Genomic DNA, 115,343 nt, shown 5'->3' on the forward strand with positions numbered 1-115,343 from the left:
CGCCTACCAGGAGCGCCTCTATCCTGACCCGTCGCTCCTGAACCCGACGACCCGCAGTGCGCTGAAGCTCGAGACCTACGAAGAGGTCATCGCGCACTTCACCGCCAGTTCACTGGCCGAGGACGGCATCCAGATCGAACCCGGCTCGCTCGCCGTGAGCAAGGGCGCGGGGGCCACGGGCTACATGGTGGCCTTTCGCGCCTTGCCTGCCTTCGCGCTCAAGGCGGAGCAGTTCGCCGCCATGCACGTAGCGATGCTCGACGCCGAACACTCGGGCCTGGCGCTCGACGGTGCGGACGCCTGTCGGAAGACCCCCGCGTGGAATCCGATGGAGGGCTTCCCGGTGAACCGCAGCGACGGCCCTTCCGAATGGCTGCCCTGCCTGCCGCTGGGCATGCCGATCGCGAACCATCAGGCCGTGACGCTGATGCACTACCCGCCGATCGTTGCCTACCGCACCGCCAACTACCTCAACAACATGACGCTGCGCCGCTGGGCGCAGCTGCTGCAGTGCGCGGGCATCGACGAGCCGCGGCGCTATCACTCGATCCTCGACGTCAACCCGATCGCCGCGCCCGGCTCCGGCGAGAGCGAATACCCGAACGACTACTTCCCGATCTGCCTCACGTCGATGTTCTACGACAACGAGGCCACCGGCCACACCTATGTGCGCTCGATGCTCGAACTGATGCTGAATCCGCCGGCCAATTCGGCCAATCCGACGACGCTTCCCTTGCTCGTGTGCGGCTCGCCGCTGTACGACCCGCAGGCGCCGGGCTGGTTTCGCACCCGATACAAGGCGGATCTGCCGACGGATGCGAACGGATCGCCCACGGTCAACGTGCTGCAGGCGGGCTTCATTCGCATCAACCCCGACAGCCCGAAGAAGACGCCCTACATGGTCGCCAACCACATGATCGCCGCCGGCGTGACGGGCCGTTGCACGGACGACCCGAGCCAGATTCCCGACATCCGCAAGTACGAGGCGCAGGACCTGGTCGCGGCGACCTTCCTCGGCCTGTGCGCCGACGCGGCAAGGCAAGGCGAAGAGGTCGACCCCACGGAAGCGGTGCAAAAGGCCTGCCAGCGGTGGTTCGGCGCGGCCAACGGCAGCGGCGCGCCCCAGCCGCCGAGCGACAACGACCGCCTCACGATCTGCGCGCTCGCACAGATGGACCTGTGCTTCAACCCGAAGACGATCTCGCCGATGTACACCTATGAGCAGGCGCTGGAGCGCTGCAAGAGCAAGGGCGGCGCGGCCTTCTCGCCGTGCTTCGGCTGCGATTGCTGACGCATCGGCGCGCCGGCGGCATTTCGGCGGCAGTTGGCCTAACATCGCTGCATGGACGAACTACTGCAGCGCACCGCCGGCCTGCCTGAAATCAACCTGCAGCCCGGCGACACGGTGGTACGCGAAGGCGACACCGGTGACGGCATGTGGATCCTCGTCTCGGGGCGTGTGGAGATCCGCAAGCACGGCATCGCGATCACCTCGATCTGCCGTCCGGGCGCGGCGATCGGCGAGATCTCGCTGTTGCTGAACTCGCCCTATACCGCCACCGTCGTGGCGCTGGAACCGAGCGTGGTTCGCTACGCGGCCGAGGGCTCCGACCTGCTCGCGAGCGATCCGGCCATCATGCGGCTGATCGCCTCCGGACTGGCCGAACGCCTGGACTTCGTGACGACCTATCTTGCCGACCTGAAGAACCAGTACGGCGATTCGCCCGGACTGGCGATGGTGTCGGAGGTGCTGGGGCAACTGGCGCATCGCCGGGGCCCGCCGGCCCAGCCCGGCTCGGCGAGAGAGCCGAATCCCGACTACTGAGGGTTCAGAACACCGATCGCACCGGTGCGCGCTCGTCATCGAGCGCCAGCGACTCCTCGCCCATCATCGAGCGCCATGCGGCGGTGCCTGCTTCCAGGTCGATCACGATGTGGGCGGGCACCGGCCCGATCTGCTTGCCGGCGTTGAAGACCCAGGTGCGGCCGATGCGATCGGCCCAGGCGCCGTCGGGCTTGAACGGCGGCTGGTGCACATGGCCGGTCAGTACGAGGTCGGGCTGATGGCTCGCGATCCATGCGGCGAGGTCGGCGTCGCCGTACTCGCGCTTGCCGGTCCAGGAGGTGGGCGAGCCGGTCGGCGGCCAGTGGTAGATCCAGATCCAGCGGGCTGGGCGTCGAAGCGCATCCGCGACCAGTTGCCGTTCGAGCGCGGCACGGCCGGCCGGCCCGTCCCACCAGGGGCAGATCGTGATCAGCGTGTCATCGATCGTCAGCGAATCACCGTCCGTGAAGACGCCGCTGCGGCGGCACTCGGGCAGCCACAGCGCCGCGCGCTCGCCGTTGGGGTCCGGCCCCGTCAGGTCGTGATTGCCGGAGGCCAGCACCAGCGACTTGCCCGGATTCATCAGCGAGAAGTAGCGCAGGAGCACCACCGACTGCGCATCGAGCGACACCGGAGAACTCACGTCGAGATGATCGCCGGCCAGCACCACCAGGTCGTAGGACGGCGCAGCCCGCACCACCCAATCGAGTTGAGGCAACGCGTAGTGGAGGTCAGAGGCAAGGAGGATGCGCACGACGAGGGCTGCTGCGACGGAGCACGCATTGTGGGGGCTGTGGATGCTTTGGCGAACCGGATGGCATCAACGAATGCCCGAATTCACGCTCCAGACTCGTGACCTTCTGACGGCCGCGCAACGTCCAGCGCGATGACTCAACGGGTGGTGGACAGCACCGTGGCCCGGCAGCGCCGTTGCTCGTTGGCCGGCAGCAGGACGCAGTTGTCCAGCGCCCGTTGCTGCATGTCGCTCAGCCTCGGCTGCGGGTGACCCTGGCCTTGGTAGCGATAGGCCGGTGCCGGCGCGTAGTAGGCGGGCGGCGGCGCGTAGTAGCCCGGTGCCGGACGGTAGTAGACCGGCGGAGGAGGCGCCGGCTGGTAGTACACGGGCGGCCCCGGTTGGTAGTAGACCGGCGGTTGTGCCTGATAGACCGGCGGAGGCGCCTCGTAGACCGGGGCCGGCTCGTAGTAGGTCGGGCCGCCGACGCCCACGGACAGGCTCACGTCGGCATGGGCGGCAGCCGCCGCTGAAAGCGCAGCCGCCACGACGGCTGCGAAACAAGCCCGTTTGGCGAGGCCAGGGCGATTGAAATTCAATGAGTTCTCCGAAAGAAGGGCAGGCCAAGCCTACATCAAGCTCCAACGCGTCGACTGCAGTCCGGGTGGACACGAAGAGTGTCTTTTGCGTAACAGGATGGCAGGATGCCGGAAGCCGTTTGCATTGCGCGCCAGATCGGGCCTGGAAGTGCTCGAAGGTCGCGCGACTACAACCGGAGTCCGATCGGCGCAATACCCAAGCGATGGGGGACGCGCATCGAACCGCTGCGTATAAGCAACTTCGGCGACCCATGGTCGCGAGAGGAGGATCGTCCCATGCAGGCCCCTGACACCAAGCCGACGGGCAAGATCATCTGTCTGTTCTCCGATGGAACGGGGAACAGCTCTGCGAAGATCAGCAAGACCAACGTCTGGCGCCTCTATCAGGCGCTCGATCTCGGGCCGCCTCAAGAAGGACAACGGCAGCAGATCGCGTTCTACGACAACGGCGTCGGAAGCAGCGGCGGAAAGATCCTCGTTTTGCTCGGCGGGGTCTTCGGCTACGGGCTCAAGCGCAACGTGCTCGACCTCTACAGTTTCCTCTGCCGCAACTACGAACCGGGAGACCAGATCTTCGCGTTCGGCTTCAGTCGTGGCGCGTTCACCGTGCGCCTGCTGATGGGGCTCGTCACACGCATCGGCGTGGCGCCGTACCAGGGCGAGGCCAAGGTCGGCGATTACGCCGCAGAGATGTATCGCCAATACCGCAAGGCCGCACGCGCGGACAAGACCTGGACGATTTCCAACATGTTCCAGGGTCTCTACATGCGGTTGAAGCGCTACCAGATGAGGCGCAAGGGACTCGATCCCCACATCGGGACGACAGACGTCAAGAAGATTCGATTCATCGGCGTATGGGACACGGTGGCTGCCTATGGGACGCCCATTTCCGAGCTGACGCGCGCGGTCGATCGATGGATCTGGCCGCTTTCGCTCAAAGACTATGCCTTGTCCGGCAAGGTCGAGAACGCATGCCACGCGCTCGCGCTGGATGACGAGCGCGACACCTTCCATCCATTGCTCTGGGACGAGGTGGCGGAGCGGGAGTTCGTCGAGAAAGGGGGCGAGCCAGGGCGGTTGAAGCAGGTGTGGTTCGCCGGCATGCATTCGGACGTGGGCGGCGGTTACCCCGACAGCAGCCTGTCGCTCGTGCCACTCGACTGGATGATGGCGCATGCGGAAGCCGCAGGCCTCCGATTCAGGGATGGAGAACGCAAGGCGGTGCAGGACGAGATGAACCCTTTCGGACCGATGCACGATTCGCGCGGCGGTCTCGCCAGCTACTACCGCTACCAGCCACGCCGGTTGAGCGCGCGCATGGAGCCCCCGGGTGATTCGACGCTCCTGATGCAGGACCCCGTTCGGCAACAGGCGCATGGCCGATTGCTCGAAGTGGTGGTGCATCCGAGCGTGATGGACCGCATCGAACACGGTACCGACGGCTATGCGCCCATCACGCTGCCCAGCAAGGGCTTCCTGATCGAAGGCCGACAAGCGCCCGGTCTCAACCTCGCTGAAGCCTCGGAGCCGGAGTCGCGACGAATGGCCGACGGCTCGATCCTCGTGTGGAACCTGGTGTGGAGGCGACGCATCGCCTACTTCTTCTCGATCCTCTTCACGCTGTTGCTGGTTCTGATGCCGCTGGTGGACGACCCTTCGGATTGCTCGGGCCCGGTGTGTCTTGTTTCTCCCGTGGTTTCCGCGGCGGGATCCTTTGTCCCTGCTTTCCTGCGGCCGTGGGCGCAGGCCTGGGCCAACAATCCGACCTTGTTTCTGCTGCTCGGCGTGGGTGCGCTGTACTGTCGAAGCAGAAGCATCTCCCTCCAGCTCGGTATTCACGACCGCATGAGAGAGATCTGGAAGCGGACCTCCCGTACGCCGGCACCCGAGCCCGGCATGGCGGATCGTGTCATCGAAGCCATCAGGACGAACCGCACGTACCAGAAGGTGCTTCAGTCGATCAAGTGGCGCGGCGCACCCGGTGTGTTCGGGCTGCTTCTGATCTACGGCCTCATCCTTGCGCTGGCGACCCTGGTCCTTCGGGTTCCGCCCCTGCTCATGTGGAGGAACGTCAGCGCCTCGTACTGCGAGCCCGGCAAGGATCGGGCGCCCGTGGGGCTCGCCCCCGTGACGGCCGACCGGCTCTTCGAGACGAAGGCGCCGTGCTGGGCGACCGGGATGGCGGTGCAAAGGGGCGCGCAATATCGCCTGAGCCTCACCGTCAAGGAGCCGTGGAACGATGGTGCCCGGGATCCGGACAAGCCCGGCGCCTCAGGGAAGGGCATCCCGACCGACCCCGAAGGCTTCTCGAACAGGAAAATGAAGTGGCTTGCGCCAATCGTCTTCCCCGGCAAACGCGTGCTCACGGCGAACTGGTTCCAGCCCGTGTTGTCCGTACGGGACAAGGATGGCCATTTCCACACTTTCCCCGTGAAGATGCTGGCCGATTCGCCGACGGTTCAAGCGGCTGACAGGATGTATAGCGGAACCTTCGAATCGCCCACGGACGGCGAGGCCTTCCTGTTTGTCAACGATGCCGTTCTGCTCTGGTACCTGCCCGGGAAAGCCGACTCACCACTTTTCTACAGCAACAACCAGGGAACGGCGGAAGTCTCGCTGACGCGCTTGCCGTACTCGGCGTTGCTGTTGGACAAGTAGTCGCGGCGTCCCGGCTTCATGCCTACTTGTGCATCAGCCGCTCGAAGCCCTGCCAGTCGCTCGCCATTGGGTCGTTCAGATGACGGGCGCATCGCTCGCTGAACAGGCGCGGCACCGCGTCCTCCGGGTCGGCCTCGCACACGGCCTCGAACACGCCCATCGCCGCGCCGAACTCGCCTTGGAAGTACAGCGCCATCGCCGATTCGAGCTGTGCGCGTGTCGCAAGCTTCGCCTCCCGGCGAGCCACCGGTTCGGCGTCGATGACCTCATGGAGATCGACGGCGACGTTCTTGCCCTTGACCGCCACGCGATCGACCCGGCGCAACGCGAAGGCTTCCGGCTGCTGCAGGCTGCGGAACATCTGCTCGCCGATGAGAAAACGCCCGCCATAGACCTTGGTGAGCTGCTCGATGCGCGAGGCGAGGTTGACCGTGTCGCCGATCACCGTGCACTGGATGCGGTCGACGCCGCCCACGGTGCCCAGCACGACGGGCCCGGTGTTGGCGCCGATGCCTGCCGCCAGCATTGGCTGCCCCAGCGCGGCGGCCTTGGTGTTGAAGGCTTCCAAGGCACGCCACATGTCGATCCCTGCACGCACGGCCGCGTCCGGCGGTGTGTCGAAGAGCACCTTGATCTCGTCGCCCGCGAAGGAGTCGATGAAGCCGCCGGCCTGCGTGATCTGCTCTTCCATGCTGCGGAAGTAGCGGTTGAGCAGGTCGATGATGCTGCGCGGGTCGAGCCGCTCGGCCAGCGGCGTGAAGCCGCGCAGGTCGGCGAACATCACGGTCATCGTCTTCGCGACGTTCTCGCCCAGGTCCACGCGCGCGATGTCGCGGCGGTCGAGGCTTTCGAGGAACTGGCTCGGCACGAAGCGCCGCTGCGCATCGATGAGCCGTTGCTGGTCCTTGTAGAGCCGGGCGTTCTCGATGGAGATCGACACCTGCGCCGCCAATAGCTTGATCAGTTCGATGCGGTCGTCGGTGAAGACGCCCGCCGTCAGGCTGTTCTCCATGTAGATCGCACCCTCGAACTTGCCATGGCGCTGCAGCGGAATGCACAGCACGGACTGCGGCTGGCGCGCGAGCAGGTACGCATCGCGCGCGAAGCGTCCGGCGCGTGCCGCGTCCTGCAGGACGATCGGGCTGTTGGTGTGCAGCACGTGGTACACGATCGAGATGGGCAGCGCGAGCGCGCCCTCGTTGCCGTCGAAGGGGATGGCGCGCGCCGGCGCGGCGGGCTCGGGGCCGTTCTCGCAGAGGCCTTCGATCATCAACTGGCCTTCGTCGCGCACCACGAAGCAGCCGCGCTGCCCGCCTGCGTTCTCCAGCATGATCCGCATGGTGGTCGTCCACAGGTGCTCCAGCGTGATCTCGCTGGAGATCGCCTGCGATGCCTTGAGCACCGAAGCCAGGTCGAGCGAGGCCGAATCGACGCCCGCCGCCTTCGTGCGAAGCAGGGAACTGAACTCTTCTTCCAGGTGCGTGACCTTGCGCCGCGCCCCCCAGGCTTCGTAGAGGTTGCGTGCGGCGCGCAGATAGCCTTCGGCCTGCTTGCCACGTCCGACGGCCAGCAGGTGCCGTGCGGCCAGCTCGTTGGCCATGGCTTCGTCGCGGCGGAAGCCGGCGTTGCGTGCTGCGTCCATCGCCTGTTCGTATTCGAAGAGCGCAGGCTCGATGCGGCCATCGAGGCGGGCAAGCTCCGCCTGCATGAGCCGCTGCAGGTGCAGGAAGTTCGCGGGGCAGTGCATCGCCCAGCGCGTCATGCGCCGCAGGTCGGCGCGCATGCGTGCGCGCGTCTCGGCCTGTGCGTCCGCCGTCATGCCGGGCAGGCAGGCGGCCAGCGTGAGAAAGGCGACGATGTAGAAGCGGGCCAGTTGCGGCAGCGACATCGCGGAGGCGATGAGCTTGTCCTGCTCGCGCACATGCACCAGCGCCTGCGCATGCTCGCCGTAGAAGTGGAAGATCTCCGCCTTGTAGATGTGGTAGTTGGCCACGCCGGTCATGAAGCGGCGCTGCTGCATGCCTTCGAGGCAGCGCTGCTCGTCGAAGGAGGCATCGTTCATCGAGTACAGCCCGTCGGTCAGGCCGAGGAAGTTGCGCTGCATCTGCAGGAAGAGGGTGCCCGAATCCAGCGAGTCCTGGTATTCGCAGTCGCGCACGATGGTCAGGAAATCGGCGTGCTCCTGCGCGGCCGTCTCCAGGTCGAGCCGCGGGTCCCAGATGATGCAGTCCTGCGCGCTGTAGGCGAGGTAGAGCAGGTCGCCCGACTCGTAGCCGGCCTCGATGCCGCGCCGGAACCACGGCGTCATGGTCGACCAGTGGTTGCTCCAGTGATGGATGAACATCGTGTAGACGAAGATCACGCGGGACTTCAGCGCGATGTCGTCGCTGCGGTCGTTCATGGCCACGGCGAGCTTGCCGTACTCGTAGCCGAGGGCCGGGTCGTCGAGCGCACCGCACAGCAGCATGCCGTAGGCCGCATAGGCAAAGGCCGACTCCGGGCTGTTGCCGTGGCGCAGGGAGATATTGACGGCCTTCAGGACCAGGAACGGAAACAGGTTGCCGCTGCCCGAGAGAAAGGCCGCGGGAAAGATCTCCATCAACAGACGGATCGCGACCTGATGCTCGCGCTCGGTCATCGGCGGCGCGCCGATGAGTTCGGAGATCTTCCTGCCGGCAAGGTTGCGCCGCACCGCCGCGATCTCGCGGCCGATGGCGGCCCGGTCGGGGTTGTCGCTGACCCGCATGCCCAGCAGCGCGAGCCCGGTCGTCGCAGCCTGCATCGACGCGTCCATCTTGCCGGTGGTGGCGTACTGCCGCGTTCGCATCGACAGGATCTCTGCCTTCTCGAGGTTCGTGCGGGCATGGGCCAGCATCTGCTCGATCCACGCTTCGGCTTCCTCGAAGTGGGCGGTCAGGTAGGCGCATTGCTGGTATTCCGTCGCGAGCGCCATGGCCAGATCGGGGTCGCCGCTCCAGGCATCCTCAGGCATCAGTTCCAGGCCGATTCGCAGGTAGCCGAGCGCGGATTCGTAGGACGACGAGCGTTGGGCACGGATGCCCGCGGCCAGGTTCATGCGCGCGAGCGACTTGCGCTCGTCCGCGTCGACGATGAGTCGACGGCATTCGTTGAGGTGGCCGACGATCTCGATCAGCCGCTGTTCGCGTTCTTCCTCGCTGGCATGAAGCTCGATCAGCCGCCCGATCGACAGGTGCACCGCCTCCTTGTGGTCGGCATCGATGAGCGCGTAGGCCGCCTGCTGCACGCGGTCGTGCTGGAAGCGGTAGAGCGGATTCAGCCCTTCCGCGCCGGAGTCCTTGCCGACCAGCTTGTAGTCTTCGTTGAGGGGAACGACCAGATGCCGTTGCAACGCCGGCAACAGGTCCTCGCCGGTCTCGTCCATCGGGCGTTCGTGAATGATCGACAGCGTCCGCAGGTCGAAGGAGTCGCCGATGCAGGCCGCCAGTTGCAGCGCGCGCTGGGTCGCATCCGGCAGCTTGCGCAGATTGGCGAGCACGAAGTCGACCACGTCGCCGTCCAGTCCGCTGCGCCGCACGGCATCCATGTCCCAGCGCCAGCGGCCGGCATCGGGCGCGAAGGCGATGGCGCGCGCCTGCTCCAGCGTCCGCAGCATCTCGGTGAGGAAGAAGGGGTTGCCTTGCGCCCGCTCGTGCAGCAGTTCGGCCAGCGGCCGGCATGTGGCGGCGTCGGTGTGCAGCGCATCGGCGACCAGGTTCTCGACCGCGGTCTGCGCCAGCGGCAGCAGCGCCAGTTCATGGATGGCGCGGCTCTCCTGGATCTCGTTCAACGCAAGCCGCAGCGGGTGGCCGACGTCGACCTCGTTGCTGCGGTAGGCGCCGATGAACAGCAGATGGGGGAGGTCGCGTGCCGTCGCGAGCCAGCGCATCAGGTTGAGCGTCGACGCATCGCTGAACTGCAGGTCGTCCAGAAAGATCACCAACGGCTGCTCGCTCGCGATCGCGCGCACGAAGTTGAGGAAAACGAGCTGCAGCCGGTTCTGCGCTTCGTTGGGCGGCAGGTCGGGCACCTGGGGTTGTGCGCCGATGATCTGCGCCAGTTCGGGGATCAGGTCGAGCAACAGTTGCCCGTTGGGCGCCACGGCGGCATTCAGCTTGTGGCGCAACGCCTCGCGGCGCTCGCCGGATTCGACCATGAGCTGCCGCGCCAGGCTGCGAAAGGCCAGCGAGACCGCCGAGTAGGGCGTGCTGCGCTGGAACTGGTCGAACTTGCCCTGGATCAGGAAGCCCCGCCGCCGCACCAGCGGCTTGGCAATCTCGTTGACGAGCGCGGACTTGCCCACGCCCGAGTGGCCCGAGATCATGCAGAACTCGGTGCCGCCGGCGGCGACCCGCTCGAACAGCGCCAGCAGCGCCGCCTGCTCCGGCTCGCGCCCGTAGAGCCGCTGCGGGATGTTGAACTTGCGCGAGACATCGCGATGGCCGAGCGCGAAGGGCGTGATGGTCCCGGTCTGCGCCAACTCGCGCTGGCAGCGCCCGAGGTCTTCGATCAGGCCGTAGCTGCTCTGGTAGCGGTCTTCGGCATTCTTCGCCATGAGCTTCAGCACGATGGCGGAGACCGGCGCGGGGATTGTCGGATCGAGATCGCTGGGCGAGGGCGGCGCCTTGCCGATGTGGCTGTGCACCCATTCGAGCACCGTGCCCGCATGAAAGGGCAGCTTGCCCGTCAGCAGCTCGAACAGCGTGATGCCGAGCGAATAGAAGTCGGACCGGTAGTCGAGCAGCCGGTTCATGCGGCCCGTCTGCTCGGGCGACATGTAGCGCAGCGCCCCTTCGAGCCGGCGCGAGAGCGCGTCGTTCTGGCGCTCCAGCGACAGTTCCGATGCGATGCTGAAATCGATCAGCCGGATGGCGTCGGCATCATCGACCAGGATGCTGTGCGGCTCGATGTTCTTGTGCACCACGTCGAGCTCGTGCACGCGCGCCAGCGCATCGGCCAGCGAGATCGCGATGCGAAAAAGGCTCTCCAGCGGCAGGCCGCGCTCGCCCTGCACCTCGATTTCGTCGGCCAGCGAATGACCGAAAGGTTCGAGCACGAGCGCCACGTTGCCGTTGCCCCACGGCTCCAGCGCATGCACGCGCACGACGGACTCGATCGCCTGCAGGCGCGACAGCAGGTGGAACTCGCGGCGCAGCTCCGCCACTTCCTGTCGGCCGGGGTACTCGACATCGAGCGTCTTGATGACCACCGGACGGCCATCGGCGACGCGCACGGCCCGGTGGATCGAGCGCCTTTGCGACTGGTGGATGCGCTCGCCGATCTGGTAGCCGGCAATCGTGAGCACGCGGGCCGATGCTAGATGCCGAAGACCCGCTGGGTCCTGTCGGCGTAGGCCTCGGCGGCCGTGTCGCGCAGCGGCGAGCCGTGACCGCAGAGCGCATGGCGATAAGGCAGCGCGCGCAGGCGGGCATAGTCCTCGCCCTTGGGCTCGTTGACCTGCATGAAGAGGGGCCCGAAGTTGGCGGGCTGGAAGAAGCCCATCCCGGCCATCATCTCGCGCGATTGTTCGGAGAAGTACTCGTTCGGCTCGACCCAGTTCTGCAATGCGTCGCAGGCCACGAGGATGCCGCCGGCGCGATCGATGCGGATGATGCTTTCCGGCAGCTTCGTGGTGCCGAAGGCGAAGACGCTGCACCCGGCGAAGGGCATCTCCCCGTCCGGCACGAGGGACTTGTCGACCTGCAGCCCGTGCGCATGCGTGGTGCCGGGCGGTGCCCAGAAGGTGGCGCCGTAGCGCTGCTTGTAGAACGCGTTGTCCTCGTCGTGCAGGGCGCCGATCTGGACGACGTTGACGACGCGGCCGAGCGATTCGAGCCGCGCAAGCCCGGCTTCATCGAGCCGGACCGGATTGATCAGCGTGAGTGCGTCACCATCGCGAACCACCGTCATGTTGCGGCTGAAGTGCCATGGTGCGTTCATGAGCACCGTCTTCATCGTCCCCGTGACGAAGAAGACATCGGGAAAGACCTCTTCCAGCTCGCCGTGCGGTAGGGCGGGGGGCAACGCATCCATCGGGTGACTCCAGGGCATGGGGAAGGCGTGAGCGTACTTCGGCGGCGTCGGCGCGACAAGCAAGACCTCAGTCGTAGGCGAATCTGCCGGCGTAGCGGTACTCGTCCATGTAGGCGTGCAGGTACTCGTCGAGATAGCGGCGTTGCGCGGGTGTCAGGCGGCCGTGGCGCAGGTCGTCGAGGGTCTCGCTTCCGTCCGAGTGGTCGAGCCGCTTGAGGTGGAAGAGCGTCATGTCCTTGCCGCCGAAGTAGCCCTGCAGGAACCGGTGGTAGTCACGGGCGCCGGCCATGTCGAACACCGCGCCGGCCAGCGCCGTGAGATTCGGTTGCCGGGCCAGCGTGGCGGCAGTGAAGGTGGGGTAGTCCCCCGCCGGCGGCACGAAGGGCGCGATGTCGCTTTTCGGCATCACGGGTTGCCGCTGCAGCGCATCGATGTACGCCGCATCCAGGCCGGCGGCCCTCGCACCCTGGAGCAGGATGTTCAGGTAGCGCCGCGTGGGCAGGCAGGCATCGTCGAGGAAGGCGGGCAGTCCCGCATAGGCGATGGCGCGCTGCTCGCCCGTTTCGGTGCCGACGACGACCTCGAAGCGGTCATAACCGTGCCCGTACGCTTCGGCAGCATCGAGCAGGGCGAGGTGCTTCGGCTCGCACAGGTGCAGCACCCCGCGCACCAGATCGGACGGATCGGCGGACCGCTCGATGTTGCCGACGCCGCCCTCGTGCCGGAAGAAGTGCTGCACGTTGAAGCGCAATCGCCAGCCGTGCAGCACGGCCCGTAGCGATGCTCGCGGCTCGACGCCCTTCGCGCACAGCGACTGGAGATCCATGTTGGAGCCATAGCCGAAGTACCAGAACACGAGTCTTCTCCTGTTGCACCTTTGCCAGTTAGTATCCAACGAAAGGGGAGCGGGCTGCCCCGGCCGTGCGGCCGAAGGATGGTCCCGGATGCAGGCAACGACCTTCAACGAGGAGAACCTCAGTGGCCCAGAACGCTCCCGCGAGCCAGGACTTCGTCCTCAGCCGCCAACCTGCGCGCAACACCTTCGCGGGCAATCCGGCCTACCGCCTGTGGCGATTCGACGTCGACGCCGACAGCCTGCTCACGCCGATGCCGCTGGACCCCACAGCCACCCTGGACCCCACCCACCAGCTGGTGCCCATCGGCCGATACCTGCTCGAATGGGGCCCGCTGATGCTGAAGCCCTACCAGCCCTGCTTTCCCTATCGCCTGTTCGCGTTCGATCCGCAAAGCGCCAACCCGCTGGCCACGACACCCGTGCAGCACGGGCTCTGGACCAAGACGAAGTTCTGGCAGTACCGCCCGGACTTCGGCAATCCGCAGGGCGCACACGAAGGCTATGACTCAGGTGAGGAGCTTCTCCTGCTGCCGCTCGGCGGCTTCATGCTCAATGTCATTCCGACCGAAGGGCGCGGCACCTTCCAGCTCTGGAACTTCGACCCCAGTCCGTTGAAGCCGGGCGCCGCCGACCCGTTGCCGCTGCCCTACACGCCGCAGGGCTCCTTCGACTCCATCCAGTTCGGCCACGAGCTGATCCCGCTGGGCAACTACGTGCTCGACCGCCTGCCCGAGACGGGCGAATACTGGCTCTGGAGCTTCGACCCGCAGAACGTGATGCCGCTGGGCCTGCCAGCGATCCAGCAGGGCCAGTGGAAGGACATCGACGCGAGCCACAGCCTCGCGGTGATCGGCGAGCATGTGCTCGACTGGACACCCGCCGACGGCGCCTATCGTCTCTGGCGCTTCGACCCCCGCAGCGCGAATCCACTGACCGGCCCGGTGCGCACCGGCACCTTGCCGCCGGAACTGGACGTGAACACCGTCCTGACGGGCATCCAAGGTCTACGGGCCGTCGATGCGGCGCGCAGCGAGGTGCCGGGCACCATGGATTTCATGCGTTCGAAGATCAAGCACGTCGTCTACCTGATGCTGGAGAACCGCTCCTTCGATCACGTCTGCGGCTGGCTCTACGACAAGGGCGAGACCGGCATCAACTTCGTCGGCGACGACAGGCCCTTCGATGGCGTCGACCTCGACATGTTCAACGTCGACCCCGGCATGAAGGACGCCCAGGGCAATCCGACCAAGGTCCATGTGCTCAAGTACAAGGACGGGGAACTCAGCGACGACTGGGACCTGGACTTCCTGCCCCAGGACCCGTACCACGACAAGTCCGACGTGATGCGCCAGATGTTCTTCGGCAACCGGCAGGGCTACCAGCAGCGCGCGAAGCCGACCATGGACGGCTTCGTGTGGAACAACGGCGTGCACGAGGTGATGTGGACCTATTCGCCCGAGCAGTTGCCGGTGCTCAACGGCCTCGCGAAGGGCTTCGCGGTGTCGGACGCATGGTTCTGCTCGATGCCGGGCGCCACCGACCCGAATCGCGCGATCGCCTTCACGGGCTCGGCCGGATGCACGCTCAACAACTTCCAGAACGGAACCCAGTACACCTACTGGCCGCTCTCGCCGCATCGCCAGTCGATGTGGAAGGTGCTGTGGACCAACGGCTTCACCGATTGGAAGATCTACAACTCCGTGGAGTGGATGAACTTTGTCCACACGTACCACCTGTTCCTGCAGGGGCAGATCCCGTCGGTGGACGCCGCGATCGCGCAGAACGCCACGAGCTTCATCGACGGCATCGAGCAGTTCAAGAAGGACGCGCGGGCAGGCAGGCTCCCCACCTTCAGCATGTTGGAGCCCGCATGGATCGCGACGTCGGGTACGAGCTCCTACCACCCGGGCGCCGACCTGGTCCCGGGCGAGAAGGCATTGAACGAAATCTACGAGGCCTTGCGTGCGGGGCCCGCATGGAACGAGACGCTGCTCGTCATCACCTTCGACGAGCACGGCGGCATCTTCGACCACGCGAGCCCGCCCTACGCGGCGAACCCCTGGCCCAACGACGTCGTCGACGGCTTCCGCTACGACGTCATGGGCGTGCGCGTGCCGACCGTCCTGGTCTCGCCATGGATCGAGGAGAAGACGGTGTTCCGCTCGCCGACCGACGTGGCCTATGACGCGACCTCGTTCATGGCGACGCTGCTGCATTGGTTCGGCATCCCGCAGTCGCGCTGGGCGGTGGGCGAGCGGGTGCAACAGGCGCCGACCTTCGAAGGCGTGTTCCAGCGCACTTCACCGCGCTCCGATGCACCTTCGCTCACGCCGCCCTACGACAGGATGTTCCCGCGTTCGGGCAGTTCGGGCCGCAGCGAGCGGGTGCATGGCCTTCACCGGCTCATGGCGCCGCGCGTGGTGGCGACGCTGGCCGCGGGCAGGCTCAGCCCCGAGGAGATCGGCAGACTCTCGGACGAGATCCTTGCCGGTGCGACCGATCTGAAGACGCTTCACGCGATGCTGGACAACCTGGCGAAGCGCCTGGCCTGAAGCGCGTCACGGAAGAGTCACGGAAGAGTCACGGAAATTCACAGAAGATCCTCGCCGACCAGGGTCGCGAGCAGCGAAAGCCGCAGCCGCCTTGCCCAGGTCGAATCCGGCTCGCCGGCATGCACGACCTCCTGCCGCTGGCCGCTCTGCGCGACCCATTGAAGGCGTTGCTGGTCGTCCACATAGCGGACCTGGTAGCTCCGGGGCAGCCTTTCGTCCCGCAGGAGCATCGCGACCTGGCCGGCCAGCACCGGGCTGTCGACGATGAGGCTCATCTCCGTGTTGCTGTGCGCGGAGCGGCGGTCCATGTTCATGGAGCCGATGGAGAGCCAACGCTGGTCGACCACCGCCAGCTTGGCATGCAGGCGGCCGAGCGAGCCGTGCGGCCCGTCGGCGAGGGACGGCCTGTCGTCGTCCTCCTCGGGCATCAGTTCGTAGAGCGCGACCCGCATCTTCAGCAGCGACGCGCGGTAGCGCGCATAGCCGAAGTGCGCCAGCGGCTCGTCGGTTGTCGCAAGGGAGTTGGTCATGACGGACACGCTCACGTCGCTGTCGGCGGCCCGCTGCAGCACATCCATCGTGCGGCGGCCGGGGATGAAGTAGGGCGAAGCGACCAGCACCTCGGAGGTGGCCAACTGCAGCAGGTCCAGGTTGCCGTTCATGACGACGCCGTCGGCGAGCGAGTCGTTGTCCGCATCGACCTTTTGCGGTGCGTCTGCCACCACGCGCACCGTGGCCATGTGCATCTCGACGCGGCCGGCGGCCAGTTGCGTGCCGACGCTGCTCTGCCCGAGCGAATCGCGCGCCGTGAGTGGCATTGCCGCCGCACCCGCCGCCTGCACAGACTGCTCGAAGCGGCGCCGTGCGTCGGCGGGGTCGAGGCCCTGCGCGGCCAGGCTTTCGATCGGATAGGCGTGGCGGCTGTTCCAGTAGGCGTCGAACACCGCCGCCATCTCGCCCACGACCGCCCCTGTCGAGAGCATGTCCATGTCGATGAAATTGGCGGGTTCGCTGCGGCCGAAGTACGCGTCGGCGATGTTGCGGCCGCCGCTGATGGCGAATGCGCCGTCGACGATGAACAGCTTGTTGTGCATGCGGCGGTTGATGCGCGAGAACTCGTGCATCGAGAGCAGCACCCGCGAGCGCATGCTGCCGTCGCGCACCGGCAGCGGGTTGAACATGCGCAGCTCGACCTGGGGCTGCGCGGCCAGGCCGGCCAGGAACGCGTCTTCGCCGGTGGCGTTCAGGTCGTCCACCAGGACGCGGACGCGCACGCCGCGGGCGGCGGCATCGCCCAGCTCGCGCAGGAACTGGCGGCCCGACGTGTCGTCGGCGATCTGGTAGTACTGCACGTCGATCGATCGCTCGGCGGCGCGCGCCAGCGCAATGCGCGCCTCGAAGGCCTGGTCGCCGGCGGGCAGCAGGCGCAGGGCCGAGAGCTGCGGTTCGTCGGCGGGCAGCGATGCCGCCGCGAGCGCGGCGAGGCGCGTGTCGGCCGCCTCGGTGATCGCCTGGGAAACCGGCCGGTGGACGTTGTCCGGCAGGCTGGCGCAACCCAGCATACCGAGCAGCACCACCACGAAGACCACCAGCGCCACGCCCACGCGCGCCTGGGCCATGCCGAACTCGATCAGGCGCATGGCGATGCTGTGTGCGATCAGCATGCGGCAGCGCTCGGCGGGGGGCTTGTTGGCGGGCTTCATGGCGGGCGGCGACGGCGCAGGGGGTCCTTCGGGTGATACAGCGAATCTAGGCAAAGGCCTCCCACTTCACGAGGAATCAGTACGCATCGAGCGAGTGACAAGGATCACATCCGGGCCCTTGGCGTCACATAATGGATTGATGAACTCGCCCGTCGAAGGCCTCGACGACCGCCTGCCGCAGTCCCTGCTCGACGCCATTGCGCCGCACGGGCTGACGCGCACCTTTCCGGCGCACGCGATCCTCATCAATGAAGGGGATACGACCGACTCGCTCTACATCGTCCTCAGCGGGCGGGTGAAGGTCTACGCCAGTTCGGACGACGGCCGCGAACTGGTGCTCACCGAGTACGGACCCGGCGGTTATTTCGGCGAGCTGTCCATCGACGGCGAGAAGCGCTCGGCCTCGATCAAGGCCATCGAGCCTTGCACCTGCCGGGTGGTCCAGGGCTCGGAACTGCGCCAGTTCCTCGCGGACAACCCCGACTTCGCGGTTCACCTGACCCGCAAGCTGATCCGCATGGTGCGGCGCCTCACCGAGCAGGTGCGCAGCATCGCCCTGCAGGACGTCTACGGCCGCATGGTGCGGGTGCTGACCGAACACTCCGAACCGGTCGGCAACGAGCGCGTGCTGCGCCACAAGCTGACGCAGCAGGACATCGCCGACCGCGTCGGTTCTTCGCGCGAGATGGTGAACCGGGTCATGAAGGAGCTCACCGCCGGCGGCTACGTCGGCCAGCGCGACGGGCGGATGGTCATCCTGCGGAAGCTGCCGCCATCGTGGTAGCCCGGCGCGCACTGTTGCTGGGCGTGGCGCTGCTGCTCGGCGGCTGCACGACCTATGGCGTGGTCGTGAACGTGCCGTCGGCGCCGGGGGAGCAGGGGCCCGTCTATTCGCTGGGTGAATTCGCCCGGAGCCAGCATCGCCGTTCCGACGAACTGAGGCTGGCTGTCGCGTTCTCGGGCGGCGGCACGCGCGCCGCAGCCCTGTCCTATGGCGTCATGCAGGAGTTGCGTGACACGCGTGTGACGCTGAACGGCAAGGAGCAAAGCCTGCTCGATGGGGTCGACATCATCAGTTCGGTCTCCGGCGGCAGCTTCACCTCTGCCTACTATGGCCTCTACGGCAATCGCATCTTCGACGACTACGAGGAGCGCTTCCTTCGCAGCGACGTCCAGGGTGCGCTGCTACGCGGTCTGTTGAATCCCTTGCGCTGGTTCAGCAGCCACGGCCGCACGGAAATGGCGGTGACCTACTACCAGCAGTCGCTGTTCGGCGATGCGACCTTCGGCGACCTGGCCAGGCGCGACGCACCGTTGATCCTGATCAACACCTCCGACTTGAGTTCGAGCGGCCGCTTTTCCTTCGTCCAGGAATATTTCGACCTGATGTGCTCCGACCTGAGCAAGTTCCCGTTGGCTCGCGCCGTCACCGCGTCGAGCGCCGTGCCCGTGATCTTCGGGCCTGTGGTGGTAGAGAACTACAGTGGCTGCGCCAGTGGAATGCCCCCTTGGCTCGCGGCTGCAAAGAAGCGCGACAGCGACAACGACTACCTGAGCATGGTCGTGCAGGACGACCTGGCCTACGAAAACAAGGTCGCCCACAAGTACGCCCAGTTCGTCGATGGCGGGATCACCGACAACCTGGGCCTGCGTGCATTGCAGGATGCGATCGAACTGGCGGGTGGCGCGGAGAGCTATGTCCGGAAGCTCGACGTCGCGACACCGCGTCGCATCGCCATCATCTCGGTCAACGCGGCGGCCGACCAGCCCGCGGGCATCGGCGAGACCAGCCGCGATCCGTCTTTCGAGGAGACGATGAACGCCGTCACCAATATCCAGCTGCATCGCTACAACGTCGCAACGCTGCAGCAGACACGGCAGAACCTCGATCGCTGGACGCGCGAACTCTCGACGCCCGAGCGGCCCGTGAGTTCGTATTTCGTCCAGTTGAGTTTCGAGGACGTGCCCGACCTGCCGCTGCGCCGCTTCCTCAACGGAATCCCGACCAGCTTCGCCCTCGACAAGGAGCAGGTGGCGCAGTTGATCGCGACCGGCCGCGCGTTGCTGCGCAACAGTCCGGAGTTCCAGCGCTTGCTGGCCAGCTTGCGGGCGCAGGAGACGGGCGCGGGCGCGTCGTCGCCTACCGCAGCATCGTCGCGACCTGAACGAAGCCGCTGATCACCAGCGCGTTGCACAGGTCGATGATGAACGCTCCCACCACCGGCACCAGGATGAAGGCCTGCGGCGCGGCGCCGTAGCGCGCACAGATCGCCTGGATGTTCGCGATGGCCGTCGGCGTCGCGCCGAGCCCGAATCCGCACTGGCCGGCCACCAGCACCGCCGCTTCGTAGTTCGCGCCCATCACCCGGTAGGTGACGTAGGTGGTGTAGAGCGCGACCCCGATGCCGTTGAGGGCCAGGATCACGAACATCGGCAGCGCCAGTGACGCCAGCTCCCACAGGCGCAGGCTCATCAGCGCCATCGCGAGGAAGAGCGACAGGGAGACGACGCCGGTAAATGACAGTGCGTGGCCATCGATCTCGTGCACCCGGGCCAGCGCAAGCACGTTGCGCAGCACCGCACCGACGAACAGTGTCCAGACGAAGGTCGGCAGCGTGAACACGGGGTTCTCCGTCCAACGCGAGAGGGCGGTCCCTACTGCCACGCTGGTCGCGACCAGCATGATCGTGACGGTCAGGCGTTCCGCCGTGAATGGCTCGACGGCCTCCGCTTCGTCATGCGCAAGCGCCTGTTCGTCGGACACGCCGAGCGGCTCGCCGCGCGCCTGGAGGCGACGGATCAGACGCATGGCCACGGGCCCGCCGATGACGCCGCCCACGATGAGGCCGAAGGTGGCCGACGCGAGGGCGAGCGCCGGCGCCTCCGCCACGCCGAACTGTTCGGCGAAGCGCTGGCCCCAGGCCGCGCCGGTGCCGTGCCCTCCGGCCATCGTGACCGAGCCGGCGATCAGGCCGATCAACGGGTCGATGCCCATGACCTTCGCCGTGCAGATGCCGATGAGGTTCTCCAGGAGAAGCATGCCGATCACGCAGACGGTGAAGCGAAGCAGCGGACCACCGCCCCTGGCGACCATGCGGGCGTCGGCGCCGAGGCCGATGGTCGCGAAGAAGGCCAGCATGAGGCCGGGCTGCAGCGCCGTGTCGAACGCGATCCGCACGCCCACCGGATGGAGTGCGGCCACGAGGACCGCGGCAACCAGTCCCCCGACGACCGGTTCGGGGATCGAGTACTTGCGCAGGAACGCGATGCGCTTGATCAGAAGTCGACCCACGACCAGCACGAGTGCGGCGATGGCGAGCGTTGCGGGAACGCCGAGGCTGATATCCAAGTTCACTCCTCAAGGTAGCCTGTGAACGGCTTTGGCCCGCATCCTGCCATATTCGTCCGGGCTCCTGCGAGCCCGATGAAGAGGCAGGGTGCGGGCCGAGAGGAACGGTCAGTTCTTCAACGGGCCCGGTGGATCAGGGCGGGCAGGGCGAGGCCGCGGTGGCCAGCGCGATCCCGGCACGCAAGTCCTTCGTCGACTGCGTCGTGTCGTCCACCCCGAAGACGTTCTTCGTGAAGGTGCAGCCGTAGGTCGCCTGCGCGACGGTTGCCGCCGTCACGACGTCGTCGCCCGCGGGCTTCACGCCGTCGCGTTCCCACTTGATCATGTCGTCGAAGGCGGTGACCTGCTCCGCGACGGTGAAGTCGCAGTGCGATGCGCCGCGGATCGCGCGCTGCACCAGCCAATCACTGTTGCCCTTGGCCGCGACGCGCTTGTTGTAGACCTGCTCCATGCTGAAGGGCACGTACAGGTCGCCCAGTGTGTGCAGGGTCACGACCGGGATCTTGAACTCGCCGTTGGCCTTCGGGATCCAGCGCAGTCCGTCCCTGCGCAGGCGGTTGGCATCGGGCTCCGCCGTGAGCTTGAGCGCCGACGCGTTGAGCGCGGCGGAGCCGGCCGTGTCGCCGTCGATCACGTAGGTGAAGCGGTTGGTGTCGACCCCGTTCTTGTTCAGGATGCCCGTGACCGTGCCGTCGCCGCCGAACACGCCCCAGACCAGCGGGAAGGTGCCGCCGTTGGAGAAGCCGAGGCTGAACAACGGGCGCTCGCCGCCGGTGAGGTTCTTGATCACCGATGCGTACTTGACGCCCACGGTGGCCGAGGGCGTCACGGCCGCGGTGGGCGCCGACGGCGACGGGAAGCTCGAGAACAGCGTGCCCGTCACCTGCGCCAGGATGTCGGACCAGTTGGTGAACGGGTACTTGGGCACGCCGGCCAGGGCTTGCGCCGTGACCTGCGCGGCCGCGAAGTAGTCGAACAGCTCGGTGTCGCCGACCACGCCGCACATCGGCACCGCGCCGTTGTACTTGACCTTGTGGTTGGCAGTGGCGAAGGCCTCGTCCTCGATCGCGGCCGCGGTGATGTGGCCGCCCATCGAATGCCCGGTGATGTAGATCTTGCTCGGCGCCGCCAGCGTGCGGCCGGCCGCCGCGGCGATCTTGTTGAACTCCAGGGCCAGCGCGTTGGTGTCCTCGACGCCCACGCGCACGTCGTAGTAGTTCTTGCTGTAGCTCGATGCGGCCCAGGCGTAGCCGTTCTGGATCAGGTAGCGGCGGATCGACGGATTGTTGACGCCCAGCGCGTTGCCGGTGCCTGCATAGCCGTGCGCGTACATCACGAGCTTGCCGTTCCAGTTGGCCGGCACCTCGACGCGGTAGGCCGCGCCGCCGAGCACGCCGGCCCAGCGGCTGGTGGTCGTGTTGTCGACCGTGTCTGCCGCATCGGCCGCGAGTGCCGCGAAGGTGGTGGCCGTCGGCGCCGCGGGCACGAAGGTGTTGCGGTCGTCCTGGGCGCGCTTCTCTTCCGGTGCGGGAGCAGGCGCCGGTGCAGGGGCGGGCGCCGGGGCCGGCGCTGCCGCGATGGGGAGGAAGGCTCCTCCGTTGCCGCCGCCGCCACATGCGGCAAGGCTGAGAGTGGCCGCCAGCGCCAGGAGCTGGGCACGATTCTTTTGCATGGGTTTTGTCTCCGTGATGTGAATACACAAACCGGCGCCGCACTGCCTGGACAGTGCGGCGCCGGCGGTCGGAGCGTAGGGGGACGTGCGTGCGGTCCGGTGCGGAGTTACCCGGAGCCGCTATCACCTAGGCGACACGAGGGTCGCGGAACTACCCGTCGGCGGGCGTCGCGACGGCGTACACCTCGACCGGTGCCGCCTTGCCCCGGAACGCCGCGGGGCCCAGGTGCTCGACGACGATCCGTCCATCGAGCGCGAACTGCGTGGCCGTGTCGATCAGGATCAGGCGCCCGGCAAGCTTGGTGTGTTCCTCGAGCCGCGCAGCGAGGTTCACCGTGTCGCCGATGCAGGTGTAGGTCGCGCGCTGCTGCGTGCCGGTGTAGCCCGCGACCATCTCGCCGGTCGCGACGCCCACGCCCATGCGGATCGCCTTCTTGCCGGTCGCCGTGCGTTCGAGGTTCAGCAGGTCGATCATCTCCACCATCTCGAGCGCAGCGCGCACCGCAGCCGCGCCGTGGTCCTCCAGCGGCAGCGGCGCGCCGAAGATCGCCATCAGGCCGTCGCCGATCATCTGGTTGACCACGCCGCCATGGCCATTGATCGCGTCGAACATCAGCGTGTAGTAGGTGTTCAGCAGCTCGATCGTCTCTTCGGGTGGCTGCGATTCGACGATCGAAGTGAAGCCGCGGATGTCGCAGAACATCACCGTGGCGAAGACTCGCCGTCCGCCCAGAGCGAAGCCCGATTGCTGCAGGTCCTGGGCGACTTCCGAAGTCGCGAAGCGGCGGACCATCTCCTTTTGCTGGTCGCGCAAGCGCTTCTTCTCCAGACTGGCGCCGATGCGTGCCTTCAGCAGCACCGCATTGACGGGCTTGTGCAGGTAGTCTTCCGCGCCCAGTTCGATGCAGCGCGCGATGTCGGCGACACCTTCGAGCGACGAGGTCACGATCACGGGCAGGTCCTTGAGCTTGACGTCGGCGCTGAGGTGTTCCAGCACCTCGAAGCCGGTCATCTCGGGCATCTCCATGTCGAGCAGCAGCAGGTCGAAGGGCTCGCGCCGCAACATCTCCAGCGCGATGCGGCCGTTCTCGGCGCACTGGACGGTGTGGCCCTGCAGTTCGAGGCTTCGCGTCAACAGCAGGCGGTTGACCTTGTTGTCATCTGCTACCAGCAGGCGCGCGGGCGCATGGCGCAGGTCAACCATGGCTCAGTTCCTGGAGGGCGGCGGCGGCGCGCGCGTATTCGGCCGCGAGTGCGTCGAGCGCGTTCGATTGCCGGGCGGCGGCGAGTCCTCCGAGCTCCTGCTCGCGCGCCATGGCCCCGAGCGTGAGCGCGCCGAAGGTGAGGCTGTTCGACTTCAGCGAATGCGCCGCGCGGCGGAAGGTATCGGCATCGCCCGCGGCCAGTGCGTCGCGGAGTTCCTTCAGCATTGCGGGTGCTTCCTCGAGAAAGGTCTGTACCAGTTCCTTCACGAAGTCGGCCCCCGCGGCTTCCTGCAGCTCCGAGAAGGTCGCGCGGTCGATCGTTGCCTGGCTCTTGTCATCTCTCACGTCATCGGTCCTTTCGTGCGGGCACGCTGTTCAATGCTTCGACCAGCCGGTCGACGCGGATCGGCTTGGTCAGGTAGTCGTCCATGCCGGCTTCCATGCACATTTCGCGGTCGCCTTGCATCGCGTTGGCCGTCATCGCCACGATGCGCGGTCGCGATGGAGGATCCAGCAATGTGCAGATCTGCCGGGTAGCGTCCAGCCCGTCGAGTTCGGGCATCTGTACGTCCATCAACACCACATCGTAGGCTTGTCGCTGCACCGACTCCACGGCCTCGATGCCGTTGGAGGCCAGGTCCGCGCGGTAGCCCATCTGCTGCAGCAGGCGCATCGCGAGCTTCTGGTTCACCGCGTTGTCTTCGGCGAGCAGGATGCGAAGCGGATGGCGCGCAGCCATGGTGGGGTCGATCTGCGGCTTGGTCGCAGCACCGGGCGCGGGCTTCGCGGGCGCGTCGTGCGCGAGCAGGCTCACCAGCGTGTCGAAAAGGTGCGACTGGCGGATCGGCTTGGCCAGGTAGGCGTTGAACAGCGCACTGGCATCGCCGATTTCGCGCCGGCCGAGCGAACTGAACAGCACGAGCGGCAGCGCCGGATGACCGGCGCGGATGCGCCTGGCGAGGGCGACGCCGTCCATCCCGGGCATGTGCATGTCGAGGATCGCAAGATCGAAGCGCTCGCCCTGTTCTAGCCAGCGCAAGGCCTCGGCCGGGGATTCGGTGTCACGCGCTTCCATGCCCCACTTGCCTGCCTGGAGCGCGAGCACGCGCCGGTTGGTCGCGTTGTCGTCGACGATCAGCAGGCGCTTGCCGAGCAGGTCGGCCTGCTCGCCGATGAAGTCGCGGCGTGCGCTCGGGGGCAGTTGCGCGAGCGGCACCTCGATCGTGAAGAAGAAGGTCGAGCCGGTGCCCGGCCCGTCGCTCTCGACCCACATGGTGCCGCCCATCAGTTCGGCCAGGCGCTTGCTGATCGCCAGGCCCAGGCCGGTGCCGCCGTACTTGCGCGTGGTGCTGGAGTCGGCCTGCGAGAAGGACTGGAACAGGCGGCCCATGCCTTCCCTGGTCAGTCCGATGCCGGTGTCGCGCACCGCGAAGGTCAGGGTGACCTTGTCCGCGGGCAGGGCCTTCGCGCCGACCGTCACCACGACTTCGCCGGCCTCGGTGAACTTGACCGCATTGCTCATCAGGTTGAGCAGGACCTGCCGCAGCCGCGTGAGGTCGCCGCTCACGGCGGGAGGCACATCGCCCTCGAACACGTAGGCGATGTCGAGGTTCTTCTCGGTAGCACGCGTGCTCACCAGGTCGAGCGCAGACTCCACGCAGTCGCGCAGGTCGAAGGGATGCTGCTCGATGTCCATCCGGCCGGCCTCGATCTTCGAGTAGTCGAGGATGTCGTTGATGATGGTCAGCAGCGCATCGCCCGAGTCGCGGACGGTCGAGACGTAGTCCTGCTGCTCGGCGTCGAGCTTCGTGTCGAGCAGGAGGCCGCTCATGCCGATCACCGCGTTCATCGGCGTGCGGATCTCGTGGCTCATCATCGCGAGGAAGGCGCTCTTCGCTTCGTTGGCGGCCTCGGCCGCGGCGCGCGCCTCGCGGGTCTCATTGAACAGACGCGCGTTCTGGATGGCGATCACCGCCTGGTCCGCGAAGGTCTTCAGCAGCTTGAGGTCCTTGTCGGCGAAAGGCCCCGGCGGCTGGCGGGTGACGTGGATCGATCCGATGAACTGGTCCTCCCACATCAGCGGCGCGACCATGATCGCGTAGGTGCCGATCTGCTCCGCCACCTGCCGGATGAAATAGGGCGCCTCTCGCTGGGCGAGCACATCCGGAATATGGAAGACGCCGGGCCCTCTCATGGACAGGCCCAGCGGCGTGCGATCGATGGGGCGCGGATAGAACTGTTCGAGCACTTCGCGCGCCGAACCGCGATGCGCGCCCAGATGCACCATCCCGTCGTCGCCGACCAGCGAGATGCCCACCTGCCGGCCGGAAAACAGGCGCTGGCAGCTTTCCAGGATCTTGTCGAACACGGGTCGCGCGTCCTCCATGGAGCCGCTGATGACCTGCAGCACTTCGGCCGTGGCGGTCTGCTGCTCCAGCGCCTCGCGCGTCTCGTTGAAGAGGCGCGTGTTCTCGATGAGCGACTCGCTCAGCTCGGCGGTGCGCTCCTCGACCTTTCGCAGCGCCTGCTGCGTTTCGTTGAACAGGCGCGCGTTCTGGATTGCGATCACTGCCTGGTCGGCGAAGGTCTTGAGCAGCGCCCGCTCGCTGCGCCGGAAGGGCCCCACCTCTTTGCGCTGCATGCTCAGCAGACCGATGCCGCGGCCCTGCCACATCAGCGGTGCGGCCAGGTTGGCGAAGCTCCCCCCGAGCTGGCGGGCGTTGCGTTGCAGCACGGGCGGTGCCCCTGCGTCATTCAGGACGTCGGCGAACTCCACCAGTTCACCGCTGCGGAAGGCAAGCTCGGCCGATGTGTCGGACGGCGGCGCCGGATAGCTCATCTGCATCAACGGCTGGAGTTCGGCGGCGCGCGCCTCGCCGATCGCGGCGCGGCCAGCGGCGGTCATCATCCACCGCTCGAGCGCGAGTTGGCCGTCGTCGTCGACCATCATCAGCGCGAAGGAACTGGCGTCGAACAGCCGGTCGCAGCACTCGAGGATCTTGTCGAACACCGGGCCCGGGTCGGCCACGGAACTGCCGATCACGTGCAGCACTTCGGCGGTCGCGGTCTGGTGCGCCAGCGTCTCCTGCGTCTCGTCGAACAGGCGAGCGTTTTCCAGCGCGACGCCCATGCTCGCCGCCACGGTTTCGAGGAGGCGGACCTCGTCGGCCTCGAAGGCGTATTCGCGTTCGTGGTTCTGCAATCCGATGGCGCCCAGCACGCGGTCTCGGCCGATGATGGGGACGGCCGCGATCGAATGCGCCCAATCGGTCCCCGGCGCGGGGTGGAGACCGGCCTGGGTCTGCTCCTCGCGTGTGTTCGCCACGCGCACCTCGCGCATGTGGAGGATCCGTACGAGCGGTTCGTCCGCCTTGATCGATCGTGGCGGCGGCAGGGGCAGTGGCTGGTTGTGCTCGTAGCGGTACAGCACCTGGATCAGGTCGGTCTTCTCGTCCCACCAGAGGATGTTCACGTCGCCGGAGTCGAACACCTCGCGCAGCTTGTCGCCCACCATCCGGATGATGGCCTCGAATCCCAGCCGGTCGGCCATGCCTTGCTGGATGCTGTCGATGAGGGTGAGCGCGCCGGCATGCTGCGCCAGTTCGGCGTTGCGCTCGGCCAGGCGGTGCTCCACGTCCTCGCGGGCGCGCAGGTTGAAGAGGGCCCCTGCAGCCTGGCTCGCCAGCGTGGAAAGCAGGTCGCGGTCCGCATCCCGGAAGCGTCCGACAGCGCCTTCGATATCGGCGTAGAGGAATCCGGGCAGGGCGTCCTGCGCCATCAACGGGGCGATCAGGCATGAGCGCTGGGCGGCGGGTTTGGCCCCGGCGGGTCCGTGCCGAAGGCTTGCGGTGCGCGCGCGGCGGGCTTCGGCGAGCCACGGTTCGATGGCGCGGAGCAGGCTGTCGGCGTCTTCGCCGGGTGGCAGCATCGAGCCGGCGATCCGCAGGCCGTCGCCGGCTTCGAGGACGAGGAGCACCCGCTGGGCACCGCTCAGATCCGCTGCTTCCCGAACCAGATAGCCGTGCAGTTCGCTTTCACTGCGCATGCGATTCAGCCGCAGGCCGCTCTCGACCAGCCGCTCGAACGGCTCGCGCGGCCGCGCATCGGCGCGCAGCGCGTGCATCGACAGTGGCCGGGACCGGGACTCTGCCATGGGGCAATTGCTCCTGCGATCAGGGGATGGTGCGCGAGCCGCGCACACGGCGTGGAGTCTAGCGAAGCAGCGGCAGAATGCGCAGCCTTCGGTCAGGGAACGAAAAGCCGCTGCACCAGCCCCCGCAACCAGATGTTCGACGCATCCTGGTGGAAACGCCGGTGCCAGAACTGGTGCACCTCGACCACGGGCGCCTTGAACGGCGGGTCGACGATGCGGATGCTGGCGTAGCGCATGCAGATGTTCGCCAGGTCGCGCGGCACGGTCGCGACCAGGTCCGAGGCCTCGATGATGGGCAGCAGACTCATGAAATGCGACAGCCCGACCAGCACGCGCCGCTTCAGCCCCCGGCGCTGCAGGAACTGGTCGAGCAGGTGCTCGCGGCCGTCCGGGCTCACCACCGCATGGGAGGCCGCGAGGTAGGTCTTGAGCGTCAGGCGCTCGCCAATGGTGGGATGGTCGCCGCGCACGATGCACACGTAGTCGTTGCGAAACAGCTTCTGCAGGAAGAAGCCGGCCTTCTGAAGGTCCGGAAGGTAGCCGATGGCGAGTTCGGCCGCGCCGGTCTCCAGCGCCTCGGCCGCCGCCTGGCGCGGCATCGACAGGGTGCGGAGGTCGCAATGCGGCGCCTCCTGCGCGAAGGCGGCCAGGATGCGCGGGAGGAAATGAACCTCGGCAATGTCCGGCGTGACGAGGGTGAACACCTTGCTGGCGTCGAGTGGGTCGAATCCCGGCGCCGGGAGGATGTCGGCCTTGATTGTCTCGATGACGCGCCGCACCGCGGCGTCCAGTTCGGCCGCGCGCGGCGTGGGTTGCATGCCGGCGCCGGTCTTCACGAACAGCGCATCGTTGAACAGCAGCCGAAGCCGCGAGACGGCCGCGCTCATGGCGGGCTGGCTCAGGCCGATCGCCTCGGCGGCGCGGGTCACGCTGCGGTGCTCCGACATGGCGTGGAAGGCCACCAGCAGGTTGAGATCGACTTGCCTGATATCCATGCGGTGGATTCTATGTATATGGAGAATCCACTTCATCAATGCACCCCCGCTGCCTAGACTTCGCCGAACGCGCGCCGCTGACATGCGTCGACGCGGCATTGAAGGAGCGCAAATGAGTTCACCCTGGATCAGCGGCCTGCGCAGCGTCGCACTCGACGTGCCCGACCTCGCACGCGCGGAAGATTTCTATACCCGTGTATGGAACCTGCAAGTTGCCGCGCGTACGGACGACGCGCTCTACCTGCGCGGAACCGGCGCCGATCACCACCTCCTGGCACTGCACCGTGGCGGCACCGCGTGCGCGATTCGCCACGTGACCTTGCGGGCACGCAGTGCCGAGGCCTTGCAATCCGTTGCCGACGCGACGGCTGGCGCCGGAGGACGAATCGTTGAACCGCTCACAGCCGTCACGGAACCCGGAGGCGGCACCGCTCTCACGCTGCGTGATCCTGACGGTCGCCTGCTGCAGGTGGTCCACGGCGATGCCTTGCACGCCGACGCGCACGAGGCGAAGGACCGCCCGACACGGCTCGCCCACGTCGTGCTCAACAGCCACGACGTGGCCGCGACGCAGGCCTTCTTCGAGCAGGCGCTGGGCTTCCGTCTGGCCGATCGCACGCGGATCATGGCCTTCCTCAACTGCAACAGCGACCACCACAGCGTCGCGCTCGGCGACACCGACAACGATGCGCTCAACCACATCGCCTTCGTGATGCCCGACCTCGAATCGGTCATGCGCGGCGGCGGCCGCATGAAGGACGCCGGCCATGCCATCGAATGGGGCCCCGGCCGCCACGGGCCGGGCGACAACGCCTTCAACTACTTCATCGGCCCCTTCGGCGAAGTGATCGAGTACACGGCCGAGGTCGAGCAGATCGACGACAGCTACGTCGCAGGCGGCCCGGCCGACTGGACATGGCCGCCCGGCCGTGTCGACCAGTGGGGCATTTCGCAGCCGCCATCCGCGCGCCTCAAGGAAGCGCAGCGACAGGTTTTCTTCATCCCGACTCTGGAGCATCCATGAAATTCACCACCTTCCTGCACGACAGGCGCGCACGCCTCGGCGTGGTCGACGGCGACCAGATCATCGACCTGAACGCGAGCCAGCCGCAGGTGCCCTCGGACCTGCGTGCGGCGCTGGCTGCCGGCGTCGATCTCTTGGCCGCTGCCAAGGCGGCCATCGCATCGGGCGCACCGCGCCTTCCGTTGGGCCAGTCCCTCGCGCCACTGGTGCCCGAGCCAGGCAAGATCATCTGCCTTGGCCTCAACTACTTCGATCATGCGAAGGAGGGCGGACGCGACAAGCCGGAGTACCCGTGGTTCTTCTTTCGTGGGGCGACCTCGCTCGTCGCGCACGGCGCACCGGGCATCCTGCCGAAGGTCTCCGGCAAGTTCGACTACGAGGCCGAGCTTGCACTGGTCATCGGCCGCCGCGTGCCGCGCCATGTGACGCAGGAAGCTGCGCCCGGCTACGTGTTCGGGTACACCTGCTTCAACGACATGTCGGTGCGCGACTATCAGAAGCGCACGCCGCAGTGGACCATCGGCAAGAACTTCGACGGCACCGGCGGCTTCGGACCGGTGCTGGTCACCGCCGATGAACTGCCACCCGCGGCCACGGGCCTGAAGATCCAGGGCCGGCTCAACGGCGAAGTCATGCAGAGCGCGAACACCAGCGACATGATCTGGGGCGTGGCCGAGACCATCTCCCTGCTGAGCGACGTGCTCACGCTGGAGCCCGGCGACGTGATCGTGATGGGCACGCCCGCCGGCGTCGGCCAGGCACGCACGCCGCCGGTGTGGATGAAAGCGGGCGACACCTTCGAGGTCGAGATCGAGCGCATCGGCACGCTCGTGAATCCGGTCCGCGCCGAGGACTGAAGGCATGGCTTCATCGGTTCAGCGCGGCGTCGAATTCGATGTCGCGGTGGTCGGCTTCGGCCCCTCTGGCGCGGTGGCCGCCGGCCTGCTCGCGGGCATGGGCCTGCGCGTGTGGGTGTGCGACCGTTCGCGCGAGGTCTACGACAAGCCGCGTGCCATCGCCGTGGACCACGAGATCCTTCGCGTGTTCCAGCAGCTCGGCGTGATGGAGGCCGTGGCGCCGCATCTGGAGGCTTTCACACCTTCGGAGTACTTCGGTGTGGACGGCCAGCTCATCAAGCGGCTGACCATGGTCGCGCCGCCGTATCCGCTGGGCTACACGCCATCGAACGTGTTCTCGCAGCCGCCGGTCGAGGCCGCATTGCGTGCGCACGTGCACGGGCTCGCCAACGCGACCGTCGAACTCGGGACCGAGGTGACTTCGCTGGCGCAGGACGGGGAGGGCGTCACGCTGCAATGGCGCAACGACGACGGGCACGAAGGCAGCACACGCGCCCGGTGGGTGGTGGCTTGCGACGGTGCCTCCAGCAGCGTGCGCGAACAGGTCGGCATCGTGCTCGAAGACCTGTCGTTCGATGAGCCGTGGCTGGTGGTCGACGTCCTTGCCAATGCAAGCGGGCTCGCGAAGCTGCCCGAGACCAGCGTGCAGTACTGCGAACCCGATCGACCCTGCACGATGGTGATCGGCCCCGGCAACCACCGCCGCTGGGAGATATCCCTCAAGTCGGGCGAAGACCCGCAGAAGGTCGTCGAGCCCGAAGAGACGTGGAAGCTGCTGTCCCGCTGGCTGTCGCCTGTGGACGGCACGCTGTGGCGGCAGGCGAGCTATCGCTTCCATGCCCTCGTGGCCGATCGCTGGCGCAGCGGCCGCGTCTTCGTCGCGGGCGACGCGGCGCACCAGCAGCCCCCCTTCCTCGGGCAGGGCATGTGCCAGGGCGTGCGCGACGTGGCCAACCTTGCCTGGAAGCTCTCGGCCGTGTGCAAGGGCGAAGTGCGCGGTGCGGCCGAGGCATTGCTGGACAGCTACGGCATCGAACGCAAGCAGCACGTGCGCGAACTCACCAGCCGCATCAAGGGCATCGGCGCGGTGATCTGCGAGCGCGACGAGGCCAAGGCCCGCGAACGCGATGCGCGGATGCTGGCCGAATGCGGAGGCGTCGTGCGAGACATGCCGCGACAGGATGTATTGCCGCGGCTCGAAGGCGGACTGCTGTCACCCACCGTCCATGCCGCGAACGGGACGATCTTTCCGCAGCCCTGGATCGAAAGGGGCATGGAGTGCCTGCGCTTCGACACGCTGGCGGGCAACGGCTGGTGGCTGGTGCTCGACTCGACATTCGACGTGGTCGACGCCGCTGCGTTGTCCGACGGCGCACCCGGCATCACGACCCTGCGCCTCGACGACTCACTGCACGAAAGCGATGGCGTGGCCGCCGACTGGTTTCGCCGGAACGGCTGCCGCGCCGCCATCGTCCGCCCCGATCGCTATGTGTATGGAGTGGCCTCTAGCGCCGCGGAACTCGACACGCAATTGGGCGCACTCGCCGCCCGGTTCGGCTGATCTCTCATCCATTCAAACAACGGAGACAAGGTGATGAACAGAAGAAGCTTTCAACTGACGCTGGCTGCCGCCGCACTGGCGCCGCACGCCCTGCTGCGAGCGCAGGAGCCATGGCCAGGCAAGCCCATCAAGGTGGTGCTGTCGCAGCCGGCCGGTTCCGGCCCCGACAACATCGCGCGACTGCTCGGCGATGGCCTGTCGCAGTCGATCGGCCAGCCCTTCGTGATCGACAACAAGCCGGGCGGTCAGAACGTGATCGGCGCGCAGGCGGTGAAGCAGTCCGCGCCCGACGGCTACACCTTCTACTTCGCGACGACGGCCGCGCTGGTGACCAACAGCTATCTGTTCAAGACGCTGCCCTACGACCCGCTGAAGGACTTCGCGCCAGTGGCCTTCGTCGCCAACAGCCCGTTCGCGCTGCTGGTGAGCAGCGAGTCGCCCATCAAGTCGGTGGACGAACTCATCGCTCGCAGCAAGGCCGACCCCGGCAAGCTGTCGCTGGCCAACGAAGGCCCGCGCACCTTCGGCGGGATGATCGCGCGTCTCTTCAATGCGCGTGCCAAGGCCGGCACCAACCTGGTGGCCTACAGTTCCATCGGCACCGGCGTGCAGGATCTGATGGGCGGGCATTCGGACGCGCTGGTGGCCGATGTGGCGTCGACCGCGCAACTGGTGCGCCAGGGTCGGCTGCGCATGCTGGCCGTGACATCGCCCAAGCGCATCGCGGGCTGGGACAACGTGCCGGCGCTGGCCGAGACGCTGCCGGGCGTGGACATGGTGGGGTGGATGGCGGTCGTCGCACCCGCCGGGACGCCGGCACCCATCGTCGCCCGCATGAACACGGGCATCAACGCCATGCTGGCGAATCCGGCCTTTGCGGACAAGCTGCTGGCGATCGGCCCGATTGCCGCGCCGCCGCAGTCGCCCCAGCAGTTCGAGGCCTTCCTGCGCGAAGAGCACCGCCGCCTCGGCCAGGTGGCCGCGGAGATCGGCTTGCTGCCGGAGTAGGGCGCGGGCCACTCAGCCGGGCACGAGGCCCGCTGCCTGGACGCCGGCGATGCAGATCGCCTCGTCCTCGTCACCGGTTCCGCCGCTGGCACCGACGGCGCCGAGCACCGTGCCCTGCGCGTCCTTGATCAGCACCGCGCCGGTCTGCGGCAGAAAGCGGCCGCCCGAGGTGGCGGCCAGCGAGACGAAGAAGTTGGGGTTGCCCTTGGCACGTTCGCCGAGCGTGCGGCTCGACACGCCCATGCCGACGGCGCCCCAGGCCTTGCCCTGTGCGACTTCGAAGCGGAACATGCTGGCGCCGTCCTCGCGCGCAAAGGCCTTGAGGTGGCCGCCTTCGTCGAGCACCACCACGCCCATGGGCTGGTAGCCGGCCTGCTTCGATGCGGCGAGCGCGGCGCTGATGATCTGGTTGGCCTGGTCGAGTGTGAGTGGCGTCATGGCGTCAGGGTGTGATGGAGGTTGGGAGTTGATTGTCTGCTCAGGTAGCCGGTGTCGGTCGCGTCAGGGCGTCGAAGCCGAAGCGGTTCATGCTGCCGAAATTCGGGCTCGCGGGATGGGGCACGAAGCGCGTGCGGCAATCGAGCACGGCCGGCAACCCGGACGCCAATGCGCGCGCCATCGCGGGTGCCACGTCTTCCGCACGCATGAAGCGCTGTCAGATCAGCGGCGTCGAGCGATTTCCCCCACGCCGGTTGAGCTGAGTCGCCATGGCTTGCAGTTCGGGCACGAGCGTCAGCAGCCGGCGCGTGAGCCAGTACAGGTGCGAAGGGTCGATCGGGTCGGGCTGTCTCAAGGTCTTGATCAGCCGCTGGGGACGGTCCCCCAGGGCCAGATGGGTCAGCGGTTCCAGGATGATCGCGAGTTCCTGCCGTACATGCTCGTCCACGAGATCGTGCTCGTCCAGGCTGTGCCAGATGGCCTGCACTGCGCGCTCGCACGACTCCGCATCCGATGGCGCGCTCAGTTCGATGGGATAGTCCAATGAACTCGGCGCCATCGGTGGCATGCCCCGTGTCTCCGCGGCCGCATGATTTCTTCGTGAGGGCATTTGCTGCTCCTTCGTGTGCGAGCACACGATACGCCGCACTGAAGCGGATCGCAATGACGGCGCAATGCGGGTGCGAAGGCGAATCCATGCCGGCACGCGCCATGAGCACTGCACGCGGCCATCTTTGCGCGCAATGAAACAAGCCATTCAGGCGCCGCGTCTTTTTCCGCTCCGCATTCGTCGCTAGAGTTGCCGCAAGGGGTCGGCTCTCCCGGCTTGCCCGCCTTCAAAGGACGAACCATGAGCCGTGATCCCTTGTACTTCGACGACCTTCATGTCGGCGACACCTTCCAGACCGCGACACACACACTCGATACGGAGCAGATCAAGGGATTTGCGCGGCAGTACGACCCTCAGCCTTTCCATCTCGATGAAGCCGCGGCCCGCGAGTCGCTGTTCGGCGGCCTCGCGGCCAGCGGCTGGCACACGGCCGCGATCACGATGCAACTGCTCGTGACCAGCGGGCCGGCGCTCGCCAACGGCATCGTCGGCGCTGGAGGGGAGGTCGAATGGAAGGCGCCGACGCGCCCCGGCGACGTGCTTCGCGTGGAGAGCGAAGTGACCGCCCTGACCCCTTCGCGCTCCCGCCCGGACCGGGGCATGGTCGTGCTGCGATCCAACACGGTCAACCAGCGCGGGGAAATCGTGCAGACGCTCACCGCCAAGCTGGTGGTCGGACGCAGGCCGACAGCGTAGTCATCGACGCGCAGGCGCTCATGCCTCGGCGGGGTCCGCCGCCCTATCATCGGCTCCCAACGCAACCGGGAGCTTGGATATGGACCGAATTGCCGCGATGAATGCCTTCGTCCGCGTGGTCGAGGCAGGCACCTTCACCAAGGCAGCGGACACGCTCGACGTGCCCAATGCCACCGTCACCCGCCTGATCCAGGGCCTGGAGCAGGAGCTGAAGGTGCGCCTCCTCCACAGGACCACGCGCTCGGTGACCGTGACGCCCGAAGGTGCGACATATTACGAACGCGTGATCCGGCTGCTGGCGGATCTCGCGGATATCGAGGCCAATGCCAGCCAGTCGCTCGCCAAGCCCTCGGGGCGCGTTCGCGTGGAGACCGCGGCAGCGATCGGTTCCCTGGTGATCGTCCCGAGGCTGGCCGAGTTCTATCGCGACTTCCCGGAGGTGGAGATCGAGCTCGGCGCGGGCAACCGGCGGGCCGACCTCGTCGCGGAGGGGATCGACTGTGCCATCCGCATGGGTGATGTCACCGAACAGATGCTCGTCGCCCGACGCATCGGCGAGTTTCACTTCACGACCTGCGCCACACCGGCTTTCCTCGCGCGGCACGGCATCCCCGCCACGCCCGAAGACCTGCGGGAGCGCACGACGCTCGGCATGAACTCGGCCCGTACCGGGCGGCCGCTGCCGTTCCGCTTCACGAACGCCGCCGGGGAGGTGGATCTCCAGCTGACGCACAGTCTGGTGGTCAATGACACCAATGCCTACCTGGCGGCCGGACTTGCCGGTCTGGGCATCATCCAGGCGCCGACCTATGTCGTGCATTCGGCAGTGAGCGGTGGCCACCTGGTGCCCGTGCTCGGGGATTGGGACACGCCGGGTTTTCCCGTCCACCTCATCTACCCGCCCAACCGCTACCTGAGCGCCAAGGTGCGTGTCTTCATCGACTGGATCATCGCGCTGTTCGAGCAGCACGAAGACCTCAGGCGCCGCTGAGTCGTGGCGCCGGCCCGTCTGCCTGCAACAGCGCCCGCCGCAGGCGCTCCATGCCGGCGTCCCTGATCGCCAGGCTTTCGAGGGTCGCCAGCAACGATTCGAAGTAGGCCCGGCTGGTGCCGAGCGCGCCCTTGCCAGTGCGCAGAAAGTGCGCGATCTGCTCGACGGGAAGCCCGCCGACATAGCGCTGGTGACGGCGATTCACGACGAATGCCAGCGCGCGCAGACTGCTTCCATCGGCAACGACGGTGACCCAGCGCGCAGCGTAGGAGCCCGCGAGCATTTCGCGCCGCCACAGCAGGCGCAACTCTTCAGCCGTCCGCGCGGCGGGAATCCGATAGACCCGCCCGATGCAGGCCCCGCCCCGATCCAGCGCGCACATGACCCCAGGCTCGTCCGGCGATCCTCTCGCGAAGTGCAGTCGCAGGCAGAACCGGCGATGCCAGCCCTGAAGGCGCGCGGTCAGGACCTGGTCGTGCTCCAGCGCGGGATTCCACATGAGCGAGCCATAGCCGAAGACGTGCACGTCCTGCGTGTCGTCATGCGATCGCAGCATGTCGGCGAGCGATGCTGCGAGCTCTTCGTCGCTGCGCATCGTGACGCCAGGGGGCGGGTCGGCCCGCCAGGCCGTCAGGAGAGTACCTTCCCGCAGGCGCTTTCGCGTCGCCTCGGTTTCGTCCCCGAGGGGTGCGGCATCGATGTACTCGGCCGAGTTGGCGCTCATCGCGATGTCCTTTCGAATCGTCGAGGCAACTCTAGGGTGCAGCCGCATCCACGCCAACGGGGCGTGCTGAAATTGATCTTTGCACGCGCGGGAAAAATGCCGGCCAGCCTCAGCCGCGCCGTACCACGTCGAACCGGAGGCCGCTCGAACCCTCGCCGCGCCCCGTGGTCTTGCTGCGACCGATCCACAGCAGAGCGCGTCCCTGTGCGTCGCGCGCGTAGTTGAAGCAACGCTTGAGCTCGATGCCGTCGCGCGGTACTTCTTCCTCGTCGATGCGCAGGTAATCGGTGGCGACGGGCGCGTTCGGGTCCATGCGAAGGATCGCGCCGCGCGGATGGAACATGAAGCCCTGCAGCCGGTTGTCGGGCGAGCCCTGCTCGGCGTTCTCCTCGACGAAGGGCGCATCGCGCAGGCGTTCGATGAAGGCCTTGTAGTCCGCGTTGCGGGGATCGTCCAGGCGCGCGGGCGTGACCTGGTAGTGATGCGTCACCACGCCGCGCTGCAACTGGATGGCCCAGTGGGCGGGCGTCGCACCGGCCTTCTTCACCGGCAGGAAGGGAATCCAGTGAGCCGCCACCGGCGTCTGCAAGGTGTAGTGCAGGGGCGCACCGCCGGGCACGGGCACTGCGCCGGGCGGGGGGCGCAACTGCTGGTTCGTCGACAGGCGGCTGCTCTCGAACTTGCGGTCGAGCGCTTCTCCGGATGTCCCCTGCACGCGCTTCTCGATGCCCCAGACCATGTTGGCCATTTCGTCGCGCATCATCAGCACGTGTTCGAGCGGCGGCCCCTCGAGAGTCTTGAGCGCGGGGCACAGGTACAGGATGTCGTCGAGGCGCTTGCGCGGCGGCGCCGCGCTGTCGCCCACGCTCATTTCGTACATCGTCCATTGCGAGCCGTCGGGATTCGTCGCCGGCGGAATCTTCACCGTGATGCCGAAATTGTCGAGCACGTCGAGCTTCGCGACGCGGTACAGCGCATTCACCGGCAGGGTGACGGGCAGGGTGAACCAGTCGTTGCCGAAGACCAGGGCGTACTCGATCACTGCCAGCCGTGCCAGGTCGTTCTTCGCCGCGCCGAGCATGCCGAAACTGACCCGGCCGTCCTCGAACTCCCAGTACCGGTCTGCCGGCATGCCGGGATAGCGCGCGATCGCCGGCATCGGCGGGCGCTTCGGCTCGAACGCGATCAGCTGCACGCCCGCATCGGCCTGTGCGGTGTCGGCATTGACGGTGAAGTCGTGCCAGTCGAGGCGGCCGTCTGCGTATTCCTCGGCATCGAGCTTCAGCAGCGGCGAGGTGCCGTCCGCCTGCAATGCGAATGCGTATTCGAGTCGCTGCGGATTCCAGTACGCGCTGGCGCCCGGTGTCGTGCCATCGAGCGTCAGTTCATCCAGCCAGGCCATCCACTGCGCGGCGACGCCTCGGAAGGCCGCGAGTTGCCCCGCAGCCAGCCCGAGGCCGGTGCCGAAGGCGTCGAGCGCGCCGTCGTTGCCGAGCATCGGCCGCAGATCGCCGGCGAGCGCCAGCGCATCGACGGCCTGTCCGCTGAGCAGGGCGTTCCAGACGAAGCCGGCGTTGTCCGCGGCGGGATCCTTCGGCGCGGCGATGGTCGCGGCATGGTCTTCCAGCAACTTCGGCAGCGCATCCTCCAGTCCCGCCGCGCGCAACTGGCGCATGAACTGCTGCCCGGCCTGCGCATTCAGCTTGGGATGCGCGGCCAGCACCTGCTCGCGCTCGACCATCGCCTCGATCGGTGACGCCCCGGCGATCGACAACGGCGGCGCGTCACCGCCGACCAGCGTCGTGACCGGCACGCCCTCGACGCGCAACGACGCGTTGATCGGGCTTCCCGCGTCCTCGCCCTGGAATTCGTTGAACTGCCATTGGCGCGCGAGCAGCCACAGCGGATCGGCGACACGGGCCTGCAGGGCTTCCGACACGTCATCGCTCGTGGGCAGCGGCTCGAGCCTCGACCAGGTGGTGGCCGAGGGGTCGGGTTTGAGAATGACGGCCGCGAGCGACTCGATGCCGATCGTCCTGGCTGAAACGCGATAGACACCCATGTCGACCTCACTCGAATGCGGCCAGTTTGCCGGACGCCATCTTCATGACGCTGTTGGCGCTGGCCTCGCCGCCCAGCGCGCGCAGCACGGAAAGGTTCTTGTCGAGCATCTTCACGAAGTCCACCGACGGCACGTCGCGCTTGAAGTTGTTCGACAGGAAGATGCCCGGCAGCATCAGGCCGAGGCCTGTCAGGTCCTGCGGGCGCACGGCGCGCAGCCGCGCGAGGTCCATGGCCTCGTTCACCGTATCGAGCAGCGCCTGCAAGGTCCAGGCGTCGGCGGACGGATCGGGGGGCACCGCGAGCAGCATCGTCTGAGGTGGCCGAGCGCCCGGTGCATCGAAGTGGAAGCCGAGTCCCGTCGTCTCCTGGTCGGACGGCACGGTCTCCGACCATTCGTCGACGAACAGGCCGGCCATCGTGTCCGCCGGTGCCAGCGCGGCCAGTGCCGAAGGCGCATGCGCGACCACGGCCACCGCGCCGCGCAGGTCCTGGCCTGGGGTCGGCGGCAGCGCGCACCAGCGCGCGGAGCCTTCGCGTGGAAACTGCAGCAGCTTGCAGTCTTCCGGCGCCCCCGCTTGTCCCATCGCCTCGGCGGCCGACAGCACGTCGGCGAGCAGCCCGGTGCCTTCTCGCACGCATCCCAGCTTGGGAAGCCAGCCGGCGATCGCGAGATCGTCGCCGCCGAGCAGCGTCGCCCGGTCGCCGAGCGTGGTGGCAGCATCGCTCGCGTAGGCGCCAAGGCTGAAGCGCGGGAGAACCGGGAAGGCCTTGCCGAGGATCGCGGCGATGCGGTCCAGCGCCGCCTGCGCTTGTCTCACGGTGCTGTCGGCAGCAGCCGGCGCTGGCGCCGCATCGAGCCGCGCCTTCACTTCCGCATGGAGCCCCTTTGCGCGCGCATGCGCCAGTTCGACCGTGTCTCCCGGCGTGACGCGCTGGCCTTCGCCTTCGACTGTGCCGGCCGCGACGCGCTCGCTGGGCAGCGCGCTGCGCCAGCCCAGCACGCGCGCCTGCGCCAGTGCCGATTGCAGCGACGCGAGCAGTGCAGGGCGGTTCGGCGCATCGGCGGCGAGGCTGACGAAGCCTTGGTCGTCGAGCGGCACCCCGGCGACCGCATTGGCCAGTGCATCGAGCGCCGCCAGCGCCGGTGCTTCGGCGCGTTGCATGCGCTGCAGCAGGTCGGGCAGGTCGACACCCGCGAACTCGCCATCGTTCAGCATCGCCTCGGTCTCGACGCCATCCTCGGCGCGCACCATGTCCATGCGCCGCAGCGGACGGGTCTTCTCGATCAGCCGCCGCAGCAGCCATGCGAAGGACTCGAAGACGACAAGGCCCTTCTTGCCCGGCGTCTCCGCCTGCAGCACGATCGCCTGGTGTTCGGGGACGGCGCCTGGCAGTGCGCGCGCCTTGGCCGCAAGCGCCGCGCCGACGCGCTCTTGCACCTCGCTCTGGCCGCGGCCCGATTGCGATTCGCTGCCCAGCACCAGCGCGAGCGGCGAGAGCCCCAGGTCGGCCAGGCCCACTTCGAGCTTCACGCCCGAGTCGGTCCACGACACGATCTTCGGCGACACCGCATCGTCGAGGATCGCATCCATCAGCCGGGCCTGGAACACGTACCGGGCCGGATCGCCGAGCAGGCCGCCCAGCCAGGCGTTCAGGCAGGGCTCGACCTGTGCCGCCAGGTCGTTGTCCGCGACACCCGCCCACGGGCCCAGGGCTGCCGATTGCATCGCGACCACCACGCGCTGCGTGTAGCCGCGCGTGCTGCGCGGCGTGTCGACCACGCGCGCATCCGGTGGGCGCTGCTGCTTGTCGAGCGACTGCATCGCAGCACCGGCGCCGTCCATGTTGCCGCCTGACACCTGGAACACGCTCTCGGCGAGCACCAGGTCGGCCACCGAATCCATCTGGTCGAGCAGGTCGTCGAGGATGCGCGCCATCGTCGCCTGTTCGGCGGCGCTCAGCACCAGCGGCGGGTCGGTCGAAGCGGCGATCGGGCCCACGCCCTTCGCGCGGTATTCGGCGATGAGCCTGACGCCGTCGACGACGTTGCGCGCCGCGATGGCTTCCTTCGCCTCGTCGCTCGCCTTCTCGCCGGCCGGCATCAGCGGGAAGGCGCGCCGCAATTCGAGGATGTTCTGCGACAGCGAGGCATCGCGAAGGCCGCGCTCGAAGCGATAGCCCAGCAAGGCGGCCATCGACTGCCCATTGGCGATCCCTTCGAGCAGACGCTTTGCGCGCTTCACGCGGTGCGAGCGCAGGTCGATGTTGAAGGCGCCCGCCGCCGCCTGCCGGTTCGCGACGTGCGCGCTGCGCAGGATGGCGGCGGTCGCTGCCTGCTGCAGCGAAGGCGCGTGCACGTAGCCGAGGCTGTCGGCCGACTGGTCGGCTGGTCGCGCCGAATCGGGCAACAGGTCCTCGACCACGCCGAACGCGCCGATGTGCAGGCCCTCCGGTGCCGCCTCGCGCATTTCGTCGAGCCGCTTGGTCGCCAGCGAAGTGATCCACGCATCGAGCCGGTGCGAATAGAGGTCCAGCGTAGTCTTGAAGGCATGCGTCAGCTCGCCGGCATTGCGGTCCTTCAGGAACGCCAGACTGTCGCGGAAGGTCGCGATGTTCTTCAACTGCTCCGGCCAGTTGACGACGAGCTCGCCCAGGTGGCTGCCGATGAAGGCTTCGACCGAGGGCGAAGCGCCCGTCGTTCCTTCGAGCTTGAGGCCGAGCACCGCATGGGCGTGGCCGAGGTCGAACTGGTCGCCGATGGTCGTGGCGACGTCCACGCCGATGTATTCCGCGGGACGCAGGCGCTGGGCCTCGGTCTTCATGACCGCGCTGAGGTTGGTTCGCGTCCTCACATGTTCCAGGAACAGGCCGCGTCCCGACTGAAGCACTTCCTCGTCGGCGGCGAAGGCGAGCATGGCGGCGAGCAGCGAATCGGCGTCCTGCATCGCGGTGATCGCGCCGCGGATCTGCTGGGAGGGCTGCGACAGCAACTGCAGCAGCGTGGCGATGTAGTTGGGTGTGAGCACCTGGTCGTCGGGCAGTTCCTGCTGCGGATGCGCGGGGTCGCGCTGCACCCAGGGAACGGCATCGAGCGAATGCGGCTTCGGCCGCACGGCACAGGTCGCCAGGAAGGGCGCCTGCGTCGAGAACGGCTGCTTGCCGAGCAGGCTCTGCAGCAGCAGCGTGAGGAACAGGCCCTGCCATGCCGCGAAGGGCTCGATGTCGGGATAGTTCTTCACCGCGGCCGGCCCCGCGACCTGCCAGAAGCGCTTGGCCAGCGCCCACGGCTGCATGGCCAGCACCTGGTGCAGGCTCTCCGCCTTCGGGTCGCGCAGGGTGGGCACGCCCGGCACGGCGCGTTCCCAGTGGTTGCGGAACCATCCGATGGCCTCGAGCAGCTCGCGTTCGATCGCCGAGTTGGCCTTGGGCTGGTAGGAGCGGGCGCAGATGGGCAGCATGCCGTAGGGCGTCTTCCCGACGCGCAGTGCGGACAGGGGACCGCTGGCGCGCAGGAAGCGCACCGCGTAGGCGCGCAGTTGATCGATGGCGGCGTCATCGACCAGCGTCTGCGTGCTGTCGATCGGGTTCCAGAAGAAGCGCAGCGTGTAGCCGAGGGTCGCGTTCCAGAGGGCGTTGAGCATGTGGCCCGCGCTGGCCCCTTCGAGCAACCCGGCGCCCGGCACGGTGCCCGCGTCGAAGCTGGCCTTCGGCAGGCCGAGCAGCAATTGCATGCGCGCGCCGGCGCTTGCCAGTTCGTCGGCAACCTGCGCCGACGCGGCGGTCGCACCGGCGGGATCGAGCGCGACAACGACGTCCTCGCCGTTGGCGGCGAAGCCCGCGCGCACGGCGGCCGTGTTGTTGGTCGGCGTGCCCTGCGCCACGTACTTCAGGCCGTCCGCATGCAGGTGGTTGTCGAACAGCGACCCCACCAGCGCGGCCGCACTCGCTGGCGTCTGTGTCCAGTCGACGCCCAGCACGACCAGCCGCTCGACGCCCTGCGACATCAGCGCGTTCGCCTTGAGGTCGCCCTGCGTGACGGTGATCGCCATGCCTGCGGCTTCGGCGGACTTGTAGTCCACCATCCAGCCACGGTCGCCGCCGAATGGATCGAAGGTGTCGGGGTCCTGCCCCTCGGCCAGCAGCGGATCGAAGAGGGGCGACAGCGCGAGGTGGTCGGCCACGACCGTGCCCCACTTGCGGAAGATCTCCTTGCCGCCGCGCAGCCCGATCGCGACGAAGCGGTCGGGCAGCGCCTGCGCCACCACCTGCTGCGACTGCCTGGCCGACTTCGGGATCGCCGTATCGTCGAAAAGCGGCGCCTTGTCGGGGCCGATGAGGGCGGCGTTGGTGGGCGTGGTGGCCTGCACCACATAGGCTGCGCGCGACGGACCGAAGATCCGCGCGATCTGCGTCCACGGCGATGCGGGGTCCTCAGGATCGGCAAAGCGCTGCGTCCAGTAGCGCTTGCCTTCCTCGATCTCGCTGTCGCTCAGTCCGGGATCGTGTGTGAAGCCATGCAGGGTGTCCGGGTAGATGCGGATCATCAGGCGCGTTGTCGCATCGTCGTAGCGGGTCTGCACCGCCACCGGCATCAGCAGCACCGGTTGGGCCGCGGAGAGCGCCTGCACCATCAGCGCCGGGTCGCGGCCATTGCGCAGGCGTTCCGAGAGCACGCCGATGGTCTTCAGCGACTCGCGAGCCTTGGCGTCGGCGTCGCGCGCGGATGCGGCCAGTTCGTCCAGGCGTTGCTGCTGGCGCGCGAGAAGCTGCTCGTCGGCGCCGCCGCGGCGCAACTGCTGCAACCCCGTTTGCGCCTGCGCGTGCCCCGCACTGGCGCTGCGCTGAAGCTCGCGCTGCTTCGCGAGTTCGGCGCGCGCCTCGAGGATCGCGGCAAGATTCAGTTCCAAGGGCATGGCGGGTCCTCAGGTGGCGAGATCGGCGCCGACGTAGTAGGCGCGGAACGGCTGCTGCAGCAGCGCCTTGGCAATGTCGGCGGCGGTCGCGTTGCCGGCCAGGCTCGGGAACGATGCGAAAGGCTTGACCGGCGGATCGATGATCGAGGCGATGCTGAAGTTCATGCCGGCCTCGACCTTCACGTGCGACCACGACAGCGCCTTGTAGGCGTTGTAGCCGCTGGCCAGCAGTGCGTTGTTCGGCACGGCCATCTCGACCAGCGCCGACTTCAGGGCCGCCCGCTGCAATGGCTTGGTGCCCTGCGCCTGCCCCTGGACCGGCACGTCGACATCGAAACCGAAGCGCGGCTCGCTCATCTGTTCCTCGAGCACGAAGCACCAGTCGGCCACGTCTTCCTTGTCGATGTCGAAGCCGAAGAAGGTGATGTCCGGCGGGATCACGCCTTCGAACACCGGCAACTGGAGCTCGACCGGGCTGCCGTCGGGCTTCTTGGCGAGCTGGGTGTGGTCGGCGCTCTGCGGGTCGGGGCTGGCGGGCATGGTGCGCTTCTTCCATGCGTACACGGCCGTGTTGGGATAGCGGCGCAGGAGCTGTCCACGCACCAGCAACGCGATGCGATTGGGATCGGTCAGGTTCGGGTCGGTGCGCAGGCCCAGGGGCTGGGCCTTCCACAGGTGCATCGGGTCCATGTCGTCGTGCCGTGGCCGCCAGAAACGCTGGAAGGGCGTGCCGCGCAGATCGGTCGGGAAGCCGCGCCACAGCAGTTCGCTGTTCATCTCGTGGTTGGCGCCGGCCATCAGTGCGTCGATGAAGAACTGGTTCACTTGCACCAGCATGATGAGGTCCTGCGGCAGATCGTCGACGCCGGGCATGAAGGCGTTCTTGTCGTAGCCCACGAGGTCGATGTAGAGCGGCTTGTGCAGGTGCGGCCACGCCATCACGCGGTCGACGAGCTTCGGGATGAAGAAGCGCATGTCGGCCAGCGCGTCCTTTCCCAGGTAGGGGGCGACGTGCTGGCTGGAGATGGAAACCGTCGACGCGAGCCGCGCGTGCAGGGTGAGCGCCGGGTCCGTCCGGGCCAGGATGACGGCCGAGGCCTGCGCCAGCGGAAAGTCGATGGTCTGGACCTCGACGCGCCGGTCGACGAATGCATCGCGCCAGGTCGACTGCACGCCGCGCGTGGCAACTGCGAAGCGGTTCAGCACCTCGCGCTTGCGGATCGCCGGAGGCAGCGTGACGCTCACCACGGGCGGCGGTGCCGCGCCCGGGCGAGGCTGCTGGAACTCGAAGTTGGGATCCAGGGTGAAGTTGGGCGCGGTCGCGCCGACGGCCGAGACCAGCGCATTCGGCGGCAGCGACGCGATCAGGCCGCCGGGGTTGAATTCTCGCGAACTGCCGACGGTCACCTTCCCGACCTTCAATCCGGCAAGCGCCGCCGCGCCGGCCGCGGTGCGACCCTTGCCCGCAAGCGGCAATGCGCGACGGGCTGCATCGAAGTGGGCCACGACGCGGTCGATGGTGAAGCCGCCGCTGCGCGCATCGAGCCGCATGGCGCTCACTCGCAACTGCGCGGTCGCAGCCGTTGCTTCCACGAGAAATCCTTCGACGCCGCGCTGGCCCAGTGATTCGACCTGCGATGCGACCACGCCCCAGTCGCTGGCCTTCACCGCCGGCGAGTTGGACGTGAGTGCGCCGAAGCGGCTGACGTGCACGTCGGTGAACACGCCGAGGTGCTCGCCGGGGCGGATCTTCAGTTCCGGCACGCCCTGCGTGGCGAGCGTCTTCGTGGCCACGTTCCCGCTCGCCAGCACCTGCTTGACCTGACCGACGGTGTAGCGCGCGCCTTGCAGGCCCAGCGCAGCCAGGTCGATGCCCGCGCTGCCCGCGCCGCCGAGATCGACTCTGTCGAACATCTTCGTGCCCACGATGCCGTCGGGCATGAACGCGTTGACCATGAACGCCTGCGACCGGGCGCTTGCCTTCGCCATGGTCGACAGGTAGGTCGTGCTCACTGCCGGCAAGGCGGCGACGTTGCGGTTGAGCCGGGCAGACACGCGCAACGCGCGATTGGCCGGGCTCGCGACGCGCCGCAGCGCCGCATCGACCAGCGCACCGGGCATGCTGGATCGGTCGAGCCGCCCGCCGAGCGATGCGACCTGCCCGTTGATGCGGAAGGTCTGCGCGGCGGTGCCCAGCGCCTCGATGCGGGGCAGCGCCGGACCGAAGATCTGCAGCACGCGCTCGGGCGGAAGCACATCGAAGTGCTTGCGCTTGAGCGCGCCCAGCACTTCGATCGCCAGCCGCGTGAGGTTGAATTTCCGCTCCGCCTCCAGGATGTCGCCGATCTGGTCCCAGCAGGCATCGACATAGTCTTCCTGGTTCTTGCGCACGACTTCCGCGCCGTAGCCCGCCGCCCCGCGATATCGCGGGTTCAGGTTGAGGTCCGCGAGCCAGTGCTTGCCGAGCCTGGGCGCATTGGCGGGCCCGAATCCGGCGCGGAACACCTGGTGCTTTTGCGCATGCCAGCCGCCGACCATCGGCGGCTTGACCTCGATGCGCCGGCCCTGCGGGTCGTTCGCGCCGTCGCCCACCGGATTGACCACCTGGTCCTGCGGCGTGTTGACGATGATCTCCAGGCTCTCGGCCTGCGTGTCGTGCGGTGCTTCGCCGGGTTTGAAGCTGATGGGCACCAGCGCGCCTTCCATGGTCGTCGCGAGGCCGGGTGTCGATCCGTTCAGCAGGTCGTCGACCGACATCGGGATGGTGCCGACCGCGGCGAGCTGCGCAGCGACCGGCGTGCCCTTGTACGAACCCGGCGTGCGCAGGCGACGCGCCAGCGATTCGAAGTCGCCCTTGGGGCCGGTCGAGAACTCCCAGTGGTGGTAGACCGGCAGGACCACATCGGCGGCCAGGGCCTTGTTCCATGCCGGCGCGAGCGCGGCCATCGCGGGCATGCCCTCGTCGCTCACGAGGCCCAGGCCGCGCAGGCGCCCCGGCTCGAACGCCGGCACGACACAGGCCACGTAGTCGGTGCGCTCCTTCAGGCGGCGCGGGCAGATCAGTCGCGACACATTGCTTTCGGGCTTGCCCTGCAGGTCCGACTGGATCTGCGCCGCGTTGTCGTTGACGAGCTGGCAATGCGCCCAGGACCACGACTCGGCGAGATCGGGCAGCTCTGCCGACACGTCGGCCGCCTTGATGCGCACGGACGGCATCAACGCACCCGGCGCCATCGCGGGAGGCGCCACCTTCGACGCATCGAGCACCACCAGCACCAGCCAGGGTCGCAGCCGCCGGTCGCCCTGGGCCTTCGCGGGCGTGAGCATCCATGCGAAGTCGGGCGGATCGAAGTCGATGATCGCGAGGTAGTTCGGCTCGAAATTCGTCGCGTTGGGCTTCGGGTCGGTCCGAACGACCAGCCGGGTATCGATGCCGATCACGTCGCCCGGCCCGTGCAGGCGCATCTGCAATGGCGCGATCGCCTCGCCGTCGTTCGGCGCGGCGAGCTTGACGCCGATCGTCGCCGCGCCCCGTGCAGCAAGCGCGTTGCCGGCGCCCAGGTTGTCCTCCGTGTCGAGCGCAACCGCGAGGCCGCGTCGTACCCAAGGCAGGAACTGATAGGCAATGGGCATGAGCGTGTTCCTTTCGGCGGCTCAGAACGACATCTCGAAGGCTTCGACCACCTGCACGCCGGGACCGGCCGCGGCCGCCGCGTCCTGTGCCGTCCAGAACGATTGCGCGGCGCGGCCCGAGAGCGCGGAGCCGGTCATCGTGCCGGCGGCTGCGTTCATCGTCTGCAGGGGAGGCGGATTGACCTTGACCTTCACTTCATCCACGGGCTGGAGCTTTGCCTTGTCGCGCAGCGGCGAGCGCCCGGCCGCGCCCATGCCGAGCGCCCATTCGGCATGCGCGCCCGTCAGCAGGCCCGCGGAAACGATCAGGGTCGGCCCCACCGGCGTCGACAGGTTGACTTCCTCGTAGTCGAACTTGTCGGCCACCGCGGCGCCGAACAGATAGTCGCGCTGGCCGACCTCGAAGCCCGACTCGAAGCGATCGAACGAGGGCTTGCCCAGCGCGTCGTCTTCCGTCACGTCGACGAACTGCGCGATGGGGAAGTTGTCGTCGAGCCGCCGATCGGCGGGCTTGGTGACTGCGCCGAAGCTCAGGTCGCCGATGCCGATCTGCTTGTCGCCCTCGATGCCATCCGAACCCAGCTTGCCGAGCTGCTTCGCCAGCGGCATGCGCTTCTGCACGAACTGCAGGAGACCATTCGGATGCGCGAGCAGTCCGGGCGCCGGCGGCAGCTTGATGAGCGTGACGAAGCCGTCGTTGGCCACGGGCAGCACCGCCGACCAGTTGACCGGCGTGCCTTTGTCGTCCTTCGCTTCGAGCTCGCCGCGCAGCACGTCGACGAGCCGCAGCTTGCGCACCGGCGTCGCGCGATCCTCGCCCCAGGTTTCGTCGACGTGGAAGCTGAAGTCCGGCAGCGGCCAGGGCGTGTGGATCGTCGCCTTTCCGACGATGTGCCAGCGCCCCGGGCCGGCCAGCAGGCCGTAGATGTCGACGCTCGCGAAATCGATGTCGAACACCTCGACGCCGGCCCAGACATGGATGTCGACCTCGAAGCGGAATTTCGGGACCACATAGATGATCGCGTTGAACTCGAAGCCGCCCTCGAAGGCCGCGATGCCGACGTCGCCCCACACGCGCATCGCGGAGCCGCCCTGTACCGTGGCGGAGGTGACGGCGAAGTAGCCTTCATAGCGCATGCCGACGATGCCGATGGAGAACTCGGCGCCCACCCGCTGGAAGGGTGCCGGTATGTCGGGCGGAATGTCGGTGAAGCGCGGGTGAAAGCCGCCTGCGCTGATGAGGAAGGTCGGCCGGTCGCCGAAGAGTGCGCGGAAGGCGAACTGGCCGGTGAGCGAGATGAACAGCACGCGCGAGTCGCGCAGCACGCCGTCGAACCAGATCTTCAATGGATCGAAGACGACGCCGCCGGCGATGTCCATCTGCAGGTAGAGCAGCGCGAGCGACTTGTCGAGCAGCGGCGGCAACTGCACGATCAACTGTCCGACGACAACGATCTGGCTGGCCTCGATCAGCACGCCCAGCCGCGCGGTGACCAGGCTGGGCGTGCCCCATCCGAGCTCCAGCATCGGCCCGATGACGAAGCCGCCCGGGCTGAACGGGAAGATCGTGCGCAGCTGGTTGATGATCTGCGGCGCGTTGGCGATGGGGTTCTGCGGGAACAGGAAGCTGTCGAGCGAACCCGTCGACAGGCCCGAGCTCAGCGCCTGCGTGTTGATCGTGTGCTGCACGCCGAGCAATCCGCCGATGCCCGTCAGCGTGAAGCCGAAGCCGAGCTGGACCGGCGGCAACTGCGCCGTGATGATCAGCAGCAGGGACCAGCCCCCGGGGTTCTTCGTCGACAGCAGGCCGATTGCCTTGACGCCGATCTGCATCAGCTTGATGTCGAGCACGCCGCCGTATTCGCCGCGCTCCGGATCGAAGAGCAGGAAGCCGCCGCCCTTGATGACGGAGGCATCGATCGACAGGCCCGCGCCGGAAGGCGGCTTCAGGCCCCATTGGGCCAGCGGGTTCGCACCGCCGCCACCGAGCATGTTGGCGAGATTGAGTTTGGTGCCGAGGCGGTCGATGGAGCCGGCGAAGGGGCCGATCGACACCTGGAAGGAGCCGGCGATCTCGATGTCGATCTGGTTCAGGTCCGCGCCCTTGGTCAGGTCGAAATACAGGAAGGGAATCTGCACCGGGCTGTTCGGGATCTTCTCGAGCGGGATGGTCGCCTTCAGGCCTGTGCCGTCGCGCAGCCGCAGGCCGGCCGCATCGGCGATCAGGCCGAAGCTCAGTTGCACCTCGATGGCATCGCCGATCACCGCCGACAGCAGCGAATCGTCGCCGACCTTCAGCACCAGCTTGGCGTCCTTGAGGTCGAACTGGACCTGTGGTGCATCATTCTTGAGGACGATGCCGCCCGAGAGTTCGCCGATCGAGAAGTGCGTGCCGCTGGTGGAACCGAGCACGAGCGGGTTGGCGCTGCTCTTGCGCGCGAACGCGATGCCGATGTCCATCGCGCCGCTGATCTCGGGTCGCGGGATCGATGCCGGCAAAGGCACCAGCGGTGGCACGCTGAACTGCACCTTGAAGCCCGCCGCGGCCGAGAACTGCAGTGCGAAGGCATCGCCGACCGCCTGCTGTGTGCTCAAGGTGCTTGACAGTCCGGCGAAGAGCTTGGTCTCCGCGCCGGTCGACAGGCCGAGCGTGAGGTCCAGCTTCTTCGATCCGTCATCGCTGCGCGCGAGGCTGAAGCTCTTTTGGTGCGTGGCCGGCGGCAACTGCACGAGCGGCAGCGCCGGCGGCGGCAGGCCGGCACCGTCGAAGGAGCGATCGAGGACCGTGCCCACGGCCATGATCGCCAGGCCCAGGATCATCTGCGGCTCGGCGACCTGAGCCTCGCTCAGGCCCGGGTTGTTGGTCAGCAGCAGCACGAGCTTGCGCGCGGCCGGCTTGCCGTCGGGTTCGTCCACGTCGCCCGACAGGATCAGCAGCAGCTTCGCGATCGAATAGGCCGAAGGCGGCTTGCCCGGCTCGGCGCCGACGATGCGATCGATCTGCCGGATGACCTTGGACAGCTCGTCGACGCCGATCGCACCCGCGTCGATGGCGGCCAGCACCTCGCCCAGCGTCCGCAGGGCGGCCAGCGTCTCGCAGGTGACCATTGTCGCGACGGCGAGCGAATGCGCTTCGGCGCGGGTCGCGGCGAAGGTGCCCGGGTCGATCGTGGCTGCGGTCTTGTCGAGTTGCAGGCCGAGCCGGGTGCGAAGAATGTCCGCGAGGGGACCCGCGAGGTCCGCCGGTGGGCCCGAAGGAAGCTCGGCCTGCAGGCGCGCGACCGCGTCCTGGAACCACCTGAACGCGCGCAGGAAGACCTTGTCCGAAGTGCCTGCCATATGTCCCTCCACGCTGCCCGGGCGCCACGGTGCCTGCGTTGCGCGAATTGCGCGTGACAAGCCTTCTCCTGGGGCCCGAAAAGCCAAGGTCCGCGAGGATACGCCTCGCCCCGGTGTTCGCAATCCGCTGGACGGCCTATGCGTGATGCCAAGGCGGCACGACCGGCATCCGGGCGACCACGTAGACCACGTACGTGGTGGCGGGCAATTTCCGTTGCCACCCTTTGACGTCTCGCCCTCGCAGGTTCACAGTGGCTGGCCTGTCAGTCCAACTCACCAACTCACGCACGAGGAGCCCTTTCATGAACCGTTTCATCGTTCGCGCACTGCCCGCCGCGGTCGCGCTGGTTTTTGCCTCCATGGGCCCGTCGGTCATGGCGCAGAGCACCACCCAGAAGGTGGAGAAGGGAGCCGAAAAGGCCTGGGACACCACCAAGACCGACGCCGAGAAGGCCGCCAAGGCGACCGGCAAGGCGGTCGACAACGTTGCAGACGACGCTGCCTCCGGAACGCGCAAGGTCGGCGACAAGATCGGCGAGAAGATCCCGGGTACGGTCCAGAACGAGGCCGTCAAGAACGAGGCCGTCAAGAAGTAGGCGGCTAGTCGGCGCGGAATCCCGACGCCTTGACGATCGGCGCCCAGCGGGCGATGTCTTCCGCCATGATCCTGGCGAAGGCCTCCGGCGTGGTGCCGGTCGGCTCCACGCCGAAGTCGAGCAGCATCTTTTGACCTTCTGGCGATTGCACCGTCGCGACGAATGCGCGCGACCACTGGTCGATCACCGCCTTGGGCGTCCGGGCGGGCGCGAACACGCCGGCCCAACCCGTTGCCACGACGGAGGGGTATCCTTGTTCGATGAAGGTTGGAACGTCGGGCAGTTGCGGCACGCGTCGGGTTCCCGACGTCGCGATGATCCTGAGCCGTCCCGCGCGATGCAGGTCGATAAAGTCCGACACGCCCGAGATGCCGGAGGAGATGGTGCCCTCCATCAGGTCGATCGACATGGGAGGAAAGCCTTTGTAGGCTACGTGCGTCATCTCGACGCCGGTCTCGCGGGAGATCATGATGCCGAGGAAGTGCGGCAGCGCGCCTGCCGCGGGAGAGCCGTAGAAGGCCTTGTCGGGATGTTTTTTCAGCCAGGCGACGTATTCGGGCATCGAGCGCGCCGGGTGATTGGGTGGCACCGCGAGGGCCAGGGTGTAGGTCGCAAGCTGCGAAACAGGGGCGAAGTCATGCGTCGGGTCGTAGTGGACATCCTTGAAGGTCAACGGAGCCAGCACCGGAACCGCAATGGGTAGGTATGCGAGTGTCGTTCCGTCGGGCGTTGCGTTCTTCAGCGCCATGGCCGCGATGCGTCCGGTGGCGCCCGGACGCTCTTCGACGATCACCTGCCGCCCCAACTGGCCGCGCGCCCGCTCGGCCAGCAGGAATGCGACGGCCCGGCTGGAGCCTCCCTCGAAGGCCAGCAGGATCCTGGTCGGTCCCGGGCTTGCACCCTGGGCGCTCGCGCCGGGTCCAAGCGCTGCGGAGAAGGCCAATACGGCAATTGACAGAAGTGCTCGCAACGGATTCATGCCATTCGTTCCTGCAAGGGCCGCCCCGGCCGATGGGCCGCAGGATACCTCCGTTGATGCGATCAAATGAAGCATGAATTCGTCCCCGACAGCCTGTTCGCGCTCGATCTGCTGCGCTTCGAGCGGCTCCTGTCGGAGCTGTCGGCGGATTTCATCGACCTGCCGCCCGAGCACATCGACCGCGCCATCCAGGACAGCCTCGAACGCATCGTGGAAGCCCTGCAGATCGATCGCTGCACCCTCAACCGGCTGTATCCGTTGAACGGCTGGATCGAGGTGACGCATTCATTCGCGGTGCCGGGTATCGATCCGGTTCCCCTGTCGCTTCCGGCGCGTTCGCTGTACCCGTGGGTCCTGTCCAACTCGATCCGCAACCTGCCGTCCGTCTTCGAGCGCATCGACGACCTGCCGCCGGAAGCAAGCGTCGACAAGGAAGGCTTTCGCCGCGTCGGCCTCAAGTCGCACGTCACGATGCCCATCGTGGTGGCGGGCGAGTTGCATGGCTCGCTGAGTTTCGGCTGCGTCCGCGCGGAACGCACCTGGCCGGACAGCCTGCTGGCGCGGATGCGGCTCCTGACCCAGGTGTTCGGCAGCGCCCTGGCGCGCAAGCAGACCCAGGAAGCCCTGGACATCGCGATCGGCTTCGAACGGCTGGCCAGTTCCATCCTGGCGTCCCTGGTGCTCGCGAAGCCGGGCCAGGAGAGCCGTGCCATTTCGCTCGGGCTGCAGCAGATCGGCGAGTTCGTCGGGGCGGAGCATGTCGCGCTCTGGGAGCGGCTCGGCGATGAAACGCGCCTGGGCATGACGCGGCGCTGGGATGCGCAGGGCGTCAAGGCGCCCAGCCACACCGAAATGTCCAGTGTGATGCCCTGGATCAGCGCCCAGGTGGTGGAGGGCCATGTCGTCCGGATATCGGATGTTGCCGACCTGTCGCCCGCAGCACCGAGGGATCGCGTTGCACTGGAAGAGGGCGGCGTGCGATCGATCATGGTGGTCCCCATCTCGGTGGGCGGCCGGACCACGGGTGCCCTCTCGATTGCCAGCCTGCAGCGCGAGCACCAGTGGCCCGAGGCGCTGACGCCCGGTGTCAGCCTGCTGGCCGACGTGTTCGGCAGCCTGCACGCGCGCGAGGCGGCGGAGCTGCGCAAGTCGGCCGCGGAAGTCGAGGCGGCGCACTGGCGCGAGCGCCTGGCGCACCTGGTGCGGGTGCACACCGCCGGCGAGATGTCGGTCGCGCTGGCGCACGAAATCACCCAGCCGCTCGGTGCGATCGAGAACTACGCACTGGCCGCGCGGCGGCGCGCCGGCGAAGGCGCGTCCTCCATGGCCCGCGTGGTCGAACTGCTGGACAAGGTCATCGGCCAGGCCACGCGCGCCGGCGACGTCGTGATGCGCATGCGCAGCATGGCGCAGCGCCACGAGCTCGACCCCAAGCCGCTGGACATCGAGCGCGCCATCAACGAATGCATCGGCATGGTCAAGATGGACTGCGAGATGCGCGACATCCGCATTCGCGTCACTTGCGCGCGCGGATTGCCGGTGGTGGTGGTCGACGAGATCCATCTGCAGCAGGTGGTCCTGAACCTGCTGCGCAACGCGATGGAGGCGATCGAACTCCCCGGCGCCAGTGCCAGGGACATCGGCGTGGCCATCGCGCTGAACGAGCGCGGCGAGATCGAGGCACAGGTGGCAGACCGCGGTGCGGGCATCGCCGAAGGCGACCTGGAGCGGATCTTCGAGTCCTTCTATTCGACCAAGTCCAGCGGCCTCGGCGTCGGCCTGGCGATCTGCCGCAAGCTGATCGAGGCCCACGGCGGGCACCTCTGGGCGTCGCACCATCCCGGCGGCGGCGCCTTGTTCCACTTCACGCTTCCCCTTGCCGCTCCTGCGGATTGACGCCATGGCCGAGCCGACTGTTTTCATCATCGACGACGATGAGGCCTACCGTGATTCGGTGCAGGAACTGGTCAGTTCGGTCGGCCTGCCGACGGAGACCTTCAGTTCCGCGGTGGACTTTCTCGACGTGTTCGACCCCGAGCGGCCAGGGTGCCTCGTGCTCGACGTGCGCCTGGCCCGCATGAGCGGACTCGCGCTGCAAGAGCGCCTCGCGGCCATGGGGGCGCGCATCCCCATCGTCTTCATCAGCGGACACGGCGACATCGCGATGGCGGTCAAGGCGGTGAAGGATGGCGCGGTGGACTTCGTCCAGAAACCCTATCGCGAGCAGCAATTGCTCGACGCCATCGACGAGGCGCTGCGACGCAATGCGGCGCCGCGCGCGACCGCCGCCGACGGTCGCCAGGCCCTGGCCGGGCGACTGGACTCCCTGAGCGTGCGCGAACGGGAGGTGATGGACCTGGCGCTCAAGGGACTGTCGAGCAAGCTCATTGCCAAGGAGCTGGACATCAGCCACCGCACGGTCGAGCAGCACCGCAGCCGCCTCATCGAGAAACTGGGTGTCGGCTCGATCAACGACCTGCTGCGCCTCAATCTCGACAGCCCTTCCGACTAGGCGCTGGCCTGGCCGTTCGGCCCACCACGTACGTGGCGTTGCGTGGTCGCCGGGATGGACCCTGGGCCTCGCGGCACTCAACATGGTGTGCTCGAATGCGCCATGTGCTGCTCACCCTTTCGGAACTCATGCCAACAACCGTCTATGTCGTGGACCCGGACCCGGCCGAGCGCGCGTGGATCGAGGGAGCGCTCGTGCGTTCGGTGGACGCCGTCGTCTTCCTCGACGACGGGCCGACGCTGCGCGCCAGCCTCGCCGGCGCGGCCGACGGCTGCCTCATCGCCTCGGTCGACGGGAACGAGGCGGCCACGCTCCGGATGGTGAGGGAAATCCGGTCCGCAGGCTCGATGGTGCCGGTCATCGTGCTGGGGCCGCATTCCGCCTTCCGTACCGCGGTCAGCATCGCGCGCCTCGACGCGACGGATTTCCTCGAACGACCCGTGAGCGTGCGGCAGTTGCGCGCCGCGGTGCGCCGGGCCTGCCCGGAGAAAAAGTGAGCCCTGCGGGCACCCTGCAGGGCACGAAACCCTCACCTTGGACCATCCATGAAATTGCGCTTCCTCCTTATCTTGCCCACGAGTTCCATTGCGATCGCCCTTGCGTTGCTCGCGGGCTGTGCCGCGCCCGGCGGCGGCGCGGATGTCATCGCGTCCGAAAACGCGAAAGACAAGGTTCCGAATGTCGGCTTCCTGAGCGATCCGGCGAAGCTGAAATCCGTTTCGGCCAACAGCGGGCTGTTGTGCTGGCGGCAGACCGGCGTCGACTGGAAGCGCTACGACAAGGTCATGATCGAACGCATCCAGGTCTACATCAAGCCGACCGCCGACCAGCGGCCAGTGGATCCCAGCGACCTGAAAACCCTGCTGGACTACTTCCACAGTGCCTTGGTAAGAGACCTGACGCCCGAAGTGCAGATCGTCAACGCAACGGGACCGGGCGTCCTGCGCGTCCGGCTCGCGTTGACCGCGCTGATCCCGACCAACACGGCCAAGAGCCTGGCCGGCACCGCGGTTCCCTATGGCTTCGTCGCCGAGATCGGGTCGGGCGCGGCCACCGGGCGTCCCGCGGGCTCGACACCCTACATGGGGCAGACGGGGCTCGAGGCGCAGTTCCGCGACGGCGCGACGGGCGAGGTCGTCGGCGAGTGTGCCGACACCGAGATCGGACTCAAGTACGCCGCCGACCTGAACAGCGGGGCGCCGACCGCGGCGGAAGCGTGGCTCAACGGCTATGTCAGTTCGTTCCAGAGCTGGACCTACGCGCAGGACGCCTTCAACAAGTGGTCGGCCGTCTTCGCGCGGCGCTTCAAAGAGTTGCGCGCGGCGTCATCCTGATGTCCGGACAGCGCGTTCTATCCTGATCACGTATCACGTACGTGAAGTTAGGTGGCAGCCGGGATGGTTGTGAACGGCTGCTCCTTCCACAATGACTTTTTCATCCACCACCCTGAAGGAATCCAGATGAGCAAAATCCTCGCAGTCATGATCGCCGGTCTGTTCGCAGCCGGTGCGTACGCACAGAATCCCGCCGGCGCGTCGTCGCAAGAGCAGGTGATCACCAACAGCAAGGGGCAGGACAAGGCACAGGCCAAGGTCAACTCGAGGCCGCAAGGCAAGGTGAAGGCGGTCGGGGGCGACGAGGTGAACTCGGCGCAGAACGATGCCATCGGCACGGGCAAGGCGGCTGCGGCCGGCCAGTCGAAGGTCGAGGCGCGTGACGCGAAGCATCCGAACAGGAAGGCGGCCCCGAATGGCGGTACGCCCGACATGCCTGGAGCCAAGTGACCCAGTGACCGACTTGCGACACCGCTTCCCGCGGTGTCGCGTTTCCCTCATTGCCGGTAGCCGCTGCGGACCTTGCCGCGGAAGACCCAGTAGACGCCGAAGGTGTAGATGGCGATCACCGGCAACACCACCACTCCCCCGTAGAACAGGAACTGGAGCGACGGGTCCGGCGCCGCCGCGCTGCCCACGGTGACGGCATAAGGGACCATATAGGGCCAGAACATCACGCCGAGCGTCAGGTAGGCCGCTGCGAAGAACACCATGGTCAATACGTACGCGACGCCATCTCGACGCGCGCGAGCACCCATCACGACGCCGAGCAGGGCGGCGATCGCCACGACCGGGAAAATCCAACCCCAGGGCCTGTCGCGCAAGTGGCCCTGCGAGATCGCGCCGATATCCCAGGTCAGCGACACCACGAATGCGATCCCGAGAATCACGAACACGGCCAGCGCCAGCCAGGGGATGCGGCGATAGGCCCATTCGCGCAAAGCGCCTTCGCTCTTGAGCACGATCCAGCCCGCGCCCAGCAGCGCGTAGCCGCAGACGAGGCCGATGCCGGTCAGTATCGGAAACGGATGCAGCCATTCGAAGGACGTGCCGGCGAACTGGCCGTCAGCCACCTTGAGCCCGCGCATCAGTGCGCCCACCGCGGCCCCCTGCACGAAAGCGACCACTGTCGAGCCGAGGAAGAAGCCCGTGTCCCACAGCCAGCGCGTCTTCACGCTGCGGAAGCGGAATTCGAAGGCGATGCCCCGGAAGATCAGGCCGACGAGCAGCAGCAGGACCGGCAGGTAGAACGCGCCCAGGAATACCGCATACACCACCGGAAAGGTCGCGAACAGCCCGGCGCCGATGATGACCAGCCAGGTCTCGTTGCCATCCCAGAAGGGCGCGATGGTGTCCATCATGCCCAGACGGTGGTTCTCCTCGCTCGTGGTGCCGAACAGGATCCCGACACCGAGGTCGAAGCCGTCCAGGATCACGTAGATCAGGATCGAGACGGCGATGACTGCCGCCCAGAAGAGGGCCAGGTCGCTGGGCTGGATGGCATTCACCGAGCACCTCCCGATCCGGGTTTGGCCGTCGCATCGGTGCGCGCGGCCACGGCCAGCGGACGGCTGCCGGTGACGTTGGCCGTGGCCTCCGTCCTGGCCCGTGGCCCCTGTTTCAGCAGCTTGTAGATGTAGTAGATGCCGAAGGAAACGAAGAGCCAGTACACCACCACGTAGATGATCAGCGAGGTCAGCACGTCGCCGGATGTCAGGGAGGGAGTGACCGCGTCCTTGGTGCGCAGCAGGCCATAGACCACCCAGGGCTGGCGTCCGACCTCGGCGGTGTACCAGCCGGTGAGGATGGCGACGAAGCCGGTGGGGAAGGCCGCGAACGTGCACCAAAGGAACCAGCGCGACGACTCCAGCTTGCCGCGCCAGCGCAGGAAATTGCCGAACCACGAGACGGCCAGCATGATGAGCCCCATGCCGACCATGATCCGGAAGGCGAAGAAGGGAATCAGCACCGGTGGCCGGTCTTCGCGCGGGAAGGATTCGAGCCCGCGCTCGGCGGCAGTGAAGTTGCCCGACGCGATGAAACTGCCCAGCTTCGGTATGGAGATGGCGTAGAGGTTGCGCTCGTTCTTCTCGTCGGGAATGGCGATCAGCACTTCGCTCGCAGGCTGCTCGTTCTTCCAGCGCGCCTCGATCGCCGCGAACTTGGCAGGCTGGTGCTTGAGCACGTATTCGCCCGTCAGGTGGCCGAAGAAGAGCTGGACCGGAATCAGCACCGCGGCCAGCCCCAGGCCCCAGTGCAGCATCATCCTGCCTTCGTCGAAGTGCACGCGGCGCAGCAGATACCAGGCCCCGGTCGCCGACACGCACATCGAGGTCGTCAGCAGGGCGGCGAGCAGCATGTGGGGCCAGCGAACCATCTGTATCGGCCCGAGCACGATCTGCATCCAGTCGACCGGAATGATCTTGCCGTCCACGATCGTGTGGCCCAGCGGCACCTGCATCCAGCTGTTGTTCGCGAGGATCCAGAAGGACGAGAACATCGTGCCCAGCGACACCATGCAGCACGAGAAGAAGTAGAAGCGTGGCGACACCCGGTCCCGCCCGAGCAGCATCACGCCGAAGAAGGTCGCCTCGAGCATGAAGGCTGTGAAGCCCTCGTAGCCGAGCAGGGGGCCCTGGATGGAGCCGGTCTTGACCGCGAGAACGCCCCAGTTGGTGCCGAACTGGAACGCCATCACGATGCCCGTGACCACGCCCATCCCGAAAGACACCGCGAAGATCGGCAGCCAGAAGTCGAACACCCGCCGGTAGAGCGGGTTGCCCGTTGCCAGTCGCGCGCCCTCGATTGTGGCGAGCCACGCTGCGAGCCCGATCGTGAACGCCGGGAAGATGATGTGGAAGCTGATGACGAACCCGAACTGGATCCGCGACAGCGTGACCGGATCGAGGTCCATGACGTGCCGGCCCCTACGGCATCAGCTTGTTGACGACGACGCGTTCGAGATCGTGCTTCGCGTAGGGCGGATAGCGCACGCCGGGGTCGACGGTGCTGCTGTGGTGGAGTATTCCGCGCGCATTGGTGAAGGCTTCGAAGCCCCAGCGCCCGTGGTACTTGCCCATGCCGGAGTTGCCCACGCCGCCGAACGGAAGCTCGGGGAAGAGCGGATGGATGGCGCAGTCGTTGACCTCCGCATCGCCGGAGCGCGTGGCGCCCAGGATCTTCTCGACCACGTTCTTGTCCTCGGCGAAGATGTAGAGGCCCAGCGGACTCGGCCTGCTGTTGACCCACTGGATGACCGACTCGACCGAATCGATCTCGAGCACCGGCAGGATCGGGCCGAAGACCTCTTCCTTCATGATCGGCGAATCGACCGCGACATCCACCAGCACTGTCGGCGCGATGTAGAGCTCGTCGGCATCGGTCTGGCCGCCGGCAACGGCCTTGCCGCTGCCGATCAGGCCGGCGAGGCGATCGAAGTTGCGGCGGTTGATGATGCGGCCGTAGTCCGGGCTTTGCTTCGGGTCGTCGCCGTAGAACTCGCGGATCGTGTCCTTCATGTGCTGCACGAACTCGTCCTTCACTTCCGGCCATGCCAGCACGTGATCGGGCGCGGTGCAGATGTGGCCGGAATTCATGAAGCGCCCGTAGGCGATGCGCCGGGCGGCCGACTTGAGGTTGGCCGACGAATGGACGATGGTCGGATTCTTGCCGCCGAGTTCGAGCACGCAGGGCGTCAGGTTCTTCGCCGCGGCCTGGTGCACGATCTTGCCGACGGGCGGACTGCCGGTGAAGAAGATCATGTCCCATTGCTGTGCCAGCAGGGCGGTGGTCTCGGGCACGGCGCCCTCGACGACCGTGACGGCGCGCGGATCGAAGTACTTGGGCACCAGCCGCGCCGCGGCGGCCGCGCAGTTCACTGCGATCTCGGACGGCTTCAGCACGGCCGTGTTGCCCGCGGCCAGCGCCGCCACCAGCGGGCCGAAGACCAGCATGAAAGGTTCGTTCCACGCGCCGATGATCAGCGCCACACCGAGCGGATCGCGGTTCACGCGGATGTAGCCCGGCTCGAACACCAGCGGCATCGGCTCGTGCAGCGGCTTCACCCAGGTGTCGATGTGCTTGAGCGCGTAGTCCGCCTCCTTGACGCAGTACTCGACGTCCATGAGGTCGGCATCGTTCGTGTTGCGGCGCAGGTCTTTCCAGAGCGCGTCGCACAGCGCGTCGTGGTGGTCGGTGAACAGGGCCTTGACCGCTTCGAGCTGGGTCTTGCGCCATTCGACCGGGCGCGTATGGCCTTCGAGGAAAAAGGCGCGCTGGCTGGCGACGAGCGAGGCGAAGTCAGGCTGGGACATGGCGTTGGCTCCATGTGGATCGGAGAAACCGGATGATCGACTTGACGCCCTGCGTTGACCATCCCGGCGGCCACGCAGGCCACGTACGTGCTCGAAGGCCATGGTCTTTTGCCGCCGGGCGTTCGCATACGATCCCGCCATGGAAACCAGTTCGGCCCCGCGGAAACGGGATTCACAAATCTATGGGCGGCCCGCGTCGGGGCTGCGGCTGAAGGTGTACACGATCATCTTCGAGGCCGACACGCGCGCGGGGCGCCTGTTCGACCTGACGCTGATCGCGGCGATCCTGGCCAGCGTCGCGGTGGTCGTGCTCGACAGCATCGCCTCGGTGCATGCGAAGTACCAGCACACTTTCAGCGTGCTCGAATGGGTCTTCACGCTGTCGTTCACGGCCGAGTACATTGCCCGCCTCGCATGTGTCCAGCGCCCGGCCCGGTACGCGCGAAGCGTGTTCGGCGTCATCGACCTGCTCGCCGTGCTGCCGACCTATCTCGCCGCTTTCGTGCCGGGGCTCCATGCGCTGATCGACGTGCGGGTGCTGCGACTGCTGCGCATGTTCCGTATCCTGAAGCTCACCGAGTACGTCCATGAATTCGGCGCCCTGGGCCGGGCGTTGGCCGCGTCCCGTCGCAAGATCCTGGTCTTCATGGCCTTCGTGATGCTGGTCGTGCTGATCATGGGCACGCTGATGTACGTGGTGGAAGGGCCGTCGAACGGATTCACGAGCATCCCGATGGGCGTCTACTGGGCGATCACGACGATGACGACGGTCGGCTTCGGCGACATCACGCCGCATACCGACCTCGGCAAGATGATCGCGTCCCTGATGATGCTGCTGGGCTGGGGCACGCTGGCGGTGCCCACCGGCATCGTGAGCGCGGAGTTCACGGCCATGCGAACCTTGCACCAGCCCACCACGCGGACCTGTCACGAATGCCTGAGCGAGGGGCATCCGCCGGGCGCGCGCTTCTGCAGCGATTGCGGCGCCGCGCTGCCGCCATGGCAGAACGAGTTCGGCGACGGGTCCTCGCACGTACGTGGTGCTGAGTAGCCGCCCGGATTGACCCGTCATGCGCGCGAATCGAGGATTGCCAATGGTCGCCGGGATTTTCCCCCTGCGCCTTCGAGGCGCGTCGTCCCGGTGCTCGTCAACGGCACCCCCCAACCTGGTGAACGACCATGAGAAAACTGCTCGATTCGTTGAAGTACCCCGCCGCGGCGGCCCTGGTCGCACTGGCTGCGGGCTGCGCCACGGGAGACAACGCCCTCAGCAACGACAACCTGGCCATTGCCGCCGGATTCAAGGTGATCACGCCCAAGAATCCGGGCCAGCAAGCGATCCTCGCAAAGCTGCCCAAGGACAAGGTCTCGCCCGTCACGTATCAGGGCGCCACCTACTATGTCCTGCCCGACTCGATGAACAACCTGGCCTACGTCGGCGGACTGCCCCAGTACCAGGACTACCAGCGGATGCGCGTCGCGAAGCAGCTGAGCAACAACAACCTCGAGGCGGCCCAGATGAACGAGATGAACGCCATGGACTGGGGAGGCTGGGGCGGTTGGGGCGGCCCCGCGTTTGTCGGTTTCCGGCGATAGCCGCGGACTCGCGCGCCGGCCAGTCATGACGGACCTGGCCCGTGCGCTGCCCCAGGAACTGGACTTCGAGCGCCTGTTGTCGGATCTGTCGGCCGCGTTCGTCTCGGCGTCCGCCCGGGACATCGATCACGCCATCGACGAAGGCCTTGCGCGGATCGTGCCGGCGCTGGGTATCGATCGATCGACCGTGAATCGGGTCTTCCCGCTGACCGGCCGCGCGGAGGTCAGCCACTCCTACGCCGTGGAGGGCGTGAGTCCGGTGCCCAGGCACCTCGGGCCGGCACGCAATACGAATCCATGGGCGCTGGCGAAGGCGGCCGCCAACGAGCCGATCGTGTTTTCCCGCCTGGACGACCTGCCGCCCGAAGCGGAGCTCGACAAGGAGAACTGGCGCAGGATCGGACTGAAATCCCACGTCATGATGCCCATCGTGGTGGCGGGGCAACTGCTCGGCAGTCTCAACTTCGGTTGCGTGCGCAGCGAGCGCAGCTGGCCTGACGATCTGGTGGCTCGGATGCGCCTGCTGGCGAGGATTTTCGGCAGTGCCCTGGCTCGCAAGCGCGCGCAGGAGGAACTCGACCTGGCGATCGGCTTCGAGCGCCTGGCGAGCGGCATTCTCGCGTCACTCGTGCGGTCGACGCCCGCTGAAGAGAATCAGGCGATGTCGCTGGGTCTCCGGCAGATCGGAGAGTACGTCGGCGCCGAGCGGGTGGCGCTATGGCATCGCGGCTCCGGCAGCCCCCTGGGTGTGGCACAGGAGTGGCACGCGGACGGATTCGCGGGGCCGGCTGCGGAAGGCAAGGTGGTCGACCTGCCGTGGATCCGTGCCCAGCTGAGTGCGGGCAAGGTCGTGCGAATCGCGCATCTCTCGGATCTGCCGCCGGCGGGCAAGGCAGACGCGGACACGCTTTCCGGGATCGGCGTGCGCTCCCTGCTCGCCGTGCCCATCGCGGTCGAGGGCCGCAATGCCGGTGCGCTCACGCTCGCGAGCGTCAAATGGGAGCACGAGTGGCCCGAGGCCCTGACGCCCGGCATGGGCCTGCTGGCCGAAGTGTTCGCCAATCTGCATGCACGAGAGGCGGCGGAGCACCGCAAGCTGGTGGCCGAGGTCGAGGCCGCGCACTGGCGGGAGCGGCTGGCCCACCTCGTGCGTGTCCACACGGCGGGAGAGATGTCGGTGGCGCTGGCCCACGAGATCACCCAGCCCCTCGGCGCGATCGAGAACTACGCGCTGGCCGCGCGCCGGCGCGCTGGCGAAGCGGTGCCCGACGTGAATCGCGTGGTCGACCTGATCGACAAGATCGTCGGTCAGGCGACGCGCGCCGGCGATGTGGTGACACGCATGCGCAGCATGGTGAAACTGCACGAGCCGGAGCAGAAGCTGGTCGACATCGAGCGGGCGGTGACCGAATGCGTCGGCATGGTGGAGATGGACTGCGACCTGCGCGACATCCGCATCCGGCCGGCGCCGGAAGCTCCCTTGCCGGCGGTGGTGGTCGACGAGATCTATCTGCAGCAGGTCATCCTGAACCTTCTTCGCAACGCGATGGAGGCCATGGAGGGGATGCCACCGGAAGGCGGGCGGGAGATCACCGTCGCACTCCGGGTCACCGGGCGCGACGAAGTCCTCGTCGAAGTCGCGGATCGCGGCCGCGGCATCGTCGAAGGCGACCTGGAGCGGATCTTCGAATCGTTCTATTCGACCAAGTCCAACGGCCTGGGAGTCGGGTTGGCCATCTGCCGCAAGCTGATCGAGGCACAGGGGGGAAAGTTGTGGGCTTCGCACCGCATCGGGGGCGGCGCGGTGCTCAGTTTCACACTCCTGACCGCAACTTCGGTAGACTGACGAGATGCCAGAGCCTACCGTGTTCATCATCGATGACGACGAGGCCTATCGCGATTCCGTGCGGGAATTGATGAGTTCCGTCGGCCTCGCGACCGAGGTGTACTGCTCGGCGCTCGATTTCCTTCCCGTCTTCGACGCAACGCGCCCGGGCTGCCTGGTGCTCGACGTGCGCATGGCCCGCATGAGCGGACTGGCGCTGCAGGAGCACCTGTTGGCGATCGGCGCGCGCATTCCGATCGTCTTCATCAGCGGTCACGGCGACATCGCCATGGCGGTCAAGGCCGTCAAGGACGGGGCGGTCGATTTCGTCCAGAAGCCGTACCGGGAACAGCAACTGCTGGACGCCATCGACGAGGCCTTGCGTCGCGATGCGAGCATGCGCGATCCCTCGTCCGCCGAAGGGGGCAGGCGCCTCGACAAGCAGATCGCATCGTTGACGGTGCGGGAGCGCGAGGTGATGCGGCTGGCACTCAGGGGCCTGCCGAGCAAGGTCATCGCCAAGGACCTGGACATCAGCCATCGCACCGTCGAGCAGCACCGGAGCCGGCTGCTCGAGAAGCTCGGCGTCAGTTCGATCACCGAACTGATGCGCCTCCATACCGAACGATCAGTTGACTAGCCAACGGCCTCCCGGCCTGGGGCGCGTCGACCGACCACGTACGTGGGGGTACGTGGCCGCCCGGCTGGATTTGCCGCACGAGCGCTTCCAGAATGAATGCGCATCAGGGTCCCGCGTCCGTCGGGATTCGTCGATCGCAGCGTGACAGACAAGTGTCACGGAAGGAGATGTCAGTGAAGAGCCGATCACAAGTTCTTGCCAAGGCGTTGTTGCTGGCCGCCAGCCTGACCTTCGTCGTGGGGGCGGACGCCCAGAACGCGCCCGCCAAGCCTTCCGCTTCGAGGGCCAATACCCCCGCCAAGGCTGCGCCCGAACTGGAAGCCAAGGCGATGGACTTGCTGCGAGCGATGAGCGGCGCGCTCACCGGAGCGTCGTCGATGGCATTCACCGCCGTCGCGACCTATGAAAGCCCTACCAGCATAGGCCCGCCGCTGGCCTTCTCGACCACCTCCGAGGTGCTGCTGCAGCGGCCGAACAAGCTGCGCGTGATCACGGGCGGCGACGTCAAGCGTGTGGAGTACTACTACGACGGCAAGACGCTGACCGCCTTCGCGACTTCCGAGAACCTCGTTGCCGTGACGCCCGCGCCGCCCACCGTCGATGCCATGCTGGAAGCGGCGTTCAAGAATGCCGCCATCTACTTTCCCTTTGCCGACGTGCTGGGCGCGGATCCGTTCAAGAACATCACCGAGGGCCTGACCAAGGCGTTCTATGTCGGGCCCTCGTCGATCGGCGGTACGACGACCGACGTGCTCGCGGTGGCCAGCGACGAACTGTTCATGCAGATCTGGATCGGTGCCGACGACAAGCTGCCGCGCCGATTGCGCGCGATGTACCGCGGCGACCCGCTCCTGCTGCGCCACCAGGTGGATCTGTCGAACTGGAAGCTCGACCCCGTCGTGGCCGCGGAGGCGTTCGCGTCGGTCAACGCGGCCAATGCGAAGAGGATTCCGTTCGCCATGCCGCAGGCACCGGCGACGGCCCCCAAGGCAAAGAGCGCCAGGCCGGGCAAGGCGCCCTGAAGGCGACCTGAAGGACATGAAGGGACTCGAAATGAATCCGATGAAAGCCATTCTTCCCTTGCTCGCCGCGGCGCTTCTGTCCGCGGGATTCCACACATCCGCATCGGCGTGGGCGCGGGCCAATGCCTGGGGCGGCCACACGACGGGTGGATTCGGCGGCTTCACCCACGACAACGCGTTCGGCGGCAGCACCTCGCACAGCTGGTACGGCGGAACCAGCCACACCAACCGGTGGGGCGGAACCACCACCGGCGCGTACGGCATGGGCGCAGTGCACACCACGGCCGGCGGCTTCTCCACCTACCACCCGCCGGGCTATGGCTATGGGGGCTATGCGCCGTACTACCGGCCGGTCGGCGTGCCGTACTACCACCCGGGCTGCTACGACTGCGGTGGAGCGGTCGCCGCGGGCGCCGCCGTGGGACTGGCGGCCGGCGTCGTGGCGGGGGCGGCACTGGCCCGGCCTGCGGTGATTCCTGCCTATCCGCTGGGTACGAGCTTCACGACGCTGCCAACGGGTGCGGTGTACGTCGATCGCGGCGGCGTGACCTACTACCAGGTCGGCAACGCCTGGTTCAGGCCTTCCTTCGGTGCCGGCGGCGTGTACTACAGCGTCGTGCCGGCGCCTTGAATCCACACGGGAATGCCATGCGCAGATCGAAGTCTTCACACGTGCTGAAGCATGCCGTCGGGCTGGCCTCGGCGCTGGCATGCCTGTCCGCCGCGGCGCAAGGCCAGCCCCCGCCCGATGCATGGCAATTCGAGTTCATTCCCTACCTGTGGGCGGCCGGCATCAAGTCGGACCTCCGGTTCGGCGTGCTGCCCCAAAGCACCACCAGCGTGAACTCGACGAGTGTCCTCAAGGCACTCGACTTCGGTGCGATGGGCACACTCGAGGCACACAAGGGCCCCTGGGGCGCATTGCTCGACATGCAGTACGTGAAGCTCGGCGTATCCCGCCAGCTGGGCTCCCTTCCGCCCGTGGGCGTGGACGTCGACTACGTACAGCAGATCTACACCCTGGCCGGCCTCTATCGGGTGTACGACAGCGCCGTCCAGGTCGATGTCCTGGCGGGCGGGCGCTACGTGAACGCGAAGACCGACGTGGACTTCGCGCCAAATCTGCCCGGGCCGGGACTCCACGATTCCGTGGGCTGGTGGAACGGCGTCGTCGGCGCGCGCGTGATCGCGCCGATCAACGACAAGTGGTCGGTACTCGGCTACCTCGACAGGGGCTGGGGAAGTTCGACGTCGAGCTGGGAAGGGATTGCCGGCGCCAGCTACCAGTATTCGCCGACCCTTTCATTCAAGTTCGGCTATCGCTACCTGAGCTACAAGCGCGACGAAGGGCTCCTCAGCAAGGTGGCGCTTGGCGGATTCTTCGCGGGCGCCGGATTCAAGTTCTGAACGGGACGGCGAAATGGACATGAAAGACAGCCCCTCCACGACGCCTGAACCGCCGAAGTCGCAGGCACAGATCAACACCGACCTTGCCGTCGACCGCACGGTCATGGCCGCGGACAGGACGCTCATGGCGTGGGTGAGGACGGCGCTTTCCATGACCAGCTTCGGCTTCACCATCTACAAGGTCATCGAAGGCTTCCAGCACGAGGCGGCGCACACGATCAAGGCCGAGATGCCACGTGACGTGGGTCTGTTCCTCACCGGCCTGGGCACCGTCGCGATGGTGATGGGAACCATCGAGTACTGGCTGCGGATCAGGGAATTGCAGCACAACAAGCCCCTGCACATCATGCAGCCTTCGTTCGTGATGGCGCTGATCATGTCGGTGGCGGCCCTGTTCATCTTCGTCGGCATTGCCTTCAGATTGCTTTGAGGCGCACCGATCATGGACGTGATGCTGGAAATCTGGATGCGCATCTGGGACGACATCACGAGCGGCCGTCACGCGCCGCTCGCCTTCCGTTTCATCCTCCAGCCGGCGGTTGCCGCCTTCTTTGCCTACAGGGCCGGACGGCAGGACGCACGCGACGGGCGGCCGCTCTACCTGTGGGCGCTCGTGGGTGATCGCGAGCACCGAAAGACGCTGTTGCGCGAAGGCTGGCGGGACATCGGGAAGGTCTTCATCGTGGCCATCGTCATGGACGGTGTCTACCAGTTCATCCAGGTCCGCTGGTTCTATCCCGGCGAGGCTGTGATGGTCGCGGTGATCCTTGCAGTCTTGCCTTACCTCGTATTCCGCAGCCTGGTGAATCGCATCCTGCGTCATCGGCCGCACAGCTGAGCACATCTCCAGGGCATTTTTTCGAGGTGACCTGGCACCTCGCCAACCAACGTTGAGGAAGCAATCATGACAACGAAGAAGCCCAACATCCTGATTCTCTGGGGCGATGACGTGGGCTGGTGGAACATCAGCTACAACAGCCGCGGCCAGATGGGTTACCGCACGCCCAACATCGATCGCGTAGCCAATGAAGGCGTCGCGTTCACTGACTACTACGCGCAGCAAAGCTGCACGGCGGGCCGGGCCGCCTTCATCACGGGACAGAACCCCATCCGGACCGGCTTGACCAAGGTCGGCATGCCGGGCGCCTCGGTCGGATTGCACGCGGAAGACCCGACCATCGCCGAGATGCTCAAGCCGCACGGCTATGCATGCGGGCAGTTCGGCAAGAACCACTTCGGTGACAAGGACGAGTATCTGCCCACGATGCACGGGTTCGACGAGTTCTTCGGCAACCTCTACCACCTCAACGCCGAGGAAGAGCCCGAGGATCCGGACTACCCGAAGGATCCCGAGTTCAAGAAGCGCTTCGGCCCGCGCGGCGTGTTGCATTGCCTGGCCGACGGCAAGGGCGGGCAGACGATCGAGAACACCGGCGCACTGACCAAGAAGCGCATGGAAACCATCGACGACGAGACCACCGAGAGGGCGCTCAAGTTCATCGACAAGTGCCACGCCGACGGCAAGCCCTTCTTCCTCTGGTACAACACCACGGCGATGCACTTCAGGACGCATTGCGCCGAGAAGCACAAGGGCAAGAGCGGGCAGGGCGACTACAACGACGTGATGGTGGCGCACGACGAGCACATCGGGGAGATGCTCGACAAGCTCGACCAGCTCGGCATCGCCGACGACACCATCGTCATGTATTCGACCGACAACGGCCCGCACTACAACAGCTGGCCCGATGCGGGCATCACGCCCTTCAGGGCCGAGAAGAACACCAACTGGGAAGGCGGCTGGCGCGTGCCGTGCTTCGTCCGCTGGCCCGGCAAGTTCAAGGCCGGCACCGTCATCAACGGCATCGTGTCCCACCAGGACTGGCTGCCGACGCTGCTGGCCGCGGTCGGCGAGGACGATGTCAAGGACAAACTCGTCAAGGGTTGCAAGGTCGGCGAGAAGAGCTTCAAGGTGCACATCGACGGCTACAACATGCTGCCGTACCTGACGGGGCAGGCGCAGGAGAGCCCGAGGCAGTTCTTCTTCTACATCAGCGACGACGGGGACATCATGGCCATCCGCATGAAGGACTGGAAGGTCGTGCTGATGGAGCAGCGTGCCAAGACCCTGCAATGCTGGTTCGAGCCCTTCGTGAAGTACCGGGCGCCGAAGATATTCAACCTGCGCCGCGATCCGTTCGAGCGGGCCGACGAGAACTCGAACACCTACTGGGACTGGGTCATCTCGCATGCCTACATCATCTACGCGATGCAGGGTGCCGTCGCGAACCAGATGGAAGCGTTCGAGAAGTTCCCGCCGCGGCAGAAGCCTGGTTCGTTCAACCTGGATGAGCTGATGCGGAAGCTGCAGGAGTCCTCAAGCGCTGCACATTGACCACCCCGAGGCGCCTGCGGCGCCTCCCCCCAAGGGGGCTTGTGGCGTGCGCCAGCGGGAATGAATCAAGCCTGGTTCGGACTGTGCCGGACCAGGCTTTTTCGTTGGGGGGCGGGCAGTCGGAACTGCCCGGGAGCTGGCTTCAGCTCTTTCTTACCACCGACGTGGCGATGGCCTGCGTGATGGTCATCTTCATCTGGTCGCCGACCTTAACGCCGCTGAGCATGGCCGGGTCCTTCAGCTTCACTTCCGTGAAGTGACCGAAGGGGCCCCGGACCAACACGGTGCCCTTGGCCTCATTGACCGCCCAGATGTTCGACACCATCGTCGTCTGCTTCATCGCGGCCCCGCCGGGAAGCTGTCCGGCCTGGGCGCGGTCGACGGCGCGCGTCTGCGTGGCCATGCGAATGCCGTCGCCCTTCTGGAAGTCGAGCGCCACGGATTGGATGTAGGTGACATCCACCATGTCGCCGACCTTGACCTGGGCCAGGTTCTTGACCCTCGCGTCGACCATCACCGCGAATTCATTTCCTTCCGGTCCCTTCAAGGTGACGATGCGGTTCTTCGGGTCGATCGCCGTCACCAATGCGGAGATGTTGATCCCCTTCATCATGTCCTGGATATCCAGGACATGGGGATTGGCCGAAGGCGTGTTCGGCTGCGCCATGGCCGGCGCGGTGAAGGCCAGGGCCGAAGCCAGCGCGAGCGCTGCGTAGCGGGTTGTTTTCATTTCACGTTTTCCTTTCACTTTCGGGTAGATCAGGTAGACGGAACGCTTTCGCCACGTGCGACATGGACAAAACCGAATATTCCTCGCAGTGATCGCTTGCACTCCGGTCGAAGATTTTCCCCTTTGCAGGGCCGCGCGCCATCCGCACGGCCACGCATGAACACGTACGTGATCCTGTTGGATGCGACCCGCCGCATCGGTTCCGGCCGAAGTCGCACCGCAGCGTGCCGCGCTGACCTACCATCGGCCACTTGCATGTCTCCAGGGAGAGCCGGATGGAAGAACAGCATTCGAGCGGTGAACCGCTCGACCTCGTCATCATCGGCGCAGGTATCGGCGGGGTGATGACGCTTCACTATGCGCGCAAGGCAGGGCTGAACGCACTGCTGCTGGAGCGCCAGGACGTGGTCGGCGGCCTCTGGGCCACGCTCCCGCCATGGCAGGACATCCAGTTCGGCCGCTGCGACTGGACCCTGGGCGATCTACCGATCGCGGGGGAGGACCAGGCCAGCATCCGCGACAACATCGAGGCCTGGGTGGAGCGCTTCGGCCTCGCCAGCTCGATGCGACTCGGCACCGAAGTCACGCGCGCCAGCCGCGACGGCGACGAATGGATCGTCGAGACGTCCGGGAACACCTTTCGCGCCAGATACCTGGTCTGCGCCACCGGTGCCCACAATCGTCCGATCATCCCGGCGCCCGAGCGCGAAGCCGTCACGCTGCGCGAACTGCATTCCTCGCAACTGCGGGAGGCCTCGGACCTGCGGGGACGGGATGTCGTCGTGGTCGGCGGCGGCGCCTCGGCCCTGGACCTGCTCGACCTGTGCTTCGAGCATGAGGCCCGCCGCGTGACCTGGGTCTACCGGAACTCGCGCTGGATGATGCCGAGCGTCAAGCCCAAGAACCTGGCGGGCAGCCCGCGCGGCATGGCCAGGGCGCAGATGGAAGGCGCCACCGTCGAGCAACTCAGCACAGCCCTTGACGAGCAGCTTCGCGCCCGTTACGCCAAATTCGGCCTTCAGGACATCCTGCCCGAGGGCGTCTTCGATCTAGGTCGCGATCAGCTCGTCCCGGGGCGCTGGCGCATGATCGAGAACTACCCCAGGATCGAGCGTCACCGCGCCGAGGTGGTTCGCATCGAGGGCCGGCGCGTGGCGCTGTCGACCGGAGGAGCGCTCGATGCCGACCTGCTGCTCTGGGCCACTGGCTACGAAATCGACCTCGGATTTTTCGCCAATGAATCCCTGTCGCGCATCCGCCGGCACGGCGAACTGGTTGCGCAGTGCGGCTGCGGGCTGGTCGCAACGGCGGAGCCCGGCCTGTACTTCCTGGCCGCGGGACTCGAATCGACCGGCACGGCGCCCTGGGCCTACGCGCTGATGACCCGCACGTTGATGTCTCACATGCGCGGTCGCGCCACGCTGGAGTCAGTGCCGCTGACGCGCAAACTCAACCACTTCCACTATCCAGCCTTCCTGGCCGAACGGGACCCCGCGAATTTTCCGGAAGGGCAGTGGGAGGATGAGTTTCGCCAGTTGGCCCTGGCCTATCCGGAAGACCAGCCCCTGCCGATTCCGGAACTAAGACTCTGAGCCGATGGGCGGAGGGGTGTGGGAGTCGAACCCACCCGGCGACGCATGGCGCCACCCACCGGGTTTGAAGCCCGGCCGTCCCACCAGGGACGTTGCCCCTCCATGATCGAACTCGAAGTGCTCGTCGCCGTCACGACGCGCCCTTCGAAAACAACGAGGTATCGCTGCGCAACCTGTGCGCATCGCCGACCCGGCGCAGCAGGCCTGTCCGGTCGAAGAATTCGAGCACCTGGATCGCACGCTTGCGCCCCAGGCCGGTGGCATCGCGGAACTGCGCGGCCGTGATCTCGCCGTCGGCGTCGGCGGCGACTCTCCGCAGGATCGCCGCCATGCGCGCCATGCTGTCCGGCGGATAGTAGAGATCCTTCACCACCTGATGCATCTCGCCGCGCTGTGCCAGTCGTGCCAGCGTCGTGCGCATCAGCGCTTCGTTCTCGTGGGTGTCACGGGCGAGGTCACGCACCCAGTTGCCTTCGAAGCCGGTCGTCGACATCAGGGGCTTGACCTTTTGCGCGAGGCGCTCGTCGGTGGCTGAAAGACGCAGGCCGTGTTCCGGCAAGTGCACGAAGGCACCGCGAAGGACGATGTGTCCTTCGGCACGCAGATCGGAGAGCAGCGCGCGCCACAACGGCTCCGGCCATCGCGGTGCCGCGAGCCGCCGCAGGCGCCCGGCGTCCGGGCCGAGTGTGTTCGGCTCGCGTTGATGGAAGTCTCCCAGCGCGGCCAGCACGCTGTCGTGCGCGGCGCGACGATGGGACGCCGCCAGCGCCCAGTCGCCGCCCTCTGCATCGGCTGCATGCAATGCGCCCTCCGGCAGGGTCGGCATGGCTTGCGAGGGCAGGCCTTCCGCCAGCGCCCAGCGTCGGAGAGACACGCCGTAGGGCGCGGCATCGATCAGCGACGCCAGGCGCGCGGTTGCGTCGGGTTGCGACCAGGCGCGAAGCTCCGCCAGACGCTGCGGGGTGCGGCGGTAGCGCGAAGGTGCGAAGGGGTCCAGCACGCGGCCTCCCGCCAGCGTGCGGCTGCCCGAGTTGTCACGGAGCACGATGCGATCGCCGTGCCATGCGCCCACGGGATGACGCAGCACCAGTTGCACTTGCGCCGTGGTCCCGGGCGTCATGGACTGGGCGGCATCCTTCGCGTCACCGCCTTGCACATCGAGGATCGCGACCGTGCCGAGCACGTCGGCGGCGCCGAGGTGCACATGCACCGGCGTGCCCGATCGCAGCGCCTTCGCTTCGTCGTGCCACAGGGTCAGGGTGGCATCGATCCGGTCGGTCGCCATCGGACTGTCGCGCGCGACCAGCCACTGCCCGCGCGAAACCTGTTCCTTGTCGATGCCGACGAGGGCGATCGCGCAACGTTCGCCGGCCTGTGCGCGTGTGACGGCGCGATTCTGCGCATGCAGGCTGCGGACGCGGGCCGTCAGGGGCGGCGTCGATGGCGTCAGCGCAAGCTCGTCGCCGACCTGCACCTGCCCCGCATGCACCGTGCCGGTCACGACGGTGCCGACGCCGTCGAGCGTGAACGCGCGGTCGATCGCGAGGCGGAACGCCGAAGCGCCTTCTGCACGGCCCGGTGTCGCGCGTGCCGCATCGAACAGCCGTTCACGCAGCGCGACGATGCCCACGCCTGTCTGCGCCGACACCGGCAGCGTCGGAACGCCTGCCAATGCCGTTCGGGCCAGCAACGCATCGACTTGCGCACGCACTTCATCGACGCGCGCTTCGTCCGCCCGGTCGACCTTGGTGATCGCCACGGCGCCGCGCGAAATCCCGAGCAGCGAAAGCACGGCCAGGTGCTCGCGCGTCTGCGGCATGACGCCGTCGTCCGCCGCCACCAGCAGAAGCGCGAAGTCGATGCCCGTCGCACCTGCCAGCATGGTGTGCACCAGCCGCTCATGGCCCGGCACGTCGATGAAACCGATGCGCTCGTCCTCCGCGCTGCCCGGTACGTCGAGGAAGGCATAGCCCAGTTCGATCGAGATGCCGCGCTTCTTTTCTTCGGGCAGGCGGTCGGTGTCCACGCCGGTGAGCGCGCGCACCAGCGTGGTCTTGCCGTGATCGATGTGGCCTGCCGTTCCGATGATCATGGCTACATGAAATTCCGGGTGTGCAGGTCGGCGAGGCGCCCGGCTTCGCCGCGGTCGAAGCCCAGCCGGGCCAGACGCGCGCGCCGGCCCGCGGACATGTCGCGCTTGAGTTGCTGCACGGCTTCATGGCCGCGCGCGATGGCGGCGGGCGTCAACCCACCCGCGGCCAGCAGGACCAGCGCATCGAACACCTCCTCGTTCAGCCCGGCGGTGCCGGCCAGTGCGTCGTAGCGCACCTCGACGGCGTTGCGCAGGCGCACCTGGTAGTTGGGCTGCGCGGCCAGGCGGTGTTCGAGGTGGGCCATGCCGAAGGCGACGTGGCGTGCCTCGTCTCGGGCAGCCAGTCGTGCGATCTGCCGCGTCACCGGGTCGGGCGCGTGTTCCTGCAGGAAGTTGAGCAGGTTCACGAAGCTGCCTTCGCCCAGCACCGCGAGCAGGAAGGTCGACACCGAGAAGTCCGGCGCGTCGAACAGCGTGCGCAGAGACGCCTGGCCGCCGGCAGTCGACAGGGCGGGCGTCTGCCCGCGCAGCGTCGCGCGGCGCGTGAACACTTCCACGTGGCGCGCTTCGTCCGCGCATTGCAGCGCCAGCAGTTGCAGCACCTCGCGGTAGTGCGGATGGATCTGCCCCAGGTGCCGCGCCGGCACCAGCAACGCCGCGTTCTCGTTCTCGATCAGGTAGGTCATGACCTGCACCACGGCTGCCTCGATGGCCGGTGGAAGATCGAAGGGCGCCTTCCAGTCGATGGCAGTCTCGGGATCCCACTGCGCGGCGGCGCCTTGCCGATACAGCTCGCCCGCCGTAGCGGCCCACAGTTCGTCGCGCCGGTTCAGGCCGAAGGCAAAGCGCGGACTGCCCGCTTCGACGAGCGCGCCGCGTGCGGCGAGGCCCCAGGACGACGAGGCTTCCTGTGCCGGGAGGTCGGTCGCATCGAGTCGCGCATGTCCGGTCGGCTGCGCATCGCGCCAACGGCCGTCGGCGGCTGCGCCGCGAATCACGCGGGCTTCCATCTGCCCGGCGCTGGTCGATCCGAAGCTCACGGGGTGACCCTGCTGCCGGCACCAGGCCGCCAGATGAAGGTCCCAGGCCGGTGCCCGCCCGCGCACGCGCAGCTCGCCGCCGACCGGCAGCGCGGCCAGCGCGCGGCGGATCAGCAGCAGGGCGCCCTGGTCCAGGCCGAGCGTCTCAATATCGATAGTCGTCGGCAAGGATTCGGCCATCGGGGCTGTAGAAGTTTTCGTCGTCGACCGCGCGTTCGAGCAGGGCATAGCCGCTGGTCCGTCCGGCGCGCCACTGGCGCAGGCCCTCCAGTTCGAGCAATGGGCGAACCTGCGGGTCGTCCCATCGCATCGCCATTAGCAGCGAGACGAAGTGGCCGACGAGCTCGGCAGGCGCATCCGGACTGGTGGTGAAGTTGCAGTGGTCGTAAGGCGCGGTGGTCGCGATGACGCGCGTGCTGCCGGCAGGCAGGGTGCCATCGAGCCCGAAGGCGAGGTGGTTGCCGTCGATCAGGCAGCAGGCATCCACCTCGCCGGCCATGAGTGCGGTCGCCGCGTCGCGCTCGCCGCCGATATGGTCGCCATGCTTGCCGCCGAGCACGTCGAAGCGGCGCACGGTGAAGTCGCGTCCGCCCACCAGGCCCGCGCTGCGCAGGTGGCCCAGGGGGATCAGCGTGGCCTGCGGCGAATCGATCGCGCCGACGCCGACCGTCTTGCCGCGCAGGTCCGCGACGTCTTTCAGGGGGCTGTCGGCGCGAACGACGATGACGGAGCGCAGGTCGCAGTCGGTGTCGCGCATCGCGACCGCACGCGCCTGCTGGCCACGGCTTCGGGCGATGCGGTCGGCCCGCACCCAGGCCAGCGGCGAGTTCCACGCGAGGTGCAGCGTGCCGTCGAATTGCGATTCGACCTGTCGCTCGTAGTTCGAATACAGCACGTAGTCGAAGGCGAGCCCGTGCTGCGCGAAGAAGGCCTTGAAGCCTTCCCAGATGGTGACGACCTTGGGCGCGTAGGCCACCGCGCCCATGATCAGTTTCGGCTGCGACATCGCGCGTTCCCTTCAGAACAAGGGCAGGCCGGTGATGGCCTTGCCGATGAAGTCGTAGAGCACGTCGGAGGTCGGCGCCATGACGCTCGCCGCGCGCGCATCGCGGAACAGGCGCTCGATGCCGGCCTCCTTGCGGAAGGCGGCGCCGCCGCAGACGCGCATTGCGATGTCGGTGACCTCCAGCGCGGTCTCGCCGGCGGCGGCCTTGACCTCCAGGACGCGCAACATCGTGTCTGCGCGCCCGGCGCCGATGGCGGCAACGGTGTCGTCCAGCAGGGCCTGCGCCATGTCGGTCTTGATGCGCGCACGGGCCAGGTAGGCGCGGATGGTGGGCAGGTCCGCCAGCGAGGAGCCCAGGTGCAGGTGCTTCGTCTGGCCGACGTGGCCGATGGCCCGTGTGAGTGCGCCGTCCATGAGGCCGACCGAGCAGGCGGCGCTCAAGACGGAGAACCAGGGCAGCACGACGCCCATCATCACGTCGAAGCCCTTGCCGTCCTCGCCCAGCCGGTCGTCGGTGGCGATGCGCACGCCCTGTGCGGTGATCGGCGTGGACGCATTGCCGCGCAGGCCCAGGCCATCGAAGGCGCCGGGCTGGGTCAACCCCTCGCTCTTCGCGTCGACCCACCACAGGGTGCTGGCGCCATCGGCCGCGACCGGCTTGCTCGACCAGACATAGCTGTCGGCCTCGAAGGCCGAAGTCACCCAGCTCTTGCGCGCATCGAGCACGACCTGGCCGCCGTCGGCGCGTGCGGTGCCGGTCGGCGCCCAGAAATGGCTGCGCGAATCGGCTTCCGAGAACGCCAGCGTGCTCAGGTGCCGACCGCCCGCGATGGCCTTGCGCACCGGCTCCTTGCCGAACTGCTCGATCACGGCGGTGGCGCAGTAATGCATGCACACCACCATCGCCGTGGACGGGCAGCTTTGCGCGATGCGCGAGACCACCTGCGTCGCCTCCTTGAGCCCGAGACCCATGCCGCCGACTTCCTTGGAGGAAGCCAGCCCGAGCAGCCCGGCCTCGCCCATGGTCTGGATCACCTCTCGCGGAAAGCGTCCCTCTCGGTCGGTGCGCAGGGCCAGCGGCTCCAGCGTTCCGGTGAGGATCGGGGCGAGTGCGTCGAGGTAGTCCATCGGTTTTTCCAGGTTGAGGTGGATCGGGAATGTCAGCTCAGAAGGTCTTTCAGCGCCGGCAACTGGGCAACGAAGGGTTCGCTGTCTTCCAGGCAGCGCAGGTCGAGGAGAAGGCGGTCTTCGGCGATGCGGCCGATCACCGGCAAGGGCAGGGCGCGCAACGCGGTGGCAAGCGCATCGAGCGACGTGCCGACCCCTTTTTTCGTCGTGCCGGCCGGTGCGAGCGCGAGACCGGCCGAGGGCAGGCGCTCGACCGGCAGTGACCCCGAGCCGATCTGACCCAGCAGGTCGACGACTTCGACGCTGAATCGCGGCGCGACCGCGGCCGCGAGCGTCGGCTGCAGCGTGTGCGCCAGAGCGCGGATCGCATCTGCGGGCCGGGTCAGCAGGCGCAGGGTGGGGAGATCGCTCGCGAGACGCTCGGGCCGCAGGTAGAGCATCAGCGTGGCTTCGAGCGCCGCCAACGGCAGCTTGCTCATGCGCAGGGCGCGCTTCATCGGGAACTTGCGGATGCGGCCTACCGCCTCCCTGGTTCCCACGATGAGACCGGCCTGCGGGCCGCCCAGCAGCTTGTCGCCGGAGAAGGTGACGACGTCGCAACCGGCTGCGAGCATCTCCTGCGGCAAGGGTTCGCGCGGCAGGCCGTAGTGGGCCAGGTCGATGAGCGAACCGCTGCCCAGGTCGGTCGCCAGCGGCACCCCTCGCGCATGCGCGATGCCGGCCAGCGTGGCCTCGTCGACGGCGGCGGTGAAGCCCTGCACTGCGTAGTTGCTGGTGTGTACCTTCATGACGAGCGCGGTGTCGGCGTTGATGGCGCGCTCGTAGTCCTGCGGGTGCGTGCGGTTCGTGGTGCCGACTTCGACCATGCGCGCACCGGCGCTCGCCATCACGTCGGGCATGCGGAAGGCACCACCGATCTCGACCAGCTCGCCGCGCGAGACGATGACTTCCCGATCACGCGCGAGCGCGGCGATGGAAAGAAGCACGGCGGCCGCGTTGTTGTTGACCACCGTGGCCGCCTGCGCGCCGGTGATGGTGCACAACAGGTCTTCGACGAGGGAGTCGCGATCGCCCCGGGTGCCAGATGCCAGGTCGTATTCGAGGTTGTTGGGCGCCCTCATCACCCGCAGCAGGTGCTGCAAGGCCGAATCGGCGAGCAGGGCACGGCCCAGGTTGGTGTGGATGACGGTGCCCGTCAGGTTGAGCACGGCGCGCATGCGCGGCGCAAGCCGCGCACGCACGCGCGCGGCCAGTGCGCTGGCGAGCGCTGCGGGCTCGACTTCGGAGCGGGGCAGGGTGCCGGCGACCGCCCCGGCCCGAAGTCCGTCGAGCAGCGCGCGGGCCTCGTTCGCAACGAGCGTGTGGCCGTTCGCCTCCAGCAGCGCACGCGATGCCTCCAGCCGGAGCAGCTTGTCCACAGAAGGCAGATCCTGGGGCCTGGCCTTCGAACCGTGAACCACGGATTCGTCGGTCGCAGCCATCAGCCGCCTCCGCCGTCGTCGGGGATGTCGGGGTCGCCGAAGAGCAGCATCAGGTTGACGCCGTGCCGGCGGAAGCCGGCTTCGGAGACCAGGAGGTCGAGCGTGACCGAGGCCAGGTCATCGGCCGCGGCCTCGACCTGCGCATCGCGTTCCATGTGCACGATCTTCAGGTAGTGGCCGCACTCGTCGCAGGTCTCAGCCTCCACAGACGCTTTCGGTGCGCCGGAGGCGTCGGCGTCCACGGGCTGCAACGACTGGTAGTGGATGCCCTTGGTGCTTTCGCAATGGCTGCACTTGATGCGCACCATGTGCCATTGCGTCGAGCACAGCGAGCAGTGCAGGTAGCGATAGCTGCCGGCGCTGGGTTCGATGCGCGAGATGCTGGCGGTCGGCCGGCTGCCGCAGCAGGGGCAGAGGGTGGCGTCCTCCGTGCGGCCGAAGGGGGCGAGGCGGTCGGCGCCACGCGCGTCCAGCGTGGCGATCACCAGGTGTGTCCAGTACGCCTGCAGTGCGGCGGCGACGAGTGGTGCGGCCGCGAGGTCCAGGCCGAGCATCACGTTGCTGAGCAGTCGATCGGCCTGCGTTTCGAGCCGCTCGTCGTCCATCTCGCGCACGGCCCGCACGCTGGCTTGCGCGGGGCTGCCTTCCAGGCGCTGCAGCAGTCGGTCGAGCATGCGGCGCAGCACGGCGCGCCAGGCGGGATCGCGGGGCCAGTCGATGGCGGGCAAGGGCGGCATGCCGGCCCGCGATGCGGCGTCCAGCGCGGCGGCGTCCGGCAAGGGCACGGTGGGGAAATCCTGAAGCACCTCGTGCTGCGCATGCGCCAGGTCGGCCATGAAGATCAGGAAGTCGCGCATCGGATGCGACGCAGCGCGCTGGCGCAGGCGCATCTCGCGCTCGGCGAAGACTTCCGTGCGACGAGGCGTCTGGAGAAACGGAACCTGCTGCCCGGCGCGGACGGCGATCTCTTCCGGTGTCAGCAGCGGACTGGCTTGGCTCAGGCTCATGAATCTATTCTGCGCTCCTGAATGGCACCTTGCTTGCGAAGCTGGTCGTACCAGAGCGGATGGTGCTTGCGTGCCCAGCCGTCGCTGACGGTGCCGCGCGTCATCGAGCGGATCGATCCCTTGACCCAGATCGCCGCGTAGACGTGAACGATCACGCCGATGACCAGGATCGCCGCCGACGCCGCGTGCACCACGACCGCGATGCGCCGCACGGTGATCGGGAAGAAGTCGACGAACCACGGCCGCCAGAACATGAAGCCGGTGATCAGCAGGAGCAGCAGGCAGACGCTGAACAGCCAGAACACGCCCTTCTGGCCGGCGTTGTACTTGCCCACCTGCGGCATCTTGTCCTCGTCGCCTTTCAGCAGGTCGCCGGCCTGTCGGACCCATTGGGTGTCGTGGGGCTTCCACGTGTTCTCGTGCCACACCTGGAAGAACAGCAGGATGAAGCCGAGCACCATCAGCAGCCCGAAGAAGGGATGCAGGATGCGCGTCCACGGCCCGCCGCCGAAGAGGGCGCTGAAGAAGAACAGCGACGGATGGAAGAAGGCCAGCCCCGACAGCCCCGCGCAGAGGAAGAGGAAGGCCACCGCCCAGTGGTTCATGCGCGTGTGGTCGGGATAGCGTTGGATGATGGTGCGTGCCATGGCTGCTGCTCCTCAAACGCCCGTCTTGCGCTCGGTGGGCTTTTCGCCCAGCGTGGGATCCGGGTTGTCGTCCTGCTCGACCTCCAGGGGCCCGACCTTGTTGTAGTGGAAGAAGCCGACCACCGCGGCGCCGACCATGGCGGCCAGCGCGAGCGGCTTGGCGGCGCTCTTCCACAGGGAAACCAAAGGACTGATCTTCGGGTCGGCCGGAAGCCCGTGATAGAGCTCCGGCTTGTCGCCGTGCTGCAGCACATACATCACGTGCGTGCCGCCCACGCCCGGCGGGTTGTAGACGGCCGCCTGCGCGTAGCCGCGCTCCTTGAGATCGACGATGCGCTCGGCGCCGTAGTCGAGCATGTCGCTCTTGGTGCCGAAACGGATCGCACCCGTCGGGCAGGCCTTGACGCAGGCGGGCTCCAGGCCGACGCCGACGCGGTCGGAGCACAGCGAGCACTTGTAGGCCTTGTCGTCCTTCTTGCTGATGCGGGGCACGTCGAAGGGGCAGCCGGTCACGCAGTTGCCGCAACCAATGCAGTGTTCGCTGATGAAGTCGACGATGCCGTTGGCGTACTGGATGATCGCGCCGGGGGACGGACAGGACTTGAGGCAGCCCGGGTCCGCACAGTGCATGCAGCCGTCCTTGCGGATCAGCCATTCGAGCTTGGTCTCTTCGTTCTGCTTCGTCTCCACTTCGGAGAATCGCATGACCGTCCACGACTCGGGCGACAGGTCCGCCGGGTTGTCGTAGACACCCACGTTGTTGCCGACCGTGTCGCGCAGGTCGTTCCATTGCATGCACGCCACCTGGCAGGCCTTGCAGCCGATGCAGCTGGAGACGTCGATGAGCTTCGCCACCTCGGGCGTCGTGCGCACCTGCGGACTGGGCGTCGTGGTGGCCGAGCGGGCGACGATGTCGAGTGTTTGCAGTGATGACATTTCAGCTCCTCACCACGTTGCGGTGAAACTCCGACCTCTGAATCCGCCATGCCCGAGGCCAGGGATACCGCGGAACCGGCTCCGCCGGGCCGCCGGTATCGCCCCCTTGAGGGGGAGGCGCCGCAGGCGCTTCGGGGGTGGGCTGTCCCGTCATGCTTTTTCGATGTTCACGATGAACGCCTTGTATTCCGGCGTCTGCGTGTTGGCATCGCCCACGAAAGGCGTCAAGGTGTTGACGAGGTAGCCCGGCTTGGTGAGCCCCACGAAGCCCCAGTGGTTGGGCAGGCCGACCGTGTTGATGGTTTTGCCGTCGCACTGCAACTGCGGCATGCGCTTGGTGACCACCGCGACCGCCTTGATGAAGCCGCGGTTGGACGACACCTTCACCACGTCCCCGTGGGCAATGCCCTTGGACTTGGCCAGTTCCTCGCCGATCTCGACGAACTGCTGCGGCTGGATGATGGCCGATGTCATGACGTTCTTGGTCCAGTAGTGGAAGTGCTCGGTCAGCCGGTAGCTGGTCGCGACATAGGGGAAGTCCTTGGCCGTGCCCAAGGCCTCCAGATCGGTCTTGAAAATGCGGGCCGCGGGGTTGGCCCGCGCCTTCGCGTTGTTCGGGTGCATGGGGTTGTTGTCGAGCGGCGATTCGAAAGGCTCGTAGTGCTCGGGCAGCGGGCCTTCGGCCATGCCGGTGGGCGCGAAGAGCCGCGCCACGCCTTCGGAGGTCATGATGAAGGGCTGCACCCGATCGGCATCGCCCGGGTTCGCATCGGGCCGGATGTCCGGAATGTCCGAGCCGCCCCAGCTCGTGCCGTTCCATTGGACGAGCCTGCGCCTCGCATCCCACGGCTTGCCGTCGGGCGCGCTCGACGCGGCGTTGTAGAGGATGCGGCGATTCGCCGGCCAGGCCCATGCCCAGCCGAGCGTCTGCCCGATGCCCCATGGGTCGGCGTTGTCGCGCCGTGCCATCTGGTTGCCGGCCTGCGTCCATGCGCCGGTGTAGATCCAGCAGCCGGCGGATGTGGAGCCGTCGTCGCGCAGCAGGCCGAAGCCCGGCAGCTGCTCGCCGGCCTTCGCCAAGACCTTGGTCGCGTCCTTGGGGTCGACCAGGTCCGTGAGCGCCTTGCCGTTGTATTCCATCGCCATCTCTTCGGCGGAAGGACTGTGCGGAATCTTGTAGGGCCAGGTCAGCTTGACGATCGGGTCGGGGAACGCGCCACCTTCCTTCACGTAGGCCGTCCGGATGCGGTTGAAGAGGTCCGCGATGATCTCGATGTCGCCCTTGGCCTCGCCCGGAGGCGGTGCGCCTTTCCAGTGCCATTGCAGCCAGCGGCCCGAGTTGGTGAGCGAGCCGTCTTCTTCCGCGAAGCAGGTGGACGGCAGGCGGAACACCGTGGTCTGGATGTCGGCGCTTTTCACGTCGTTGTGCTCGCCGAAGTTCTTCCAGAACTCGGAGGTCTCGGTGTTGAGCGGATCGATGGTGACCAGGAACTTGAGCTTCGACAGCCCCGCGATGATCTTCTTCTTGTTCGGGAACGACCCCACAGGGTTGAAGCCCTGGCAGATGTAGCCGTTCAGCTTGCCCTGGCTCATCAGCTCGAAGGCCTGCAGCACGTCGTAGAGCTTGTCGAACTTCGGCAGGTAGTGGTAGGCCCAGGAATTCTCGGCCGTGGCCGCATTGCCCCACCAGGCCTTCTGCAGACTGACGAAGAACTTGGGATAGTTCTGCCAGTAGCTCATCTGGTTGGGCCGCAGTGGCTTCAGTGCGCGCGTCCTGTAGTAGGTGTCGAGGTCCTGCTCGGTATCGCGTGCCAGGGACAGGTAGCCCGGCAGCGAATTGGACAGCAGGCCCAGGTCGGTCAGGCCCTGGATGTTGCTGTGGCCGCGCAGGGCGTTCATGCCGCCGCCGGCGATGCCGATGTTGCCCAGCAGCAATTGCACGATCGCGCCGGTGCGGATCATCTGCGAGCCCTGGCTGTGTTGCGTCCAGCCCAGCGCGTACATGATCGTCATGGCCTTGTCCGGCACGGCCGTGGTCGCGACCATTTCGCAGACCTTGAGGAACTTGTCCTTCGGGGTGCCGGTGATGCTGCTGACCAGCTCGGGCGTGTAGCGCGAGTAGTGCTTCTTCATCACCTGCAGCACGCATCGTGGGTGCTCCAGGGTGGGGTCGACCTTGGCGAAGCCTTTGTCGTCGACTTCGTAGCCCCAGCTCGACGGGTCGTAGCGGCGCTTGGCCTCGTCGTAGCCGGAGAACAGGCCGTCGTTGAACTGGTAGGCCTCGCCGACGATGAAGGACGCGTTGGTGTAGTTGCGGACGTAGTCCTGCTGGATCTTGTTGTTGCTCAGCAGGTAGTTGATGACCCCGCCCAGGAAGGCGATGTCGCTGCCCGCGCGGATCGGCGCGTAGAAGTCGCTCATGGCCGCCGAGCGCGTGAAGCGCGGGTCGACGACGACGAGCTTCGCCTTGTTATGGTGCTTGGCCTCGATCACCCACTTGAAACCGCACGGGTGCGCCTCGGCGGCATTGCCGCCCATGATCAGGATCAGGTCCGCGTTCTTGATGTCCACCCAGTGGTTGGTCATCGCGCCGCGTCCGAACGTCGGGGCCAGACTGGCCACCGTCGGTCCGTGTCAAACGCGCGCCTGGTTGTCGAAGACGAGCATCCCCAGCGAGCGCATCGTCTTGTGCGTGATGTAGCCCGTTTCGTTGGAGGATGCAGAGGCGCACAGCATGCCGGTGCTGATCCAGCGATTGACCGGCAGGCCGTCGTCGTTCCTGGCGATGAAGTTCGCGTCGCGGTCGGCCTTCATCAGCTTGGCGATGCGCGACATGGCCTCGTCCCACGAGACCCGCTTCCATTCGGTGCTGCCGGGCTCGCGCACTTCCGGCCACTTGAGGCGGCTGGGGCTGTGCACGAAGTCGAGCAGGCCCGCGCCCTTGGGGCACAGCGTGCCCCGGTTCACCGGATGGTCCGGATCGCCTTCGATGTGAATGATCTCGGCGGTGACGTTCTTCGCCATGTCGCCCAGGCTGTACATGATGACGCCGCAGCCGACCGAGCAGTACGGACACGTGTTGCGTGTCTCGGTGGCACGGGCCAGCTTGAAGTTGCGCGCTTCCGCCAGCGCCTGCGTCGGCGAGAAGCCGAGTGCGACCAGGCTGGACGCCGCCAGCCCGGCGCCGCTGACGCGGAAGAATTGCCTTCGGTTCATGTCCATCGTGGAGCCTCCTGCGGCCAGCTTGCCGCGCGTGACGTCGGATTGCCAGGGGAAAAGGTGTCGGGAGTGGGCACGGTCTGCGGCCTACTTCTTCGGAGGAGTGGTTTCGGACTTCGTTGCGCCGTCACCGCCTGTGGGTGCGGGCGCGCCGCCCGATGCAGCGCCGCCATCCTGCCTGCCGCCCGTGACGCCGCCGATGGCGGTGGCGCCTTCGGCGGGCCCGGAAGGGGTGGATGACTGCGGAAGATCGCCGGAATGCGGCTTGATGGCTTCGGTCGCCGCGCCGCTGGCTGCCGGCGACGAGGGAGCCGATGTGGGGGGCGCGGCTGGCGCACCCCGATCGCACGCGGCCAGCGCGAGCAATGAGGCGGTGAGGCCTATGCGGGCAATCGGTCCCATTGGCTATTCCAAACTTCGTTTAGCTCGTGCCAGTTGGCAATACATCCCGACACAGGGCAAGGATTGAAAACCCTTATGAAGATTTATGCATAGGTGTCGACTGGGCGTTCCCTTGCTCAGCCTGTGCGCGACCTCAGCGTCTGCGCCAGGCTCTCGGCCAGGTCTCGCAGGCCGAGGGGCTTTCGCAGGAGCGCCACGACACCGGCGTCGCGCACGCGCTGTTCGAGCGCCGCGCCGACATTGCCGCTGACCAGGATCACCGGCAGGTCGGCGCGGACCGCGAGCAGCCGGCGGGCCAGCTCGCTGCCCGCGAGTCCCGGCATCATCTCGTCGGTGAGCACCGCATCGAAACGCTGCGGGTCCGCCATGAAGGCCTCCAGCGCACGCTCGCCGGAATCGAAGCCGACCGGCTCGTAGCCCAGTTCGGCCAACAGTTCCTCGGCCAGTTCGACCAGCGGGCGCTCGTCGTCGACCACCATCACGACCTGCCCATTGCCGACCGGCCATTTCGGATCGGGACGCGGCGCCTGGCCCTCGAACTCGCCGGACAAGGGCAGCCAGACCGCCACCCGTGTGCCGTGCCCGGGCTCGCTCTGGATGTCGATGGCGCCGCCGAGATCGGCCACGATGCCGTGCACCATCGACAGCCCGAGTCCCGTGCCTTCGCCCACTTTCTTGGTCGTGAAGAAGGGATCGAAGGCGCGCTGGAGCACTTCCGCCGACATGCCGCTGCCGGTGTCCGACACCACGAGGCGCACGTAGGCGCCCTCGGCGAGGTCGCCCTGCAGCAGGTGCCTGGGCGCATCGCACTGCACGCGCTCCAGCACGAGCTCGATCACACCGGCATCGCCGATGGCCTGGGCGGCGTTGGTGCAGAGGTTCATGACGACCTGGTAGAGCTGGGTGCCGTCGCCCAGAACGGCCGCCATGCCGGCCTCCAGGCGCGCATCGAAGCGGATGCCCTCCGGCAACGAAGGTCGGAGCATCGCGATGGCTTCCTCCGCGACAGCCTGGATGTGCACCGGCACCCGCTCTGCGACGCCGCTGCGGCTGAAGTCGAGGATCCGGCGCACCAGCACCCGCGCCCGGGCGCCGGCCTGCATCACGCGGTCGATGTGGCGGCGCATGTCGCTCCCCGGCGTCGCATGCTGCTGGGCCATCTCCCCGAAGCCGAGGATCGCGCCGAGGATGTTGTTGAAGTCGTGGGCAATGCCGCCGGCCAGGGTACCGAGCGACTCCAGCCGCTCGGCCTTTTGCAGTCGGGCCTGCAGCGCGGCCTTCTCGGCCTCGCCGGCCTCCAGTCGTCGAAGCTGGCGCAGCAGGCCCGCGATGGTCAGCACCACCAGCGCCGTGAGCAGCAGCGTACGGATGATGGCGCTGCGCACCTCGTCGCGCCACGGGCGCAGGGCGTTCTCCTCGTCGCGGATGATGGCCAGGGTCAGCGGCCTCTTGCCGACGCCCACGGCCGCGACCAGCTTGGCGCGGCCGTCGGCCGGACTGACCGCGCGGTCGATCAGCGGGGCTCCCTTGAATCCCGGCACCTCGGGAAAGCGCCGGCTCGCGTCCAGACCGGTCACCTCGGGCTGCCGCACCACCAGCGTGCCATCGTCGAGCGTCAGGACGAGGGCGCTGCCTTCCCCGAGCTCGATCGCCTTGTAGGCCGCCTGGATCTCCTGCAGCGTGACGATCGCGGTGACCACGCCGTCGAAGCTGTCGTCCGGCCTGTTCAGCCGGCGCGACACCACCAGCGCCGGCAGCCGCTCGGTCCGCGTCACCACCGGCTCGTTGATGTAGAGGCCCGCCGAAACGTGCTCGCGCTGGCTCTGGAAGTAGGGCCGGTCGGAGACGTCGGCGAGCGGCGAGCCGGTGATCCTCGAACGGTGGCGCTGCATGCCCTGGGCATCCACCACCGTGAGTACGCTGACTTGCGAGACGCCGACCACGCGCGACGCCAGCCCTTCGGAAATGGCTTCCGGCGACAGATCGCGACCGGTGGTCTCCCACCATTCGCTCGTGTCGCGCAGCAGGACGTCGACGGCCTGCAAGGTCCGGGCGCCTTGCTCGGCCAGGGCCTTGGCCAGGTTGCCGAGCTCGCGATCGTTCGCGAGCATGATCTGCTGGTGCAGCCGCCAGCCGTCGTACACCGCCGAGCCGGCGAAGGCGGCCACCAGGACGACGCCCGCCGCGACGATCCGCTGTCTCAGCCGTTCTCCTGTCGTCATGAGGCTAGGCGACGGCCGCCACGGCGCCGAGCAGTTCCTTGCGGCTGCAAGGCTTGGCGAGCAGGCGGCTCACGCCGAAGGCGCGGGCAGCGTCCGAATTGCCGCCCAGGCTGCGCCCGAGCTGCGTCGAGATGCCGATGACGGCTGCGCCCGGATAGGCCGCGTGCACCGCCGTCACGGCACGGGTGGTTTCGCCGTAGCGCGAGCGCGGGCTCGGAAGGTCGAGGATGACCAGGTCGATCGTGTCGTCGGAAACGGCAGCGGGCCGCTGCAGCGAGAGGACCTCATGTCCCTCGCCGGCCAGCCATTCGGAAATCAGCAAGCGCATCGCTCCATCTTCCTCGATAACCATGATCTTTAGCATGAAATCAGTCCAGTCCTTCACCGGGGCGAGGTGGCGCCCCTGGGACCTATTGGCGCTGATGCGGGTGCCGGCGCGATGTCACTTTCGCGGACGGGGATTACAGTTGTAATCAGCCGGTAGGCACCCGTAGGATCAATTCAACTACGCTCCCCGTGCCATGAACACTGTTGCACCCCATATCCTTGTCGTCGACGACGATCCGGCATTGCGCGAACTCATGTCGGACTATCTGACGGAGAACGAATTCCAGGTGACCGCGGTCGCGAGCGGCGCCGAGATGAATGCGGTCCTGGAGAGCAGCGTGATCGACCTGGTCATGCTCGACCTCCGACTGGGCGGCGAAGACGGCATGAAGCTGGCGCGCGGCCTGCGCGAGACCAGCGAGGTGCCGGTCATCATCGTCACGGGCAAGCAGGACGAAGCCGATCGCGTGATGGGCCTGGAGATCGCCGCCGACGACTACGTGACCAAGCCCTTCAGCAACCGCGAGATGCTGGCGAGGATTCGCGCGGTGCTGCGTCGCTACCAGGCCAGGGCCGACGCCGCGCCGCAAAGCCGCAGCGCCAAGCGCCGTGCATATCGATTCGCAGGCTGGGAGCTCAACCTGCTGGCGCGCCGGCTGACTTCGCCGGAAGGGCAGCGGGTCGAACTCAGCAATGGCGAATTCAACCTCTTGCTGGCGCTGTGCGAGCAACCCCAGCGGGTGCTGTCGCGCGACCAGTTGCTGGAGATGTCGCGGCTGCACGGCGCGGAGGTGTACGACCGGTCGATCGATGTGCAGATCCTGCGGCTGCGCCGCAAGATCGAGATCGATGCCTCGGCGCCGAAGATGATCCGCACCGAACGCGGCGCGGGCTATGTCTTCGAGCCCCAGGTGCAGGTCGTGCACTGAGGCATCGAGACACTGGCAGGGGCTCTCAGCGCGAGGGCTGCCCGTCGTCCGCATCGAGCCGCGCATCGACGAAGCCGCGTTCCTCTATCACCTCTTCCTGCGGGCCTACGGCACCACCATCGCGCTGCTTTGGATCAAGCTGCTGGCGATTTCTGCCTTTCTTATCGCGGTCGGATTCACGTGTCTCCTCGCGCATTGGATGCGGTCCAGGCGCCCCGTGCTGTCTCCGGGCAAGTGGCGCTTATCAGCAGATCAACACGTTCGTCGAGCGGGGCCTCGTTGCTGGTGCTCTGAAAGCAATCGGATGAACATTGCAGTTGAAATCCGCAGCGATCTCCTGGAAACACAGCAGTAGTTGTGCCTACCCATCATCAGGGCTCCGCAACACCTCTACGTCAAGGAGTCGAGACTATGACCACCCCCTCCGCCGCAAACGGCGCTCAAATTTTTCGCAGCACCGGCCGGCGCGGCTTGCTTTTGGCCGGCGCCGGGGTCGCGGCTGTCGGAGGTCTGTCTGCCGTTGCGACTGCCGCAGAAGCCTTCAAGCGCGGGCCGAACGCCCCGCACTCGCCCTCCGTCCAAGGCGGTCAGTTCGTCACCACCCGCGATGGGACAGAGATCTTCTACAAGGATTGGGGTCTGCGCGACGCTCAGCCCATCGTGTTTCACCACGGCTGGCCCCTTTCCTCGGACGACTGGGATGCACAGATGCTGTTCTTCCTGCAGCACGGCTATCGCGTCATCGCACACGACCGCCGCGGCCATGGCCGGTCAGCACAGGTCTCGGATGGCCATGACATGGACCACTACGCCGCAGATGCTTCGGCCGTCATGGAGCATCTGGACCTGCGCAATGCGGTGCACATCGGTCACTCCACCGGCGGGGGTGAGGTGGCGCGCTATGTGGCTCACTATGGCCAGCCGCAAGGTAGGGTGGCCAAGGCGGTGCTGGTCAGCGCAGTGCCGCCAACAATGGTGAAGACACCAGCGAATCCTGCAGGAACGCCGATCGACGTCTTCGACGGATTTCGCGCCGCACTTGCGGCAAATCGCTCCGAGTTCTACGAGGCGGTGGCGTCAGGTCCGTTCTACGGTTTCAATCGTCCTGGTGCCAAGCTCTCTCAGCCGGTGGTGCGCAATTGGTGGCGCCAAGGCATGACGGGCGGGGCCAAGGCGCACTACGACGGCATCAAGGCATTCTCGGAGACAGACCAGACCGAGGACCTCAAGGCAATCACCGTTCCCACACTGGTGCTGCATGGCGAGGACGACCAGGTGGTACCGATCGACGACGCTGCCCGACTGTCGATCAAGCTACTGAGAAAAGGAACTCTCAAGACTTACCCGGGCTTCCCGCACGGCATGCTCACGATCCATGCTGACGTCATCAACCCTGACCTGCTGGCCTTCGTCAAAGGCTGAGTTGCTAGTCGCGGCGTTGCTCCTCATCGAGGGCGCCGCGCATTACATCAGGACGCGGGCCTTCTCGCCTTCTTGACTATTTGATACCCGGTTGATCCCCCGGTGGCGGGTAGACACCCGTGCCAAGCTGGCCTGGAACGACGCCTTCATCACGCGATGGACGAAGGCGTTTGAACTTCAAGGTCTCGCCGGGCTGGTGTCGCTGCACCCGGGCCGCGCGCCCGTACGGCCAGTGGCCAAGCTGGAAGCGCGGGTGCTCAACAAGTCGCTCACGCACAAGCCGAAAGTTGGCTCCACGCACTGGAGCAGCGGCAAGCTCGCGCCCGAACTGGGCGACGTGTCGTTCTCTGCCGCGCAGCGCATCTGGCGCAGCACGGACTGCAGCCGCATCGCCTGGAGCGGCACCTCGTCTCCAACGCCCCCGATTTCGAGACCCGTCTGCCCTTATTCCGACTTCGACATCGCATATCCCCTTCACGAGGTTACCCCTTCATCCGCGCGACGATGCGTCAGATCTGCCAGCAGGACCGAGCAGTCTTCGAACGACTTGCGGACTCGTGAACCAGGCCTGCGGACTTCCGGTCGGCCTATCCGCCCAGTCGCAGAAGGCACCGAGAAACTATGCGAAGGCAAAGCCTGCCCGCCAGGGCAATCAGATTCAGGTCACGGCCCGGCTGTCGAACGAAGGAACGCGCAGAGAATCCTCGTTTCGCCCCCACCTAGGTCATCGACTTCTGAACACGAGCGATCTCGTTGGGAAGCGCTTGAAAAGCCATGAGCGCTGTCGAGGCTATCGTTGCCTCGTTTGCCAAGCTCGAATGCGCGCAGTTCAAGTCGCGTTCAGGATCGGATAAGGCGGCCGCATTCAAATGTTCGAATGACCACGTGCTTTGCGCGATGCATGCTCCAAGAGCACGGAGGACGAGTCCCACCCCCCGCCGAGCGCCTGATAGAGCGAAATGGATGCGGCGAGCTGATCGCTGCGCGCCTGCACGACAGCGAGTTCAGTAGACAGCAAGCCGCGTTGCGCGTCGAGTTGCTCGAGGAAGGCGGCGTAGCCGGCGCGGTACCGATCGGTCGCGAGCTGAAGCGTCTGGACCGACTCGTTGCGTTGCGCCTCCAGGGATGCCAGCCGCTCGCCCGTTCGCACGGTCGCCGACAGCGCATCCTCGACCTCGGCGAAGGCCGTGATCGTCGCCTTTCGATAGGCGTAGGCCGCTTCGTCTCGACTGGCCGCCGCCGCGCCCTCTTGGGCCTTCAGGCGCCCGAAATCGAGGATCGGCGCGAGCAGGCTTCCGCCGGCGGAGAAGATGCTGATGGGGTTGGTCCGCAGCAGCGTCGAAGTGACCGACCCGAGCGCGATCGAGATCTGGAGGTCCGGCATGAACGCCGCGCGCGCGGCGTCCAGCGTGTGATCGGTTGCGACCAGTTGCTCTTCGTCCTGGACGATGTCTGGCCGGCGTCTCAGCAAGGACGAAGGCAACGCCGTGGGGACGTCGGGAACCGACAGGCTGTCGATGGTCGATTCGCCCCGGCCGATGCTGCTCGGGTTCTCGCCCAGGAGAACGCTCAGTTGGTCTTCGAGGCGCCGGATCGCCTGCTCCGCCGGGGGAATGAGTTGCTCGGTCGCGCGATAGTCGACTTCCGCTTGCGACAGGTCCAACTGCGATGCGTAGCCCACCGAGGCCCTTCGACGAATGATGCGGAGCGTCTCGGTGCGTGCCGACAGCGTGTCGCGAAGGATCTGCAACCTGGCGTCGGCGGCCCGCAGCGCGATGTACGAGCGCGCCGTCGACGCGGCGATCGTCAGGCGCACGTTCGCCGCAGCAGCTTTGGTGGCCAGCAGCCGAGCGGAGGCGGCCCGACTGCTCGCCGCAAGACGCCCGAACAGATCCGCATCGTAGGAAACCGACAGGAAAGTCTCGCTCGCGGTCTGCACCTCCGCGACGCCGTAGGCGGGATTGACATCGCGCTCCCTCAAGCCCGTCACTCCTCCAGTGACATTGGGGAAACGTTGCGCCCGCGAGTATGAAAACAGCGCTTCGGCCTGCGTGATGCGGGTTGCTGCGGTCTGGATGTCCAGGTTGTTCGCCAACGCCTGCTCGACGAGCGCGGCGAGCGTCGGGTCGCCGAAATTTCGCCACCAGTTCGCGTCCACCTCGACCGACGCACCCGACGCCAGGTCCGTGCGCCATGCCGCAGGCGCACTAATCGCCGCATCACCGGGCGGTGCCGGCTTAGGCCCCGCGCAGGCCGTCAACAACCCGACGACGACCACCACCAGCGCTGCACGCAGCCTCGGCCTCAGCATGGCGCATGCGCACACGTTTCCACGCGCGCCTCCACGGACATGCCCGGCCTCAGGGCCTGCGCCTCGGTCGGATCGAAGACGATCCGCACGCCGATGCGTTGCGGGATCTTCACGAAGTTGCCGGTGGCGTTGTCGGGCTTCAGCACCGAGAACTCCGAACCGGCGGCTGGCGAGATCTGTTCGACCCTGCCTGCGAAGCGCCGCCCCGCCAGCGCGTCGACCGTCACGGACGCTGCCTGCCCGGGCTGCATGTGCGCAGTCTGCGTTTCCTTGAAGTTCGCGATGACCCAGCGCTCCGACGGAACGAGCGGCAGCAACTGCGTCCCGTTGGTCACGTACTGGCCGAGGCGCACCGACACTTCGCCGGCCTGTCCTCTTTCCGGCGCGCGCACGATGGTGTTCTGCAAGTTGATTTCCGCTGCGCGCAACTGGGCCTCCGCGACCTCGATCTGCGCCTTCAGTCCTTCCCTGCTGACCTCCACGGTGCGCACGTCCTGCCGCGCGATCTCATGGCCCGCCAAGGCCTGGCTGACCTGCGCGTTGGCTTGGGCGAGCACGGCCGACAACTGGTCCTTTTCCCGAACCGAGACCGAGCCATCCGTGACCAGGTCCTGGACGCGACCGAGATCGGCCTTGGCGCGTTGCTGGAGCGCCCGCGCGCTCACGATCGCGGCGTCCTGCCCGCTCAGCGCAGCGGTCTTTGCCGCATGCGCCTGGTCGAGGTTCGCCAACGCGGCCTTCTGGACCGCGAGTGCAGCGCGCGCCTGGTCGACTTGGGCGCGATAGGGACGGTCGTCGATCCGGACCAGCACCTGCCCGGCTTCGACCTCGGCATAGTCCTTCGTGTCGACGGCCGTCACATAGCCGCTCACCTGGGGTGCGATGATGGTCACGCGGCCGCGCACATAGGCGTTGTCGGTCGACTGCGTCGCATTGCCGAAGGGAACGATATCCCACGCCCTGAGCACGCTGAACGTGGCCGCCACACCGGCCGCGACCACCAGTGCGACCGCACCGAGTCGCTTCTTCGGCAGGGGCCATGCAGGTCGCGGCGACGCGACCGCCGTGCCTGTCGGTGCGCCCCCCGCATTCGATGGTGCCTCGCGATGGGAAGGGACGGATGCGACGTCCTGTGTCTCGCTCATGTGACCTCCAACTTTCTGGGGCGAACCGCGCGGCTCGCGACAACCGAATAAAGAACGTACAGCGCGATGGCGAGCGTGAACAGCGCCACCAGCCTGAAGACGGAGACATAGCCGAGCACGTTCGACGCGGTGCCGAGCGCCCCCCCCAGCCCGGCGCGCGACTGGATCGCGCGCGCCTGCGGATCGACGACGGCTCCGGACAGCGCCGCCGCTCCTCCCGTGATCCGCTGTTCCACTTGAGGATCGCCGCCGATCACGCCGTCGGCGATCAAGGTCGCGTTCGCTCGCGACTCGATCACCTGGTAGCTGCCGAGCGCCGCGGAGCCGATCAGGCCGCCGACGTTCTGCGTGATGCTGAAGAGCACCACGAGGCTCACGAGGAACTCCGGCCCCCGCTTCATGACCTGCAGAATCCCATGTGCCAACGTCGGCCCGATGAACAGGCAGGTCCCGAAGCCGATCAAGGCCTGGCTCAGATACAGTTGCTGGGGCCGGGTGATCTCGCTGGATCCACTGTCGAGCCACGCGCCCGCCGACACTGCAAGTGCGGCGACGATGACCTGAAACGGCACAGCCTTCGCCGACACCGTGAGTGCCCCGGCCACGATGCCCAGCGTCATGCCGACCAGCACGATGCCGAACAGGACGCGCAGCTGGTCGTTGTCCAGGCCGCCCGAGGTGAGGAAACCGACGGACCCATAGGTCTGTTCGGCCAGCGCCAGACGCATCATCAGCGCGACCGCGGCAAAGCGGGCGATTTCGGCACTTCCGATCCAGTCGAGCTTCAACAGCGGGTTCGCTCGCAGCAACTCGACGGACATCGCAACGACGAACAACGGGATCGAGACCGCGAGCCAGACACCGAGGGCAGGCGTATCGGTCCACCACGACAGGCGACCGAGACTCAGCACGCCGCACAACAGGATCATCGCGGGCAGCACCAGCGCGACGGTGAGCAGATCGAGCCTTTCGAATTGCTTGACTCGCACGCTCGGCGGAAGCGGCAGGAGCAGCGTCAGCGCAAGGGTGATCAGCGCGAGCGCCAGTTCCACGCAATGGAGACCCTGCCAGGCGCCGGCCGACAACAGGTCCACCGGGAGCATGCGCGCGATCGGACTGCCCAGTTGCGTCAGCCCGAGACCGATGATCAGCGCGAGCGGGCGCGCCTTGGGCGGCATGACCTGCAGCCAGTAGTACATGCCGTAGGTCGTCATCCCGGCGGTCGCCACGCCGCTGATAGCTCGCACGATCACAGCGGCCGCAAAGCCCTGCACGAAGAACTGCAACGCGGCAGCCACGGCATAGAGAAGGAACAGCGGCGTCATGATCGTCGCAACGCCGAATTGCGCACGCGCCTTCACGAGCAGCAGGTTGGTGCTCGCATTGAACGCGACAAAGATCGCCGGCAACCAGCTCAGCTGGACGAGATAGAGACCGTGCTCTCCCGCGAGGCTGGGAAGGTTCACGGTCACCAGTGCGTTCGCCAGGGTCGCCGTGGCGCCGATCCACGTGCCGATCATCGCGTAGCCGATCCGGCGCAGCGCGGGATGGGGCGGCGCCAATGGCCCGCCAGGAAACGCCGGATGGTCTTCGGGCGCGAAGGCGTAGCCGTCGATCGTGATCGACGTCGCCGCCGATGCCGACGCTAGATTCGCATCGCTGGGTTTCATTGTTGCCACCTTCAGTTGCCTTGAAGTCCATCACCAGCAAGCTCGGGCTGGAGAACCGATCGAAGAGCGGGATGAATGGTGGCGACGCTGCGTGATCGCGAGATGTCCGACAGCCGGGCTGGCGTTACGTCTGAAACCTGGCCGAAGGCAAGACCTGCACGGCTGGGCTCAGCGCTCGAGGCGCTTCAGCCAATCCCTCGCACCTTGCAGCGTCCTGAACTCTTCCAGGCTGCGGGCCGGAATCCCGGGGCAAGCGCTCGCGGCCATTTCGCTGAGCGCCTTTCCGGGTCCGAGTTCGAGAAAGGCGCTGGCCCCGGCCTCGGCGCAAGCCTGCAGGCAATCGCTCCACGCGACCGTCCGAGAGATCTGGGCGGCCAGCTTGTTCATCCCCCGGGCGACGTCGACGACGGGCGATCCGTCGATGCCGCTCAAGAGGCGCACGCCCGCTTCCGGTGCCTGCCGGAACGAGGTCCGGTTCAGCAACGCCCGGAACTTCGCGGTGGCTGCGGTGAGCAAAGGGGTGTGCGAGGCCACCTCGACGGCCAGTCGCACGACGCGGGCGGCACCCAGCCGCTGCGCATCGTCGGCCAGGGCGTCGAGCCCTGATCCGGCGCCGCCGACGACAAAGGCGTCGGCGGGATTGACGATGGCGATCGCCGAAGCGTGCTGTGCGCACAGTCGCTCGATCGTCTCGCGTGGCAGGCCGCGGACGAACAGCAAGCCGTCGCCGGGATGACTGTGCGCGTCCATCGTAGCGGCCCGACCTTCGACGAGATCCAGGACCGCATTCGAATCCAGCCATCCGGCGACGCCCCATGCGGCCACCTCGCCGACGCTGTAGCCCGCGATGACCCGCCGCCCCGGCCATGCGCCGCGCAACGCGGCGTTGGCCGCCATGGCCTGCGTCGCGCACAGGATCTGCCCGACGCGATTGGCGTGAAGCGCTGCGTCGGCCTCGGACCGCACGAGCTCGCGCGGATCGCGGCCACCGAGCAGCGTCGCGGCATGCTCGAACACGCTCGATGCCTCAGGCGCGTCGCCGGTCAGCGCGAACATCCCCGGATGCTGCGGCCCTTGCCCCGAACACAGGATGGCGAGCGGCATGACGGCCATCAGTGCGGATAGAGCACCGCGATCGCCGTCGCCAGCGTCGCGATGCTGAACACGGTGCTGAGGATCACCATCGGCCCCGTCTCGGTCGCGCCGAGGCGATGGCCCAGGCCCAACAGGATGCCGAAGAAGCCGGCGGGCACGGCCGCGAGCAGGATCGCCACCTTCGCGGTTTCCGGAGGAACAGGAAAGAGCAGCACGATCGCGACCACCAGCAGCGGCCGCACGATGTCGCCGGCGACCGTGGCGCCAGCGATCGTCCAGTCCATGCGGAACGCTTGCGCCGACAGGACCAGCCCCGTCAGGAACAGCGCAATGCCGCCGGCGCCTTGCCCGATCAGCCTGAGTGAAGCCGCGGCCACGGGGTCCAGATGCAAGCCCGACATGGACATTGCGATTCCGAGCACCGGCGCGACCACGAGCGGCCTGAGCAGGGCCTGGCGCAGCGTGGGCAGCAGCGGCGGCCGCGAAGCGCCGGCGCTGGAACGCGCCGGGTCGTCGTTGAGCGCGAGCAGCACCAGGGTCAACGGCGTCACGATGATCGATCCGGCCGCCAGTGCGATGGCGACCGGCACGGCACCCGCCGGACCCAGGATGGCCGAGACGAGGGGCAGCGCGACCCCTGCAATGTTCGGGAACGCGATCGTCAGGGCCTGCGTCGCGGACTCGCCCTTCGATGTGCCCGCAACGCGGCTCTGCCAGAAGAACCAGAGCAGGTAGACGAGCAGCATGACCGATCCCTGGATCACGAACAGCCATCCCTGCTGCAGCATCTCGGCGCGGGGGGCGGACGCGATCGCCACGAACGCGGACGCGGGCACGGCGAAGTTCATGACCAGGGAATTCAGCGAAGCGACGTTGCTGTTCTCGATGAATCCGGCCCGGCCGGCCAGGAAGCCGAGACCCATGACGAAGAACACAGGCGCAAGCGCCATCAGGATGACATGCAACATCACAGACCTCTCGTTTCGAAGGCCTGCACGAACAGGCTCATGGCAAGGAGGTCCGCCGATCCGCCCGGACTGAGCCGGCGTGCGACGAACCCACGATGAACATCCAGGGCGCGGGCTCGCCAGTCCGGCCGGCCCACTCCGCCATCGGCGAGGAAGCGGCGCGCCGCGCGCTGCGCGAAGTGCAGTCCTGTGAGGCCGCCACGATGGAGCAGGTTGGTGTCCTCCAGCATCGCGATCAGCGCGAAGCAGGACTGCACGCGAGCGGCTTCAGCGTCGTCCGGTGCTAACCACCTACCCGCGCGCAGGGCCGGCACGCCGACCGCGTACAGGACCGGGAACCCCCGGGCTGCCTCGAGGCTGGCCCCGCCGGCGCCGTGAAGACGACGGACCTCCTGGCCGTGGCTGTCTCTCCGCCCGACGCCGCCCAGGATGTCGCGACCCCAGCGCCGCGCGACGCTCGCTCCGAGCGGAATGGCGGGATCGGACAGACCACCCAACCGCGCACCCGCGGCCGCACAGAGCAAACCGAGTCCGAAGATCGCGCCCCGGTGCGTGTTGACGCCCCTGGTCGCCGCCAGCATGGCTTCCTCGGCCTGCAGGCCGATCGACCGCAGGACGCTCATCCCGGATCCGCGCGCGCCGGCCTGCACGAGGTCATGAAGATGCGGTCGGATCGCTGAAATGCTGCGATGGAACGTCGCGATGTCCATGTCCGAGTGGCTGCCGGAGTCGATGTGGCTGACAAGACCGGGCTTCGGCGCGGTCTCGGCCTCCAGCCGAAGACATTCCGCCGCCAACGCAGCCACTGCCGCGACATCCGGCGCAACGGGCGCCGGGGTCGCACGCGAAGCGATCAGCGGTCGTTCGAAGAGAGCGAGCGCACTCATGACATCACCTCTTCGGCAAAGAAACGGCCGGTGGGCAGCAGCCTCACTTCATCCAGTGTTTTGACCAGCAGGCCGTCCGCGCCCGTGTGAAGCTCCCGCCAGTTGACCGCCGCGCCATCGGTGCGAACCAGTTCGCCGTCGAGGCGCATCGGAGCGAGACGCGCGATCGCATCGAGTTCGGTGCTCAGCCTGTGCGGATCGGTGTCGCGGCGCAGCGGAAAGAGCAGGTCGAGGTCGGAACTCGCCGTCAGGTAATCCATGCCCGTCAGGGCCTGCCACGCCAGGCCGCCGAATACCCTTGCCTGAACACCATGCCGCATCGCCATGTCGATGACCTTGGCCAGTGTGGACTGCCAGTCCGGCGGCGCCGAGCCGCGCGCGTCATTCAACGTCAACGGCGACGCGACAGTGACGATGTCCTCGGGCCGCACCACGATCCGCAGGCGTCGCTTGCCCGCGCTCGGCGGCATCGGCAGTCCCAAGGCGATGCCTGGCATGTCGCCGGGTCCCGGCCGGCGTGCCACCAGCGGCCAGCCTCGGTCGACCCATCCGACGACCCCGTGCACGCTCGCAAGGTCCGGGCGCGCCCTCATTAGAGCTCGCCACGCTGACTCCGACACGAAGACGAGGTCATGGCGGCGCAGGGACGCGTCAGGCGCCTGCCATTGCGAGTGCATGGACACGCTCCGAGATGTCGGCCGCCTTGAGACGGCCCTTGCGGCTCTCGCCGAGCCGGTCGCGCGTGTCGCGCCCCTCCGGCGGCTCATTGAGTACCGCCTGCAGCTGATCGGCCAGCGACGCCTTGTCGTCCCAGATGGCCCGCACGGCGCCGACCTGGGCCATGTTCGTCAGCCCCGGCGCGAACACCGGCGTCGACCGCGCCTTCTCCTCGAGGACTTCGATCGGCAACTTCGTCACCCTGGACATCGACGGCAGATCCATCACCGCGGGTGAGGCGCCCGGGAGCGCCACCAGCGAGCGGGTCGCCATGGCCGTCGCAATGAACGCGCCCGCTGCCGTGTGCCCATACAACAGGCCGACCGTTCGGTGGCCTCGCATGTCGGCATGGATCAGGCACTTCGCAAGGTGGGCCAGGAACTCGTTCAGCCCGAGCAACTCCTCACGCTTGCTCATGCGCTGGCTGTCGCTGTCCAGCAAGACGAGGATGGGTTCTTCGCCGCCGCGCTGCACCACGTCGACGACATGGCGCGACAGGCGAATCGCCTCGTCGACCCCGACCGGTAACTTGCCGTCGATGCCGATCACGGCGACCTGCCCGCCACGTTGCAGCGTGCCCGATCCGCTCAACACGCCGCCATCGACATGGATGTCGTGACCGCGCGGGAAGAGCGAGGGAAGAATCTCATCGAGCGTCATGGCGGGTCTCCCGGATGGTGTTGGCAAGGGCGATGAATGCATGTGCAGGCATCGCGGGCACGGCCTCGGCGTCGGCGTCGGACAATCCAGCCGCCTTCCAGATGTCAAGGGCATCGGCGCATGCGCCGAAGTCGGCGAGCCGCTGCTCGAGCCGATCCTGTTCGGCCTTCAGCACGTCGAGACCGAAGTCGGGCGTACCCGCGATCAGGTCGACCGCGACATCGCGGAATGCGTCAATGGTGTCGTCGGCGTAGGCATCGGCGCCGCCGAGCAGGCGACGGTGCTTGCCTCCCATCGTTCGCCACACCAGGGCGCGATCGCGGGAGTCGAACTCCTCGACGCCCCGATTGGTCTCGATGACTTCCGGGCCCGAGACACTGATGCGGCCCTGCTCGGAAACGGCCAGCGCCGAGCAGCATCCGGCGATCAATCCACCGCCTCCGTAGCACCCGGCTCGCCCACCGATCAGGCCGATCACCTTCACCCCCGCCGTCCGCGCCTCAATCAGGGCACGCATGATCTCCGCAATCGCCGTTTCGCCCGCATTCGCCTCCTGCAGGCGCACGCCGCCGGTGTCAAACAGGATCAGCACCGGGATGGAGCCGAGGTCGCGCGCCGCGCGCAGCAGGCCGGTCAGCTTCGCGCCATGCACCTCGCCGAAGGCGCCGCCCATGAAGCGGCCCTCCTGGGCGGCAACGAAGACCGGTGAGCCGCTGAGCCTGCCGCGCCCGACGACGATGCCGTCATCGAACTGCTCGGGCAGATCGAAGACCTGAAGATGTGGACTGTGTTCGCGTTGCTCCGGACCGATGAACTCCTCGAAGGAGCCGGTGTCGAGCATCGACAGCACGCGCTGTCGCGCGGATGCCTCGTACCAGCTGAGGCCCTGGGGCCGCGCGGTGCGCACGAGAGGACGCGACGCGATCGTTGGTGTGTTCATGGCGCGTCTCCTTCAATGGCGCGGACGGCTTGTGCCAGACGCAGCGCCACTGTGTCGGGACGTGCGCCGCCGTCGTTGACGGACAGCTTCAGCCCGCCGGCGGAGCACCGAGACACGAAGTCGCTGGTGACCGCCTCCCACACTGCGCCGAAGCCGTCGGCTGCGATCTTGATCTCCAGCAGGCATTCGGTGTCGGGCAGCACGCGCTCCACGAGGACTTCCAGGTTGCCGGAGGCGACCACGCCGACGATGGCGAGAGGCCTCGAACCGCTTGCGCGTCGCGCAGCGTTGTAGCGATAGCTCAGGTTTTCCATGATGGCTTCCTTACCAGTTGCGAAACTTGGACGGCGGCGCGTAGAGGCCACCGGACCACTCGACGAGATCCTTGATGGATCGCGCGGCCAGCAGGTTCCTGTCGGCATCGAGCGGATCGATGCCGAGGTCTTCGGGACGCTGAATGACGCCGCGCTCGCGCAAGCGCTGAATCATCTTTGCGTCGCGGCCGCGCCCCACGTCTGTGTAGCCCGCGACGCCACGGATCGCGTGCTCGCGTTCATCCTTGTCCCGGCACAGCAGGAGGTTGGCGATACCCTCCTCGGTGACGATATGGCTCACGTCGTCGGCATAGACCATCACCGGCGCCAGTTCCAGCTTGAGCTTGTCGGCAAGGATCAGCGCGTCGAGTTGCTCCACGAACAGCGGCACGTTCTGGTCGCCGAAGGTCTCGCCGATCTGCACGACGAGTTTCCTGCCCCGACGCAATGCTGCGGGCGTGTCAGGGTCGGCCTGCTGGCCCGCGAGCAACCATGGCTCGCTGGGATGACGACGTCCGCGCGGATCACTTCCCATGTTCGGCGCACCCCCGAATCCGGCAATGCGCGACTCGGTGACCGTCGAGGAGTGCCCCTGCAGGTCGATCTGAAGCGTCGAGCCGATGAACATGTCGCAGGCGTAAAGGCCCGCCGTCTGGCAGTAGGCGCGGTTCGAGCGAAGGGAACCGTCGGAGCCTGTGAAATAGATGTCCGAACGAGCCCGGATGTACTCGTCCATCCCGACCTCGGAGCCGAACGAGTGGATCTGCTCGACCCAGCCCGACTCGATGGCGGGGATCAGGGTCGGATGCGGATTCAGCGCCCAATGGGTCGCCACCTTGCCCTTCAGCCCGAGGCGTTCGCCGAAGGTCGGCAGCAGCAACTCGATCGCGGCGGTGCTGAAGCCGATGCCGTGATTCAGCCGCTTGACGCCATAGGGCGCGTAGATGCCCTTGAGTGCGAGCATCGCAGTGAGGATCTGGCCCTCGGTGATGGCAGCGGGATCGCGCGTGAAGAGCGGCTCCACGTAGAAGGGCTTGTCCGCTTTGACGACGAAGTTGACGCGATCGCCGGGAATGTCGACGCGCGGCAGGTGCTCGACGATCTCGCTCACCTGTGCGATGACGATGCCGTCCTTGAAGGCGGTGGCTTCGACCACCGTAGGTGTGTCTTCGGTGTTGGGTCCGGTGTAGAGATTGCCGTAGCGGTCTGCGCTGACCGCCGCGATCAGCGCGACGTGCGGCGTCAGATCGACAAAGTACCGGGCGAACAGCTCGAGGTACGTGTGGACTGCGCCGAGTTCTATCTTGCCCCCGAACAGCATTCGGGCAATGCGGGCCGCCTGCGGCCCGGAGTAGGAATAGTCGAGCCGCTTGGCGATGCCGCTGTCGAACACATCGAGGTGCTCGGGCAGGACGACGCCGGACTGGACCATGTGAAGGTCGTGGACCTTCCCGACGTTCACCGCAGCAAGTGCCCGGGCCAGGAGGTCGGCCTGCTTCTGGTTGTCGCCTTCCAGGCAGACCCGGTCGCCGGGACGGATCACTGCTTCCAGCAAGGCGGTCGCCTTGCGGGCTTCGACGACCTTGCCGTCGGCGAAAGCGGACCCAGCGCGAACTCGCGCCGCTCGCGCTTCGCGTCCGGTTCGGAAGGCGGGACCGACATCGCCGGCAGGACCTGCCGGCGGCTTCGTCGCCTCCGACTCATCTAAGGGTTGTTGCATTGCGTGAATCTCCAAGTGGACGTGACACGACCGCCGTTGCGGTCTCCGAAGTCACGGGTCCACTGTCACGGGTCGAGATTTCCGATTCACGACATCCACGACGAGCCAAATTGCAGATGAAACGATGAATAACCCTTCGTCCTGGAAACGCCTGTTTGCGTAAACGCTTGACGGGGACTCAACCCATTCCAGGGCCACGCTTCAACTCCTGGCGATAAACACCAGGAGGGGCCATAAGTCGGTCGTGAGGGATTCGTTCGGCTGGGGCGGGCCACCGAATAGCAGCAGACATCGCGGGCTTCTGCGAAAAGGGCAGGAGCGATTCCAATCAGGCATTCGCGGTGCCGTCGGGGTTCTCGATCCTCAAACACGGGCAGAACGTCCCTTCATCGACCAAGCCAAGCTCGGCGATCGTCGCTGGAGGCGATCAAAAGCTATTCGGTGTTCGAGTCGCACCCGAGTCGTGCACTGAGGCATCGAGACACTGACGGTGTCCTTCAGCGCGAGGGACCGTCATCCGCATCAAGCTGCCTGCTCGATGCGTCGAGCCGGTCGATGCGCCGGCCAAGTTCACCGACCTGCCGCCGGAGCGTCGCGATGCTGGAGCGCAGGTCGTCGAACTGTTGAGCGTTGATCTTCGATTGCCGCTCCAGCGCGGATAGCAGCAGTTCGGTGATGTCGGGCATGGCTTTTCTCCCTGCCTTCGATCAGCGACCTGTTTCGAACAGGAACCAGGCGCGTCGCTCGGTCTCGTCGATCCAGACCTCCAGCACGCTGGCCGTGGCGACATCGCCGTTCGCGTCGCACAGCGCGTGGGTCGCGCGCATGAAGTCGACCAGCCGCAGGTTGTCTTGCCGCAACTCGGCCAGCATGTCCTCCGGCGTGACGAAGGGCGCATCGTTGTCCGAGAGACGCTGGTGGCGCGAGATGTCGCCGATCGAACGCAGCGTGGTGCCGCCGAGCTTGCGGGCGCGTTCGGCGATCGGGTCGGTCATCGCGAAGATCTGGTCCGACTGTTCGTCGAGCATTAGGTGGAAGTCGCGAAAGTGCGGGCCGGACATGTGCCAGTGGAAGTTCTTCGTCTTCAGGTATAGCGCGAAGTGTCCGCCAGCAGGGCCGAAAGGGCAGCGGTGATGTCGCGCCGGGTATCGGCGCCGAGGGCCGTCGGGGTGCGCATGGGGGCTTCTCGGCGGGCGAGGGTGGATTCGAGTGTGTGAGTCATGGAACGGGCCTTGTGGTGTGCATCTCGATGAAAGATGAACCACTGGTGGATGCGCTTCGGATGGTCCATGACTGAACTTTGAAGCATGGGCGTTGCCGTGCGATTGCAACCTGGCTTCGACCTGAGCGGCTTGCGCTACAGGTGAAACACGAAAGTCGGCAACCGAAACGGCGACGCAACGGTGGCACTGGACGATCGGTCCCCATGCCGATCAAGGACGCCCCCGTGAGAGACGAGAGCACTTGCCAGCGGTACGCCTTCCTACAAATCCGTGCCGATCCGTCTTCGGCGCTCGTCCCTCTGACAGGAGCTGGTTCCATGACCCCGCATCAAGCATCTTTGCGCTATCGCAACTGCGCAGCCCTCTGCGTCTTCCTGCTGATGGCAGCTTGCGGAGACTCGAAGCCCCACGCGCCAGTTGTGCAGGCGCCGGAGGTCGAAGTGGTCTCCGTGCACAGGCAGCCGGTGCCCATCCGCACCGAGCTGCCCGGGCGCACATCGGCGTACCTCGTGGCGCAGGTGCGCGCGCGGGTCGATGGCATCGTGCTGAAGCGCGAGTTCGAGGAAGGCTCGGACGTCAAGGCGAACCAGCGGCTGTACCGGATCGATCCGGCGCCTTATCGCGCGGCGCTGGACAGCGCACTCGCGACGCTGCAGAACGCGCGGGCGAATGTGGTGGCAGCCACGGCGCTGGCGCAGCGGGACAAGCAACTCATCACGGCGAACGCCATCAGCAAGCAGGACCTCGATAACGCGGTCGCTGCCCAGGGCCAGGCGGAAGCGCTGGTTGCCTCGGGCAAGGCCGCCGTCGAGACCGCACGCATCAACCTGGCCTACACCGAGGTGGTCTCGCCGATCAGCGGCCGGGTCGGCATCTCGCAGGTGACGCAGGGCGCCTATGTGCAAGGTGGTGCGGCGACGCTGATGTCCACCGTGCAGCAACTGGACCCGATCTACGTCGACCTGAACCGTTCCAGCCTGGCTGGGCTGGAATGGCGCCGAGACATTGCCTCCGGCAAGCTCAAGCTGGCAGGTCCCGACGCGGCGAAGGTGCAACTCACGCTGGAAGACGGCAGCCGCTATCCGCTGCCCGGTGCGCTGGAGTTCACCGACGTCACCGTTGATGCGGGCACGGGCTCGGTCACGGTCCGCGCGGTCTTCCCGAACCCGGACCACGTGCTGTTGCCCGGCATGTTCGTTCGGGCCAGCATCGACGAGGGCGTGGACGAGCATGCGTTGCTCGTTCCACAGGTCGGGGTCACACACGACCCGAAGGGTCAGGCCACAGTGTTCGTCGTCGGTGCGGACGACAAGGTCGCGCTGCGGACGATCCAGGCAACACGCACCGTCAAGGACCAATGGGTGGTCGACGGTGGCCTGTCCGATGGCGAGAAGGTCATCGTGGCCGGTCTCCAGAAGGTGAAGGACGGCGCGCTCGTGCGGCCAGTGGAGAAAGCGCCGCCGGCCGCCGCCACCGTGGCCTCCGGGACGCCGGGCGGCGCCCCCGTCGTCGCATCCACCGCGAACTAGAAGAGGTGCGACGATGGCCAGATTCTTCATCGAGCGGCCGATCTTCGCGATCGTGCTCGCCATCCTCGTCATGCTGGCGGGGGCCCTGTCGATCTTCACGCTGCCGGTCGAGCAGTATCCGCAGATCGCACCACCGACGGTGCAGGTCGCCACGTCCTATCCCGGCGCCTCCGCCACCACCGTGCAGGACACGGTGGTGCAGGTGATCGAGCAATCGATGAGCGGACTGGATCACCTGTTGTACCTGTCCTCGGTCAGCGACGACACCGGCCAGTCGACCACGACATTGACCTTCGCGCCCGGAACCAATCCGGACATCGCCGAGGTGCAGGTGCAGAACAAGCTGCAGCTCGCCACGCCGCTGCTGCCCGCGCCGGTGCAGCAGACAGGGGTCCGCATCACCAAGTCGAGCAGCGCCTCGCTGCTCGTCGCCGGCTTCGTGTCGACGGACGGCAGCATGAACAAGTTCGACATCGCGAACTACGTGGTCTCCCATGTGCAGGACCCGGTCAGCCGGCTCGACGGCGTGGGCAACCTCAACGTCTTCGGCACGCAGTACGCGATCCGCATCTGGCTCGATCCGCAGAAGCTCTACAGCTACTCGCTCTCGCCGGTCGACGTGACCACCGCGGTGACCAACCAGAACGTGCAGGTCTCCGGCGGCCAGCTCGGCGGTGCGCCCGCCGTCGGCAACCAGCAACTGACGGCCACGATCACCGCCGCGACGCTGCTGCGCACGCCGGAGGATTTCGGCGCGATCCTGATGAAGGTGATGCCGGACGGATCGCAGGTGCGCCTGCGCGATGTCGCGCGCGTCGACCTCGGGGCGGAGAACTTCGCCGTCGACACCCGCTACGACGGCAAGCCGGCGGCCGGCATCGCCGTCCAGCTCGGCACCGGCGCCAACGCGTTGCAAACGGCCACGGCCGTGCGCGCACGCATCGAGGAGCTGTCGCAGTACTTCCCGCCCGGGCTCAAGGTGGTGTACCCCAACGACTCGACGCCTTTCATCAAGGAGTCGATCAAGGAAGTCGTGAAAACGCTGTTCGAAGGCATCGCGCTCGTCTTCGTGGTCATGCTGCTCTTCCTGCAGAACATCCGGGCCACCGTCATTCCCACCATCGCGGTGCCGGTGGTCCTGCTCGGCACCTTCGGCGTAATGGCGGCCCTGGGCTTCACGATCAACACGCTGTCGATGTTCGGCCTGGTGCTGGCGATCGGCCTGCTGGTGGACGACGCGATCGTCGTCGTGGAGAACGTGCAGCGCGTCATGGAGGAAGAGGGCCTGCCCGCGGTGGAAGCCACGCGCAAGGCGATGGGGCAGATTTCCGGCGCGCTCGTCGGCGTGGCGATGGTGCTCTGCGCGGTGTTCGTGCCGGTCGCCTTCTCGGGCGGCACGGTGGGCGCGATCTACCGTCAGTTCTCGCTCACGATCGTGGCTGCGATGCTGCTGTCGGTGTTCGTGGCGCTCACGCTCACGCCGGCGCTGTGCGCGATGGTCCTCAAGCCCTCCAAGGATGAGGGTGCGGGAAGGAAGGGCTTCTTCGGCTGGTTCAATCGAAGCTTCGACAGCTCGCGCGACCGCTACGTCCACGGCGTGCGCCATGTGATCGGGCGCGCCGGGCGCTGGTTCGCGATCTACGCGGTGATCATCGCCGCGGTGGCATGGCTCTTCATCCACCTGCCGACGTCCTTCCTGCCGACGGAGGACCAGGGCTTTCTCTACATCCAGGTCCAGACGCCGCCCGGCGCGACGATGGAACGCACGGGCGTGGTGCTCGACACGATCCAGGGCTACCTGGCGAAGGACGAGGCCGACACCGTCGAAAGCAGCTTCGTGGTCAACGGGTTCAACTTCGCCGGCCGCGGACAGAACCAGGGGCTGGTGTACGTGCAGCTCAAGGATTGGCACCAGCGAAATCGCCCGGAACTGAGCGCCGACGCGCTGAACGCCCGACTGGCGAAGCACTTCGCGTCGTACCAGGACGCGGTGATCATCCCCATCAATCCACCCGCGATCCAGGGCCTGGGCACGGCCTCGGGCTTCGACTTCGAGCTGGAGGATCGCGGCGGCGTCGGCCACGAGAAGCTGACGCAGGCCTTCGACAAGCTGCTGGACCTCGCCCGGCATGACCCCGACCTCGCGCTGGTGCGCCGCAACGGACTGGCCGACAACCCGACCTTCAAGGTCGACGTGGACCGCGAGAAGGCGAGTGCGCTGGGCGTCGCGATCACGGACGCCGACCAGGCTTTCTCGATCGCCTGGGGCTCGAAGTACGTCAACAACTTCCTCGACACCGACGGCCGCATCAAGAAGGTGTACGTGCAGGCCGACGCGCCGTTCCGCATGAACCCGGAGGACCTGGACCGCCTCTACGTGCGCAACGGGCAGGGCGGCATGGCACCTTTCTCGTCCTTCGGCAAGGGTTCGTGGACCTTCGGCCCGCCGCAACTCCAGCGCTACAACGGCGTGCCCGCGATCGAGATCCAGGGGCAGGCCGCGCCGGGCCGAAGCACCGGCCAGGCCATCGCCGCCATGGAGCGGCTGATGAAGCAGATGCCGGAAGGCGTCGGCTACGAGTGGACCGGCATCTCGCTGCAACAGCAACAGTCAGGCTCGCAGGCGCCGTACTTCTATGCGCTGTCGATCCTGGTGGTGTTCCTCTGCCTCGCCGCGCTGTACGAGAGCTGGGCGATTCCGGTGTCCGTGATCCTCGTCATTCCGCTGGGCGTGCTCGGCGCGTTGGGTGCGACGACGCTGGCCGGCCTGTCCAACGACGTCTATTTCCAGGTGGGGCTGCTCACGACGATCGGGTTGTCGGCGAAGAACGCCATCCTGATCGTGGAGTTCGCCCGCGACCTGCAGGCCGCAGGGAAGAGCGCGTTGGACGCGGCCATCGAGGCAGCGCACCTGCGCCTGCGGCCGATCGTGATGACCTCGCTGGCCTTCGGGCTGGGCGTGCTCCCGCTCGCGCTGGCCAGGGGCGCGGGCTCGGCCAGCCAGAACGCGATCGGCATCGGCGTGATCGGCGGGATGGCCGCCGCGACCTTCCTCGCCATTTTCATGATCCCGATGTTCTACGTCGTGATCGCCGCCAGGCTCGCGCGGCCCCAGTCTGCGACGCCGGCGCTTCCGGCGACGGCTGCCCGCACAACGCCCGAAGGAATTTGACATGAAGCTCGCCCCCAGTCTTCGCGCACTTCGTGTCGCTTCGCCACCCCCCTGCCGGGGGCAATACCGGCGGCCCGGCGAAGCCGGTTCCGCGGTATTCCTGGTCGGGAAGCGCAGCCTTGAGGCGGCTGCCATCGCATTGGTGGCGGCGATCGCGGTGGCGGGCTGTTCGCTGCAGCCGATCTACCAGAGGCCCGAGGCGCCCATCTCCGCCGCGTATCCCGCGGGAGAAGCCTACGGAACGCCGGTGAACGCGGTCCCGGGCGCGCCACCCGCCGCGGACATCGGCTGGCGCGATTTCCTTTCGGACGAGCGTCTGCAACGGCTGGTCGAACTTGCGCTGCACAACAACCGCGACCTGCGCGTCGCGGTGCTGAACGTGGCACAGGTCCAGGCGCAGTACCGCGTGCAGCGCGCGGCGCTGTATCCGCAGCTCACGGCCGGCGCGGGGGGCGCGCAGTCGCGCACGCCCGGCAGCCTGACGCAGACCGGCAGGCCGTTGGTCGCGCATTCGGCGACGGCGGAGCTTTCCGTGGCGTGGGAGGTCGACCTGTTCGGCCGCCTGCAGAGCCTCAGTGACTCGGCCTTCGAGCAATACATCGCCAGCGCGCATGCGCAACAGGCCGCGCAGATCCTGCTCGTGTCGCAGGTCGCCGACCAGTACTTCACCGTGCTCGCGTTCGACGAGCAACTCGCCGTCACGCGCAAGACCATCGAGGCCACCAGCGGCTCGTTGGCGATCGTGCAGCGCCGGTTCGAGGTCGGCACTGCATCGGACCTCGACCTGACCCAGGCGCAGACCCTGGTCGAACAGGCCCGGGTCAACGAAGCCGAGCAGGTGCGCCTGAGGGCGCAGGCTGAAAACGGACTGGTGCTGCTCGTCGGCGAGCCGCTGCCGCCATCCTTGCCGCCGCCGGTGCGCCTGAGCGAGCAGTCCATCCGGGACGACGTGCCCGCCGGGCTGCCTTCGGACCTTCTGACGCGCCGGCCGGACATCCTGGAGGCCGAAGCCGTGCTGCGTTCGGAGAACGCGGACATCGGCGCGGCACGCGCGGCTTTCTTTCCGCACATCACGCTGACGGGCGCCTTGGGAACGGCGAGTTCTTCGCTGGGCGGGCTGTTCGGTGCCGGCGCCAGCGCGTGGTCGTTCGTTCCTGCGCTCGCGGTGCCGATCTTCGACGCCGGAGCCAACCAGGCCAACCTCGACGTCGCGAAGGTTCGCAAGGACATCGGCATCGCGCAGTACGAGAAGACGATCCAGACCGCGTTCCGCGAGGTGTCCGACGGACTTGCCGCCCGCGCCACCTACCAGGACCAGCTCGTGGCCGCGCAGCGCTTCGCCGACGTCGAGTCGCGGCGCCTGGGGCTCTCGCAGGTCCGCTACGAGAGCGGCGTGGACGGCTATTTGAATGTGCTCACGGCGCAGCAGGACCTCTACAACGCGCAGCTGTCGCTGGTGTCGGTGCGCATGAACCGCCTGGAAAGCCTGGTCGACCTCTACCGCGCTCTCGGCGGCGGATGGGTTCGCGACACCGGCGATGCAGCGCGCGTCGCCAGCGATGCCCGGTAGCCCGTGTCGGAGGGCGATGTTTCAAAAGCAACCTTGCCCGTTTCAGCTGCATCGCGCATTCGCTCCGTCGCAATCCGGCAGCAACCGCCAGATTCGACAGTAGAGGCACCGAGACAGATGCAAGTCGTCCGGTTTTCGAAGAGGTCGCCGGATGCGTGTCTGTCGGCGCCGCCTCTCATCCTTCATCCAGACGCGCGAAGGAAATCATCATGAAGAAGTTCAACCTGACCCTGGGCCTGCTGGCCACCGTTCTCACCCTCTCTGCCACCGTGGCCTCGGCCCAGGTGACCCGTGCCGAAGTCAAGGCGCAGCTCAAGGCCGCGGAGGCCAACGGCCAACTCGCCGCGTTCAACGGCGAGGACAGCGGCTCGGCCTACCTGGCCTCGCACTTCCACTCGACCGAAAGCCGCGGCGAGGTGAAGGCTGACGTCAAGGAAGCCCGTGCGGATCACACGCTGAACGTGCTGGACGGCACCGACAGCGGCTCGTTCTATCTCTCGCGCCACGAGACGCTGGACACGCCGCGCGCGGAAGTGAAGGCCGAACTCGCCGCCGCCGAGAAGGATGGAACGCTCGACCAGCGGTACGGCGAAGACAGCGGCTCTTTCGAGCTGTCGGCCAACCGTTACCAGCACGCCGCGCACGCGGCCGTCGCTTCGAACTGAGCATGCGAGGTCCGGCGGCATGTTCGTCCTGCTCGATATGCCCAGGTACCGCGTCACGGCGATCATGGCGCTGACATGGCTGGCCGCCGCCGGCCCCATGCCGGCGTTCGCGACGCTCCCCGTCGGCCATCGGACGACGATGAACCTGTCCGCCCCGGACCGCCTTGCTCCCGCCCGCGCTCCTCTACGCCCCGTCTGCCCGGAAGTCAAGCAAAGTCAGGTAGTACGTGGCAGCACTTAGTCGCTTACGTGCGCGCACGGGCCTTCAGCACGTGCGCGCCACGATTCTCAGCGCACCGATGAGCCGCTAGTCTTCACGTTGCCCGCGATGCGGAGCGACGATACACAGCCCCCGACATTCGTTGGCAAGATTCGGCGGCAATCTCCCGTTCTGCATCCGAGCGACCACAGCGATTCGCATGCCGGCGCAAGACCGGTCGAACGACAGACAGGAGACGAGGATGCCCGCACTTTCGCCGATTGACCTGGCCATGTTCCTGCTGGAAACGCCTGCCAGGCCGTTCAACATCGGTCCGCTGGTGCTCTTGCGCCCGCCGGAGGGTTTCAAGGGCAACTTCGCCGACAAGCTGCACGCCAAGCTGCTGAAACGTCCGCCCGGTCCGCCGTTCAACTACCGCTTCAGGAAATCCCTGACCCGGCTGCCATCAGTCGAGCCGATGACCGACCCGGACATCCGCGAGCATGTGCACCGGCTCACGCTCGACGACGCTTCGATGGACGAGCTGCTGAAAGAGGTCTGCGCGCTGCACGAGACGCAGCTCGACCGCTCCGGCCTGCTCTGGCAGTTCCATGTCATCGACGGATTGGCCGACGGCCGCGTGGCGGTGTACGGCAAGGCGCACCACGGGATCATCGACGGACGCACCTTCGTCAAGGCGGTCACGGCGTGGCTCAGCGACGACCCGAAAGACAAGGAGGTACGCGCGCTGTGGGATGGCGTGCCGCGCTCCGGCACCGCGACCAAGGAGCGTGCCGACATGGTGCAGCAGATCCTGAGCGCGGGCACCCAGGTCACCGGCGCACTGACTTCGGCTGCCGGCCTGTACGGCATGCTCGCCCAACAGGGCCTGCGATCGTTGAGCTTCGGCAAGGAGCTGGCGCTGCCTTTCCTGAAGGTGTCCTCGGCCTTCGATGGGGCGCTGTCGTCGAGGCGCAGCTACGCCTACTGCACCTTGCCGCTGCCGGAGATGAAGCGCCTGGGCAAGGCGCATGGCGCCACCATCAACGACCTGCTGCTGACAGCGCTCGACATGGCGATGCGGCAGTACCTGCGCAAGCGCGGCGGCTCGCACAAGGAAGCGCTCGTGGCCGACATGCCGGTCGCACTGGCCGATGCGAAGGGCGGCAACCAGATCGCGGTGCTGCAGTTCCCGCTCGGCAAGCCCGGCGCTTCGGTGGCAGAGCGGCTGGCCGCGATCCGCGCCGAGACCGGCCAGTTGAAGGAAACGCTGAAGACGATCAGCAGCGACACCGTGATGCTCTACACCACCATCGTGCATGCGGTGCCGCTGCTCGTGGAAATGGTCGCAGCGAAGGCGGCGCCGCGCCTGTCGAACCTGATGGTTTCGAATCCCTTCGGGCTCACCGGCCAGCCCTACCTCATGGGCGCCGCGGTCGAACTCGTGCTGCCGGTGTCGGTGGTGGCGGCCGGGCACAAGCTCAACGTCACCGCGGTCACGCTGGGCGAGCGACTGCAACTCGGCTTCCTGGCCATGCCGGAGGCGGTGCCGCACATCGAAGAGCTGGCGCGCTTCACCGAACAGGCTTTCGAGGAACTGAAAGCAGCGCTGGGCACGAGCGAACCGGCAGGCGAACCTGCCGCGGCGCCGGAGAAGAAATCGACGAGGGTTGCACCGAAGACGTCTGCCAGGACACCGGCCAAGGCATCCCGCAAGAGCCCCGCGAAGGCACCAGCGTCGCGAAAGCGAGTTGCGCCAGCCAAGCGCAGGGCGCGCCCCGCATCCGCGTAGGCATCTCGCCTCGTTCGATCCGAAACCATTGCAGGAGACGCATCAATGAAGAACGCATTTCTCGCGACCAGTGTCGGCGTTGCAATGCTGGCCGGCGCGGCCGTCTTTGCCCAGCCGACCACCGCGCCGCTTCCGCCTTCCAAGCCGGCCACCGCCACCACCGAGCGCGTCAACGAAGCGGTGCGCCAATCGATGGCAATGAACGACAAGCAGGACTCTGAGGACGCCACGCGCGGCAAGCTGGCCGAGTTGAAGGACCCGTTGGTCAAGGCGCCCGATGGCCGGCTGGTGTGGAACACCCAGCGATACGATTTCGTCAAGGGCGACGCTCCCGCAACAGTCAACCCCAGCCTGTGGCGAGAGCAGAAACTGAACACCGCGCAGGGCTTCTTCAAGGTCGCCGACGGCATCTACCAGATCCGTGGCTATGACATGGCCAACATCACGCTCGTCGAAGGCGCCAGCGGCTGGATCGTTATAGACACGCTGTTCACCGAAGACACCGCCCGAGCTGGCATGAAGTTGGCCATGGAGTATCTGAAAAGCACCAAGCCGGTGGTCGCGGTGATCTACACCCACAGCCACGTCGACCACTTCGGCGGCGTGCGCGGCGTGATCGACGAGGCCGACGTGCGATCGGGCAAGATCAAGGTCATCGCGCCCGAAGGCTTTATGGACAACGCCGTGGCCGAGAACGTGCTCGCCGGCAATGCTATGTCGCGCCGCGCCAACTACATGTATGGCGTTTCGCTTCCGGCCAGCGACAAGGGTTCGGTAGGCACCGGCCTCGGGCTTGCGATCAGCATCGGGACGCCGGGACTGATCCCGCCGACGCAGCTCATCAACAAGACGGGCGAGGAATTGACGGTCGACGGGGTGCGCATGCAGTTCCAGATGGCGCAGGGATCGGAAGCACCGTCGGAAATGATGATCTATTTCCCCGACAAGAAGGCGCTGTGCCTGTCGGAGGTCGCGGTCAAGCTGATGCACAACATTTACACGATCCGTGGCGCCAAGGTGCGCGACGCGCTCTCGTGGAGCAAATACATCAACGAGACGCTGGACTTGTATCCCGATGTCGAGGTGGCCTTCGCGAGCCACCATTGGCCGACCTGGGGCAACCAGAACATCCGCCAGTACCTCGCCAACCAGCGCGACACCTACCGCTTCCTGCACGACCGCGCGCTGCACCTGGCGAACAAGGGCGAGGTGATGGACGAGATCGGCAACGAGCCCTTCTTCCCGAAGGAACTGGCCAAGGACGCGAGCTCGCATGGCTACTACGGCACGCTCAGCCACAACCTGCGCGGGGTCTACAACTTCTATTTGGGTTTCTACGATGCCAACCCGGCCACGCTGCATCGTCTTCCGCCAACCGATTCCGCCAAGCGCTACGTGGCCGCGATGGGCGGCGAGGCCGCAGTCCTTGCGCTTGGGAGGAAGGCCTTCGACCAGGGCGACTACCGGTGGGTCGCAGAGCTGGTGAACCACGTGGTCTTCGCCAACCCGGCAAACGCCGAGGCGCGCACGCTACAGGCTGATGCACTGGAGCAGTTGGGCTACCAGGCCGAGTCGGCCACTTGGCGCAACGCCTACCTGATGGGGGCGCTTGAGTTGCGCGCCGGCCCGCGCAGCACAAGTGCCAGTACAGGCGGGGCGGACACCGTGCGTGGCATGACCAATGAGCTTCTCTTCGACTACATCGCGCTGCGCCTCAACCACGAGAAGACCGACGGCATGAAGGCCGCGATCAGCATGGTGTTCAGCGATACCAACGAAGTCTGGGCGCTGGAGCTGTCGAATTCGGTGCTGAACAATACGAAGGGGCGCGTGCTGAAGAACCCTGATGTCACCTTGACGCTGACGCGCCCGGCGTTTCTCGCGATGCTGCTGCAAGGCAAGAAGGTGCCCGAGCTGGTGCAGGCCGGCATGCTCAAGGTCGAGGGCGATCCGAAGGGCTTCGCCGCGGTGGTGGCAAACATCGTCGAGTTCGATCCCGCCTTCAACATCATCGCGCCCTGAGACGAGCCGAAAGGAGCCGACCATGACCGCAAGACACTGGCACATCAGCTACGGCGACATCCCGGAGGAGATCGATCCCGACGCCTACCGCTCCGTCGTCGACATGATGGAGCAGGCGATGAAGCGATTCGCCGACAAGCCCGCATTCCGGTGCGCGGGCCAGACGCTCACCTATGCCCAGGTGGACACGCTCTCGCGCAACTTCGCGGCCTACCTGCAGAACCGGCTGGGGGTGCAACGCGGCGACCGCATCGCCGTGATGGCGCCCAACCTGCTCGCGTTTCCGATCGCCTTCCTGGGCATCATCCGCGCCGGGGCGGCGCAGGTGAACGTCAATCCGCTGTACACGCCGCGCGAACTCGAACACCAGCTCAACGACGCGGGGGTCGAGACGATCGTCGTCTACAACGGCGTATCGGCCACGGTGGCCGAAGTGATGAAGAAGACGCGGCTGAAGACCGTGCTGACCACCGGCGTCGGCGATGGCAGCGGGGTCGAGATTCCGAGTCCGCCGGTGGATGCGCGGCTGGGTGCCACCACCTCGCTGGCCCAGGCGCTCGAAGAAGGGGCGAAGCTGCCGTTCAAGCCGGTCGAGCTCAACGGCGACGACCTGCTGTTCCTGCAGTACACCGGCGGCACCACGGGCCTGTCGAAGGGCGCGACGCTGTCGCATCGCAACCTGGTCGCCAATACCGAGCAGTTCAAGGCCTTCATGCCCGACAACGTGCGCCCGGGCGAGGAGGTCGTCGTCACGGCGATCCCGCTGTATCACATCTTCGCGCTGATGGTGAACTTCATCACCTACTTCTCGGTGGGCGCGGACAACTGGCTGGTGCCCAATCCGCGCGACTTCGACAGTTTCCTCGACACGATGAAGAAGGCACGGCCCACCGTGTTCATGGGCGTCAACACGCTCTACGCGGGCCTGTGCGCGCATCCGAAGAGCAAGGAGATCGACTGGTCCAACCTGCAGTTGGCCGGTGGCGGCGGCGCGGCGGTGATCGGTGCGGTGTCCGACAAGTGGCGCGCGCTCACCGGCACCTTCATCCGCGAAGGCTATGGCCTGTCGGAGACCTCGCCGGTCCTGACCTTCAACCCGGCCTCCATCAAGGAGTTCACGGGCACCACCGGCCTGCCGATGCCGTCGACCGACATCAAGCTGCTGGACGACGATGGTGCCGAAGTTGCCGTCGGCGAGCCTGGCGAGATCTGCGCCAAGGGTCCGCAGGTGATGAGCGGCTACTGGCAGAAGCCCGAGTCCCAGGCCGAGACCTTCACTGACGACGGCTACTTCCGGACCGGCGACGTCGGCGTGTTCGATGCCAAGGGGTTCCTGAAGATCGTGGATCGCAAGAAGGACATGATCATCGTCTCGGGCTTCAACGTGTACCCGAACGAGATCGAGGCGGTGGCCACCGGCTGCCCGGGGGTCATCGAATGCGCCTGCATCGGCGTGCCCGACGAGAAATCGGGCGAGGCGGTCAAGCTGTTCATCGTCAAGGCCGCGGATGCGACGCTGAGCGAGGCCGACGTCATCGCCTATTGCCGCAACGAGCTCACCGCCTACAAGGTGCCGCGCATCGTCCGCATCGTCGATGCGCTGCCCAAATCGGCCGTGGGCAAGATCCTTCGTCGCGAGCTGCGCGATGTGACATGACCGCCTTCGACTACGACTGGCTGATCGTCGGCTCGGGCTTCGGCGGCAGCGTGTCGGCGCTTCGGCTGGCCGAGAAGGGCTA

General features: G+C 67.0%; 89 protein-coding genes, 1 tRNA gene and 1 pseudogene (2 of these 91 cut by a window edge). 39 read left to right on the forward strand and 52 right to left on the reverse strand.

Annotated elements, in window-relative coordinates:
* Both AC1D3B_RS04585 and AC1D3B_RS04590 read left to right on the forward strand, forming a co-directional pair.
* Positions 1-1,291: the 3' portion of a hypothetical protein gene (locus AC1D3B_RS04585; protein ID WP_478189470.1), read on the forward strand. Its footprint begins 29 nt before the window's first position; 1,291 of the gene's 1,320 nt are visible here — the last part of the coding sequence; the start codon falls outside the window, past its left edge; it ends in the stop codon at positions 1,289-1,291.
* Positions 1,292-1,342: 51 nt separating this feature from the next.
* Entirely contained in the window at positions 1,343-1,825 is a 483-nt protein-coding gene (locus AC1D3B_RS04590; RefSeq protein WP_478189471.1) for a cyclic nucleotide-binding domain-containing protein, read from the forward strand.
* 4 nt (positions 1,826-1,829) lie between these two features.
* Here AC1D3B_RS04590 and AC1D3B_RS04595 read toward each other — a convergent pair whose 3' ends face one another.
* On the reverse strand, positions 1,830-2,579 hold the full coding sequence (locus AC1D3B_RS04595) for a metallophosphoesterase family protein (RefSeq protein ID WP_478189472.1): 750 nt from the start codon (positions 2,577-2,579) through the stop codon (positions 1,830-1,832).
* Positions 2,580-2,716: 137 nt separating this feature from the next.
* Positions 2,717-3,157 (reverse strand): hypothetical protein, encoded by a 441-nt coding sequence (locus AC1D3B_RS04600; RefSeq protein ID WP_478189473.1) that lies wholly within the window; start codon positions 3,155-3,157, stop codon positions 2,717-2,719.
* Positions 3,158-3,262: 105 nt separating this feature from the next.
* On the opposite strand from AC1D3B_RS04600, the gene AC1D3B_RS04605 reads away from it, so the two are divergent.
* Complete coding sequence (locus AC1D3B_RS04605; RefSeq protein WP_478189474.1) at positions 3,263-5,815, forward strand: DUF2235 domain-containing protein; 2,553 nt, start codon at positions 3,263-3,265, stop codon at positions 5,813-5,815.
* 22 nt (positions 5,816-5,837) lie between these two features.
* Here AC1D3B_RS04605 and AC1D3B_RS04610 read toward each other — a convergent pair whose 3' ends face one another.
* The 3 genes from AC1D3B_RS04610 to AC1D3B_RS04620 form a co-directional block, all read right to left on the reverse strand.
* The gene (locus tag AC1D3B_RS04610; RefSeq protein WP_478189475.1) at positions 5,838-11,138 is read right to left on the reverse strand and encodes an AAA family ATPase; all 5,301 of its coding nucleotides are present in this window, start codon (positions 11,136-11,138) and stop codon (positions 5,838-5,840) included.
* A gap of 11 nt (positions 11,139-11,149) precedes the next feature.
* Positions 11,150-11,866 carry an MBL fold metallo-hydrolase gene (locus AC1D3B_RS04615; protein ID WP_478189476.1) on the reverse strand — a complete coding sequence of 239 codons (717 nt, stop codon included), beginning with the start codon at positions 11,864-11,866 and terminating at the stop codon, positions 11,150-11,152.
* 67 nt (positions 11,867-11,933) lie between these two features.
* On the reverse strand, positions 11,934-12,722 hold the full coding sequence (locus AC1D3B_RS04620; RefSeq protein ID WP_478189477.1) for a gamma-glutamylcyclotransferase family protein: 789 nt from the start codon (positions 12,720-12,722) through the stop codon (positions 11,934-11,936).
* Positions 12,723-12,844: 122 nt separating this feature from the next.
* Between AC1D3B_RS04620 and AC1D3B_RS04625 the strand changes: the two genes are divergently transcribed.
* Positions 12,845-15,274, forward strand: a complete 2,430-nt coding sequence (locus AC1D3B_RS04625; protein WP_478189478.1) for an alkaline phosphatase family protein — start codon at positions 12,845-12,847, stop codon at positions 15,272-15,274.
* Positions 15,275-15,312: 38 nt separating this feature from the next.
* Here AC1D3B_RS04625 and AC1D3B_RS04630 read toward each other — a convergent pair whose 3' ends face one another.
* The gene (locus AC1D3B_RS04630) at positions 15,313-16,977 is read right to left on the reverse strand and encodes a phospholipase D-like domain-containing protein (RefSeq protein WP_478189479.1); all 1,665 of its coding nucleotides are present in this window, start codon (positions 16,975-16,977) and stop codon (positions 15,313-15,315) included.
* 139 nt (positions 16,978-17,116) lie between these two features.
* Between AC1D3B_RS04630 and AC1D3B_RS04635 the strand changes: the two genes are divergently transcribed.
* Together AC1D3B_RS04635 and AC1D3B_RS04640 are read left to right on the forward strand one after the other, a co-directional pair.
* The gene (locus tag AC1D3B_RS04635; RefSeq protein ID WP_478189480.1) at positions 17,117-17,761 is read left to right on the forward strand and encodes a Crp/Fnr family transcriptional regulator; all 645 of its coding nucleotides are present in this window, start codon (positions 17,117-17,119) and stop codon (positions 17,759-17,761) included.
* Positions 17,755-19,155 carry a patatin-like phospholipase family protein gene (locus AC1D3B_RS04640; protein WP_478189481.1) on the forward strand — a complete coding sequence of 467 codons (1,401 nt, stop codon included), beginning with the start codon at positions 17,755-17,757 and terminating at the stop codon, positions 19,153-19,155. The genes AC1D3B_RS04635 and AC1D3B_RS04640 overlap by 7 nt, the downstream gene beginning before the upstream one ends.
* Here AC1D3B_RS04640 and gltS read toward each other — a convergent pair.
* From gltS to AC1D3B_RS04670, 6 genes are all read right to left on the reverse strand, one after another.
* On the reverse strand, positions 19,118-20,326 hold the full coding sequence (gltS, locus tag AC1D3B_RS04645; protein ID WP_478189482.1) for a sodium/glutamate symporter: 1,209 nt from the start codon (positions 20,324-20,326) through the stop codon (positions 19,118-19,120). The genes AC1D3B_RS04640 and gltS overlap by 38 nt on opposite strands.
* Positions 20,327-20,459: 133 nt before the next feature.
* Positions 20,460-21,998 carry an alpha/beta hydrolase family protein gene (locus tag AC1D3B_RS04650; protein ID WP_478189483.1) on the reverse strand — a complete coding sequence of 513 codons (1,539 nt, stop codon included), beginning with the start codon at positions 21,996-21,998 and terminating at the stop codon, positions 20,460-20,462.
* A gap of 151 nt (positions 21,999-22,149) precedes the next feature.
* On the reverse strand, positions 22,150-23,202 hold the full coding sequence (locus AC1D3B_RS04655) for an adenylate/guanylate cyclase domain-containing protein (RefSeq protein WP_478189484.1): 1,053 nt from the start codon (positions 23,200-23,202) through the stop codon (positions 22,150-22,152).
* Positions 23,195-23,548: an Hpt domain-containing protein gene (locus AC1D3B_RS04660; RefSeq protein WP_478189485.1), complete on the reverse strand. Its 354-nt coding sequence runs from the start codon at positions 23,546-23,548 to the stop codon at positions 23,195-23,197. The genes AC1D3B_RS04655 and AC1D3B_RS04660 overlap by 8 nt, the downstream gene beginning before the upstream one ends.
* Before the next feature lies 1 nt (position 23,549).
* On the reverse strand, positions 23,550-27,356 hold the full coding sequence (locus tag AC1D3B_RS04665; protein WP_478189486.1) for a response regulator: 3,807 nt from the start codon (positions 27,354-27,356) through the stop codon (positions 23,550-23,552).
* Between the two features lie 92 nt (positions 27,357-27,448).
* Entirely contained in the window at positions 27,449-28,351 is a 903-nt protein-coding gene (locus tag AC1D3B_RS04670; protein ID WP_435517503.1) for a LysR family transcriptional regulator, read from the reverse strand.
* 112 nt (positions 28,352-28,463) lie between these two features.
* On the opposite strand from AC1D3B_RS04670, the gene AC1D3B_RS04675 reads away from it, so the two are divergent.
* Genes AC1D3B_RS04675 through AC1D3B_RS04690 form a run of 4 tightly spaced genes read left to right on the forward strand, consistent with a single transcriptional unit; the run spans position 28,464 to position 32,801 of the window.
* Complete coding sequence (locus tag AC1D3B_RS04675; RefSeq protein ID WP_478189487.1) at positions 28,464-29,375, forward strand: VOC family protein; 912 nt, start codon at positions 28,464-28,466, stop codon at positions 29,373-29,375.
* Positions 29,372-30,232, forward strand: a complete 861-nt coding sequence (locus AC1D3B_RS04680; protein ID WP_478189488.1) for a fumarylacetoacetate hydrolase family protein — start codon at positions 29,372-29,374, stop codon at positions 30,230-30,232. Before AC1D3B_RS04675 ends, AC1D3B_RS04680 begins: the two co-directional genes overlap by 4 nt.
* Positions 30,233-30,236: 4 nt before the next feature.
* Positions 30,237-31,793 carry a bifunctional 3-(3-hydroxy-phenyl)propionate/3-hydroxycinnamic acid hydroxylase gene (locus AC1D3B_RS04685; RefSeq protein ID WP_478189489.1) on the forward strand — a complete coding sequence of 519 codons (1,557 nt, stop codon included), beginning with the start codon at positions 30,237-30,239 and terminating at the stop codon, positions 31,791-31,793.
* 33 nt (positions 31,794-31,826) lie between these two features.
* Positions 31,827-32,801 carry a Bug family tripartite tricarboxylate transporter substrate binding protein gene (locus tag AC1D3B_RS04690; RefSeq protein WP_478189490.1) on the forward strand — a complete coding sequence of 325 codons (975 nt, stop codon included), beginning with the start codon at positions 31,827-31,829 and terminating at the stop codon, positions 32,799-32,801.
* A gap of 12 nt (positions 32,802-32,813) precedes the next feature.
* Here the strand turns inward: AC1D3B_RS04690 and AC1D3B_RS04695 are convergent, their stop codons facing one another.
* From AC1D3B_RS04695 to AC1D3B_RS04705, 3 genes are read right to left on the reverse strand one after another with little or no spacing between them, the layout of a single operon-like run.
* Positions 32,814-33,239: a GlcG/HbpS family heme-binding protein gene (locus AC1D3B_RS04695; protein WP_478189491.1), complete on the reverse strand. Its 426-nt coding sequence runs from the start codon at positions 33,237-33,239 to the stop codon at positions 32,814-32,816.
* 40 nt (positions 33,240-33,279) lie between these two features.
* Positions 33,280-33,447, reverse strand: coding sequence for a hypothetical protein (locus tag AC1D3B_RS04700; RefSeq protein WP_478189492.1), 168 nt, complete (start codon positions 33,445-33,447; stop codon positions 33,280-33,282).
* A gap of 9 nt (positions 33,448-33,456) precedes the next feature.
* Positions 33,457-33,849: a hypothetical protein gene (locus AC1D3B_RS04705; protein WP_478189493.1), complete on the reverse strand. Its 393-nt coding sequence runs from the start codon at positions 33,847-33,849 to the stop codon at positions 33,457-33,459.
* Between the two features lie 240 nt (positions 33,850-34,089).
* On the opposite strand from AC1D3B_RS04705, the gene AC1D3B_RS04710 reads away from it, so the two are divergent.
* Entirely contained in the window at positions 34,090-34,545 is a 456-nt protein-coding gene (locus AC1D3B_RS04710) for a MaoC family dehydratase (protein WP_478189494.1), read from the forward strand.
* A gap of 79 nt (positions 34,546-34,624) precedes the next feature.
* A complete protein-coding gene (locus AC1D3B_RS04715; protein WP_478189495.1) occupies positions 34,625-35,536 on the forward strand; it encodes a LysR family transcriptional regulator in 912 nt (303 codons plus the stop codon).
* On the opposite strand, the gene AC1D3B_RS04720 is transcribed toward AC1D3B_RS04715, so the two are convergent.
* From AC1D3B_RS04720 to AC1D3B_RS04740, 5 genes are all read right to left on the reverse strand, one after another.
* A complete protein-coding gene (locus tag AC1D3B_RS04720) occupies positions 35,523-36,260 on the reverse strand; it encodes a gamma-glutamylcyclotransferase (protein ID WP_478189496.1) in 738 nt (245 codons plus the stop codon). The two genes, AC1D3B_RS04715 and AC1D3B_RS04720, sit on opposite strands and share 14 nt — an antisense overlap.
* Before the next feature lie 109 nt (positions 36,261-36,369).
* On the reverse strand, positions 36,370-38,322 hold the full coding sequence (locus AC1D3B_RS04725; RefSeq protein ID WP_478189497.1) for a hypothetical protein: 1,953 nt from the start codon (positions 38,320-38,322) through the stop codon (positions 36,370-36,372).
* Between the two features lie 7 nt (positions 38,323-38,329).
* Positions 38,330-43,237: a hypothetical protein gene (locus AC1D3B_RS04730; RefSeq protein ID WP_478189498.1), complete on the reverse strand. Its 4,908-nt coding sequence runs from the start codon at positions 43,235-43,237 to the stop codon at positions 38,330-38,332.
* A 9-nt stretch (positions 43,238-43,246) separates the two neighbouring features.
* Entirely contained in the window at positions 43,247-46,870 is a 3,624-nt protein-coding gene (locus AC1D3B_RS04735; RefSeq protein ID WP_478189499.1) for a hypothetical protein, read from the reverse strand.
* Between the two features lie 21 nt (positions 46,871-46,891).
* The gene (locus AC1D3B_RS04740; RefSeq protein ID WP_478189500.1) at positions 46,892-50,209 is read right to left on the reverse strand and encodes a DUF6603 domain-containing protein; all 3,318 of its coding nucleotides are present in this window, start codon (positions 50,207-50,209) and stop codon (positions 46,892-46,894) included.
* Positions 50,210-50,511: 302 nt separating this feature from the next.
* Here AC1D3B_RS04740 and AC1D3B_RS04745 point away from each other — a divergent pair, with 302 nt between their 5' ends.
* Positions 50,512-50,805 (forward strand): hypothetical protein, encoded by a 294-nt coding sequence (locus AC1D3B_RS04745; RefSeq protein WP_478189501.1) that lies wholly within the window; start codon positions 50,512-50,514, stop codon positions 50,803-50,805.
* 4 nt (positions 50,806-50,809) lie between these two features.
* On the opposite strand, the gene AC1D3B_RS04750 is transcribed toward AC1D3B_RS04745, so the two are convergent.
* Positions 50,810-51,784, reverse strand: a complete 975-nt coding sequence (locus AC1D3B_RS04750) for a tripartite tricarboxylate transporter substrate-binding protein (protein WP_478189502.1) — start codon at positions 51,782-51,784, stop codon at positions 50,810-50,812.
* A 66-nt stretch (positions 51,785-51,850) separates the two neighbouring features.
* Between AC1D3B_RS04750 and AC1D3B_RS04755 the strand changes: the two genes are divergently transcribed.
* The 5 genes from AC1D3B_RS04755 (at position 51,851) to AC1D3B_RS04775 (ending at position 56,080) form a co-directional block, all read left to right on the forward strand.
* Positions 51,851-53,680: an ATP-binding protein gene (locus AC1D3B_RS04755; RefSeq protein ID WP_478189503.1), complete on the forward strand. Its 1,830-nt coding sequence runs from the start codon at positions 51,851-51,853 to the stop codon at positions 53,678-53,680.
* A 4-nt stretch (positions 53,681-53,684) separates the two neighbouring features.
* Positions 53,685-54,296 carry a response regulator transcription factor gene (locus AC1D3B_RS04760; RefSeq protein WP_478189504.1) on the forward strand — a complete coding sequence of 204 codons (612 nt, stop codon included), beginning with the start codon at positions 53,685-53,687 and terminating at the stop codon, positions 54,294-54,296.
* A 95-nt stretch (positions 54,297-54,391) separates the two neighbouring features.
* Positions 54,392-54,793 carry a response regulator transcription factor FixJ gene (locus AC1D3B_RS04765; RefSeq protein ID WP_478189505.1) on the forward strand — a complete coding sequence of 134 codons (402 nt, stop codon included), beginning with the start codon at positions 54,392-54,394 and terminating at the stop codon, positions 54,791-54,793.
* Between the two features lie 48 nt (positions 54,794-54,841).
* Positions 54,842-55,630, forward strand: a complete 789-nt coding sequence (locus AC1D3B_RS04770; RefSeq protein WP_478189506.1) for a DUF3313 domain-containing protein — start codon at positions 54,842-54,844, stop codon at positions 55,628-55,630.
* A gap of 126 nt (positions 55,631-55,756) precedes the next feature.
* Positions 55,757-56,080 (forward strand): cell envelope biogenesis protein TolA, encoded by a 324-nt coding sequence (locus tag AC1D3B_RS04775; RefSeq protein ID WP_478189507.1) that lies wholly within the window; start codon positions 55,757-55,759, stop codon positions 56,078-56,080.
* A 47-nt stretch (positions 56,081-56,127) separates the two neighbouring features.
* Here the strand turns inward: AC1D3B_RS04775 and cydB are convergent, their stop codons facing one another.
* From cydB to AC1D3B_RS04790, 3 genes are read right to left on the reverse strand one after another with little or no spacing between them, the layout of a single operon-like run.
* Entirely contained in the window at positions 56,128-57,138 is a 1,011-nt protein-coding gene (gene cydB / locus AC1D3B_RS04780; RefSeq protein WP_478189508.1) for a cytochrome d ubiquinol oxidase subunit II, read from the reverse strand.
* Positions 57,135-58,544 (reverse strand): cytochrome ubiquinol oxidase subunit I, encoded by a 1,410-nt coding sequence (locus tag AC1D3B_RS04785; protein WP_478189509.1) that lies wholly within the window; start codon positions 58,542-58,544, stop codon positions 57,135-57,137. The genes cydB and AC1D3B_RS04785 overlap by 4 nt, the downstream gene beginning before the upstream one ends.
* A gap of 13 nt (positions 58,545-58,557) precedes the next feature.
* Positions 58,558-59,943: an aldehyde dehydrogenase family protein gene (locus AC1D3B_RS04790; protein ID WP_478189510.1), complete on the reverse strand. Its 1,386-nt coding sequence runs from the start codon at positions 59,941-59,943 to the stop codon at positions 58,558-58,560.
* A gap of 139 nt (positions 59,944-60,082) precedes the next feature.
* Here AC1D3B_RS04790 and AC1D3B_RS04795 point away from each other — a divergent pair, with 139 nt between their 5' ends.
* From AC1D3B_RS04795 to AC1D3B_RS04840, 10 genes are all read left to right on the forward strand, one after another.
* Complete coding sequence (locus tag AC1D3B_RS04795) at positions 60,083-60,994, forward strand: ion transporter (RefSeq protein WP_478189511.1); 912 nt, start codon at positions 60,083-60,085, stop codon at positions 60,992-60,994.
* A gap of 128 nt (positions 60,995-61,122) precedes the next feature.
* A complete protein-coding gene (locus tag AC1D3B_RS04800) occupies positions 61,123-61,539 on the forward strand; it encodes a hypothetical protein (protein ID WP_478189512.1) in 417 nt (138 codons plus the stop codon).
* A gap of 25 nt (positions 61,540-61,564) precedes the next feature.
* On the forward strand, positions 61,565-63,385 hold the full coding sequence (locus AC1D3B_RS04805; RefSeq protein ID WP_478189513.1) for an ATP-binding protein: 1,821 nt from the start codon (positions 61,565-61,567) through the stop codon (positions 63,383-63,385).
* Positions 63,386-63,389: 4 nt separating this feature from the next.
* Positions 63,390-64,004: a response regulator transcription factor gene (locus AC1D3B_RS04810; RefSeq protein ID WP_478189514.1), complete on the forward strand. Its 615-nt coding sequence runs from the start codon at positions 63,390-63,392 to the stop codon at positions 64,002-64,004.
* A 167-nt stretch (positions 64,005-64,171) separates the two neighbouring features.
* The gene (locus tag AC1D3B_RS04815) at positions 64,172-65,026 is read left to right on the forward strand and encodes a DUF2092 domain-containing protein (RefSeq protein ID WP_478189515.1); all 855 of its coding nucleotides are present in this window, start codon (positions 64,172-64,174) and stop codon (positions 65,024-65,026) included.
* A gap of 40 nt (positions 65,027-65,066) precedes the next feature.
* Positions 65,067-65,657 carry a hypothetical protein gene (locus tag AC1D3B_RS04820; RefSeq protein ID WP_478189516.1) on the forward strand — a complete coding sequence of 197 codons (591 nt, stop codon included), beginning with the start codon at positions 65,067-65,069 and terminating at the stop codon, positions 65,655-65,657.
* 17 nt (positions 65,658-65,674) lie between these two features.
* Complete coding sequence (locus AC1D3B_RS04825; RefSeq protein ID WP_478189517.1) at positions 65,675-66,433, forward strand: hypothetical protein; 759 nt, start codon at positions 65,675-65,677, stop codon at positions 66,431-66,433.
* Positions 66,434-66,452: 19 nt separating this feature from the next.
* Complete coding sequence (locus tag AC1D3B_RS04830; protein ID WP_478189518.1) at positions 66,453-66,863, forward strand: YidH family protein; 411 nt, start codon at positions 66,453-66,455, stop codon at positions 66,861-66,863.
* Positions 66,864-66,875: 12 nt separating this feature from the next.
* Complete coding sequence (locus AC1D3B_RS04835; RefSeq protein ID WP_478189519.1) at positions 66,876-67,271, forward strand: hypothetical protein; 396 nt, start codon at positions 66,876-66,878, stop codon at positions 67,269-67,271.
* Between the two features lie 66 nt (positions 67,272-67,337).
* On the forward strand, positions 67,338-68,825 hold the full coding sequence (locus tag AC1D3B_RS04840; protein WP_478189520.1) for an arylsulfatase: 1,488 nt from the start codon (positions 67,338-67,340) through the stop codon (positions 68,823-68,825).
* Positions 68,826-68,967: 142 nt separating this feature from the next.
* On the opposite strand, the gene AC1D3B_RS04845 is transcribed toward AC1D3B_RS04840, so the two are convergent.
* Positions 68,968-69,555: a hypothetical protein gene (locus tag AC1D3B_RS04845; RefSeq protein ID WP_478189521.1), complete on the reverse strand. Its 588-nt coding sequence runs from the start codon at positions 69,553-69,555 to the stop codon at positions 68,968-68,970.
* A gap of 275 nt (positions 69,556-69,830) precedes the next feature.
* Here AC1D3B_RS04845 and AC1D3B_RS04850 point away from each other — a divergent pair, with 275 nt between their 5' ends.
* Positions 69,831-71,147 carry an NAD(P)-binding domain-containing protein gene (locus AC1D3B_RS04850; protein ID WP_478189522.1) on the forward strand — a complete coding sequence of 439 codons (1,317 nt, stop codon included), beginning with the start codon at positions 69,831-69,833 and terminating at the stop codon, positions 71,145-71,147.
* 9 nt (positions 71,148-71,156) lie between these two features.
* Here AC1D3B_RS04850 and AC1D3B_RS04855 read toward each other — a convergent pair.
* The 13 genes from AC1D3B_RS04855 to AC1D3B_RS04915 all read right to left on the reverse strand — a co-directional run bounded on the left by AC1D3B_RS04855 (position 71,157) and on the right by AC1D3B_RS04915 (position 86,691).
* Positions 71,157-71,249, reverse strand: a tRNA-Sec gene (locus AC1D3B_RS04855).
* Between the two features lie 28 nt (positions 71,250-71,277).
* Complete coding sequence (selB, locus tag AC1D3B_RS04860) at positions 71,278-73,239, reverse strand: selenocysteine-specific translation elongation factor (protein WP_478189523.1); 1,962 nt, start codon at positions 73,237-73,239, stop codon at positions 71,278-71,280.
* A gap of 2 nt (positions 73,240-73,241) precedes the next feature.
* Complete coding sequence (locus AC1D3B_RS04865; RefSeq protein WP_478189524.1) at positions 73,242-74,459, reverse strand: ferritin-like domain-containing protein; 1,218 nt, start codon at positions 74,457-74,459, stop codon at positions 73,242-73,244.
* The gene (locus AC1D3B_RS04870) at positions 74,425-75,285 is read right to left on the reverse strand and encodes a phosphate/phosphite/phosphonate ABC transporter substrate-binding protein (protein ID WP_478189525.1); all 861 of its coding nucleotides are present in this window, start codon (positions 75,283-75,285) and stop codon (positions 74,425-74,427) included. The genes AC1D3B_RS04865 and AC1D3B_RS04870 overlap by 35 nt, the downstream gene beginning before the upstream one ends.
* A gap of 12 nt (positions 75,286-75,297) precedes the next feature.
* Positions 75,298-76,413, reverse strand: coding sequence for an acyl-CoA dehydrogenase family protein (locus AC1D3B_RS04875; protein ID WP_478189526.1), 1,116 nt, complete (start codon positions 76,411-76,413; stop codon positions 75,298-75,300).
* A 32-nt stretch (positions 76,414-76,445) separates the two neighbouring features.
* The gene (gene selA / locus AC1D3B_RS04880; protein ID WP_478189527.1) at positions 76,446-77,894 is read right to left on the reverse strand and encodes an L-seryl-tRNA(Sec) selenium transferase; all 1,449 of its coding nucleotides are present in this window, start codon (positions 77,892-77,894) and stop codon (positions 76,446-76,448) included.
* Positions 77,894-78,901, reverse strand: coding sequence for a formate dehydrogenase accessory protein FdhE (gene fdhE / locus AC1D3B_RS04885; protein ID WP_478189528.1), 1,008 nt, complete (start codon positions 78,899-78,901; stop codon positions 77,894-77,896). The genes selA and fdhE overlap by 1 nt, the downstream gene beginning before the upstream one ends.
* Positions 78,898-79,548 carry a formate dehydrogenase subunit gamma gene (locus AC1D3B_RS04890; RefSeq protein ID WP_478189529.1) on the reverse strand — a complete coding sequence of 217 codons (651 nt, stop codon included), beginning with the start codon at positions 79,546-79,548 and terminating at the stop codon, positions 78,898-78,900. Before AC1D3B_RS04890 ends, fdhE begins: the two co-directional genes overlap by 4 nt.
* 12 nt (positions 79,549-79,560) lie before the next feature.
* Positions 79,561-80,484: a formate dehydrogenase subunit beta gene (fdxH, locus tag AC1D3B_RS04895; RefSeq protein ID WP_478189530.1), complete on the reverse strand. Its 924-nt coding sequence runs from the start codon at positions 80,482-80,484 to the stop codon at positions 79,561-79,563.
* Positions 80,485-80,634: 150 nt separating this feature from the next.
* Positions 80,635-83,706: a formate dehydrogenase-N subunit alpha gene (gene fdnG, locus AC1D3B_RS04900; RefSeq protein WP_478189531.1), complete on the reverse strand. Its 3,072-nt coding sequence runs from the start codon at positions 83,704-83,706 to the stop codon at positions 80,635-80,637.
* Between the two features lie 84 nt (positions 83,707-83,790).
* Positions 83,791-84,105: a hypothetical protein gene (locus AC1D3B_RS04905; protein WP_478189532.1), complete on the reverse strand. Its 315-nt coding sequence runs from the start codon at positions 84,103-84,105 to the stop codon at positions 83,791-83,793.
* A 116-nt stretch (positions 84,106-84,221) separates the two neighbouring features.
* Positions 84,222-86,327 (reverse strand): ATP-binding protein, encoded by a 2,106-nt coding sequence (locus AC1D3B_RS04910; RefSeq protein ID WP_478189533.1) that lies wholly within the window; start codon positions 86,325-86,327, stop codon positions 84,222-84,224.
* A 4-nt stretch (positions 86,328-86,331) separates the two neighbouring features.
* Positions 86,332-86,691: a hypothetical protein gene (locus tag AC1D3B_RS04915; RefSeq protein WP_478189534.1), complete on the reverse strand. Its 360-nt coding sequence runs from the start codon at positions 86,689-86,691 to the stop codon at positions 86,332-86,334.
* Positions 86,692-86,848: 157 nt separating this feature from the next.
* Here AC1D3B_RS04915 and AC1D3B_RS04920 point away from each other — a divergent pair, with 157 nt between their 5' ends.
* On the forward strand, positions 86,849-87,583 hold the full coding sequence (locus AC1D3B_RS04920; protein WP_478189535.1) for a response regulator: 735 nt from the start codon (positions 86,849-86,851) through the stop codon (positions 87,581-87,583).
* A gap of 25 nt (positions 87,584-87,608) precedes the next feature.
* Here AC1D3B_RS04920 and AC1D3B_RS04925 read toward each other — a convergent pair whose 3' ends face one another.
* Positions 87,609-87,779 carry a hypothetical protein gene (locus AC1D3B_RS04925; protein ID WP_478189536.1) on the reverse strand — a complete coding sequence of 57 codons (171 nt, stop codon included), beginning with the start codon at positions 87,777-87,779 and terminating at the stop codon, positions 87,609-87,611.
* Positions 87,780-87,994: 215 nt separating this feature from the next.
* Here AC1D3B_RS04925 and AC1D3B_RS04930 point away from each other — a divergent pair, with 215 nt between their 5' ends.
* Positions 87,995-89,005 carry an alpha/beta fold hydrolase gene (locus AC1D3B_RS04930; RefSeq protein ID WP_478189537.1) on the forward strand — a complete coding sequence of 337 codons (1,011 nt, stop codon included), beginning with the start codon at positions 87,995-87,997 and terminating at the stop codon, positions 89,003-89,005.
* 865 nt (positions 89,006-89,870) lie between these two features.
* Here AC1D3B_RS04930 and AC1D3B_RS04935 read toward each other — a convergent pair.
* The 13 genes and pseudogenes from AC1D3B_RS04935 to AC1D3B_RS04995 form a co-directional block, all read right to left on the reverse strand.
* Positions 89,871-91,316: an efflux transporter outer membrane subunit gene (locus AC1D3B_RS04935; RefSeq protein ID WP_478189538.1), complete on the reverse strand. Its 1,446-nt coding sequence runs from the start codon at positions 91,314-91,316 to the stop codon at positions 89,871-89,873.
* Positions 91,310-92,461, reverse strand: a complete 1,152-nt coding sequence (locus AC1D3B_RS04940; RefSeq protein WP_478189539.1) for an HlyD family secretion protein — start codon at positions 92,459-92,461, stop codon at positions 91,310-91,312. The genes AC1D3B_RS04935 and AC1D3B_RS04940 overlap by 7 nt, the downstream gene beginning before the upstream one ends.
* Positions 92,458-94,131 (reverse strand): MFS transporter, encoded by a 1,674-nt coding sequence (locus AC1D3B_RS04945; protein ID WP_478189540.1) that lies wholly within the window; start codon positions 94,129-94,131, stop codon positions 92,458-92,460. The genes AC1D3B_RS04940 and AC1D3B_RS04945 overlap by 4 nt, the downstream gene beginning before the upstream one ends.
* Positions 94,132-94,299: 168 nt before the next feature.
* The gene (locus tag AC1D3B_RS04950) at positions 94,300-95,235 is read right to left on the reverse strand and encodes an acyltransferase domain-containing protein (protein WP_478189541.1); all 936 of its coding nucleotides are present in this window, start codon (positions 95,233-95,235) and stop codon (positions 94,300-94,302) included.
* 8 nt (positions 95,236-95,243) lie between these two features.
* Positions 95,244-96,194, reverse strand: a complete 951-nt coding sequence (locus AC1D3B_RS04955; RefSeq protein ID WP_478189542.1) for an AEC family transporter — start codon at positions 96,192-96,194, stop codon at positions 95,244-95,246.
* The gene (mdcB, locus tag AC1D3B_RS04960; RefSeq protein ID WP_478189543.1) at positions 96,194-97,081 is read right to left on the reverse strand and encodes a triphosphoribosyl-dephospho-CoA synthase MdcB; all 888 of its coding nucleotides are present in this window, start codon (positions 97,079-97,081) and stop codon (positions 96,194-96,196) included. Before mdcB ends, AC1D3B_RS04955 begins: the two co-directional genes overlap by 1 nt.
* A complete protein-coding gene (mdcG, locus tag AC1D3B_RS04965) occupies positions 97,078-97,848 on the reverse strand; it encodes a malonate decarboxylase holo-[acyl-carrier-protein] synthase (protein ID WP_478189544.1) in 771 nt (256 codons plus the stop codon). The genes mdcB and mdcG overlap by 4 nt, the downstream gene beginning before the upstream one ends.
* Positions 97,733-98,458, reverse strand: coding sequence for a biotin-independent malonate decarboxylase subunit gamma (gene mdcE, locus AC1D3B_RS04970; protein WP_478189545.1), 726 nt, complete (start codon positions 98,456-98,458; stop codon positions 97,733-97,735). The genes mdcG and mdcE overlap by 116 nt, the downstream gene beginning before the upstream one ends.
* On the reverse strand, positions 98,445-99,398 hold the full coding sequence (locus AC1D3B_RS04975; RefSeq protein ID WP_478189546.1) for a biotin-independent malonate decarboxylase subunit beta: 954 nt from the start codon (positions 99,396-99,398) through the stop codon (positions 98,445-98,447). Before AC1D3B_RS04975 ends, mdcE begins: the two co-directional genes overlap by 14 nt.
* A complete protein-coding gene (gene mdcC / locus AC1D3B_RS04980) occupies positions 99,395-99,712 on the reverse strand; it encodes a malonate decarboxylase acyl carrier protein (protein WP_478189547.1) in 318 nt (105 codons plus the stop codon). Before mdcC ends, AC1D3B_RS04975 begins: the two co-directional genes overlap by 4 nt.
* A gap of 10 nt (positions 99,713-99,722) precedes the next feature.
* On the reverse strand, positions 99,723-101,432 hold the full coding sequence (gene mdcA / locus AC1D3B_RS04985) for a malonate decarboxylase subunit alpha (RefSeq protein WP_478189548.1): 1,710 nt from the start codon (positions 101,430-101,432) through the stop codon (positions 99,723-99,725).
* Positions 101,433-101,929: 497 nt separating this feature from the next.
* Complete coding sequence (locus AC1D3B_RS04990; RefSeq protein ID WP_478189549.1) at positions 101,930-102,118, reverse strand: hypothetical protein; 189 nt, start codon at positions 102,116-102,118, stop codon at positions 101,930-101,932.
* Positions 102,119-102,139: 21 nt separating this feature from the next.
* Positions 102,140-102,654: pseudogene (locus tag AC1D3B_RS04995) on the reverse strand (Dps family protein).
* Between the two features lie 318 nt (positions 102,655-102,972).
* On the opposite strand from AC1D3B_RS04995, the gene AC1D3B_RS05000 reads away from it, so the two are divergent.
* From AC1D3B_RS05000 to AC1D3B_RS05035, 8 genes are all read left to right on the forward strand, one after another.
* Positions 102,973-104,184 carry an efflux RND transporter periplasmic adaptor subunit gene (locus AC1D3B_RS05000; RefSeq protein ID WP_478189550.1) on the forward strand — a complete coding sequence of 404 codons (1,212 nt, stop codon included), beginning with the start codon at positions 102,973-102,975 and terminating at the stop codon, positions 104,182-104,184.
* Between the two features lie 13 nt (positions 104,185-104,197).
* Complete coding sequence (locus tag AC1D3B_RS05005) at positions 104,198-107,356, forward strand: efflux RND transporter permease subunit (protein WP_478189551.1); 3,159 nt, start codon at positions 104,198-104,200, stop codon at positions 107,354-107,356.
* A gap of 1 nt (position 107,357) precedes the next feature.
* The gene (locus AC1D3B_RS05010; RefSeq protein ID WP_478189552.1) at positions 107,358-108,926 is read left to right on the forward strand and encodes an efflux transporter outer membrane subunit; all 1,569 of its coding nucleotides are present in this window, start codon (positions 107,358-107,360) and stop codon (positions 108,924-108,926) included.
* 209 nt (positions 108,927-109,135) lie between these two features.
* Positions 109,136-109,591 (forward strand): DUF4148 domain-containing protein, encoded by a 456-nt coding sequence (locus AC1D3B_RS05015; protein WP_478189553.1) that lies wholly within the window; start codon positions 109,136-109,138, stop codon positions 109,589-109,591.
* A gap of 461 nt (positions 109,592-110,052) precedes the next feature.
* A complete protein-coding gene (locus AC1D3B_RS05020) occupies positions 110,053-111,582 on the forward strand; it encodes a wax ester/triacylglycerol synthase domain-containing protein (protein WP_478189554.1) in 1,530 nt (509 codons plus the stop codon).
* Between the two features lie 45 nt (positions 111,583-111,627).
* Positions 111,628-113,604, forward strand: a complete 1,977-nt coding sequence (locus tag AC1D3B_RS05025) for an alkyl/aryl-sulfatase (protein ID WP_478189555.1) — start codon at positions 111,628-111,630, stop codon at positions 113,602-113,604.
* A gap of 22 nt (positions 113,605-113,626) precedes the next feature.
* On the forward strand, positions 113,627-115,261 hold the full coding sequence (locus AC1D3B_RS05030) for an AMP-binding protein (RefSeq protein ID WP_478189556.1): 1,635 nt from the start codon (positions 113,627-113,629) through the stop codon (positions 115,259-115,261).
* Positions 115,258-115,343, forward strand: the beginning of a protein-coding gene (locus tag AC1D3B_RS05035; protein ID WP_478189557.1) for a GMC oxidoreductase. Its footprint extends 1,507 nt past the window's final position; only the first 86 of its 1,593 coding nucleotides appear in the window; its start codon is at positions 115,258-115,260; its stop codon lies off the right edge, out of view. Before AC1D3B_RS05030 ends, AC1D3B_RS05035 begins: the two co-directional genes overlap by 4 nt.

This window comes from Variovorax sp. P5_A3 (genome assembly GCF_056400665.1).

Excerpts from the sequence above, each read along its gene's own strand:
- AC1D3B_RS04590 (WP_478189471.1), top strand. The coding sequence starts at position 1,343 with ATGGACGAACTACTGCAGCGCACCGCCGGCCTGCCTGAAATCAACCTG.
- AC1D3B_RS04605 (WP_478189474.1), top strand. The coding sequence starts at position 3,263 with ATGCCGGAAGCCGTTTGCATTGCGCGCCAGATCGGGCCTGGAAGTGCT.
- AC1D3B_RS04615 (WP_478189476.1), bottom strand. The coding sequence starts at position 11,866 with ATGGATGCGTTGCCCCCCGCCCTACCGCACGGCGAGCTGGAAGAGGTC.
- AC1D3B_RS04630 (WP_478189479.1), bottom strand. The coding sequence starts at position 16,977 with ATGAAGCCCGCCAACAAGCCCCCCGCCGAGCGCTGCCGCATGCTGATC.
- AC1D3B_RS04635 (WP_478189480.1), top strand. The coding sequence starts at position 17,117 with ATGAACTCGCCCGTCGAAGGCCTCGACGACCGCCTGCCGCAGTCCCTG.
- AC1D3B_RS04650 (WP_478189483.1), bottom strand. The coding sequence starts at position 21,998 with ATGCAAAAGAATCGTGCCCAGCTCCTGGCGCTGGCGGCCACTCTCAGC.
- AC1D3B_RS04655 (WP_478189484.1), bottom strand. The coding sequence starts at position 23,202 with ATGGTTGACCTGCGCCATGCGCCCGCGCGCCTGCTGGTAGCAGATGAC.
- AC1D3B_RS04665 (WP_478189486.1), bottom strand. The coding sequence starts at position 27,356 with ATGGCAGAGTCCCGGTCCCGGCCACTGTCGATGCACGCGCTGCGCGCC.
- AC1D3B_RS04670 (WP_435517503.1), bottom strand. The coding sequence starts at position 28,351 with ATGGATATCAGGCAAGTCGATCTCAACCTGCTGGTGGCCTTCCACGCC.
- AC1D3B_RS04675 (WP_478189487.1), top strand. The coding sequence starts at position 28,464 with ATGAGTTCACCCTGGATCAGCGGCCTGCGCAGCGTCGCACTCGACGTG.
- AC1D3B_RS04680 (WP_478189488.1), top strand. The coding sequence starts at position 29,372 with ATGAAATTCACCACCTTCCTGCACGACAGGCGCGCACGCCTCGGCGTG.
- AC1D3B_RS04685 (WP_478189489.1), top strand. The coding sequence starts at position 30,237 with ATGGCTTCATCGGTTCAGCGCGGCGTCGAATTCGATGTCGCGGTGGTC.
- AC1D3B_RS04690 (WP_478189490.1), top strand. The coding sequence starts at position 31,827 with ATGAACAGAAGAAGCTTTCAACTGACGCTGGCTGCCGCCGCACTGGCG.
- AC1D3B_RS04695 (WP_478189491.1), bottom strand. The coding sequence starts at position 33,239 with ATGACGCCACTCACACTCGACCAGGCCAACCAGATCATCAGCGCCGCG.
- AC1D3B_RS04700 (WP_478189492.1), bottom strand. The coding sequence starts at position 33,447 with ATGCGTGCGGAAGACGTGGCACCCGCGATGGCGCGCGCATTGGCGTCC.
- AC1D3B_RS04705 (WP_478189493.1), bottom strand. The coding sequence starts at position 33,849 with ATGCCCTCACGAAGAAATCATGCGGCCGCGGAGACACGGGGCATGCCA.
- AC1D3B_RS04710 (WP_478189494.1), top strand. The coding sequence starts at position 34,090 with ATGAGCCGTGATCCCTTGTACTTCGACGACCTTCATGTCGGCGACACC.
- AC1D3B_RS04715 (WP_478189495.1), top strand. The coding sequence starts at position 34,625 with ATGGACCGAATTGCCGCGATGAATGCCTTCGTCCGCGTGGTCGAGGCA.
- AC1D3B_RS04720 (WP_478189496.1), bottom strand. The coding sequence starts at position 36,260 with ATGAGCGCCAACTCGGCCGAGTACATCGATGCCGCACCCCTCGGGGAC.
- AC1D3B_RS04725 (WP_478189497.1), bottom strand. The coding sequence starts at position 38,322 with ATGGGTGTCTATCGCGTTTCAGCCAGGACGATCGGCATCGAGTCGCTC.
- AC1D3B_RS04730 (WP_478189498.1), bottom strand. The coding sequence starts at position 43,237 with ATGCCCTTGGAACTGAATCTTGCCGCGATCCTCGAGGCGCGCGCCGAA.
- AC1D3B_RS04735 (WP_478189499.1), bottom strand. The coding sequence starts at position 46,870 with ATGCCCATTGCCTATCAGTTCCTGCCTTGGGTACGACGCGGCCTCGCG.
- AC1D3B_RS04740 (WP_478189500.1), bottom strand. The coding sequence starts at position 50,209 with ATGGCAGGCACTTCGGACAAGGTCTTCCTGCGCGCGTTCAGGTGGTTC.
- AC1D3B_RS04745 (WP_478189501.1), top strand. The coding sequence starts at position 50,512 with ATGAACCGTTTCATCGTTCGCGCACTGCCCGCCGCGGTCGCGCTGGTT.
- AC1D3B_RS04750 (WP_478189502.1), bottom strand. The coding sequence starts at position 51,784 with ATGAATCCGTTGCGAGCACTTCTGTCAATTGCCGTATTGGCCTTCTCC.
- AC1D3B_RS04755 (WP_478189503.1), top strand. The coding sequence starts at position 51,851 with ATGAAGCATGAATTCGTCCCCGACAGCCTGTTCGCGCTCGATCTGCTG.
- AC1D3B_RS04760 (WP_478189504.1), top strand. The coding sequence starts at position 53,685 with ATGGCCGAGCCGACTGTTTTCATCATCGACGACGATGAGGCCTACCGT.
- AC1D3B_RS04765 (WP_478189505.1), top strand. The coding sequence starts at position 54,392 with ATGCGCCATGTGCTGCTCACCCTTTCGGAACTCATGCCAACAACCGTC.
- AC1D3B_RS04770 (WP_478189506.1), top strand. The coding sequence starts at position 54,842 with ATGAAATTGCGCTTCCTCCTTATCTTGCCCACGAGTTCCATTGCGATC.
- AC1D3B_RS04775 (WP_478189507.1), top strand. The coding sequence starts at position 55,757 with ATGAGCAAAATCCTCGCAGTCATGATCGCCGGTCTGTTCGCAGCCGGT.
- AC1D3B_RS04785 (WP_478189509.1), bottom strand. The coding sequence starts at position 58,544 with ATGGACCTCGATCCGGTCACGCTGTCGCGGATCCAGTTCGGGTTCGTC.
- AC1D3B_RS04790 (WP_478189510.1), bottom strand. The coding sequence starts at position 59,943 with ATGTCCCAGCCTGACTTCGCCTCGCTCGTCGCCAGCCAGCGCGCCTTT.
- AC1D3B_RS04795 (WP_478189511.1), top strand. The coding sequence starts at position 60,083 with ATGGAAACCAGTTCGGCCCCGCGGAAACGGGATTCACAAATCTATGGG.
- AC1D3B_RS04800 (WP_478189512.1), top strand. The coding sequence starts at position 61,123 with ATGAGAAAACTGCTCGATTCGTTGAAGTACCCCGCCGCGGCGGCCCTG.
- AC1D3B_RS04805 (WP_478189513.1), top strand. The coding sequence starts at position 61,565 with ATGACGGACCTGGCCCGTGCGCTGCCCCAGGAACTGGACTTCGAGCGC.
- AC1D3B_RS04810 (WP_478189514.1), top strand. The coding sequence starts at position 63,390 with ATGCCAGAGCCTACCGTGTTCATCATCGATGACGACGAGGCCTATCGC.
- AC1D3B_RS04815 (WP_478189515.1), top strand. The coding sequence starts at position 64,172 with ATGTCAGTGAAGAGCCGATCACAAGTTCTTGCCAAGGCGTTGTTGCTG.
- AC1D3B_RS04820 (WP_478189516.1), top strand. The coding sequence starts at position 65,067 with ATGAAAGCCATTCTTCCCTTGCTCGCCGCGGCGCTTCTGTCCGCGGGA.
- AC1D3B_RS04825 (WP_478189517.1), top strand. The coding sequence starts at position 65,675 with ATGCGCAGATCGAAGTCTTCACACGTGCTGAAGCATGCCGTCGGGCTG.
- AC1D3B_RS04830 (WP_478189518.1), top strand. The coding sequence starts at position 66,453 with ATGAAAGACAGCCCCTCCACGACGCCTGAACCGCCGAAGTCGCAGGCA.
- AC1D3B_RS04835 (WP_478189519.1), top strand. The coding sequence starts at position 66,876 with ATGGACGTGATGCTGGAAATCTGGATGCGCATCTGGGACGACATCACG.
- AC1D3B_RS04840 (WP_478189520.1), top strand. The coding sequence starts at position 67,338 with ATGACAACGAAGAAGCCCAACATCCTGATTCTCTGGGGCGATGACGTG.
- AC1D3B_RS04845 (WP_478189521.1), bottom strand. The coding sequence starts at position 69,555 with ATGAAAACAACCCGCTACGCAGCGCTCGCGCTGGCTTCGGCCCTGGCC.
- AC1D3B_RS04850 (WP_478189522.1), top strand. The coding sequence starts at position 69,831 with ATGGAAGAACAGCATTCGAGCGGTGAACCGCTCGACCTCGTCATCATC.
- selB (WP_478189523.1), bottom strand. The coding sequence starts at position 73,239 with ATGATCATCGGAACGGCAGGCCACATCGATCACGGCAAGACCACGCTG.
- AC1D3B_RS04865 (WP_478189524.1), bottom strand. The coding sequence starts at position 74,459 with ATGGCCGAATCCTTGCCGACGACTATCGATATTGAGACGCTCGGCCTG.
- AC1D3B_RS04870 (WP_478189525.1), bottom strand. The coding sequence starts at position 75,285 with ATGTCGCAGCCGAAACTGATCATGGGCGCGGTGGCCTACGCGCCCAAG.
- AC1D3B_RS04875 (WP_478189526.1), bottom strand. The coding sequence starts at position 76,413 with ATGGACTACCTCGACGCACTCGCCCCGATCCTCACCGGAACGCTGGAG.
- selA (WP_478189527.1), bottom strand. The coding sequence starts at position 77,894 with ATGGCTGCGACCGACGAATCCGTGGTTCACGGTTCGAAGGCCAGGCCC.
- fdhE (WP_478189528.1), bottom strand. The coding sequence starts at position 78,901 with ATGAGCCTGAGCCAAGCCAGTCCGCTGCTGACACCGGAAGAGATCGCC.
- AC1D3B_RS04890 (WP_478189529.1), bottom strand. The coding sequence starts at position 79,548 with ATGGCACGCACCATCATCCAACGCTATCCCGACCACACGCGCATGAAC.
- fdxH (WP_478189530.1), bottom strand. The coding sequence starts at position 80,484 with ATGTCATCACTGCAAACACTCGACATCGTCGCCCGCTCGGCCACCACG.
- AC1D3B_RS04905 (WP_478189532.1), bottom strand. The coding sequence starts at position 84,105 with ATGGGACCGATTGCCCGCATAGGCCTCACCGCCTCATTGCTCGCGCTG.
- AC1D3B_RS04910 (WP_478189533.1), bottom strand. The coding sequence starts at position 86,327 with ATGACGACAGGAGAACGGCTGAGACAGCGGATCGTCGCGGCGGGCGTC.
- AC1D3B_RS04915 (WP_478189534.1), bottom strand. The coding sequence starts at position 86,691 with ATGCTAAAGATCATGGTTATCGAGGAAGATGGAGCGATGCGCTTGCTG.
- AC1D3B_RS04920 (WP_478189535.1), top strand. The coding sequence starts at position 86,849 with ATGAACACTGTTGCACCCCATATCCTTGTCGTCGACGACGATCCGGCA.
- AC1D3B_RS04925 (WP_478189536.1), bottom strand. The coding sequence starts at position 87,779 with ATGCGCGAGGAGACACGTGAATCCGACCGCGATAAGAAAGGCAGAAAT.
- AC1D3B_RS04930 (WP_478189537.1), top strand. The coding sequence starts at position 87,995 with ATGACCACCCCCTCCGCCGCAAACGGCGCTCAAATTTTTCGCAGCACC.
- AC1D3B_RS04935 (WP_478189538.1), bottom strand. The coding sequence starts at position 91,316 with ATGCTGAGGCCGAGGCTGCGTGCAGCGCTGGTGGTGGTCGTCGTCGGG.
- AC1D3B_RS04940 (WP_478189539.1), bottom strand. The coding sequence starts at position 92,461 with ATGAGCGAGACACAGGACGTCGCATCCGTCCCTTCCCATCGCGAGGCA.
- AC1D3B_RS04945 (WP_478189540.1), bottom strand. The coding sequence starts at position 94,131 with ATGAAACCCAGCGATGCGAATCTAGCGTCGGCATCGGCGGCGACGTCG.
- AC1D3B_RS04950 (WP_478189541.1), bottom strand. The coding sequence starts at position 95,235 with ATGCCGCTCGCCATCCTGTGTTCGGGGCAAGGGCCGCAGCATCCGGGG.
- AC1D3B_RS04955 (WP_478189542.1), bottom strand. The coding sequence starts at position 96,194 with ATGTTGCATGTCATCCTGATGGCGCTTGCGCCTGTGTTCTTCGTCATG.
- mdcB (WP_478189543.1), bottom strand. The coding sequence starts at position 97,081 with ATGAGTGCGCTCGCTCTCTTCGAACGACCGCTGATCGCTTCGCGTGCG.
- mdcG (WP_478189544.1), bottom strand. The coding sequence starts at position 97,848 with ATGAGCCGCCGGAGGGGCGCGACACGCGCGACCGGCTCGGCGAGAGCC.
- mdcE (WP_478189545.1), bottom strand. The coding sequence starts at position 98,458 with ATGACGCTCGATGAGATTCTTCCCTCGCTCTTCCCGCGCGGTCACGAC.
- AC1D3B_RS04975 (WP_478189546.1), bottom strand. The coding sequence starts at position 99,398 with ATGAACACACCAACGATCGCGTCGCGTCCTCTCGTGCGCACCGCGCGG.
- mdcC (WP_478189547.1), bottom strand. The coding sequence starts at position 99,712 with ATGGAAAACCTGAGCTATCGCTACAACGCTGCGCGACGCGCAAGCGGT.
- mdcA (WP_478189548.1), bottom strand. The coding sequence starts at position 101,432 with ATGCAACAACCCTTAGATGAGTCGGAGGCGACGAAGCCGCCGGCAGGT.
- AC1D3B_RS04990 (WP_478189549.1), bottom strand. The coding sequence starts at position 102,118 with ATGCCCGACATCACCGAACTGCTGCTATCCGCGCTGGAGCGGCAATCG.
- AC1D3B_RS05000 (WP_478189550.1), top strand. The coding sequence starts at position 102,973 with ATGACCCCGCATCAAGCATCTTTGCGCTATCGCAACTGCGCAGCCCTC.
- AC1D3B_RS05005 (WP_478189551.1), top strand. The coding sequence starts at position 104,198 with ATGGCCAGATTCTTCATCGAGCGGCCGATCTTCGCGATCGTGCTCGCC.
- AC1D3B_RS05010 (WP_478189552.1), top strand. The coding sequence starts at position 107,358 with ATGAAGCTCGCCCCCAGTCTTCGCGCACTTCGTGTCGCTTCGCCACCC.
- AC1D3B_RS05015 (WP_478189553.1), top strand. The coding sequence starts at position 109,136 with ATGAAGAAGTTCAACCTGACCCTGGGCCTGCTGGCCACCGTTCTCACC.
- AC1D3B_RS05020 (WP_478189554.1), top strand. The coding sequence starts at position 110,053 with ATGCCCGCACTTTCGCCGATTGACCTGGCCATGTTCCTGCTGGAAACG.
- AC1D3B_RS05025 (WP_478189555.1), top strand. The coding sequence starts at position 111,628 with ATGAAGAACGCATTTCTCGCGACCAGTGTCGGCGTTGCAATGCTGGCC.
- AC1D3B_RS05030 (WP_478189556.1), top strand. The coding sequence starts at position 113,627 with ATGACCGCAAGACACTGGCACATCAGCTACGGCGACATCCCGGAGGAG.